Source organism: Curtobacterium flaccumfaciens, from assembly GCF_013359815.1.
Lineage (GTDB): Bacteria > Actinomycetota > Actinomycetes > Actinomycetales > Microbacteriaceae > Curtobacterium > Curtobacterium flaccumfaciens.
On record NZ_JABMCF010000029.1, the window covers coordinates 1 to 112661 of the forward strand.

A 112661-nucleotide genomic window follows, 5' to 3' on the forward strand; every position below is an offset into this window, starting at 1 on the left:
AGACGCCGCCGGCCTGCTGAACAAGACCTTCGGCACCGACGCCGTCAAGCGCGGCCTCCTCGTCGGCACCGCCACCATCACCGCACAGATCAAGTAACACCCCGCACCACCACAATCGGCCCGGACCACGCAGCAGCGCGGCCCGGGCCGACTTGCGTCGCACGACGTGCGTCGAGCAGAACCGGGCGTACCTGGCGGAACCGGGCGTACCTGGTCGAACCGGGCGTACCTGCTGGAACCGGGCGTACCTGGCGGAAACGGGCGTACCTGGTCGGTTCTTTCGACCAGGTACGCCCGTTCTTGCGAACCACCGCGCGCGCGATGGGAAAGAACGTACGCACACGACGGACGGGAGGCCCAGCGCCAGCTGGCACCGGGCCTCCCGTCCGTCATGTGCGTACGCCGGGCCGGCAGCCGCCGTCGTCACGGGCTGGGCGACACCTCACGGGCTCACGTCCGCGTGGACTGTCGCTCAGCGCGAAACACAGCACAGCCGGCAGCTATGAACCGGGCGCAGGCGGCACGACGGCCGTGCCGGGAGGGACGGTGCCAGCTGGCACCGGGCCTCCCGTCCGTCTCGTGGTGCGCGGGGCCGGCGGCTCCTGCCGAGACTCGGTTCCGCGGACACCCTGCGGATGCCGGGTCACGCAACGTGTCCGGCAGCACGAGACTCGGTCCGCCGCGCCGCGGCCACGGCCGACTCGGTCCGCCGCGCCGCGGCCACGGCCGACTCGGTCGGCCGCGGCCGCACGCGCGCAACGAGCAACGCCCCGACCGGACCGGTCGGGGCGTTGCTCGTGGTGGTGCCGATCAGCGGATGATCGAGATGTTGTCCGCCTGCGGGCCCTTCTTGCCGGGCCCGATCTCGTACTGCACGTGGTCGTCCTGGGCGAGCGGCCGGGAGCCGGTCGCCGCGACGATGCTGGAGAAGTGCGCGAACAGGTCTTGGGACCCGTCGTCGGGGTGGATGAAGCCGAACCCCTTGCTGTGGTCGAACCACTTGACGGTGCCCGTCGGCATGGCGGTCAGCACGGCGTCAGTGGATGCGCAGCTGCGCGACCATGGGGCACGCGAAGGGATCGCGGGCGGCGAGGCCGACGCGGTTGAGGTACCGGACGACGATGCCGTAGGAACGCAGCAACGTGGTCTCGGTGTACGGCACGTCGAGGGTGTCGCAGTGTTCACGGACGAGCAGGCGGGCCTGCTTCAGCGCCGGACGCGGCATCGACGGGAACAGGTGGTGCTCGACCTGGTAGTTCAGGCCACCCATCAGGAACGACACCCACCAGCCGCCACGGATGTTGCGTGAGGTGCGCACCTGGCGGGAGAAGAAGTCGACCTTCGCGTCGTGCGCGATCGTCGGCATGCCCTTGTGGTTCGGGGCGAACGAGGCACCCATCATCACGCCGAACACGGCCAGCTGCACCCCGAGGAACGCACACGCCATCCCGAACGGCAGGAACCAGAACACCACCGTCAGGTAGATCGCGAACCGCGCCACGAGTAGTGCGCCCTCGATGAGGCGGTGCTTCTTGTCGGCCTTGGTGCCGTTGCCGGTGACGATCGACATCACGGCGTAGCGGTGCAGGTTCAGGCCCTCGAGCGTGAGGAGGGGGAAGAAGAGCCACCCCTGGAAGCGCATGAAGGTCTTCATCGCGCCACCCTTGACGGCGGCGGCGTCCTCCGGCAGGAACCGGATGCCGTCGGGGGCGATGTCCGGGTCCTTGCCGACGGTGTTCGGGTTGCCGTGGTGGCGCGTGTGCTTGTTCATCCACCACGAGTAGCTGAGGCCCACGAGGAACGTGCCGAGCCAGCGGCCAGCGCGGTCGTTCCACTTCTGGGACTCGAACACCTGACGGTGCGCGGCCTCGTGCGACAGGAACGCGAACTGTGTGAACAGCACGCCGAGCGCACCGGCCACGATCAGCTGGAACCATGAGTCGCCGAGGAACGCGAACGCGACCCAGGCGAGGGCGAGGCTGCCGACGAGTGCGCCGAACAGTGCCCAGTAGAAACCGGTACGACGGCGCAGGAGGCCGTTCTCCTTCACCTGCGCCAGGAGCGCGGAGTAGGTCGAGGTGCCCTTGCGGGCCCCCGTAGCGGGACGAGTGCGGGTGTAACCCGGAGCGAGCGGAGTGGTGGTCATGTGGACCGCCTTCCGGTACGGATCGGTCCTTCAACCGGTTCGAGGGAGTTCACGCGATTGCGCTTGCGGCGACCCTAGGGGCCGAACTTGCGTGTTCACCGTGGTGTCCAGAACACGTTGCGCAGTGCACGAACTCAGCCCGCGTGGCGCTCCGGACCGTCCGCGCACCGGCCGGACGATGCGCGCAACGTCTGCCCCGGGTACTCCCCGAACCGACGGAAGTACGTGCCCGAGAACCGCCCCAGGTGCCGGAAGCCCCAGGCCATCGCGGCCTCGCTCACACTCGTCTCGTGCCGGCTGCTGGACTCGAGTGCCGCGCGCACCCGGTCGAGCCGCATCTGCAGCAGGAACGTCATCGGCGAGACACCGTGTTCCCGCATGAAGGCCGTCTGCAGGGTCCGCGGACTCACGCCCACGGCGTCGCAGATGTCGGCGAGGCACAGCATCCGCTCGCAGTGTCCGTCGAGGTAGGCCTCGGCGAGCTCGACCGTCGACGGCGTCACCGCACGGCGGAGGACCGCGGATGTCCGCTCGCCGAAGGCTCCGACCACGGCTTCGACCAGCGCGACCTGGGCGGCGCTCCGAGTGCCCGAGGTGAAGCCGTCGCGCGTCGCCGTGACCGCCACCTGTTCGACGCACCGGCGCAGGTGTTCGAGGGCCGCGACGGCGGGCTCGGCACCCCGGGTCGGCAGCCCCGGCGCTGCTGCTCCCAGCGACGAGCACACCTGGTCGACGAGCGACCGGTCGATGCTCACGAGCTGCAGCGTGCCCTTCGGGGCGTGCACGGAGAACTCCCCGGACGTCGGCATCAGGACGGGCGTGCCGGGTCGGGTCTCGAGGACGACGCCGTCCTCGACGGCGATGCGGACACCGCCGGTGCTCGACCACCCGACGACGATGCGGTCGAGGGGCTCGAAGACCCCGGAGAAGCCGGCGGTCGCCGACGCTGTGACGAGGCTCACGCAACCGTCGCGGCGGGTCCGGTAGCGGAACCGGAACGGCAGCCGGAAGGCGTCGTCCTCGACGTCGAAGCGCACGTCACGGCCGTGCCCGGCCTGGGCGAGCACGCGTGCGGCGAAGGTGCGGTCGGTGCCGGATCGTTCGGTGCGGCGACGCTGGGCGTCGATCCGCGCGGTGACGGTCCGGGCGGCATCGGTCCCGTGCACCGCGGTCAGCACGGCGCCTCGTCGAGGTGCTGTCCGCAGCGGTGTTCGAACCAGGCGCGGGCGTCCTGCAGGCTCGCTCGCCGGTCGTGCTCGTGCAGCGTCGCCATGAGCGTGCAGTCGAAACCGTCCACCGTGCGCTCGATGAAGCCGAGGAGCATGTCGGGGTCCCCCCATGCAGCAGCGGCGTCGACGACCCGCCAGCACCCGGCATCGACCGGCTGCACCCGGATGTCCGTCGGGTCCGTCGCGGCGAGCGCCCGGATCCGGTCGGTGTGGACGACCTGCTGCCAGACGGCGGCCTCGGTCGTCACGGTCGTGGATCCCTGGCGGTGTCCCATCTCGCCTCCCTGCCGGTTCGATGTGGCGCACTGCTCCACCGCAGTGCGCGAGACACTTTCAGTATCGGCAGGACGATTCCGGTCATGTCAGGGGTTGACTTCGTACCGCGCAAGGTGGATCATTCGTGGCCTCGATCGGAGCCCTGGGAGCGCGCCATCGCCGGGTCCCGTACGGTCGGCGCATGAGCGACGGGAGCAGCGCGACCCAGGACGGCCCGCCCCGACTCTCGCGTGCAGTCCGGGATGCGATGCGGTTCGTCCACGAGCAGGCTGCGACCCACGTCACCGTCGCCGATGTCGCCGCGGCCGTGCAGCTGTCGCCGCGGAGCCTGCAGAAGCGGTTCCAGGCCGAGATCGGGCAGTCCCCGGGAGCCTTCCTGCGCGCCGTGCGCCTGGAGGGGGTCCGTCGCGACCTGCAGGCAGCGTCCGGCGCGACGGACCGGCGGACCATCGCCGAGATCGCCGAGCGGTGGCAGTTCAGCAACGCGGGCCGGATGGCTGCGGCGTTCCGTGCGGCGTACGGCATCGCGCCGTCGTCGGCACTGCGGTCCTTCGTGCCCGAGGACGACGAGGACGGCGCTCCGAGCCTGTCTGACCGGAACCAGCGGCGCTTCCGGCTGGTGCTGGACTGCGAGGTGGACGTCGACGACGCGAAGGCGGTGCTCGCCGGTGCGCTGCAGCGAGCGGGGGCCGGTCCCTGGCGGGACTACCGGCCGGACGGCGGCAGCGAGGACCTGATGGCGTTCCTGCTCGGCAACGCGGTGCGGACGGCGGTGCGGGAGACCCCGGGCGTGAACCTCGTCGCCCTCGACGCGATGCTCCGGGTGCAGGACGAGCAGGGGTCCTACCCTCCTGCAGAGCTCCCGGCCTGGCGCGCCGGCCCACCGCCGAACACGCCTGCGCCGTCCGGATCGTCCGACACCGCCCAGCGCGTAGGATCGAGAGACGGCAGGGAAGGCGCCCATGGATGACGCATTCGAGCGTGCACTCCGTGCGCTCCGGTCGGCGGAGATCGCCGACGACGAACTCAGTCGGCCGTTCGCGCTCGCGCTGCCGATGGGTGGTGTCTCGATCTCGACCTTCGGTGACCTGTGCCCGAGCGAGACCGTGTCCGCGACCGACGAGGTCGCCACCCGGATCGACGAGATCCAGCTCGACCTGTCCGAGGGACCGTGCTGGACCGCGCTCGCGACCGATGCTCCAGTGCTGGAGACGGATCTCGTGCAGCGTCCGAACGCCGCGTGGCCCGCCTTCAACGATGCCGTCCGGAGCGAACCCGTCGGCGCGGTCTTCGCGTTCCCGGTCGCCTTCGGGCCGTTCCCGCTCGGCGCGATTGACGTGTACGTGCCGGAGCCCGCGACGATCGAGGACGACACCGTGCGGCAGGCCATGACCCTCGCTTCGGCCGTCAGCCGCCGGGTCCTGCGCCGAGCCCTCCGCTCCATCGCGGACGAGGACGACGCCCTGCTCGATCGGAGCCCGTCGTCGCGGCGCGTGGTGCACCAGGCCACCGGGGTCGTGCTCGCGCAGCTCGACATCAGCCCCGAGGACGCCTACCTGCTGCTGCAGGGCCACGCCTTCGCCCGCCGGACGACGATGCGGCGGGTGGCGGAGGAGATCCTCGACGGCACGGTCCGGTTCGAGAAGCGAGGCGACCTGATCGAGGAGGTCCAGTGACGACGGCAGGCCGAGAAGCCCGGATCCTCGAGACGTTCACGTCGCTCGCCGACACCCTGGTGGACGCCTACGACGTCGTGGAACTGCTGCAGACCCTGGTCGAGACGTGCGCCGACGTGCTCGGCATCGACGCCGCGGGCATCCTGCTGGCGAACGACGACCAGGAGCTCGAGGTCGTCGCCTCGACATCGGAGGCGACCCGTCTCGTCGAGGTGCTGCAGCTCGACGCCGAGGCCGGCCCCTGCATGACCTCGTTCGCGACCGGACGGGTCGTGACGTGCCCGGACATCGAGGTCGCCCCGGCGGAGTGGGCGATGTTCCGCACGGGTGCGCTCGCGCTCGGGTTCCGGTCCGTGCACGCCGTCCCGCTCCGGCTGGGGAGCAACGTCATCGGCACGCTCAACCTGTTCGGTGCCGGCGTCGGTGCCCTCGCGGAGTCGGACCTGCGCGTCGCCCGGGCCCTGGCGGACGTTGCGACGATCGGCATCCTGCACGAACGCTCCCTGCGCGAGCACGAGGTCGTCCGCGCGCAGCTGCAGCGGACCATCGGGTCGCGCGAGGTCATCGAGCAGGCCAAGGGCGTCGTGTCGTACCTGCGCGGCGTCTCGATCGAGGACGCCTTCGCGGTGATCCGTGGGTACGCGCTCGAGCACCACGAGCCGCTCTCCGAGGTCGCCCGCGCGATCGTGCAGCGCCGACTCGTCCCCTGACGAGCCCGGCCGGTCCGCCGGGTCCGGTGCCCCTCCGCCCGCTACGGTGAGCGGATGGGCAAGGTCACGCTGCAGGACGTCGCCGCGCACGCAGGCGTCTCGATGAAGACCGTGTCCAACGTCGTCCGTGGCTACCAGCACGTCAGCGACCCGATGCGCAGCCGGGTGCAGGCCGCTATCGACGAGCTCGGGTACCGCCCGAACGTCTCGGGCCGGTCCCTGGCGACCGGACGCTCGAACATGCTCGCCTTCGCGTTCCCCGACCTGCGGCGTCCGTACTTCGCCGAACTGGCCCACGTGTTCTCCCGGGTGTGCGCCGACCGCGGCTACCAGCTCCTGCTCGAGGAGACCGGCGGCGACCCCGACGGTGAACGCTCAGCGGTACGGGGACGCGAGGCCGGTGTGGTCGACGGGGTCGTGATCCACCCGCAGGTGCTCACGCCCGAGGCGATCGACCGGATCCGCGGGGACACCGCCGTGGTGTTCCTCGGCGAGGACGTCCGGCCCCCGCACGCCGACCAGGTCGTCATCGACAACGCCGGGGCTGCCACCGAGGCCGTCGCGCACCTCGTGGCGCTCGGCTGCCGCCGCATCGGGTTCTTCGGGCACGAGACCGGCCCGTCGTCGCGCACGTCCGGACTGCGTCTGGACGGCTACCGCGCCGGACTCGTCGCCGCGGGCCTGTCGCTCGACGACGCGCTGCTGGTCCCCCGCGAGGTCGGTGACGCCGCCGGCGCCGAGGTCGCCTTCGGCGCCGCGCTCGACGCCGGACTCCGCGTGGACGGTCTGCTCTGCCGCGACGACCTGGCCGCACTCGGGGCGCTCCGGGCGATGCGCCTGCGCGGCCTGGACGCCCCCGGCGACGTCGCCGTCGTCGGGTGGGACGCGGTCGGCCTCGGGTCGAGCCTGGTGCCGAGCCTGACCTCCGTCGCGCCCGACACGGTCGCCCTCGCCGACACCGCGCTCGACCTGCTGGTCGAGCGGATGGACGGCTCCGACGTGCCCGGCCGACTGGTCACGGTCGGCCACCGCCTGCTCGTCGGCGAGAGCGCGCCGTACGCGGACGGCACGTCCGACCGGGCGGCGCACCAGGGCGCGTGAACGGCGGACGGGAGGCCCGTGGCGGCGCCGCCACGGGCCTCCCGTCCGCCTGTCGCCCCGTCGCGTGCCGTCAGCGACCTGCGGGAGCCGACTCCCCCGGGTGCACGCTGCCGAGCAGCTCGACGACGACGTCCCGCACGGCGTCGGGCAGCCCGACGGTGCCGAGCTCGACGATGCGGTCCGCACGCGGCAGGTCCTTCCCCACGACCTCCCACGCCTCGAGCTTCTCCGGGTTGCCGGCCTGCGCGCCCTCGAGGACCCGCCGCACGGCCTCCCGCGCGTCGACACCGACGACCGGAGCGCCGACCAGCGTGACTGATCCGCCCGCTGCCGAGTCGACGGACACGTCGACCGAGAACCGGTCGGCCGAGCGTGCCGACGTCGGTTGCCCGTCGGCCGGTGCGGCGAGGAACGTGATACGCCAGTCGCGGTGGGCGGGGACGACGTCGAGGGCTCCGGTGGTGGCGTGCACCCGGAACTCGGCGTGCTCGGGATCCCAGGTCAGGCGGGTCCGGGCGGTGCGGCTGCCCTCGCCCTCGTGGTCCTCGACCAGGGTGAAGTCACCCGCCGCACCCGGCGCGACGAGGACCTCGAACGCCGTCGGGTTCACGGTGGCGTCGAGCTGGTCGGCCGCCGCGAGCGGCAGGATCCCACCGGCGCGCAGCAGGACCGGCACCGTGTCGAGCGTGCGGTGCAGGTCGACGAAGCGGTCGCCCACGTACACCGTGCCGGTGAAGACGTCGGTCCAGGTGCCCGGCGGCAGCCAGGCCCGGGCGACCCCGTGCCGGCTGACCGGGTCGCGCGGCGCGACGATCGGGGCGACGAGCAGCTCCGAGCCGAACGCGTAGGTGTTCGGCACCCGGTACGCCTCGTCGCGGCGCGGCTCCAGGTGGTAGAGCGGCCGGACCAACGCGGTGCCCTCGGCGGTGCCGTGGTTCATCGTGTGCAGGTACGGCACCAGGCGGTGGCGGAAGCGGAGTGCCTCGCCCATCGCGGCGCGCGCCTCGGCGGGGAACGCCCACGGCTCCTTGCGGATGAAGGGGTTGTTCGCGGAGTGCAGGCGCATGATCGGCGAGAACACCCCGAACTGCACCCAGCGGGTGGCGAGCTCGTCGTCGCGGACGCCCCGGGTGTGGCCGCCGATGTCGTGGCTCCACCAGGGGTAGCCGATGTTCGCGGCGGTGGCGGTGAACTCGGGCTGGAACGCCAGGGACGCCCACGACACGACGGCGTCGCCGGAGAACCCGACGGCGTACCGGTGGCTGCCGGGCCCGGCGTAGCGCGAGAAGGTCATGCCGTCGACGGGGGCCGGGACTGCGGTTGTGTCGGTGTCGGTTTCGGTGTCCGCGGTCGTGTCGCCGGTTGCGTCTCCGCCCGACGGCGCGTGTCGCGCCGAGTCGAGCAGGTGGAAGTGGTTGAGCAGCCACAGCGGATCGACCCCGGGCAACCCGGTCTCACGACCCTGCTGCCAGTCGATCCACCAGAAGTCGACGCCCTGTTCCTCGAGCGGACGGTGCAGCTGCTCGAAGTAGGCCTGCAGGAACCGCCGGTCCGTCGGGTCGAACGGGATCGGCTGCTCGGTCTCCGGATCGACGCCCATCGCCCGGGCCACCGCGGGGTAGGCGTCCTCGAACGCCCGCACGCCGTCGGCCGGGTGCAGGTTCAGCGTCGTGCGCATCCCCCGGCGGTGGAGTTCGGCGAGGAACGCCTCGGGGTCCGGGAACAGCGACGGCTCCCAGGAGTACCCCGTCCAGCCGTTGCCGAAGCGCGGCGGGACCGAGTCCACCCGGTGCCAGTCCATGTCGATGACGGCGACCGAGAACGGCAGGTGTTCGTCGGCGAAGCGGTCCAGCAGCTCGAGGTACGAGGTGTCGCTGTACGGGTGGTACCGGCTCCACCAGTTGCCGAGTGCCCACCGCGGCATCCGCGAGGGCGGCCCGGAGACGGCGTGGTACGTGCGGAGCGCGGCGTCGTAGTCGCGGCCGTACGCGAAGACCGTGACGTCGCGGCGCCCGGGGACCCGCGTGCCGATCCAGCCGTCGTCGGCGAACAGGAACGACTCGCTGTCGTCGAGCGCGGTGATGCCGTCGCGGGTCAGGATCCCCGGCTCGAGCCGCATCCGGCCGTCGACGTCGTCGAGGGTGCGGCCGGTGCCGCCGAGGTCGCGCGGCTCCTGCCCCCAGCGCCAGCGGTTGGCGTCCGGGCCGGTGGTCTCGACGACCAGGCCGCTCGGGCTGAAGGGACGGCCGTCGTAACGCAGGCGGGCGCGGTCCGTGGTGACGACGACGCCGGCGGCGGTGCCGGTGCCGTCGGCGACGGCCGTCCGCTCCACGGTGAACGCCGGCACGGGCAGGCGGCGGCGCATCGCGAAGGTCGATGCGCGGTCCTCGAACCCGCCGTCGTCGCTCCACTCGATGCGGAAGGCCCCGGCGTCGAGCACGGTGATGCGCCAGTGGTCGCCGGTGACGACGGCTGCGGGGTCGGCGACCGGGTCCGACCCCGGGAACGGACGGATGGTGGGCAGGACGGCGCCGGTGGTGCCGGTGGTGCCGGTCGTGCTGCTGCCGGTGGTGCTGCTGCTCACGTGGTGCCTCTCAGCTCTTGACCGCGCCCTGCGTCACGCCGCTGATGACCCAGCGCTGCGCGAACAGGTAGACGATGATCGTGGGCGCCATCGCCATCAGGTACGAGGCGAAGGCGACGTTGTAGTTGGTGCCGAACTGACTCTGGAAGATGTTCTGCACCACGGGCAGGGTCTGCAACCCCGGATCCGCCGTGATGAGCGACGGCATCATGAAGTCGTTCCACGATGCCAGGAACGCGAAGATGCCGACCGTCGCGTTCATCGGGCCGAGGAGCGGCAGGATGATCCGCCAGAAGATCTGCCACGTGGACGCCCCGTCGATGCGGGCGCTCTCCTCGAGTTCGACCGGGATCGACCGCAGGTACGCCGAGTAGAGCAGCACGCTGAACGACAGTTGGAACATGGCGTGCAGGATCCCGACGCCGATCGGGTTGTCGAGGCCGATCTCGGCGGTCAACTTGATCTGCGGCAGCGCCACCACCGGGAACGGCAGGAACATCGCCGCGAGCAGGTAGACGAACGAGTACCGGAAGAACCGCTTGTGCCAGTTCCGGACGATCGCGTACGAGGCGAACGAGCTGAGCAGCAGCGTCGCGACGACGGTGAGCGCCGCGACGCCCAGCGACACCGAGAAGGACACCGGGAACCGGGTCAACTGCCAGGCCTCGGCGAACGAGCCCGGGTTGAACGGGAACGGCAGCGAGAGCGCGTTGCCGTCGACGGACTGCTCGGTCGTCTTGAACGCCATCGAGAGCGTCACGTACAGCGGGACGAGCACGGTCAGCGACGCGAGGCCGAGGACCACCGTCAGCGTCCAGTTCGTGCCGCCCAGTCGTCGGCGGTGGCCGCGACCGGAACGTCCGCCGCCGCCGGTGGTCACGGCGCGGGTGTCGGTCGGGGGTCGTGTGTCGATGGCGGTCATGCGAGTCGCAGGTTCCTTCCGCGGGTCGCCGCGAGCTGCAGCACGGAGATGAGGACGGTGATGATGAAGAACACGGTCGCGTTCGCCATCTGGTAGGCGTAGTCACCGCCGGTGAAGCCGCCGAAGATGGTCATCGCGACGCTGCTCGTCGCGCTGCCGGGGCCGCCGTTGGTCAGACCGACGATCACGTCGTAGGCGCCGAGGTAGCCCTTCACACCGAGCACGGTGTTGATGACGATGAAGCCACCGAGCAGCGGGAGCGTGATCGAGCGGAGCTGCTTCCAGCCGGTCGCGCCGTCGAGCGCACTGGCCTCGTACAGCTCCTCGGGGATGGACGTCAGTCCCGCCGTGTAGATGAGGAGCGCGCCGGGCACGGTCTGCCAGGCGGACACGATCACGATCGCGAGCCAGGCGAGGTTCGGGTCGCCGAGGATGCTCTGCTCGAGCGGGCCGAAGCCGACGCTCGTGGCCAGGGCCGGCACGGTGTTCGAGAACAGGAAGTTGAACACGTAGGCGACGATGATCCCCGAGATCACCATCGGGATGACGAACACCGACCGCAACCCGGCGGCGAACCGGATCTTCTTCGCCAGGGCGATCGCCAGGGACAGCGCGACGACCTGCGTGACGACGACGGTGACGGCCGCGAAGCCGAGCGTGAAGCCGTACGACGCCAGGATCGCCGGGTCGGAGACGAGCGCCTTGTAGTTCTCGACGCCGATGAAGTCCCACTGCCCGAACCCGAGGTAGTCGGTGAAGCTGTAGAAGACGCCGACGCAGGCGGGGGCGACGACGAACGCCGTGAACAGCACGAGGGCCGGCACGAGGAACAGGTAGTACATGCCCTCGGTGCGGCTGAGTGAACCGACACCGCGGGAACCCACACGCCGGTGCGTGCGGGCTGCGTCGGTCGCCGGTCCGGAGGTCTCCGGGTCGGTGTCGCGGGAGAGCGGGGTCTGCATGGTCATGGTGACTCCTGTGTCCTGGTCCGGCTCAGACCGTCGCGGAACGGCCGGCGAGCCGCCGCCAGTCCGAGTCGAGCCGCTGCAGCATCGAGGTGAAGTCCCCGCTCCGGATCGCCGACTGCAGGTAGTTGCCGAGCGGGATCGACGTGGGGATGAAGGTGCCGGCGCCCTGGTAGAACGCGGCGTCGTCGACGTACTGCTGCAGACCGGCGAGACGCTCGTCCTGCTGCGGGGGTGCGTCGATGCGGGGCGAGTACGCCAGGTTGTCGCGGTTGTATGCGTCGATGACCTCGGGCTGCATGAGGAACTCGACGAGCTCCTTCGCCTGCTCCGGGTGCTCGGACGCCGTGGGGATCCAGAGCCCGAGGTCGATGTTGACCCGGGCCTTGCGGTCGGCCGGGTCGTTCGACACCGGCAGGGCGAAGGTGCCGACGGGCAGCTTGTCGTCGATCAGCGCGATCTGCCCGAGCGCCCACGGGCCCTGCAGGTACATCGCGGCCTCGCCCTTGCCGAACGCCAGGTTGCCGTCGGCGTAGGCCCGGGTGGCGTGGTCACGGTTGAAGAACGACGAGATGGTCTTCGCCCGCTCCATCGGCACCGCGAAGTCCTTCTCGAACGACACCTCGGAGTCCGGGCCGACGTCGGCGCCGAGGGCCTTCATCTTGCGGAAGAACGAGCCGGTGTCGACGAGGCTGCCCACCGAGTAGTCGAACAGGCCCTGCCAGAGCGTCCAGGTGTCCCGGTCGGTGGCGTAGATCGGCGTGACGCCGGCCTTCTGCAGGGTCCGACAGACCTCGACGAACTCGTCCCACGTCGTCGGGACCGGCAGGTCGTGCTCGGCGAAGATGCGCTTGTTGTAGATCACCCCGGCCGCCGCGAGCGAGTACGGCAGCACGCTCGTGCGGTCCTCGAACTTCGCGTACTGGTTCGTCAGGGTGTCGATGTCCGGTCGGACCCGCGCCGCCGAGGGCAGGTCGCTGAGGTCGCTCAGCACGCCGCGTGAGATGTACCGCGCCAGCTCGAGGTTGTCGTTGAAGCACCCGACGTCCGCCGGTTCGCCGCGGACGAACTGCGGGGCGATGGCCGCCGTGCTGTCGTGCACGACCGACAAGCCGGTGTGCTCCCCCTCGAACCGCCGCAGCAGCTTGTCGAAGTACGCGATGACCTCCTGCTTCTGTTCGTAGAAGCGGAGCGTCGTGGCACCACCGGCGGCACGCCCCGGGGTCGCGCACCCGGCGAGCGCCATCGTGCCGAGTGCGATGCCACCGGCCGCGCCCGCGAGGAACCCCCGCCGGCTCACCGCCGCCTGGAGTGTTGCGGTCCTGCTTCCCACCATCGGGTCTCTCCCTCGTCGCGCATCGTCGCGCAGGCTCCTGTTTACAGCGCTGTAAAGCGTACGTCAACGTTGTAATCGCATGTGGCAGTAGTCGGTGCATCCTACGGACAGGAGGTACGGTGCCAGCCCGCCCCGCGCCTCCCGTCGCCGCGCAGCGCGTCCACGGCCGCGCGCCGCCGCCCACCGGGACGACACGGCACGGAGCTGGCAGGATCGTCTGATGGCTGAGGACGAACGGGACATCGCACTCCGGGTGGGGCACGAGGAGCTCCGCATCCGCGGGGTCTACGAGACGATCAGCATCATCAACGACGTGATGGTGGCGCTCTGGTTCATCGTCGGCAGCGTCCTCTTCTTCTCCGAGACCACCACGACGGCCGGCACCTGGCTGTTCCTGATCGGGAGCATCCAGCTGCTCATCCGTCCCGTCATCCGGCTGTCACGGAGGCTCCACCTCGCCCGGGTCGGCCGGGGGAACCCCACGGAGTCCGCGCGCGATTTCTGAACCACGACACGCCTGGGCGAACACACAGGAACGCGGGCAGGCACCATGGAGGGATGGCAAGCACCACTCCTCCCCTGCCCGGACCCGTGACCACGACACCGCAGTTGCGGCGGTGGGTGTTCTGGCCCGCCGCCGTCATCGTGCTGGGGTTCGTGGCGTTCACCTTGATCTCCCCCTCGACCGCCGAGGCGCTGTTCCTCGGTCTGCAGGACGGGATCGTCAAGAACTTCAGCTGGTACTACGTGCTGATCGCCGCGTTCTTCGTCGGCTTCTCGCTGTTCGTCGGCTTCAGCCGCTTCGGTGACATCAAGCTCGGCAAGGACCAGGACGAGCCCGAGTTCTCGACCGGTTCCTGGTTCGCACTGCTCTTCGCCGCCGGCATGGGCATCGGTCTCGTGTTCTACGGCGTCTCCGAGCCCCTCAGCCACTTCGCGTCCCCGCGCCCCGGCGTCACCGGCACCGAGAAGGAGCTCGCGCAGCAGGCGCTGACCCAGACGTTCCTGCACTGGGGCCTGCACGCGTGGGCGATCTACGTCGTCCTCGGCCTGGCCCTGGCGTACGCGATCCACCGTCGGGGTCGCCCGGTGTCGATCCGCTGGGCCCTCGAACCGCTGCTCGGCAACCGCGTCCGCGGCGGCTGGGGCAACCTGATCGACGTCATCGCCCTGGTCGGCACGCTGTTCGGCGTCGCGACCTCGCTCGGCCTCGGCGTCATCCAGATCGGTGCCGGACTCGAGAGCGCCGGCATCGCCGACAGCAGCATCGTCAGCCAGATCGCGATCATCGCGGTGATCACCGCCGTCACGATCGTCTCGCTCGTCACCGGCGTGACCAAGGGCATGAAGATCCTGTCGAACTTCAACCTGCTGCTCGCCGCCGCACTGCTGCTGTTCGTGCTCATCGTCGGCCCGACGCAGTTCCTGCTGCGTGATTTCGTGCAGTCGATCGGCTCCTACCTGCAGAACATCGTCGGCCTGTCGTTCAACGTCACCGCGCAGCAGGGCGCCGAGGGCGAGGCCTGGCAGGGCGCCTGGACCACCTTCTACTGGGGCTGGTGGATGTCGTGGGCGCCGTTCGTCGGTGTCTTCATCGCCCGCATCTCCAAGGGCCGCACGGTCCGCCAGTTCGTGTTCGGTGTCCTGCTCGTGCCGACCGCGCTCACGTTCCTGTGGTTCGCCGTCCTCGGTGGCACCGCGATCCACCGCCAGACCGACGGCTCGGGTGGCCTGATCGGCTCGGACGGGTCGGTCGACATCGAGGGCTCGCTGTTCGCGGTCCTCGGCGACCTGCCCGCCGGCATGGTCCTGACCTACGGCGCGATCCTGCTCATCGGCGTGTTCTTCGTGACCTCGTCGGACTCCGGGTCGCTCGTGATGGCGATGATCGCGTCGGGTGGTGACATCGAGCCGAAGAACTGGCTGCGGGTCTTCTTCGCCGGTGTCGCTGCACTGCTCGCCGTCGCCCTGCTGCTCAGCGGTGGACTGAACGCCCTGAAGACGGCGGCGATCACGACCGCGTTGCCGTTCAGCATCGTGCTGCTGCTCACCTGTTGGTCGACGATCATCGCCTTCACCCGTGAGCGCCGTGCCTACGACAAGGCCGAGCGCGAGGTGTTGCTCGAGCACGTCGGCGCCTACTACGGCCTCGAGGTCGAGGCACCGACCGAGCGTCCGGCACGGTCCGGCCTCGGCCGTCCGTGGGCCGCGGTGAAGAATCGTGTGCGCGGCGGCCGTGGAACCGCGGCCCCGACGGTGGGCGCGGGCGCGCTCGACGACTTCCCGGTGCGGCCCGAGTCGGTCTCGGCTGACCCGGCGGTCGACCCGAGCCTCGACGCGCGACCGGCAGCGGACGACGGGCCCGCGACGGAGCAGCCGGAGCGCTGACGGGCGGTCGACGCGACCACCTGACGGACGGGAGGCGCGGTGCCAGCTGGCACCGCGCCTCCCGTCCGTCAGTGCGTCAGGTGTCGGTCCGTGCGGACGCGATCTCGAGGGTCACGACGACCGCCACCACGGCGAGCGCCGTGACCGGCAGCGACACCGCGGGCACCGCGATCGACGCGAGGACGACGAGGACCAGGGCCACCACGACGGCGTTGGCCCGTGCCGACAGCGACGGCCGGATCGCGAGCGCCCAGATCGACAGCACGAACACCGCGACCGGCACCGCGACGGTCGCGGCGACCGAGGCGGACGACAGCGCGACGTGTCCGGCGTCGGCGCTGACCGCGACCTCGATGCCGGCGGGCAGGGCACCGGCGGCGGCGAAGACGAAGTAGTGGCCGTAGCCGAACACGAGCGCGGTGGGCAGCGAGCGGATGTGTGCGTGCTGCTCGCGGGAGAAGTAAATCCACCACATGCCGACGGTGATCGCCAGCGCGCACCCGGCGAGCGCCAGCAGGGCTCCGAGGTGCTCGGTGTGCGCGAGGGCATCGATCACCGCGCCGGCCGAGGCCACCAGCCCCTCGCCCAGGACGATGAGGGTGAACAGGGAGAACCGCTCGGCCAGGTGCCGGGTGTGCCACGGGGCCGTCCCCGTCGAGGTCTGCGCCCAGATCGGCACCGACAGCTCGGCGAGCACGAGGAGCGGTGCCGCGTACGACCAGACGTCGTCGGGCAGGGCCAGGGAGACGACCCAGAGCACCTGCACGACCGTGATGCCGACCGCGTGCAGGACGGCGGTCCTGCGGTAGCGGGTGGAGGACGCGGCGGCGCGGATCCACTGCGCGACCAGGGCCAGCCGCATGACGACGTAGCCGATGACGCCGATCGTGAAGTCGTTCTCGACCATGGCCGCGTGCACCCCGGCGGCAAGGACGAGCACCCCGGCCATCTGCACGAAGGTCATCACCCGGTAGAGCCAGTCGTCGGTGTCGAACGACGTGGCGAACCAGGTGAAGTTCATCCACGCCCACCAGATCGAGAAGAACACCAGCCCGTAGGCCAGGACGGCGGAGGTGACGTGTCCCTCGAGCTCGATCTCGTGCAGGTTCGTCGCGGCGAAACCCACCGCGACGACGAACACCAGGTCGAACAGGAGCTCCAGCGGGCTCGCGGCGCGGTGTCGCTGATCGGGGTCACGCGGCACCATCCGGCGCAGTCCGATGGTCGGCATGGGGCCAACGGTAGGGCATCCCCAGAACGCGGACCACTGACGGCGGGACCGGCCCTGCCGATCTGTCCGGGTGCAGGCCCCGCACCACCAGACCCAGCCCGTCTCGGCCGTGGACGTCGTGTCCGGCCGAACCCCTCCGACAGGAGTCCCGGTGACCTCACCGCGTCCCGCCGTCCGTCCCAGGTCGTTCCGCCGAGCGGCCGTCAGCGCCACCGCCGGCGCACTGACCGCCGCCACGCTGCTGGCGTTCGCCGTCACCCCGGCGCACGCCGCGACCTCGGACACCCCGCGCTCACCGGCCGATCCGACCGCTGCGGTGGCCGCACCGCAGGAACAGCCTGGAGGCTCGTCCCGCGTCGGTCCGGCCGCGGACGGCGTGCAGGTGGGTTCCGGCTCCTACGCGCCGGCCCCGCCGGACGAGATCACGGACATCGCCGACGTGCGGAAGACGCTGGACCAGCGGCTGTACATCGACCCGTCGAAGGCCGGCGAGCCGGTGCCGACGAACCAGTGGTGGACGGACCTGCTGGTCAGCAAGTACTCCGGCGACATGTGGGCGTACCCGTTCGTCTCGTCGAACAGTGCCGCAGGCACGAAGCTCACGATCCCGACGCGGTGGAACAACGACGGCACGGCGATGCGCCTGGAGTCCCCCGTGACGGTGGGCGGGACGGTGGAGCCGACCCCCGACGCGAGCGACCGCACCCTCGCCGACTTCGAGGACGGCCTGCCCGACGGCTGGACCGCGACCGGTGACGCCTTCACCGCCACCGCCACCGGGACGGCCGCCGGGCAGAGCGCGGTCTCCGGGTGGCTCGGCGGACGCTTCCTGAACTCGTTCAGCGACGAGGACGGCGACGGCGCGACCGGCACGCTCACGTCGCCAGCGTTCACGATCGACCGTTCGACCCTGGCGTTCCTGGTCGGCGGTGGCCGGCACCCCGACCACGAAGCCGTGCAGCTCCTGGTCGACGGCGACGTCGTGGCGAGCAGCACCGGGACGGACAGCGAGCAGCTGCGCTGGGACAGCTGGGACGTCTCCGCCCACCGAGGGCAGTCCGCGCAGCTGCGGATCGTCGACGACCTGCGGGCGGGGTGGGCACACGTGCTGGTCGACCAGGTCCTGCTCACCGACGCCCCGGACGGTCTCGCCGACCGCTTCGCGACCACGTTCCGGGCGAAGCAGGCCGATGTGCTCCGCTGGGGCGACTGGAACGTCAGCTGGCGGATGCCGCAGGACGGCCCGGGCGGGCAGTACATGGACGTCACGAGCGTGCAGGGTTCGCCGTACGAGTGGTTCGAGTTCCACGGCATGACCCCGCGCCTCACCCTGCAGGACGGTGCCGAGATCACCGACGGAGACGGCGAACCGCTCGACCTGCCGGTGACGACGGACCGGTTCGAGATCCGCCAGGACGGCCACGTCTTCGGCGTGCACGCCCCCGACGGGACGACCTTCACCCGTGTCGGCAACGCGCTGGAGGCCTCGTCCGGCACGCCCTACCTGGTGCTCAGCGCGGTACCCGAGCAGGGGCTGTCCCTCGACGACCTGCACCGCACCGCGTTCGCGGTCCCCCGCGACACGACGATGACGTACTCGTACGACCCGGCGGCGGCGAACGTCCGCCAGCAGTGGTCGATCCGTACCGACACGCTGCAGGGCGACAACCACGACACCGTGCAGGGCTGGCTGCAGCACCAGTACGCCGACGCCACCACGAACCTGCGCTTCACCGGCGCCACCTACGAGACCCCGCGCGGCACCATGCGGACCACCGTCGGCCACGACGGCTGGACCCTGGACTACGCGTTCACGGGCATCACACCGATCGGTGCCACGCCCGAGGCGGTCGGCGACGACCCGTACTCCGAGGAGGTCATGCGCGAGTACCTGCACGAGTACGCCGCGAAGACGACGTACGGCGGGGACACCTACTGGGGCGGCAAGGACGTCCTGCAGCTCGCCGAGTACATGACGATCGCGCGGCAGATCGGTGCCACCGAGGACGCCCGGACGCTGCAGGACACCCTCGAGCGCGCCCTGACCGACTGGTACACGTACACGGACGGCGAAGCGGAGCACTTCTTCGCGATGTACCCGACGTGGAAGGCCCTGATCGGGTTCGCCGACTCGTACGGGTCGGCCCAGTTCAACGACAACCACTTCCACTACGGGTACTTCGCCGTCGCGACCGCCATGCTCGGCCGGGTCGACCACGAGTGGGTCGCGAAGTACCAGGGCATGGCGACACTCGTCGCGAAGCAGTACGCGAACTGGGACCGCGACGACGCCCGGTTCCCGCACATGCGCACGTTCGGCGTCTGGGAGGGCCGGTCGAACGCCGGTGGCGTGTCGTCACCCGGCGGCAACAACCAGGAGTCGTCGTCCGAGGCGATCCAGTCCGAGGCGGGGCTCTTCCTGCTCGGCTCGGTCCTCGGCGACGACGAGATGCAGGCCGCCGGTGCCGTGCAGTACGTCACCGAGCGGGCCGCCGTCCGCGACTACTGGCAGAACGTCCGCGGCAACCCCGCCTCGGCGTCGTACGACGGCAACGGCGCGTTCCCGGACGAGTACGAGCACGGGCAGGCGGGGATCCTGTTCGACTCCGGGCAGGCCCACGCGACGTACTTCTCCGGCGACCCCGCCTGGATCTCCGGCATCCAGTGGATGCCGATCGCCCCGTGGTTCGACTACTTCGGCTGGGACCCGGGCTTCTCGAAGGCCCTGATGCGCGAGATGATGGTCGCCCGCCCGGAGTCCATCGGGCAGGCCGGCGTCACCGACGGCAACGCGGCACGCATCCAGATGCTCACGAAGAAGTGGTGGGGCGTCGGCAGCTACGGCGACGTGAAGATCACCCGCGACCGCCCGGCCGCGATCGGTGAGCTGCAGGACGCGATCCGCGCGGTCGAGACGAACCACCCCGGGTACATCACCCGACGAACCGCTGCGAACCCCCTGTACGACCCGGCCACCGACACCCTGCTGGTGAGCGTGGAGGACGACGGACGGGTGGTGTTCCCGGACCGGTACTGGACCCCGGAGAACCTGCCCGACTCGCTGGTGCCCACTGAGCTCGACGGTCCCACCGCCGACCGGAAGCCCCAGGACTGGCCGACGCCGTCCCCGCTGATGCCGTTCCTGGTGGACGACTTCCGCGCCGACACCGCGACCATCGACCAGCTGTACGGCGTCGACCTCACCGACCACACCCCGGGCGAGGACACCGAGCACGCCGCGCGGGTGTTCAGCGGCATGGGTGACGCCCTCGGCAACGTCGTGCTCGGGTTCCTCGGGCAGTACGACCCGGACACCTACGCCGACGTGCACGCCGCACTGTGGGCGGCCGACGACCCGGCCGTGACCGGACAGTCGATGGCCGGCCTCGTCTACCACCAGGCGATGTCGAACCGGACCGTCGGCACCGAGGTCACCGACCGGCACACCTCGGACCCGCTCAGCCAGGTGTTCCGCGCACCGGACGGCACGATCAGCTACGTGCTCGACAACCCCGACACCGTGCAGCACACGTACGACGTCTACGAGGGCACCGAGGTGATCGGCCAGATCGCGGTCCCGGCGCAGACGCAGATCACCTCGCACCTGGACGCGCGGCTCACCGAGGTGGTCGTCAGCGCCCCGGGAGCCCCGAAGACGATCGTCCCCGGTGCGACCACGACCTTCACCGCCACCGGCTACGACCAGTACGGCGCCACCGTCGCGCTGGACGACGTCACCTGGTCGACCGACACCGGCACGATCAGCGCCGACGGCGTCCACCGTGCATCGGAGCGCGCGGAGCGGGCGACCGTCACCGCCACGATCGGCGGCGTGCACGGGTCGTACGCCTTCCGGGTCGCACCGGCACCGGTCCTCACCGGGTTCGACGTCACGCCCGGCTTCGACCGGCTCGTCGTCGGGACGCCACAGCGGTTCCGTGCCGCCGGCCACGACCAGTACGGCGACCCGGCGGCCCTGCCCGCCGACGTCACCTGGTCGTACACCGGTGCCGGAAGCGCCGGGAACGACGGCACCGTGACGACCACCGCCGCGGGCTCCGGGTACGTCGTCGCGACCGGTGGCGGTGTCGAGGGCTCGGCGGTCGTCGCCTCGGTGACGTCGATCCCCGACGCCGCAGCGGGTGCCGACGTCGACGCGAGCTCCTCGGACGGCGGGAACGTCGCCGGGAAGGCCGTCGACGGGGATCGCAGCACCCGGTGGGAGAGCGCGCACGGTGTGGACGAGGTCGACTACACGATCGACCTCGGGCGGCTGACCGACGTCGACACCGTGCGGGTGGACTGGGAGAACGCCGCCGCCGCACGGTACGTGCTGCAGGTCCGGGACACCGCCGACGACCCCTGGCGCGACGTGCGGACCGTCGACAAGACCACCGCCGACGCGGACACGGTGGCCGTGGGCGAGACCGCCCGGTTCGTGCGCCTGCACCTGACCGACCGCCTCACCGGGTACGGCTACTCCATCTGGGAGGTGCACGTGTCCGGCACCCCGGCGGCCTCGACCGTCGACGTCGAGGACGTGCTCGTCGCGCCGCGCACCGCGACCGTCCGCACCGGTGACACGGTCCGGATGGTGGCCTACGGGTTCGACCACGACGGGTTCGGCGGGCGGCTCGCCGCGGACCATCCGGAGTGGACCGTCGACGGTGGCGGCGGGGTCGACCCGGACGGTGTCGTCACCGCAGCGGCCGAGGGCGGTGTGACCGCGACGGTCACGGCCACCGTGCCGGGAGCATCCGGGACGGCCACCGTCACGACCCTCGGCGAGGCGACCGACGGTGACGACGACGACGGAACGGCACCCGCCCGCGCTCGCGACGTGGCCGCCGGCAAGCCCGTCACCACCTCGTCGGACGAGCGCGGCGACCTGTCCGGCGGCAATGCGGTGGACGGCGACGCCCGGACCCGGTGGGCGAGCGCAGCACGCGACGGTGAGTGGTTGGCGGTCGACCTCCGGCAGGTCGTGCCGATCGACCAGGTGCAGCTCGACTGGGAGGCCGCGTGGGCCGAGGCCTACCGCGTCCAGGTCCGCGACGACGAAGACGCCCCCTGGCGGACCGTCGCGGAAGAAGCCCACGGGACCGGCGGCGACGTGATCCACCGGCTGGAGGGCGACGACGTCACCGGCCGCTGGGTCCGGGTCGTCGCGGACCGCCGGCACACCGCGTTCGGCGTCTCCCTCTGGGACCTCCGCGTCACCTCGACGCAGGGCGAACCGACGCCGGACCTGGCACGACGGGCGACCGTGTCGTCATCGGCCGACGAGGGGGACGGCGTCCCCGCACGGAACGCCGTGGACGGCGACCCGGGATCGCGCTGGGCGAGCGGGCACACCGACGACCAGTGGCTCGCCGTCGACCTCGGCGCACCGCACCGCCTGCACGGCGCGGTGCTCCGCTGGGAGGACGCCTTCGGACGCTCCTACCGGATCGAGGCGCGGAACGCGGGCGACGACGGGTGGACGACGCTCGCCGCCGAGACCGACGGTGACGGCGGGACCGACCGGCACGCCCTGGACGGCTCGTGGCGGTACGTCCGCGTGCACGGTGTCGAACGGGCGACCCCGTACGGCTACTCGCTGTACGACCTCGAGATCCGGTAGCGCTGACGCCCCCGCTTCACGCACACTCGACCGAACAGCCGACAACCGACGGAGACACGATGTCGCAACCGCTCGAATCGCTCATGCACGCCAACCTGTTCGAGGTGTTCGGGGAACGGGACCCCGAGCGCCGCCGCGCCGCGATAGAGCGGACCTACGCCCCGGACGTTGAGTTCCTGGACCCCGACGAGGTCGTCACCGGCCACGACGCCCTGCACGCCAAGGCGCAGCGCCTGCTCGACGACGCCCCCGGGTTCGTGTTCTCGCCGGCCGGCCCGGTCTACGAGAACCACGGGATGGGGTACCTCGCCTTGCACTTCGGCCCCGAGGGAGCACCGCCCGTCGTGTCCGGCATGGACATCTGCTTCATCGAGGGCGACGTCATCGCGAAGGTCTACACGCTGCTGACCGCCTGACCACCGCCCGCAGGCGGTGGCGATCGGGCGTGAGCGATGCGGTCACCGCGAGCGGCTGACGGACGGGAGGCCCGGTGCCAGCTGGCACCGGGCCTCCAGTCCGCCTGTCGGCACGGCCGATTCGTTGCCTGATCGAGACACCGGTCCGGTCCGTCGTACGGCATGGTTGACCCACCGATGGCAGGCAGGACGGAGCACACGGTGGAACGAGCGGTGGGGTGGGCGAATCCGCGTCCGTGGACGCTGATCGCCGTCGCGGTACTGGTGGGCTGGGCGGTCGTGACGGCACTGCTGTTCCCGGTCACGGGGATGGACGAGCACGAGGGGCCCGGCGACCAGATCTGGCGGACCTCGTCGAGCACGCTCGGAGTGCCGCTCTCGCCGGAGTGGGACGTCCTCGTCTGGCTCGCCGCGCTCGCGCTGGTGCCGGTCGTCGTCGTCGGGCTCGCGTTCCTGCTCCGCCGCCGACGACCGCACACCGCGCCCGTCAGTCCGTCGCCGGGTGGCCCTGTCCGCTGAGGTGTGCGCGGAGCACGTCACGGACACTCGTCCACGACTGCACGCCGTAGCGGTCGTTGTCGACGTGGTGCAGCTGCGCCTGCCCGCTGAACATGCTCACGAAGTACTGCATCCCCTGCCAGGCCGGGAACGTCTCGTCCGGGTCCTTCGACAGGCGCCGGCCGACGGCGCTCATCGCGGACAGGGTGCCGGTGGTGCCGGCCCACTGCAGCCGGAAGCGCTCCCCCGTCAGCTCGCTCATGGTGCGTGCGACGTCGCGTGCGGTGACCTGGTCGCCCGCCATCTCGATCACCCGCGGAGCATCGTCGTCCAGGGCGGCGAGGGCCGTGACGCGGGCGACGTCGTCCTTCGTGGTGAAGTCGAGCACCTGGTCCGCCGACGACCAGAACAGCACGAGCCGACGGCCGGACAGGATCATCGGGGCCTCGCCGGTCAGCAGGTCGGTGAACATGCCGGTCAGGATCGAGGTCGCCTGCACCGGGGCCGCATCGAGGTCGGCGGCGAACTCGCGCCGCAGCTCGAAGTTGCGGTTGGTGCCGGGTGTGATCCGCCGGTAGTCAGCCGAGTAGTCGGACGGGATGAACCGCCGGACGCCCGCCGCCACGGTCGCCGCGAGCAGCGCGCGCTGGGCGTCGACGATCACAGGGCGGGTCCCGCTCACGGCGGAGACCACGACGTCGGCGCCGCTGACGGCCCGGGTCAGGGCCTCGTGGTCGCCGTACTCGGCGGCGACGACGTCGACACGGGGGTCGTCGCCGAAGCGCTCTCCGGCGGTCCTGCTGCCGGGCCGGGTGAGGACCCGGACCCGCACGTCGTGCTGGGTGAGCTCGCGGACGATGCGGTGCCCGAGGTCGCCGGTGGCGCCGGCGACGAGGATGGTGGTGGTCATGGGCGGGGCCTCACTGCAGTGGTGGTCGACGTGGTCGTCGCGGTGCGCCGTCGGGATCGCTCCGGGACGGCGAGGGGGTGCTGGAACGTGGGGTCTGCCTGGTCCGGCCCGGCGGGGCCGAGCCCGGCGGTGAGCGCGACGCGGGCCAGCAGCCGGCGCAGCGTCGTCTGCTCGTCGTCGTCGAGGTGCCGCATGAGCACGTCCTCGGCGCCGCGCAGGGCGGACCGCGTCCGGGCGAGCAGGGCACGCCCGGCGTCGGTGGGGTGGACCTGCCGGACCCGCCGGTCCGTCGGGGCGGGGCGACGTTCGACGAACCCGCCCGCCTCGAGCGCGTCGACGATGTAGGTCATCTGGGTCTTGTCGATCCCGAGGCGCTGCGCGAGCCCGAGTTGCGACGACGGCTCCTCGGTGGTGGTCGCGACGAGCACCTGGTAGCCACGGGGACCCCCCGGCACGTCGGCGACCGCCTCACTGCCCAGCCGTGTGAAGCCCTGGAGCGCCAGCGGCAGCGCCCACCCGAGTTCGGATTCGATGCCCTCGGCACCCCAGTCGATCTCGGGGAGTGCATCGGTCGGCGTCGGACTGTCCATACCGGAGACCGTACCGGAACAAGATCGTCTTGTGCAAAGATCATCTGCGATCAAGACGGACAGCCGTCACGACGCCGAGCACCGAGGACCCCATGTCGGACACCGCAGCCATCACCCCGTTCACCCTCGACGTCCCCCAGGCGGAACTCGACGACCTGCGCCGCCGTCTCCTGACCACCCGCTGGCCCGATGCCGAGACCGTCGAGGACACCTCGCAGGGACCCCGACTCGAGAAGGTCCGCGCCCTCGTCGAACGCTGGACGACGGAGTACGACTGGCGCCGGACCGAGGCGCTGCTGAACGACTGGGGCCAGTACACGACCCACATCGACGGGCTCGAGGTCCACTTCCTGCACGTCCGGTCCGCCGTCCCCGGTGCCCGTCCGCTCCTGCTCACCCACGGCTGGCCCGGTTCCGTCCTGGAGTTCCGCCACGCGATCGGTCCGCTGACCGACCCGGTGGCGCACGGCGGCGACGCGGCGGACGCGTTCCACGTCGTGATCCCGAGCCTGCCCGGGTTCGGCTTCTCCGGGAAGCCGACGACGACCGGGTGGAACACCGCCCGGACCGCGAGGGCCTGGTCGGTGCTGATGTCCCGGCTCGGGTACGCGGACTGGTTCGCCCAGGGCGGCGACCTCGGCGCCACCGTCACCGCGGAGCTCGCGGCCCTGCAGGCCGCCGGGGACATCGGGCTCGCCGGGATCCACCTCAACATGGCGCTGTTCATGCCGACCGACGACGAAGCCCGGAACGCCTCCCCCGACGAGCAGGTCATGCTGCAGGAGAGCGGCCACTACTGGCGGGAGCTGTCGGCCTACTCGCAGCAGATGTCGACCCGCCCGCAGACCATCGGGTACTCGTTGGCGGACTCCCCCGTCGGGCTGGCGTCGTGGATCTACGCGATGTTCCAGGACGTCGGCGGCTCCCACGACGAACACGGCGATGCCGAACGGCTCTTCCCGCTCGACGAGATCATCGACGACGTCATGCTGTACTGGCTGCCGAACACCGCTGCGTCCTCGGCGCGCGTCTACTGGGAGGCGACGCGGACCGGCTGGGCCACTCCCGGGACGGTCGAGGAACCGCTGACCCTGCCGGTCGGGCTGAGTATCATGCCCGGCGAGTACGTCCGCCGGTCGCGCCGCTGGGCAGCGCGCCGGTACACGGACCTGGTGTTCTTCAACGAGGTCGCGCGCGGCGGGCACTTCGCGATGCTCGAACAGCCGGAGCTGCTCGTCGACGACGTCCGTGCGACGTTCCGCGGGCTCCGGTGACGGCGACCGAGCGGATCACCAGCAGCAGGGCGTAGCCGATCATCACGCCGCCCAGCGTCGGCACGAGCCAGGCGCGCGCGTCGCCCGCGACGGCGGTGTTCACGAACCCCAGGCCGGGGATCGAGTACCAGACCCGGCCCATGACCTGCGCGGCGACCACCCGTTCGGGATCGACGGCGGAGTTGTTGTCGCCCTTGAACGTGAACAGACGGCGGCCGTCGGCCCCGATCGCGACGGCGACCACCCGGTGCGAGATCACGCCGGGCCGGTCGACCCGGATCTGGTAGGTGACGATGTCGCCGACACCGATGTCCGAGGGGTCCACCGGGCGGACGACCGCCAGCGTGCCCGGTGGCATCCCCGGTTCCATCGAGCTCGTCAGCACGGTGAGCGGCACCGAACCGGTGATCCGCGGCACCAGGATCGCCAGCGCCGCGAGCCCGACCACGACGATCAGGAGCAGGACCGCGGCCGTCTGCCCCAGCAGCCGGAGGGCGCTCGACCAGCGGGCGCCCTGCGGCTGCGGCTGCGGCTCCGACTCCGACTCCGACTCCGACTGCGGCACTGCGGTCGTCACGACGTGGCCCGGAGGGAGAACAGCTGGAGTCCGGACGTGCTGCAGTCGGCGACCGTCATCGGGTTGGTGGTGGCGGACCCGTTCGACGCCGTCAGGCAGAGGTCGTTCCGGTTGCGGAACCGGAAGAGCCCGGTGCCCGCGCCGACCGCTTCGGCCGTCCACTTCTGGGCACTGATGTCGTTGTCGGGTCGGAGCAGGGCGGAGCGGTAGCTCGGGGCGTCCCAGTACAGCGACGGGTTCGCCGGTGACGTGATCCGGAGCCAGGCGTCCTCGGGCGTGAAGTGCCAGGTCTGCGCCGCGCTGGTCGTGCAGGTCGTCGTGGTGATCGGTGAGCCGGACGCCGACCCACCACTCGCGACGCACGTGCCGGTGGCGTCGTTCCGCAGGACGTACCGGCTCGTGGACGTGTACCAGCCGGTGGCGTGCTGGATGCCCTGGGACGCCGGCGACGCGTGGCCACCCGTCCCGCTGGCGACCGCTCGCACCGTGTACGCGTAGTACTTCGAGACCTGCAGACCGGTGTCGGTGAAGGACCGGACGGACGCCGACGTCACGCTGACCAGGACGCCGTCCCGGTACACGGCGTAGGAACCGATGCCGCTGGCGTCCGCGGGCGCTGCCCAGGTGACCGTGATGCTGCTGTCGCTCTCGGCGGTCTTCGACGGCACCGACGGGGTGACGGTGTCGGCGACGCTCTGGGCGGCGCGGGCGTGCGCGGTGCCGACCCAGGCCCCCTGGCGGGCGGTGACGGTCGCGTCGAGGGTGGTCGAGCCTCCGGAGAGGTCGAAGCGCTGGCCCTGGCTGACCGAGGTCCGCACACAGGTCGAACGGCTCGCGCCGGCGGCGAGGGCGGCGACCACGGGGGCGGTCGTCGTGCCCGAACCGGTGACCGCGGCACTCGACGGAGCACCGGAGCAGGGGTTGGCGTTCGTGGACTGCCAGATGTCGACCCGGACGGCGCTCGACACCGCTGACCCGGCGGTCGCCGCGAGCGAGAGCGAGGTGGTGGCGGGGACGGACCCCGAGTTCGACACCGTGACGAGCGCCGTGTGGGACAGCGCGGCCGAGGAGTACGTGGTGGCGAGGTCCTCGACCCCGCGGATGCCGACCGAGACGGAGCCGGTCGTCGCGGCGGCCCGGACGGACTGTGCCGGGGCGGTCCACGTCGCCCACGCCGTCCCGCCGCTCACGAGTTCGAGCACGACGACCGCGGCGGCCGTCGCTCCGAGCAGAAGCACGCGTCGACGTGGAGTGCGGTCGGTCATGATCCTGCCTGCGTCCCGCTGATGGTCGTGGTGAAGTCGGTGGAGAGGCCCTGCTGCGATGCGGCTGCGTCGGCCGGCATCGCGACGGCGAGACAGAGGACGACGGCGGCGCCCGGGGGCAGCGCGATGCCCGCGGACCGCGGCGAGGTCGAGTCGAGCGTGCCGGACCACGTGGGGCGCACGCTGCCTGCCCGGCACACGGCCGCCGACGTCGCAGCGCCGACGGTCACCCGCAGGTCACTGCGGACGCCGGAGGCCGACGTCGTCGTGCCGGCTCGCGCCATCGCGACGCCGAGGTCGAGGGGGACGTCACCGGTGTTGGTCGCGGTGACCACGCCGAACTCGGTGGCACCGGGGTAGAGGGGTGCGGACGGCAGCGCGAGACCGCTCAGCGACAGGTCCGCGGACCCGGCGGTGATCGTCGCGGGCTCGGTCGAGGACCGGGCGCTGAGGAGGGCGAACGTGCCACCGTCGGTGGAGATGGCGACGACCGCCACGATCCCCACCGCGGCGACGGCGAGCAACGTCGCCGTCGGCCAGCCGGTCATCGCGCCCCCTCGGCGCCGGCGGTTCACGCCTGGGTCAGGGTCACGGCGATGGCGTCGAGGTCGACCGACCCGTTCTGCGTGCCGTCCTCGACACCGGGGGTGGTGCTCTTCGGGAAGGCGATGGTCACGCCGACGCGGACGTCCTGCTGCGAGCCGGTCTGCCCGGTCACCGTGTACGGCGCAGCGGCACCGGAGACCCCGTCACCGGACGCGGTGAGCACCGCGTTCGCCGACAGGTACTTCGCCAGTGCGACGTCCGCCGGGGCCGACGTCGAGGTGGCCTCGACCGATGCCGGGTCCACGGCCAGGGTGGCCTTCAGGCCCTTGCCGTTCGCGGTGACGACCATGTCCTGCGAGTAGGTGACGACGTCGCCCGGCACGATCGGGTAGCCGTCCAGCGTCGAGAGCGGCGACCCGCCGTTGACGGTCCAGCTCGCCGCTTGCGTGGTCGGCTTGATCGAGAGTGCGCCGGCGACGATGGTGCCCCCGGCGGTCTCGGCGCTGGAGTTCCAGAGCGCGAACGTGCCGGCGCCTCCGAGCAGGAGGGCGACGCCCGCTGCGCCGATGATCGAGGCGGTGATGATCTTCTTCATGATGTGCTCTCTGCGACGTCGAACGTCGGATCTGCGTCGACCACGGGCGGGCGGACAGCTCGATGAGCTGCCGGCAGCCAGGCCCCGGGGAAGGGCGCGGCGCATCGACCGGAGAACGTGGTGCTCGACCTGCTGGGAGCGGCAAGTGCAGGAGACGAAGCCCTGCGAGCAGGGACCCGCCGACGGCCGGTCGTGCTGCTTCGCTGAGTATGACATGACAATTCCCCGCGTGCCGATCTGCGCGCAGACACAGGCGGACTGGCAGGTTGACACACCCTCACGTGCCCACCCAGAGGCGAAAGCCTTGTGGACACGAGTAGATACCGCTACTCTCCGATAGTGCGAATATCTGAACTTGCCCGAGCGGCGTCCACGCCGGTCACCGCCGTCAAGTACTACCAACGCGAAGGCCTGCTGCCTCCCGGTGAGAAGTCGGCTCCGAACCAGACCTCCTACGCCGACCGGCACATCGAACGGGTCCGGCTCGTCCGGGCACTCCTGGAGACCGGCGGACTCTCGGTCGCCGTCACGAAGCAGGTCCTGGCCGTGCTCGACGCCGAGGCCGCACCGCTGGCCGAGGTCTTCGCCGTCGCCCAGCACGCGTTGACCACGCCGCGGTCGCCCGTGTCCGAGGCGACCCCGGAGGCCCGTGCCCGGATCGAGAGCCGGGTGTCGGCCGCGGGCTGGTGCGCCACGTCGGACAACCCCGGACTCGAGACCGCGGCTCGGGCGCTCGACGGGCTGCGCACCATCGGGTTCGACGCCCCGGACGACTACCTCGACGCCTACGTGTCGGCAGCGGCGAGCGCGGCACGTGCCGACGTCGCCGCGCTGCAGGACCGCGACGGCCGGACCGCGATGGCGGAGTTGATGGTGATCGGCACCGTCCTCGGCGATCCGCTCTTCGCAGGACTCCGGCGCCTGGCGCAGCAGGACGCCACCCACGACCTGTTCCCCGTCGCCGAGACGGACGAGGCCGGCGCATGACCGCTCCGCTGCACGTCGTCCTGGGCGGCAACGGTGTCGTCGGGCGCGAGACGCTCCGAGCCCTCCGCGAGCACGACGTCGCCGCCGTGTCCGTCGGCCGGCGCCCGTCGACACCAGCAACGGCAGGCAACGACGAGAGCGAGAGCGCCGACGCCCGCACCGACCACGTCATCGCCGACCTGCTCGACCCCACCGCGGTCCGCCGCGCACTGCACGGTGCCGACGTCGCGTACCTCGTCGCCGGCCTGCCGTACTCGTCGGGGGTCTGGGCCGACCAGTGGCCGCGGATCGTCGACAACACCGTCGAGGCAGCCCTGGCCGAGGGCGCCCACCTGGTCTACCTCGACAACGTCTACGCCTACGGCCGCGTGTCCGGGCCGATGACCGAGGCGACCCCGATCAACCCCTCCGGCCGGAAGGGTGCGGTGCGCGCGGCCGCCCTCGAACAGCTGCGGACCGCGGCCGACCGCGGACTGGTCGTCACCATCGGGCGGAGCGCCGACTTCACCGGCCCCGGGGCGACGACGAGCGTGTTCAACGGGTTCGTCGTCGACAGGATCGCCGCCGGCAAGCGGCCGACCTGGCTGCTCGACGCCGACCAGCCGCACTCCCTCACCGCCACGACCGACATCGGCGACGCGCTCGTGGTCCTCGGCACCGACGACCGTGCGACGGGCCGGACCTGGCACCTGCCGACCGCCCCGGCGCTGACCGGGCGGCAGTACGTCGAGCTCGCCGGGGTACCCGCCGCTCGCACGGCCGTGATGTCGTCGGCCACGCTGCGCTTCGGTGCGCTGTTCAACACGTCCGCCCGCGAGACGCTCGAGCTGCGGTACCAGTACACCGACCCCTACGTCTTCGACTCGTCGGCGTTCGAGCAGACCTTCGGCGTGCACCCGACCCCCACCGCCGACGTGGTGGCCGCCGCCTTGCTGCACGCCCGGAGCGTGACCCGGTGATCGCCGCCGTCCGCCGAGCGGTCGCGTGGCATCCGGCGCTCATGGCCGTCGCCGGCCTGATGGTCGTGTCCACCGCGGTCTGCCTCGTCGGACTCGTCGTGGATCCCCGGACCATCCTCGGGGCGCCGGCGTGGGCGAAGCCCCTGAAGTTCTCGCTGTCGATCCTGCTCTACGCCGTCACGTGGGCGTGGCTCATCGCCCACCTGCCGAAGTGGCGGACGCTGGCTCGCCGACTCGGCACCGTGGTCGCCGTGGCCCTGGTGGTGGAACAGGTGCTCATCGCGTGGGCCGCCGCCACCGGCACGACGAGTCACTTCAACGTGTCGAACAGCGTGCACCTGGTGGTGTGGGCGGTGATGGCGGTGGCGATCACGACGCTCTACCTCTGCACCTTCGTCACCTCGATCGCCCTGTTCTTCCTGCGTCTGCCGACCCCGGCGGTGACGATCGCCGTCCGGGCCGGTGCCGTCATCACACTCGGCGGCATCGGGGTCGCGTTCCTGATGACCGGCCCGACCCCCACACAGCTCACCGCGCCCGACGGGATCGTCGGCGCCCACACCGTCGGGATCGCGGACGGCGGACCCGGGGTACCGCTGCTCGGGTGGAGCACCGTCGGCGGCGACTACCGGGTCGCCCACTTCGTCGGCCTGCACGCCCTGCAGGTGCTCCCGCTGGTGGCGCTCCTGGTCGCCGCCGCGGGTCGGCGACTGCCGTGGCTGGCGGACCCGACCACGCAGGTGCGGATCGTGGTCGTCGTCGCGGTCGCGTGGGCGGCGGGCACCGTGCTCCTCACCGTGCAGGCCGCGGTCGGACAGTCGGTGGTCCACCCCGCCGGCGCGGTGGGCGCGGTGGCGTGGTCACTCGTCGTGCTCGCCGCAACTGCGAGCGCGGCCGTGCTGCTCCGTGCCCGCCTGCTCCGTGCCCGCACCGCTCCGGCGGCGCGACTGCACTGACGGATCAGCGGACCCGGAGCCCTCGGGAGATCAGGTCGGCGGCAGCACGGGCTTCCGTCGCCCACCCGGGGCGATCGATCCCGGCCCCGATGCCGTGCAGCAGCATGAGCACCGTCCCGGGGGCGACGTCGGACCGGATGGTGCCGTCGGCAGCAGCGCGCGCCAGCAGCTCGGCGAGCGTCCGCTCCAGGTCTCCCCCGCCCTCGGCCTGCGTGGTGGCGTCGACGACGGCGGCGAGGGTGCGCGCGAGCCCCGCGTGGTCGACCACGTACTCCACGAACCCGTGCAGGAAGTCGTCGAGGCTCTCGGCCGCTGGTCGCGTCGAGTCACGAGCACGGCGGCAGAGGACGTCGACCTCACCCCGGTAGACCGCAGCCGCCAGCGCTTCGCGTGTCGGGAAGTGTCGGTAGAGGGTGCCGACGCCGACTCCCGCGCGTCCGGCGAAGTCGTCGAACCGGAGCTGCTCGTCACGCTCGAACGCCGTCCGGGCAGCGGCCACGATCGCGTCACGGTTCCGACGGGCGTCGGCGCGCATCGGCTTCTCGGCAGGCAGGGGTTCCTCGACCGACATGGAGCCTCCTTGACAAGTGGAAACAATCTCCATATCGTCCAAGTGGAGATCGTCTCCAGACTAGCGGACAGGTGCCTGATGCGGATCCTCATGCTCGGACGGGGCGTCATCGCCACGATCTACGGCCAGGCCTTCCAGCACTCCGGGCACCAGGTCGACCACCTGGTGCGGCCCGGGCGCGCTGCCGAGTACGGCGACACCGTGCAGACCGACGTCATCGACGGCCGCCGCGGCCCCCTGGGTCGGCGGACCCGATCGACGTCGCCGACGCGGCTGGTCGAGTCGATCGACACGGACGACGAGTACGACCTCGTCGCCCTCAGCGTGGGCCACCACCGGCTGCAGGAGGCCGTGGCCACCCTGGCACCGCACATCGGCGACGCCACGGTGCTGGTCCTCGGCAACGTGTGGGACGAACCCCTCGCCGCGGTCGCACCGCTCGCCGCGGACCGGGTGCTGTTCGGGTTCCCGGGCGCCGGCGGCGGGTTCGACGCCGACGGGGTCCTGCACGGTGCCGTCCTCCGTTCGGTCCGGCTCGGGACGAGCGGCACGGCTCCGGACCGGCGGGAGCTGGTGCGGTCGGTGTTCCAGCGGGCGGGGTTCACCGTGCAGGACGAGGACGACATCCGTGGCTGGCTGTGGCTGCACTTCGTGCTCGACGCCGGCATGTTCGCGCAGGCCCTGCAGAGCGGTGGCCTGGCGACGATGGTCGGGGACCGGCAGGCGCTCCGCGAGGCGTTCCTGACCGGCCGCGAGCTCCTCCCGGTCCTGGAGGCACGGGGCGTCGACCTCTCCCGACACCGCTCCACGACCCTGCCCGTCCGGCTGCCGGGGACGACGGCAACGCTCGTCGCCGCGGCCACGGCGCTCGTCCCGATCGCGCGGGCGAGCCTCGCCGCGCACGACGACCCGACCGCCGCCGAACCCCTCGCGGTCCTCGAGGACGTCCGGCGCACCGCCGCCGCCCTGGGCATCCCGACCCCGCGCCTCGACCGGACGGCGCGACGCGTCTGACGACCGGTGCGGGCCGTGGACGCGACCCCCCACGGACTGGAGGCCCGGTGCCAGCTGGCACCGTGCCTCCAGGCCGTCACGGCGAGCGTTCCGGGCCCGCCCGTTACGCTGTCCCCGTGTCAGAGCCGCGCCGCAGTCCGGGGAACCAAGCTTCACTGCGTGAAGCCAACCGGGGCCGGGTCGTCAGCGCGGTGAAGCGGCACGGCGGGCTGACGCAGGTCGAGCTCGCCGGGGTGACCGGGCTCTCCCCCGCGACCGTCTCGAACATCGTCAAGGAACTCGTCGCGACCGGTGCCCTGCACGCGACGCCGAGCACCTCGAGCGGCCGACGGGCGCTCCGCGTGACCCTGCCGCACGGCCTCGGGCTGGTCGCCGGGGTGCACGTCTCGCCGCGGCACCTGCGGCTCGCACTGTCGGACCTGAACGGCGCCGTCCTGGCCGAGCGGCACATGCCCCTGGCCCGGGACCACCGGGCCGACGCCGAGCTCGACAAGACTGCACTGCTCGTGCTGGACATGGTGGAGTCCATCGAGTCGTCGATGGACGAGGTGCTCGCCGTCGGCTTGGCCGTGGCCGCCCCGATCGACGCCCGCAGCGGGATGACGGCGCGTGGCGGGATCCTGCGGGGTTGGGACGGCATCGCGCTCGGCCAGTCGCTCGCCCGGCGGATGGACAAGCCCGTGCAGGTCGACAACTCCGCCAACCTCGCCGCCCTGGCGGAACACCGGAGCGGGGCGGCCCGCGGCCGCGACACCGTGGTGACGCTCGACGTCGGCAACGGCATCGGCGCCGGACTCGTGCTCGGCGGGCACCTGTTCCGCGGGCACCACGGCATCGCCGGCGAGTTCGGACACACACCCGTCCTGCCGAACGGACCCCTGTGCCGGTGCGGGAACCGCGGGTGCCTCGAGGCGATCGCCGGCGCACCCGCGGTGCTCGAGGGCGTCCGCGACGAGGTCGGCACCCTCAAGCTGGCGGACCTGATCCTGCGCGCGATGGGCGGCGACCAGGTCTGCATGCGCGCCGTGGCCGACGCCGGGCGCGCGATCGGTTCGGCAGCGGTGGGACTCTGCAACGTCCTCGACCCGGAGCGGGTGGTGGTCACCGGCGAGTTCGCGCGTGCCGGAGAGCTCCTGCTCGGGCCGATGCGGCAGACCCTCGAGTCGTCACTGATCGTCGACGTGGACGGCACGCCGGACGTGGTGCAGGGGCAGCTCGGCGAGAAGGCCTCGGTGACCGGCGCGCTGGCCCTGGCGATCGAGGCCGTGGACGTGACGCGCGCACGCTAGGCGGAGACGCGCCGGGGCGCTCCGTGCTGCACCGACCGCGCCACCCGCGCCCTCCGGATAACGTTTTCGTCACGGCGCGCGGTCCTTGCGTTCAACTCTTGCAGCCAAGAACGCTCGCTGTCACACTCAGGGCACCGCCGATGGGGGCGGTCCACTGTTGGAGGACGTTTCAATGAAGAAATCCACCACACGAGCGATGCTGGGCGTCAGCGCCCTGCTGCTCGCGATCACCACCCTGGCGGGCTGTTCCAACGGCGCGGACGCCGGGACCGGTTCCGGCGGAGGCGGCGGCGACGCGTCGAAGGCCAAGATCGGCCTGCTCCTGCCCGACTCCGTCACCGCCCGCTACGCCAGCGCCGACCGCCCGCTCTTCACCGCCGAGGTGAAGAAGCAGTGCAGCGGCTGCTCGGTCATCTACGCGAACGCCGACGGCGACGCGTCGAAGCAGCTGCAGCAGGCCCAGTCGATGCTCACGCAGGGCGTCAAGGTCCTGGTCCTCGACCCGTTCGACGGCGAGGCCGCAGCGTCCATCGTCCAGCAGGCGAAGGCCAAGAAGGTGCCGGTGATCTCCTACGACCGGCTCATCAACAGCCCCGACCTGAGCTACTACATCTCGTTCGACAACGAGAAGGTCGGTGAGCTGCAGGGCCAGGCACTCGTCGACGCCCTCAAGGCGAAGAAGGTCCCGGAGGGCTCGGGCATCATCATGGTGAACGGCTCCCCCACCGACAACAACGCCTCGCAGTTCAAGAAGGGCGCCCACTCGGTCATCGACGACAGCGGCTACGAGGTGCTCGCCGAGTACGACACCCCCGGATGGGACCCCGCCAAGGCGCAGGACTGGGCAGCCGGCCAGATCAGCAAGCTCGGCAAGGACAAGATCACCGGCGTCTACGCGGCGAACGACGACACCGGCGGCGGCGTCATCGCGGCCCTGAAGTCGGCCGGCGTCACCGAGCTCCCGCCCGTCACCGGGCAGGACGCCTCGCTCGCGGGCATCCAGCGGATCCTCGCCGGTGAGCAGTACATGACGGTCTACAAGGCCTTCAAGCCCGAGGCGTCGAAGGCTGCCGATCTGGCGATCCAGTTCGCGAAGGGTGAGACCCCGAAGGGCGACACCACCGTCGACACCGCCGGCGGCGCCAGCGTCCAGTCGACGCTGCTCGACCCGGTCGCCGTCACCACGGACAACGTCCAGTCGACGGTGGTCAAGGACGGCCTGTACGAGGTGTCGAAGATCTGCACCGCGCAGTACAAGGCAGCCTGCGACAGCGCCGGCATCAAGTAGGTCCGACACCCTCTGCCCGCCCGGTCCGACTGCGGACCGGGCGGGCCTCACCGATCGAGGACGACACCCGTGAGCACGACACCCGTGAGCAACGCGTCACCAGCAGCACACCCCTCCGCCGACCCGGTGATGTCCCTGCGCGGGATCACCAAGCGGTTCGGCGCCGTCCAGGCCCTCAGCGACATCGACTTCGACGTCTACCCGGGCGAGGTGGTCGCCATCGTCGGCGACAACGGCGCCGGCAAGTCGACGTTCGTGAAGATCCTCGCCGGGGTCTACACGCCGGACGGTGGCACGATCACCTTCGGCGGCGACGAGGTCAGCGTCCCGAACCCCGCGGCGGCCCAGACCCTCGGCATCGCCACGGTGTTCCAGGACCTCGCCCTCGCCGACAACCTCGACGTGGTCTCGAACCTGTTCCTCGGGCGCGAGATCGCCCACCCGTTCCTGGACGAGGAGGAGATGGAGCGCCGCTCGTGGGAGCTCCTGCAGCAGCTCGCCGCCCGGATCCCGTCGGTGCGGATCCCGATCGCGTCGCTGTCCGGTGGGCAGCGGCAGACCGTGGCGATCGCGCGCTCGCTGATCGGTGACCCGCAGGTGGTCGTCCTCGACGAGCCCACCGCCGCACTCGGTGTCGCACAGACCGCCGAGGTCCTCAACCTCGTCGAACGCCTGCGCGAGCGCGGCCTCGGCGTCGTCCTCATCAGCCACAACCTCGCGGACGTGCAAGCCGTCGCCGACCGGGTCGCGGTCCTGCGACTCGGGCGCAACAACGGCACGTTCCGCATCGACGACGTCTCCTACGAGGAGATCATCGCGGCCATCACCGGCGCCACCGACAACGCCGTCACCCGTCGCGCCGCCGCCCGCACCGAGCAGGAGACCAGCGCATGAGCAAGACCGACGAGACCCTCACCGCAGCGACCCCGACTCCCTCGGCCGCGGACCTGCAGGACGAGCGGCTCCTGCGCGACCAGGGGATCGGCGGCGCGGCGAAGGCGTTCGTCCGACGGGTCCGCGGCGGTGACATCGGCTCGCTGCCGGTGGTCGTCGGGCTCATCGTCATCTGGGCGGTGTTCCAGGCGCTCTCCCCCGACTTCCTGTCCCCGGGCAACCTGGTCAACCTCGCCCTGCAGTGCGCCGCGGTCGGCACGATCGCGATCGGCATCGTCCTCGTGCTGCTGCTCGGCGAGATCGACCTGTCCGTCGGCAGCGTCAGCGGGCTCTCCGCCGCGATCCTCGGCCAGGGCCTCACGACGCTCGGCTGGCCCCTGTGGCTCGTGCTCACCGTCGCCCTGGCCGTCGGCGCCGCCGCCGGTCTGCTCTACGGCCTGCTGTTCACCCGCTTCGGGGTGCCGAGCTTCGTCATCACGCTCGCCGGTCTGCTCGGGTTCCTCGGGTTGCAGCTGCTCATCCTCGGCCCGAACGGCTCGATCAACCTGCCGTACGACTCCCCGATCGTGCAGTTCGCCTCGGCCTCGTACCTGCCGCCGTGGCTCGCCTACCTGCTCGCCGTCCTGGCCGCCGGAGGACTCTTCTTCACCGAGATCCGACGCGCTGCCCGCCGCCGCCGTGCCGGGCTGTCGACCGGGGCGATGTCGCTGACCATCGTGAAGGCCGTCGCCCTGTTCCTCGGCCTCGCGCTGATGGTCTGGTACCTGTCGCGCGACTTCGGCACCGGCACCTCGTTCGTGTTCTTCATCGTGCTGGTCGTGCTGATGAACTTCGTACTGAAGCGCACCCGCTGGGGCCGTTCGGTCTTCGCGGTCGGCGGCAACGTCGAGGCCGCACGGCGCTCCGGCATCCGGGTGAACCGCATCTACATCTCGGTGTTCATGCTGACCTCGCTCTTCGCCACCGTCGGCGGCATCCTCGCCGCCGCCCGCCTGAACTCGGCGAGCCTGTCGTCCGGCGCCGGGGACACGAACCTCAACGCGATCGCCGCAGCCGTCATCGGCGGGACCAGCCTGTTCGGTGGCCGTGGCAGCGCCTGGTCGGCACTGCTCGGCATCATCGTGATCCAGTCGATCTCCAACGGGCTCACCCTGCTGAGCCTCGACTCGTCGATCCGCTACATGATCACCGGCGCGGTCCTGCTGCTGGCCGTCATCATCGACTCGCTCTCGCGGCGCAGCCGCGCCAGTCACGGCGCGGCCTGAGCGGGGCCCTGGACTCCGCCACGTCGACGGACGGGAGGCACGGTGCCAGCTGGCAACGGGCCTCCCGTCCGTCTCGGCGAGCGCTACTTGCTCTTCGAACCCGAGGTGCCGGGCAGGCTGAGGATGTTGTCGGTGCCCTGCGGCACGACGATCAAGGAGCCGTTGTCGCCGGCGCTCTTGAGCGCCTCGATCTCGCGCTGCTTGAGCGCGGCGTCGGACAGCGGGTGCTCGTTGAGGACCTCGTTGGCGTCGGCCTGACCCTGCGCCTCGGCGACCTGCTGCTGCGCCTGCACCTTCTTGGCATCCAGGAGCGCGCGCTCCTTCGTGACCTGGATCTGCGCCTGCTGCGCCGTGGCGTAGGCGTCGATGACCGACTTCGGCGGGGTGATCTCCTGCAGCGCGAAGTTGTCGACGTGCACGCCCGAGCCCTTCCACCGCGTCTCGAGCGCCTGGATCATCGCCTTCTCGACGGTGCCGCGCTTGGTGATGAGCTCGATGGTGGTGAAGTCGTTCGGCACCTGGCGGACGACGCTGCGCACCGAGTTGCCGATGAACTGCGTCTTGAAGTTCTCCTCGGTCTTGTACGACCGGTAGATGTCGGTGACCGACTTCGCGTCGATGCTGTACTGCAGGTTCAGGCTGACGTTCGACGAGACGCCGTCCTGGTCCTGCACCGTGACGTACGGGCCTGAGCGGACGTTGCCGTTGTTGTCCGAGTCGGAGCCGTTGACCGCGTTGATGTAGGTGACGGTCTGGTTCCGGATGTTGAACGTGTGGAGCGTGGCCCACGGCGCCTTGAAGTGGAACCCGGAGTCCGTGGTCTGCCCGACGATGTTGCCGGAGATGTCCACCTGGACCTTCGACTCGCCCGTGTCCTGCGCGTACAGGGTGCTGCCGAGCGTGAGCCCGACGAACAGGACGCCGGCGGCTGCTGCAGTCCACGTCGCGATGAGGTTCGGGCGGCGGGTCGGGACGGCGGGACGTGCCTCGCGGCCGGGTGTGGCCGGTCGGGCGGGGGTGGAGTAGGTGCGTGTTCGGAAGAAGAGCGCGACGAGCGCGATGACGAGGAAGACGATGGCGGCGACGAACATGACGATCACTCCTGGATGCTTGTCCGTTGAGTCTGCCGTACCCGGAGGGGTGCGGGTGACGCGGGTGCGCGTGGTGGCGGGCGGTGCGCGCCGTCCGTGTCGCCCCGGTCGCTTGGCGCCGGTTCCGTCTGGTGCGAGGTTGCACACGTGGTGCGACCTCGGATGCCTCGCACCACGTGTGCAACCTCGCACCGAGCGGCGGCGAACAGCCCCTTCGGTCAGCTCGGTGGACGGATGCGGTCCTGGTCGAGGGCACCACGGATCGCCTCGAGTGCCACCACTCCGAGCGCAGCGTCGGCGACCGCGGTACCGCCGCGCACCATCGCGGTCCCTCCGGCCACGACCGGCTCGGTGGGCAGGACCGCCCGGTGCCCTGCGTCCCGATCGATGACCAGGGTCGTCGCGCACCCAGCCGCGGTCCGCCGAGCTGCGATGCGTCGAGCGCTCTGGGCGCTCGGCCAGACCTGGTCGTCCTCACCGGCGATCAGGACGACCTGCTGTATCCGCTCGACGGGTATCTCCGCTGCCCGAACCCGGTCCGGGGCAGCTTCGTACGAGTGTTCGTAGAGCGATCGGAAGCGGGGTGGTTCTTCCCGCCGCCAGGTGTTCCACGCCAGCGGCACGTGCGGCAGTGGCGATCCGTCGAGGGTCCAGTGTGATCGTTCGGCGCCGGCGCCGTCCGGCCAGGGCCACACCACGTCGGTGGGTGCGAACGCGATGACGCCCGCGACCGAGGGGCGGTGCGCGCCGAGGACCAGCGCGGCCTCCGCGCCGAGGGAGGTCCCGACGAGCCAGACACGGTCGCAGCTCCGCTCGAGTTCGTCGATGCGGGCGAGGAAGAGCTCGAGCGGGACGGACCACGGTCCCGGTTGCTGGCCGGCTCCCCCGAACCACCCGATTGATTCAGCGACGTGCCCGAGTCCCGCGAAGACCCGCGCGCGGTCCTCATCGACCCGACCGCTCGACCCCGCGAGCACCAGGACGCCGGTCCCAGATCCGACAGGCGGGACGAACCGAACGCCTTCGGGGTCCTTCAGACCGATTCGCTGCACGGGACCAGCATGGCCGCTCCGATCAACCGTCGCGCGGAACGCTGATCGCAGCGCGGGATGCCGAAACCGCACCGACGACGAGCGCCGCCAGCGTGGTCGCCAAGGACAGCCCGAGCAGCACCACGGAGAGCGCCGGGATGAGCTGGGCCGGAACGGACACGATCGCCACGATCGCGGCACCGATGAGCAACGGCCGCATGACCCGGCGGGCGGCGAGGTGCCCAGCGCGCCAGGCCGCGTCGCTCTGCATGAGTGGCGACTGTCCATCTCGGCCTCCCCGCACCACGCTGACGGACGCGAGGACAACAACCAGCACCATCGGGTCGACGACACGTATGCCCGAACCGGTCTCAGGAGCGCATGATGACGTGTGCGAATCCTGACAATCAGTGCGACGACGATGCGTGTCTCCGCACAGCAAGAAGCTGTGTGGCCGCAGCTGGCTGATGCGGCGCTCCGCGATGCGCGCGCGGGTCGGACGCCCGCACCGATGGTCTGGTTCAGGACCGACCTCGGAGTGTCCGGCGTGACCCCGATCTCCCCTGCCGACCCGGTCCGCTTCGACGAGGTCGACAAGGAACCGGAACGGTTCCTCGGCACGGTGATCGCGCTCGGGCCGGGAGCGCAGCCGAGCGACTGACCGGGCTCAGGAGACGGGCGCGCCTGCCCGATCGAGCTCGGCCAGGACTCGGCGGCTTCGACGCACGCCGATCACCGTCGCGACCGTGACGAACACCACGACGACGGCGATGAACACCAGGAACGCCCAATCCGAACCGAACGTCGGGGCTGTGGCGCCTCCGAGTCCCAACAGGCTCAGCCCGGTGCCGATCAGGGTCGGCGCCGAGGTTCGGATGGACCGCCGCTGCCACGCGAGCATCGCCCGCACGAGCGGCACGGTCTCGGGCGGCACCGGTGCTCGTCCGCTGACCTGTCGGGTCACGGACTTGCGGTCCGCCGGGGTGAGCGCGCCGAGCGGCTGTTGCGGCGTCTCGACGAGGTACGGCAGCAGCCTGCGGTGGCGTCGAGCACGGACCCATGCGGTCACGTTCACGACCGCTCCGGCCAGGGCGAACAGGAACCAGATCACCGAGTCGGTGCGGAGCACGGAGGGAACACTGATGAACGCCCACAGGATCGACATGCAGGCGAACCCCGCCTGCTGCGACATGACGACCACCGTCGGCCCGTGCTCGACCAGGTACTCGGCACGACGCGTCGCGTCGGTGAGGTCGCTCGGGTTCACCACCCCGGCACCTCGACGCGCACCGAACTGATCCGACCGGCGCGCGTCGTCGCCGTCACGGCCGGGTCGTAGCTGTCGGCGGTCGCCAGGTAGAGGGTGCGGCCGTCCTCGCCACCGAGCGCACAGTCGATCGCGCAGTCCCCGGGTGCGTCGATGCGGTCCGTCACCTCGCCACCCTCGACGACCCGCAGGAACTCCCCCGTGTCGACCGAGCAGACCCAGATCGCGCCGTCGCGGTCGACGGTGCTGCCGTCCGGGGTCACGCCACCGGGCAGGGCTGCCCACTCGCGCCGCCCGGTCAGCGAACCGTCGTCCTCGATGTCGAACGCGGTGAGCCGGCCGCCCCACGTCTCGCTGACCACCAGCGCCCGGGTGCCGGGCAGGATGTTGGCGCTGTTCGGGAACACCAGGCCCTCGGCGGCCAGGCGGACGGAGCCGTCGGGGTCGATCACGTAGAGCGGGCCGGGGCGCAGTTCCTCGCCCGCGTACAGGTCGTAGCCGAAGGCGCCGATGTAGGTCCGGCCGGTCTGGGCGTCGACGACCAGGTCGTTCACGAGCGATGACTCGATCGTGGACAGGTCGGCGAACACCGAGGTGCTGCCGTCCGGCTCGACGGCGATGACCGTGCGGGACTCCATCGAGCTGATGATGAGCCGTCCGTCGGCCAGCCACCCGAGTCCCGACGACTGCCCGTCGACGGTGGCCTCGAGCCGGGGGCCGTCGGTCGAGGACGGGTCGACCGAGAACACCTCGCCGGTGTGCATGTCCGAGTACCAGAGCCGTCCGTCGTGCCAGCGGTTGCCCTCCGGGAAGCGGATGCCGGAGATGACGATGTCGGTCGCGGAGTCCAGGGTGATGTGCACGGATCCAGCCTGCCAGCGGGACCGGGAAGCTGCCCGGACGGATGCCGTGACGGCGGCCTAGGGTCGTCCCATGCCGGGTCGTCACCTCATCCACCACCTGGGCGTCTTCGCCAGCGACTTCGCCGCGAGCGACGCGTTCTACACCGCCGCCCTCGCGCCCCTCGGCATCGGAGCGGGCTACCGCACCGACTCCGTCGCGGAGTTCTGGCAGCACGGGGACGACACCCCGAGCGTCTCGCTCGAGACCGCCCGGACCCCCGAGGCGACGACGCGCGGACTCCACCTGGCGTTCGAGGCCGGGTCACGGACCGAGGTCGACGCCTTCCACCGCGAAGCCGTCGCCGCCGGCGGGGTGTCGCGGCACGAACCGCGCTACTGGCCGGAGTACCACGCGTACACCGCGTTCGTGTCCGACCCGGACGGCAACAACGTCGAAGCGCTGATCAAGGAGACCCGGCCCTGACCCACAGGACCGAGGTCTGCGCGACGCACCGGGCACGACGGACCCGGCACGACGCACCGGGCACGACGGACCCGGCACGACGCATCTGGCACGATCGACCCATGCCCCTCGACGGAACTCCCCTGCACCGGCTCGGCTTCCTGACGATCGGGTCGTTCGACCCCGCACGACCGTCCGAGGGCCACGAGGACACCCTGCGCGTGATCGAGCGCGCCGAGGCCCTGGGCTTCGACAGCGCCTGGCTGCGCCACCGGCACCTGCAGCACGGCATCTCCTCCCCCGTCGCGGTGATGGCGGCGGCCTCGCAGCGCACCTCGCGCATCGACCTCGGCACCGCCGTCACCCCGCTCGGCGCCGAGAACCCGTTCCGCCTGGCGGAGGACCTCAGCACGGTCGACGTCCTGCTCGGCGGCCGTCTGAACCCCGGGTTCTCGGTCGGCACGCCGATGAACTTCGACCTGTACCGCGACGCGATCTACCCCGACACCCTGGAGCACGAGGACCTCGGCAACGACCGGCTCCTGCGCTTCCGTGACCTCGTGCGCGGCGACCCGGTGACGGCCACCGAGACCGTCGAACGCCGCGGCATCGAGGAGTTCGCGAGCACCGTCCAGCCGCACAGCGCCGGCCTGGCCGAACGGATCTGGTACGGCACCGGCAGCACGAAGTCGGCCGTGTGGGCGGGCGAGAACGGCTTCCACCTGCTCACCTCGAGCGTCACCCGCAGTGAGAACGGCACCGACTTCGCCACGAACCAGCGCGCCCAGATCGACGCCTACCTCGACGTCCACCCCGACCCCGCTGCCGCCCGCGTCTCGCAGGGCCTGGTCGTCATCCCGACCGACACCGCGACCGCCGAGCAAGCGGCCCGCTACCGCGCCTACGTCGACAGCCGCTCGGGTCGCGTCGGCGTGCCGATGGGCCCCGCCAGGATGCTCTTCGCTGCGGACCTGGTCGGCACGTCGGCCGAGATCGCCGACCGGCTGCGCGCCGACGTCGGCTACCAGGCGGTCACCGAGGTCGCCTTCGCGCTCCCGTTCTCGTTCGAGCCCGACGACTACGCGCAGATCATCACGGACATCGCCGAACGGCTGGGTCCGGAACTCGGCTGGGCGCCGAAGCGCGCGGCCTGAGAACGGCGCCAGACCGACGGACGGGAGGCACGGGGCCAGCTGGCACCGTGCCTCCCGTCCGCCGTTGACTCGCGCCCAGGGCGCGCGCAGGGCGCCGGATCAGTCCTGCTGGTCCGCCTCCACCGCGTCCCGCAGCCGGTCGAGCACGTCCGGGACCGCTGAGCGCACCCGGCTCCAGCTCGGGATGAACGGCTTGTCGTTCGGCCGCGCCGTGAAGGCGCCGCCGGCGTCGAGGATCGCCTTGGTGAAGAGCTCCACCGCGGCTTCCTCGGCGTGCTGGTCGAACGCGAGCCCGCTCATCTCGGCTTCGTGCCGGTAGACCTCGACGATGTCGAGTGCGTTCCGGTAGTACGTCGCCTTGAGTACCCGGAACGAGTCGGACGTGAGCGGGACGCCCATCGTCGCGAGCTTCCGGAGCAGCGACTGCACGATGTCATTGCCCATCCGGGCGAGGCCGCCGGTGCCGTCGGCTTCGGCGAGGGGCTGGTGCTTGTGGTCGTACGCGTCGGCGATCTCCACCTGGCACACCTGCCGTGTCGCGTAGTCGCGGTAGACCTCGGACAGCATGCCGATCTCGAGTCCCCAGTCGCCGGGGATCTTCAGGCCGTTCAGCACGTGGGCGCGCATCGCGAACTCGCCGGACAGCGGGTACCGGAAGCTGCTCAGGTACTCCAGGTACTCGGACTCCCCGTAGACCTGGCGGAGCGAGCGGAGCAGGGGCCCGACGAGCAGCCGTGCGGCGCGGCCGTTGATCCGACCGTCGGCGACGCGGGCGTAGTAGCCCTTCGAGAACTCGTAGTCGAACGCGGGGTTCGCGACCGGGTAGAACAGCCGCGCGAGCATGCCCCGCTCGTAGGTGGTGATGTCGCAGTCGTGCAGGGCGATGCAGTCCGCCCGCTCCGACGCCAGCGCGTACCCGGTGCAGTACCAGACGTTCCGGCCCTTGCCGGGCTCCCCCGGCGCCAGGCCCGCGCGCTCCAGTTCGGCGTCGAGCTCGCGCAGTCGCGGCCCGTCGTTCCACAGGATCCGGTGTCGCTGCGGCAGCCGCGAGAAGAACTCGCGGGCGTGCTCGAACTGCGAGCGGTCGGCGCGGTCGAGCCCGATCACGATCTCGCTGAGCCAGTCGGCCTCGGCCAGCTCGTCGACGATCCGCGACAGGGCCGGACGCTCGAGTTCGGAGTACAGCGCCGGCAGGATCAGGCTCATCGGGCGCTTCTCGGCGAAGCCCCGCAGGTCCTCCTCGAGGCTCGCGGTGCTGCGGCGACCGAGGTCGTGGAACGTCGTGATGACGCCGTTCTGGTGGAAGTCGCTCATCGGTGGCTCCTGACGGACGGGGTGGTGAACCGGGTGAGGCCCTCGGTCCAGCCCTGCGGGCCGGGGGCGGTCGTGCGGTGGACGCGCTCGGGGCGGTCGTCGGCGAGCGGTCCCGGGGCCGGGCCGTGTCCGCGGACCACGACGGCGAAGTCGACGGCGTCGAGCAGCGCCGTGTCGTTGGGGCCGTCACCGAGTCCGATCGTGCGCGGGACCGTCCCCGTCCGGCGATCGTGGTCGGCGATCAACGTCCGGACCGCCGCGCCCTTGTCGCGGCCGGCCGGCAGCACGTGCCAGAACCGCCCGCCGCGCACCAGGTCGAGGCCGACCGCGGCGAGCGCCGCGCGGAACGCGTCCGCCCGGTCGTCGTCCTCGGCGTGCCAGAGCAGCACCTCGGACGCCTCGCGCTGCTGTGCTCGTCCGGCCGCTTCGAGGTCGAGGCCGGTCCACGCGGCGACGACCGCGTCGGTCACGCCGCCGAAGGTCTCGAACCGCAGCTGCAGTGACTGGCGGACGCGGTCGAGTTCTGCGTGCAGCCGCTCGAGGTCGCCGGCGACCGGTCCGACCAGCACGTCGCCCGCCGGTCCGACGACGACCGCGCCGTTCTCCGCCACGAACGCGTGTCCGTCGAGCCCGGTGCGCGCCTGCAGCGCCGTGATCTCGGCACGCGTCTTGCTGCTGCAGAACACCACGGGGACGTCGTCCGCCCGCAGCTGTTCCAGCATCGGCAGGGCCGCGTCGAACGAGTAGTCGTGGTGGTCGAGGAACGTCCCGTCGAGGTCCGTGACGATCATCAGGTCGGGTGTTGGCATCGTGCTCCGCTGGCGGCTGGCTGGGCTGCGGGCGACGATGCCCCGGACCACCCTGCCACGCGCATGCGTCGGTTGGGTGAACAAGCCGGCGTCGGTCGCGCGACGCGACCAGCGGACGGACGGGAGGCACGGCGCGAGCTGGCACCGCGCCTCCAGTCCGTCACGGTGTGGGGACCGCCGCGCGGTCACCAGGGCAGGGTGCCCTCGCGATCGGTGACGGTGCCGGTCGGAGCGGCGGCCCCGGTCGCGACACGCCCGGCGGCGACCGATCTGTGAGGATGTCCCCTCCGTGCACACTGCGGAGTGAAGGGGGTGGACATGAACCGATCAGCCGAGCCGGACAGCGCGCTCGTGGCGGCAGCCGCGCGCGGCGACCGCAGTGCGGTCACCGCGTTGTTCGACCGTCACGCCGAGACCATGACCCGGTACACGTGGGCACTGGTCACGCGGCGCATGGACGTCGAGGAGATCGTGCAGGACGCGTTCCTGACCCTCTGGCAGAAGGCCGACACCGTGGAGGTCCCCGGGGAGTCACTCCTGCCGTGGCTGCTCGTCGTGTGCCGGAACCACGCCGCGAACCTGCGGCGACAGCAGCGGCGACACGAGGGTGTCGACCTGCCCGACGAGCTCGCCGCGCCCGAGCCGGACGACGACGCCCGCGAACGGCTGCGGTGGGTCCGCGCCGAGATCGACGCGCTCGCACCACTCGATCGCCAGGTGTGCGAGCTCTGCCTCATCGAGGGCCGCTCCTACGCCGAGGCCGCCGACCTGCTCGGCATGAGCGTCGGCGCCGTCACCCAGCGCGTGTGGCGGTCCCGTGCACGGATCAAGAAGGCGGTGACGAACGATGAACGATGAACGACGAACCGACCACGGCTCCCCGATGAGCAACGAGCCGCCCGGTGGCGACGAGATGCAGCGGATGCTCGCCGGCATGCGGCAGCAGGTCGTCCGGGGCATGCACGACAAGCCACGCCCGGCCTCCGCACGCCGTCGCGTCGGCCTCATCGTGGCGTTGATCGGGGTGCTCGGCATCGGCACCGCGAGCGGTTCGGTGGCGCTCGGACTCGTTCCGACGCCCTTCGCCGCAGCACCGGCACCCGTGCCGTCCTCTGCGCCGCCGACACCGGCACCGACCGGGTCACCGTCACCGTCCGCCGCCCGCATCACGCCGACCCCGGCGCCGGCCGACACCACGGCGACGATCCCCGGGGCGTGCACCGACGCCGTGCCGGCCGCCGATGCTCCGCGCTTGTTCGGTTCGCTGGAGATCACCCAGTTCCGCCCCCAGGTACCGGGCGGCAGGACCGACTACTACATCGACCCCGAGATCCCGTTCAAGGAGGACGCGGAGCTGGTCTGTTCCTGGACACCGGGCGGTACCTCCGAGGGCGACGAGGGGCTGTTCCTCGAGATGGGCACGGCAGATCGTGACGTCCTGCAGGCCCGCCTCCGCGTCGTCGCCGACAAGGACTGGACCTGCACCGACACGCTCGGTGGACGTTCGTGCCAGCACACCGAGCCGTCGATGTACTACTCGGAGCGGGTGGAGACGACGCACACGTTCTTCGTGCGCGGCGACACCTGGATCTCGATCACGCAGTCGAACGTCCCGACCGACGGCCTCCTGAAGGCGCTCGTCCAGCAGACCTGGACGGACTGACCGGCGGACTGGAGGCGCGGTGCCAGCTGGCACCGCGCCTCCAGTCCGTCGTCACGCACGCTCAGAGCCAGTGCCGCCGCTTGAACACCGCCCACAGCACGACCGCCAGCAGGACCATCGCGACGATCGCAGCGGGGTACCCCCACACCCACCGCAGCTCGGGCATGTGCTCGAAGTTCATGCCGTAGATCGACGCGACCAACGTGGGCGCGAACAGGATCGCCGCCCACGACGAGATCTTCTTCACCTCTTCGCCCTGCTCCATCGACGCCCGCGCCAGCCGCCGGCTCTCCTCCCCCTGTGCCAGGCTCGCGCTGGTCATCCGGCGCATCGCGTCGTTCTGCTCCTGCGTCACCAGGGTCGAGTGCAGCGTGAGCGCGTTCTCGAGCAGCGTCCGGAACGTGTCGACCCGCTCCGTCACGCGGATCGCGTGGTCGAGCACGTTCCGCAGCTGGTTCTGCACCTCGATGTCGGTGCCGTACTTCTCGGCGCCGCGCAGCAACGCGTTGAGCATCCCGGGAAGCGGGCCGATGGCGCGCTGGAACCCGATGACCTCGCTGAGCAGCTGGTAGATCCGCCGCGAGGACGCCGGGTCGACGTCCCCGTCGAACAGGTCGTCCTCGATGTCGTCGATGTCGTCCTGCAGCCCGGCGACGACCGGGGCGTAGCTGTCGATGACCTCGTCGAGGACCGCGCAGAGGACCGCCTCGGATCCGCGCCCGAGGGCTTCCGGATCGGCTTCGAGTCGTTTCCGCACGTCGGCGAGGTTCGGCTGCTCCGCATGCCGGACGGTCACGACGAAGTCGCGCCCGGTGAACAGGTGCACCTCACCGAACTCGACCGTCTCCTCGTCCTCGTCGTACCAGGCGGGTCGCAGCACCACGAACAGAGTGTCGCCGTAGCGCTCGAGCTTCGCGCGCTGGTGCCCCTTGTGCGCGTCCTCGACGGCGAGTGGGTGCAGCCCGAACTCGTCCGCGACCGAGGCCAGCTCGGTGGCCGTCGGTCGGAACAGCCCGATCCAGGCCATCGCACCGCTCCCCGCGGCGTCGAGCGCCTCGTCGGTCAAGCTGAGGTCCTGCGGCGACTCCGTTCGGGTTCCGTTGACGTAGATGCCGTTGTCGATGAGGGCCACCGGTGTCCTCCTGGTTCCGTGGTGCATGCGGGCAACCTGCCGATCATGCCGGACCGCCGACGGCGGGCGCGCTTCCCTGACGGAGCCCTCACGCTTCGCGCCGGATTCCTGTCGGAGTCCTGACACGCCCTGGGCGCGACCCCAGGACGGGCTGGAGGCACGGTGCCAGCTGGCATCGTGCCTCCAGTCCGTCACGTGGCAGACGAGGCGGCGTGGATCTGACGGAACATCGGGACGACAGCGAAGATGGCGAGGTGAATCGCACCGATCGGCTCTACGGCCTCGTGGAGGAGTTGCGCGCCGTCTCCCCGCAGCCGCGGAGCGCGCGTCGTCTCGCGGAGCGGTTCGAGGTGTCGGTCCGGACCATCGAACGGGACATCTCCGCGCTGCAGCAGGCGGGTCTGCCCATCTGGGCGGAGCCCGGCCGGACCGGCGGGTACGTCATCGACGCGTCCGCGACGCTCGGCCCGGCGGGCTTCACGCCGGACGAGGCCCTCGCGGTGCTGATCGGGCTCGGCTCGCTGGGGCGGAGTCCGTTCCGGCACGCGGCGCAGACCGCGGCCAGGAAGACGCTCGCGGTCATGCCCGCCGGGGACGCCGCACGAGCCAGCGCACTGGCGTCCCGGGTGCACTTCCTGGAGGACGACGAGGACACGGTCGTCCCGGCCGAGTTCGCGGCGGCCCTGCGCGCGGATCGGGTCGTGCGACTCCGGTACCGGGACGCCGGCGGAGCGGAGTCCGTCCGAGACGTCGAACCGCTGGGGTCGATCGGGAAGGACGGTCAGTGGTACCTGATCGCCTGGTGCCGGACCCGCGACGGGGTGCGGGCGTTCCGGGGCGACCGGATGCTGTCGGTCGAGGTCACCGACGAGCGGCCGGCGCAGCGCGTCCTGCGATCCGAGGACCTCGCGATCCAGTACGGACGACTCCGGCCGGTCCTCGACGACTAGCGCGGTCGGTTTCCGGAAACGCGGTCGGTTTCCGGAAACACCGACAGGACGGTGTCGCGGCGGCCGGTGAAGCTGGTCGCTCCGAGTCAGCAGCACCACCGTGAGGAACCCCATGTCGTTCGCATCCGTCCGCATCATCACCGACGACCTCGAGGGCATGGTCGCCTTCTACGAGCGGATCACCGGCCAGCCGGCCGAGCGCCCCGCACCGGTCTTCGCGCAGTTCAGCGGCCCGGGTGCGACCCTCGCGATCGCCAGCACCGCCACGGTCGCCATGCTCAGCGGCGCGCTGACGCCGGCCACGAACCGTTCCGTGCTCATCGAGTTCGAGGTCGCCGACGTCGACGGCGACTTCGCCGGACTGCAGCTCGGCAGCGACGACGTCGTCCTGGAGCCGACCACGATGCCGTGGGGCAACCGTTCCGCACTGGTCCGCGACCCGGACGGCAACGTCGTCAACCTGTTCAGCAGGCCCGCCGCCAGCTAGTCGGCGTGCTCAGGCGGCGGCGGCGTTCGCCGACGAGCGGCACTCCTCCGGCGGCCGCCCCGCGACGGACTCCGCCGCGATGTCGCGGAGCCGCGCGAGGCGGTCGTGGGTGGCGCCGAGGGCCTCGATCTGGCGTCGGATGCGATCGCTCTCCTCGTCGAAGTGGTCGAGCATCGTCCGCGTCGCGACCCCGGTGTCGAGGAAGGGCAGGATCTCGACGATCCGACGACTCGGCATGCCCGCCGCGTAGAGCATCTGCATGAAGCGCACCCGCGCGACGTCGGGCTCGCGGTACTCCCGGTGTCCGCCCGCGGTCCGCTCCGACTCGAGGAGCCCCTGCTCCTCGTAGTACCGCAGTGACCGGACGCTGACGCCGGCCCGTTCTGCGAGTTCACCGATCCGCATCGTTCTGTCCCTCGGGCTTGATTCTCACGTTGACGTCAGGTTCTACCGTAGCGGGCATGAACCTCTCTGGAGCCACCGCCCTCGTCACCGGCACGAACCGCGGTATCGGACGCCACCTCGCCGCACAGCTGATCGCACGCGGGGCGAAGGTCTACGCCACCGCCCGACGCCCCGAACTGATCGACCTCGAGGGCGTCGAGCGCCTCGCCCTCGACATCACCTCCCCCGCGTCCGTCGCAGCGGCCGCCGCGGTCGCGACCGACGTCGATCTCCTGATCAACAACGCCGGGATCGCGACCACGGCGACCCTGCTGGGCGACCTGGACGCAGCGCACGCCGACATGGACACGAACGTCTGGGGCACCCTGTCCGTGATCCGCGCGTTCGCACCCGTCCTGGCGGCGAACGGCGGTGGGAGCATCGTGAACATCGCCTCGGGCGCCTCGTGGCTCGCCATGCCCGGAGCCTCCGCCTACGCGGTGTCGAAGGCCGCCCTGTGGAACATGGGCAACGCGTTGCGGCACGAGCTGGCCGGCCAAGGGACCGCGGTGATGTCCGTGCACCTCGGAGTGGCCGACACCGACATGACCGCGGGGATCTCGATGGCCAAGACCGACCCGGCGGACGTGGCGCGCGCCACCCTGGACGGGGTCGAACGTGACGACTACGAGGTCGTGGTGGACGAGCAGGCCGCGTTGATCAAGCAGATGCTCGCCGGGGACCCGAAGGAGCTGTACGCGGTGGTGGCGCAGATGCTCGCGTCGTAGGAGTCGGCTTCACGCAGCCTTCGGCACGGCCGCCAACGTGCGGCCGTGCCGGGCCGCCTGCTCTTCGGCGCGGACCCGTAGTTCGTCGGCCAGCTCCGTAAACTGGTCGAGGGCGGGGTTCGCCCCGACGAGCGTGAACTCGCGAGTGACCACGTCGAGGTCGGGCTGCGACTACTGAGACGGCCCGGTCGTGAGTTCGGCCACCTCGACGATCGCATCGTCCGGCATGTCGGGGTAGTAGTTCTCACGGAGCTGCTGGCCGAAGCGCCGCATGTCCGTCTCCGGCGGCTGATGCGCCTGTTCTGCTGTGAGGGTGTCGAGCCGGTATCGGTGCACGGCGGTGATCGTGCCGGTCACTGGTTCGGCGGTCGGGTGATCGTCGAAGACGAACGTCGCCGCGCCGACCTGCACGGACTCGTTCCACCGGACGGTGGTGACCTTCTCGCCGCGGATGATCGCTTCGTGGTGCTTCTGGTGGAAGTGGACGGTCCCTGGGGCTGTGTCGGCCATGCTCTCAGCTTGCCGGACTCCTCGCGGAGCGGGTGCCCCTCCCGCGCTGCGAGCTCAGCGATCGAGGAGGACCGGCAACTCGCGATCGGTCTCGGCGACCTGGGTGAGCTTCATGGCGACGGGTCGAAGCGGCCGCGACATCAACACCTTGTTCAGGAGCCCGCGGAGCGCGAGCGCGAGTCGGGACTGCGGGTACGCCAGGGCCTTGAGTCCGCGAGGGAGGTCCTGCACATCGTCGACCAGAGGACGCATCCACTTCTCGTACGCGGTCAGCGCTGCCTCCTGGTCCTGTGTCGCGTCGGCGAGCTCCGCGGCCAGGACGTACCCGGCGGTGAGCGCGAGTGAGGCGCCGCCGCCGCCCATCGGCGTGACGCACCATCCGGCGTCACCGGCCATCACGACGTGGCCGCGGTGCCAGGTCCGCATCCGGATCTGCTGGAGCTGGTCGATGTAGACGTCCGGGGACGTGTCGAGCGCGTCCAGGACCCGTGGCGCCTCCCATCCGACTCCGTCGTACCTGCGCCGCACCGCCGCCAGTGTCTGCTCACGAGTCAGACCGATGACATCGTCCCCGGGAGAGTAGGCGAGGATCGCGCGGGTGGTGCCGTACGGGTCGGGTCGCAGGTGGACCTGGCGTCCGCGAACGGCGTTGTGCCACCGCCAACGGTCGTCATCGCTGTCGGTCCGCGGGATGGTCCCGAACACCATGGTGACGTCGAGGTCGCGCTGGTCGACGTCGCCCTCGGCGAAGACCATCGCACGGGTCCGGGACCGCACACCCTCGGCGATGACGAACAGGTCCGCGCTCAGGCGCTGTCCCTTCGCGGTCGTCACGGTGACTCCCGCAGCGTCGTCGGCGACGTCCGACACGGTGTCCCCGTAGATGAAGGAGATGCCGACCGGCAGGTTGTCGAGGATCGTCCGAGCGAGGTCGCCGCGCAGGATCTCGAGTTCCGCTGTCGCACCGCCGGCCCCGTCGGAGGGCAGTTCGGCGGTGACGGCCCCTCGCCCGTCGACGAGGACGGTGCCCGTCTCGGTGGTGTTCCGTGCCTTCACGGCGTCGAACAAGCCCATCCTGCGAAGCACGTCGCGCGCGACGCCTCGGACGTCGACGTTCTGTCCGCCGTCACGGAACGCAGCGGCTCGTTCGATGACGGTCACGTCCCATCCGGTCCGTCGGAGCCAGTAGGCGGTCGAGAGTCCAGCGATACTGGCTCCTGAGATGACAGCGGTGCGGTTTGCCATGGTGTTCCTCCGTTGCGAGCTTTACAGTAAAGATACTACACAGTAAAGGAATCTGATGGACGACGTGTTCGAGAAGGAGTGGGACGCGCCCCAGGTCGAGGTGATGGAGGCGCTCCAGACATGGGCGGTGGCGTTCGCGGAGCTCAACCAGCTGATGTCCTCCTGGCTCGACCTGCCGACCACGGATGCGAACGCCCTCGGACAGGTGCTCTGGGCCGACTCGTCCGGGGACCCGCTGTCGCCCGCACGGCTCGGGCAGCGGATCGGTATGACCTCCGGCTCCGTGACGGTGCTGCTGAACCGCTTGGAAGCGGCCGGTCTGCTCGCACGTAGCCGCGAGCACACCGACCGGCGCCGGGTGACGCTCCGTCCGACACCGGCGGCACGGGAACGTGCGCGGGCGTTCACGGAGCGGTCGACCGCCGAGATCGCTGCCGCCCTGCAACAGGTGCCTGCAGCGGAGCTCGAGCACCACGCCGCGTTCATCCGCCGCATGGTCGGTGCCGCGTCGGATGCCGCGGACCGGCTCCGCGGATAAACGCCATCGAAGTTGCCCGGCCGATCACCAGGGTTCTCGTTGGCCGATCGCCAGCTGCTTATTCACCGTTGATCTCTCATCTTGAGCGCTGCTAGCGTTCGTTCAACTGGTCCGATGATGGCGAAGGGTGGCAACGATGCCGTTCTGTGCCCCTCGTCGACTGTTCTCCACCAAGCCTGCGCCCGAGTTCGTCGGACCGCGGCCGATCCCTCCCGGAGTCATGGCAACGCAGAACTGAGCTGACCACGAAGGTCGGCCCCTCCCCGCCGCGAGCGTTCTGCTCGCGTGCTTCTGCTTGCCCGCGCCGTCGTACGACGGCGGTGCGACGACTTCACGGGACCACATCCATGCTCTTCACCCCTGCCCGGTTTCGGGCCTCACTCGCGAGCTTGCGCGAACACCGTTTCGTCACCTTCGCAGTCTTGACCGACACCATCGGCGCCGGCCTCACGCTGCCACTGACGATCGTCTACTTCACCATCACCACCGATGTGCCGCTTGCAGTGCTCGGTGCCGTCTCCACCGTCGCGACACTGATTGCTCTCCCGATCGGACTGGTCGGTGGCGTCCTCACCGATCGATTCGGCGCGAAGGCGTCGATGATCCTCAACAACCTCCTCTCGGCAGCGGGCTTCACGCTCTACCTGTTCGCCCATGACCCGATGATGATCTTCGCGGCGATCTTCCTCGCCAACGGCTCCGAGCGGCTCTACTGGACCTCATGGACCGCGTACGTCCACGACCTCGCTGAAGGCCGCCCGTTCGAGCGGTGGTTCGCGTTCCTCGAAGCGACGAAGGCCGCAGCGCTCGGCGCTGGCGCGATCATCGCCGCGGTCACCCTCGCGAACGGCCACCAAGACGGGTTGCGGTGGCTGGTCCTCGCCAACGTCGTCACCAGCGTTCTGGCGGCCGGCGTGTTCGCGACGCAACCCACCGGGCATCGATCCACGCCGACGTCCGCCCTCGCCGATGCGGAAGGGGCGGACACGACCGGGTCACTTCGTTCCTTCATCGCCGACCGGTCGATGCGACTCATCACGCTCGGACAGTTCCTCATCGGTCCCGCAATGGTGTTGCCGAACGTCGCGTTCAGCGTTCTGTTCGTCGAGCAGTGGGGCATGTCCCCAGCGGTCGCTCCCGTCCAGTTCGCTGTCGCTACGGGCCTGTGCGCGTTGCTCCAGACCTCCGTGACCCGCTGGGTTGCTGGTCAGCAGCGTGGAACGCTCATCGCGCTCGGTGCAGTCTTGACTGCCGCGACCGCAGCACCGCTCATCGTTCTTCCTCCGCTGCACGGGCTGGCGGCGTGGTCCTTCGTCATCGTGGTCGCGATCCTGCTGGCAGCTGCGGACATGATCTACCTCCCGGCCGCCAACGCGGTCATGGCCGAAGCTCCACACCCTCGAATCCGCGGCCGAGCGATCGGGGTGTTCCAGACCGCGAGCTCGATCGGCATGGCACTGTTCCCGCTCACTCTCGGACTCTTGGACTCGCGCACGCCCCGGCTGCTCTGGCTCATCGCCACGGGTGTGTTCCTCGCCGCCGCCTGGGCTTGGCACAGAGCGGTCCGGGGTTTGCCGGGACGCGTACAAGTCGCGGAGCCGACCGACATCGACGCTTGAACAGTGTCTTGGGCGAACTGTCTTGCTGGAAGCGTCGCGGTCTGCCAGCGTTGGCGCATGGGCGAGGACGCGACCACGCTGCGTGGAGTGCCCGGGTTCCGCCCGTACTGGTCTGCTGCGACCGTCTCGTCGTTCGGATCCGCAGTCAGTGCGGTCGCCGTACCGGTTCTCGTGGTGACCGTGCTGCACGCCAGCCCGTTCGAGGTGGGGCTGGTGAACGCTGCCCAGTTCCTCCCGTACGCGTTGTTCGGGCTGATCGTCGGCGCGTACGTCGATCGATTCCGGCGCAAGCCACTCCTGATCTGGGCGAGTGTCGGTCGTGGCGTGTGCCTGGGCGCGATCCCGGTGCTCTGGTTCACCGGGCTCTTGAACCTCTGGGTGACGGCGGCGGCGTTGTTCGTGTTCGGCATCCTGTCGGTCATCGGATTCGCCGCGACGCAGTCCCTCCTCCCTCGAATCGTCCCTCGCCCGCTCCTCCTGGCGGCGAATGCGCGGGTCGACCAGAGTGATGCGGCAGCGCAGACGGTGGGCCCGGCTCTCGGAGGTGTCCTGGTCAGCATCGTGACCGCGCCGGTCGCGATCGCCCTCGACGCGGTGAGCTACTTCATCGACGCCGTCCTCATCGCGCGCGTCCGCGTCATCGAGCAGACTCCAGCGCGCACGGCGGGTGCGCGGTTGCGGAGCGACATCGCCGACGGTCTGCGGTGGACGTACGGTCATGCGACGCTCGCACCGCTGGCGCTGTCGACACATCTCTGGTTCCTCGCCAACGCCGCCGGACTGACGGTGTTCGCGACACTCGCGCTCCGCACCTTCGCGCTCCCAGCGGCCGTGTACGGGGGCATCCTCGCCGTCAGCGGTGTCGCGATGCTCCTCGGCGCCACCGCTGCGCCGCGCCTCGGTACCCGCTTCGGTGCCGGCCGGACGATCATCGCCGCTCGAGCCGCGTACCCGATCGCCTGGGCCGCCGTCACGCTCACGACGGTCGGCACCGGCACCGCAGGAACACCGGCGACCGTCGCGGTGTTGTTCGTCGCCTTCGCCGTGCACGGCGCTGCAGCGGGCTGCGAGAACGCGAACGAGATGAGTCTCCGCCAGACCGTCACACCCGACGCGCTGCTCGGTCGGATGAACGGCACGATGCGCAGCGCGAACAGGACCGTCGCGGCTGCAGGAGCAGTGGGCGGCGGCGCGCTCATGACCGTCGCTGGAGATGGCGTCGCGCTGCTCGCGGTGACCCTCGTGTTCGCCGGCGCCGTCGTCGTGGCGATGTGCTCACCACTCAGGACGATCGCCGTTCGGTAACGGATCGACCACCGAACGAGCCTGCCAGCGACTCAGGTTCGCTTCGACCGGTCACGCTCGGGTCGGGCGGATCCGTGGAGTGCGAAGCCGATCGCACCGACGATCGCAGCCAGCAATCCCATCGCCGCGATGACCAGCCCTCCGGCCACGAGCCCGATGTACTGGACGCCCGCACCGAGGAGCGCCATCACGAGACCCGCGACCAGAGCCCCGAGGCCGAACGCAAGGCCGAACACACGAGGCGGAATGCGAGAGAACATGATTCCATCCAACTATCAACGAGCGGCGCCGTAACGTTTTCGGGGTGGAACCCGTTCGTCCTCGACAAGGGCGCCAGCCAGTGCAAGGAACGAAGGTCTGATGTCTCCTCGCAGCTACAGGCAGGTCTCGGTGGCCCGCAACTGACGGACTGGAGGCCCGGTACCAGCCGGCACCGGGCCTCCAGTCCGTCAGTGGCACGCGTCCAGGGCCCGCGCTCCTGTCCTCGCGTCCCACGCGCGCTGCCGTGCCCGGCAGCACCGTCCGGTCACCCCCAGGTCAAGGGCTGTTCACCCGCTGCCGCTACCTCTGCTTGTCGGACCGCTGCCCGAGGGTCCCGATACCGGAGGACCCATGAACACCCGCACCACACTGTCCTGCGTTGCCGTCGCTGCCCTCGCCTCGCTGGTGTTCGCGGCACCGGCGCACGCCGACGAGGCCAGCTCCTACAGCAGCAAGCAGCCCTACATCGCCCCCAGCCAGTCGGACATCGACGCCTACTCGCCGGCACCGACGGGCTACGCACCCGTCGCCACGGAGTCGGTCGCCCGACACGGCTCCCGGGGACTCTCCGCGTACAAGTACGACGCGCTGCTGCACCGTCTCGCCGCGACCGCGCAGGCCGAGAACGGGTTCCTGACGCCGGAGATCGGGAAGGCGTTCTCCGCGAACCTCGATGCCATCACCGCGGCGAACGTCGCGAACGGCTACGGCATGCTCACCGGTCAGGGCGCCACCCAGCACCAGGGCATCGGAGCACGGGCCGCGCAGCGCAACAAGCAGCTGTTCGCAGCTGCGGCGAAGACGGGCGGGCGAGTGGTCGCCGAGACCTCGGGTGAGTCTCGCGCCACGGAGTCCGGCGAGAACTTCTTGCGGGGCTTCGGGGCCACGGGTGTCAAGCTCGAACCGCGCCCTGACCTGCTCTACTTCCACGACGTCGAGAACCCGGACGGCACCGACAAGGCCGAAGGGTCGCCCGAGCGCGAGCGCGCCCAGGCGTACGAGGACTACGTCGCCGCACAGACCGGCGACGGCGGCACGATCGCCGCAGCCTTGCAGTACATCGAGGCGAAGCCACGATCCGTCGAAGCGGCGAAGGACCTGCTCTCCGGCATCTTCACGCCCGGGTTCATCGCCGCGATCGGCACGGACAAGGCGCACACCTGGTACAACACCGCCGACGGTTCCAAGGGCGGCGCGGTGGCGTGTGCGCCCGATGCCGACACCAAGGCCGATCCCGATGCCTGCGGCGATCCCAAGAAGTCGATCAAGAGCACCGTCGATGCGGCGATGTCGCTGTACAACCTGTACATCATCGCGGCCGACATGCAGGAGGAGAACGTCGCTCCGCACCAGTTCGACTTCGCGCAGTACTTCGCTGGCCGGCCGGCGGATGCCGAGTGGTTCGCGTACCTGCTCGACGCCGAGGACTTCTACGAGAAGGGCCCGAGCCTCGCCGGGCACGACGAGACCTACTCGATCGCCGAGCCCCTGCTCGATGACTTCTTCGCCACGATCGACGCCCGCGTCGCAGGCGGTGACGTGGTCGCGACCTTCCGCTTCGCGCACGCCGAGACGATCATCCCGTTCGCTGCGCTGCTGCGTCTGCCGGGATCCACCGTCGCCGCGCCCGACAATGCTGCTCCGACCTCGGACGCCGACGTCTACGACGACGCCACCAACCCGTGGCGAGGCTCCCAGGTGACACCGATGGCGGCGAACGTGCAATGGGACGTCGTGTCACGAGCAGGCATCGATCCGGCTACCGGAGCGACCTACACGCCGCTCGTGCGCATGCTCTACAACGAGCGGGAGATCGCGTTCGCCTCGGGGTGCCGTGCGGTCGCCGCAGGGTCGCACTGGGTCAAGGAGACCGAGCTCAAGCACTGCCTCACCGGCACGGCGATGACCGAGAGCCCGCTGATCGCTGCAGCCGTGCCAGGACCGACCGCGACGCCCACCGCGGAGCCCACGCCGACCCCGACCGTGACACCAGCGGCGCAGGGCGCCGGCGCACCGACGACCCCGGCGACGACCACACCGACGACCCCGGCGACGGCGACGGGCACGCTGGCCGCGACCGGAGCGGAGTCACCTGTCGGAACAGCGTTGCTCGCGACACTGCTCCTCCTGGCCGGCGCCGGGACGCTGGTGCTGCGTCGCCGGCGTCGCCTGCGACCCACCGAGTGACACCGACGCGGATCCGCGGCTTCTCGAGATGACCAGCCGGTACCGGCGCCCCGCGCCAGCGGGGTGACGGACGGACTGGAGGCACGGTGCCAGCTGGCACCGCGCCTCCAGTCCGTCAACGCCACCCGTCCAGTGCCGCGACCCGTCCCGGAAGAAACGGAAGGCCCGTTCCGCCGCCGTCAGATCGTGCTGGCGTCGAGGACGAACCGGTAGCGGACGTCACTCTTGAGCATCCGGGTGTAGGAGTCGTTGATGTCGGTCGCGGCCACGGTTTCGATCTCCGCGGCGAGGCCGTGCTCGGCACAGAAGTCGAGCATCTCCTGGGTTTCGGCGATGCCACCGATCATGGAGCCCGCCAGCGCGCGGTTCCCGACGATCAGCGAGAACGCGTGCAACGGCAGCGGCTGGTCGGGGATGCCGACCATGACCATGGTCCCCTCGGCGTGCAGGAGACCGAGGTACGCGCCGAGGTCGATCGGGGCGGACACCGTCGACAGGATGAGGTCGAAGCGGCCGGCGAGTTCGGTGAAGGTCGCGGGGTCCGAGGTCGCACGGTAGTCCGAGGCTCCGAGACGCAGCCCGTCCTCCCGCTTGCCGAGGCTCTGGGACAGCACGGTGACCTCTGCACCCATGGCGTCGGCGATCTTCACCGCCATGTGGCCGACCCCGCCGAGCCCGACGACCGCGACCCGCTTGCCGGGGCCGGTGTCCCAGCGCTTCAGCGGGGAGTACGTCGTGATGCCCGCGCAGAGCAGCGGTGCAGCGACGTCGAGGGGCAGGCTGTCCGCGATGCGGAGGACGAAGGCCTCGGTCACGACGACCTGCTTCGCGTACCCGCCGTACGTCGGCTTCCCGTCGCGACCGATCGCGTTGTAGGTGTCCGTGGCACCACGGAGGCACTGCTGCTCCTGGCCGGCGAGACACCGTTCGCACTCCCGACAGGAATCGACCAGACACCCGACGCCGACACGGTCGCCGACCTCGTGCGCCGTGACAGCGGAACCGACGCCCGCCACGACGCCCGCGATCTCATGACCCGGGACCATCGGGTACATCCCCGGGCCCCACTCATCGCGCGTCAGGTGGATGTCGGTGTGGCACAGACCCGTGAAGCGGACGTCGATGAGGACGTCGTGCTCGCCGAGCGCTCGGAGGTCGACCGTCGCCGGTTCCAAGAGGGCTCCGGCGGCGGGGGCAACGTATGCGGGGACGATCGGCATGGGTGGTTCTCCTCGACGGTGGTACCGGAGCAGGACGAGTCCTGCCCCACGAACACCGCAACACTCGCCCAGGACACCTGCCGGAGCCAGACACCCCTGTTGCGTACGCCCGCCGTGGGTACCACTGGCAGTGGTGGGCTGTCCGCACCCATCACGCACATACTGGATGGATGCGCTCCTTCGATCCGGCAGCACCCCTGGTGCGCGCGGACGAGGACGAGGGGCACGAACTCGGACGCTTCCTCGCTGCGAAGCGCGCCCGGATCCGACCGGACGACGTCGGGCTGCCGGCAGGTGGGCGCCGCCGTGTCCCGGGATTGCGCCGCGAAGAGGTCGCCATGCTCGCCGGCGTCTCCCCGGCCTACTACACCCGGTTGGAACAAGGCGATGCCGGACGGGTGTCGAACGAGGTGGTCAGCGCGCTGTCCCGCGCCCTGCGCCTGGCACCGGTGGAAGCTGAGCACCTCTTCCGACTCGTGGACCCACGAGGCGAGGTGCGGAGGAACACCTGCAGCAACGCTGTGGTCCGGCCGGAGCTGCAGTCGCTGCTCGACGCACTCAGCGAGGTCCCGGCGATGATCGTCGGCCGGCGGTCGGACATCCTGGCGTGGAACGCCCTCGCGTCGCTCCTCTTCGGCGACCTCGAGCGTCTCCCCCGATCGGAGCGCAACTGGGCACGGTTGGTGTTCCTCCACCCGGCGCACCGGGACCTCTTCATCGACTGGCACCAGAAGGCCGCCGACGTCGTCGGACAGCTCCGGATCGACGCCGGCTTCCACCCGACGGACCTCCACCTCGCCGCACTCGTCGGCGAACTCGCCATGAAGAGCACGACCTTCGCCCGGCTCTGGGCCCGACACGAGGTCCAGGACCACTGTCACCGCGTCCAGCACCTCGACCACCCCGCTGTGGGTCAGCTCGAGCTGCAGGTCGAATCGTTCCGCGTCGCAGGGGAAGAGGACAAGAGCCTCGTCACCTACCGAGCGGCGCCAGGATCACCGACGGACGCAGCCCTGCGGCAGCTGCGTGCAGGAACCGCGAACTCGTCCCACTAGCCACGGCACGGATGTGGGCAGCGACCCCGGCGGTGCGCTCGCCTGGACGGGAGTGAACCCTGCTCCCCCTCAGACTGCTGGCGGCGGTACTGCTCGCGGCCGGTGGACTCGTGTGGACGCTGCGGAGCCGGCGACGCCGCGCGCGTGCCTGAGCCCGACTGAGCGGTCACCCGTCACGGACGGATGACGGACGGACGGGAGGCCCGATGCCAGCTGGCACCGGGCCTCCCGTCCGTCCGTGGTCGCGCTGCGGATCCCCCGTCAAGCGTCCGCAGGAGGGTTGCGGCTGAAGACACAACTCCTAGACAAAACGTTCTACGTCTGACATGTTAACGGCTGAACGTCAGCGTCAAGAGAAGGAGTAGTCGATGAGCAAGATCGGCCAACAGGCCCGGCGCATCACCGCCGGCTTCACCGCAGCAGCCGTCGGGGGGATGGTGTTCCTCGGCACGACCCCCGCGCATGCGCAGGACGATGCCGGGAGCCAGGGAGTCATCGGCGGATGGTCGGAAAGCACCGGGACCGTCGATGGCGCAGGAACCGGAATGTCGGTGTTCGCGGTGAACCACCGTGGCGCATCGGAACGGAAGACCATAAGCGGGACGACGCACAAGCGCTCGCACGGTTGGACGACCTGGGCAGGGGTGCAGCACTACACGCGCGCGCGGCTCGAGCACGGCAGCAGGATCATCGCTGACTCCGGCCGGAAGTGGGGCAAGTCCGGCACGGAAGCAGTGACCGCGTGGAAGCCGTACCGACCGAACCAGCCCGGCAACGGTGTCGGTAGCGCGAAGACCTACTACGGCAGGTGACACATCGCAGCGGGTGCGAGCCGACGGCTCGCACCCGCTGCTGCGTGAGGAGAAGACGTGACGAAGCAACAGATCACAGCAATCGCGGGCCTGCTCCTGTTGGCAATGCTGTTGACGGTCTTGATCGGGGTGTTCGACGCTCGCCGACGTGTCATCGCCGCGGAGGGCAACGATCTTCGCTCCGGCCAGAGCGCGTGGGTGACCGCGACGATCGACGAACTCATGCGTGCTCGGAGCGCGTTCGAACCGGGGACGAAGGTGTTCGTGGGTCTGGATGGTGACGTCCGCGCCGTCGTGGTCCTGTCCGGAAAGTGGACAGACGTCCCACTGCACGACGGGCACGCTCTGACCGGGCGTCCCGGTGAGGCCCTCGTCGGCGCTGCCGTCGACGTCCGCGACGAGGACATCACCGTCGGTGGCAAGACCTACAACGTGGTGGGACGTCTCGGCGTCCGGGGCGACAGTCTGCTGTCCGACGATGTGGTCCTCGCTGATCCGTCGCGGTTTTCAGCGTCACCACAGCGGCTCCTCCTGGACGGCCCGCACAGCGTCCGCCACTACAGCGCAGAATTCCCCGGCAGGAGCATCGAGATCATCGACGACGGCACGAACCGCAGGACGAACGTCGACGCCGTGTCGCCGGTCTTGGTCGCGCTCGGCGCGCTCGTCATCATGCTCATCGCCGTGGTCGCAGGTCTTCAGGCCGGACGATGGGAACTCCGCGCCGCCGCCGTCCGCTTCACCACCGGGATCCGATCGCTCAACACCCTTCGCAGCGCGGCCGCCAGAGTCGCTGTGATCGGCGCCGCCGCCTGCGCGACCGCCCTCGCGGGCGCGGCAGTCGTCAGGCAGACCACCATCGTCGACCTCGACGTCACCCCTACGGTCGTCGCGGTCGGAACCGTCGTGCTTGCCGTGTCCGTCGCTTCGTTCTGGCAGGGAAGCCGTCGATGGAACTGCTGAACGATCTTCGATCCAACTGGACGATCATCGTCGCCAAGATCGTCTTGCTCGTGCTGCTCGCGCTCTGCTGGTACAACGTGGCGTCGTTCACCCAGTCCACCTCGCAGGCCGTCGCCCAGGGCCTGTCCGCTGATGCCGACGTCGACCTCTACACGGTGGTCGACGATCTCGACCCGGATGCGTTCGAAGCGATCCGGCGAGACCAGCACGCGCTCGACGACGTCGCCTCGTTCGTCGACCGCATCGATGACGAGCCCGGATTCGACTTCATCTCCTCGTACGACCAGCCCGTCACCGTCCAGGACTTCCGCGGCGACGACCGCTTCGACGTCGGCTACGGGACCGAGTACACGCTCAACGGGAAGTACCAGGACGAGTCCGGACGGAGCGTCCAGGACATCAAGTCCATTCAGCTCAACGAGACCGCGTACGAGTTCGCGGGGCTCTCCGTGCAGGACGGCAAGCCGATCGAGTGGAGCGCTGTCGACTGGGGATCCGGCCGGATCCCGGTGCTGCTCGGCAACGAGTACCGCGGCGTGTACGAGCTCGGAGAGCGACTCACCGGAGCGGTCATCCTGCAGGAACAGGAGCTCGAAGTCGTCGGTTTCCTCGAACCGAACAGCGGCATGTACTTCCGCGGTGAAGCGAACCACTACCTCGATGACACCGTCATCGTGCCCTACCCGCCGACACTCGCCGGACTCGACCGAGCAGCACTGGACCGACTGGATTCCGAGCTGTTCGGACGCCTGGTGTTCCAGGTGCTGAACTCCGACCTCGCCGTCGATCACAGCCTCGATTTCGGAGCCGTCGTCGCGCGTCTCGACGCGATCGGAGACGACACCGGCTTCCGGTCGTACACGTTGCTCGGAGTTCCGACCTACCTCGTGCAGCTCTCCCTCGTCCGCCAGCTCATCCAGGACAACCTGGTGCTCGTCACCACGCTGCTCGTCGTCCTCACCGCGGGCGTGGGCATCGTCACGGCGTTCCTCCACCGGCTCCTGCATCACCGTCGAGCGCCAGTTGCGCGGGTGCACCATCTCCTCGGGAGGAGCCCGGATGCCACGAACCGACTGTTCCGAGCAAGCCGCCTGACCGAGTTCACCGCGGCGCTCGGGCTGTTCCTCGCGACCAGCGCACTGCTCCCCAACGACAGCGAGATGGCTCGACTCGGCGCCGGCACCGCCCTGCTCCTCTGGTGCGTGGCGGACGGCGCACTCGGCCGGCGAGCCATCCGCATCGAACTGACCGCCCAACAGCGAAGAGGTACCCCACGATGATCGTGCTGCGCGACGTCTCGAAGACCATCACCGAGCCCGACGGATCGACCCGAGCGCTGTTCGACCGACTCGACTTCGACCTTCGTGAAGACGATCACTCGGTCGCGATCACCGGGCGGAGCGGATCCGGCAAGAGCACGCTGCTCCGGATCCTCGCCGGCCTCGACACCGACTTCGGCGGGACATACGAGCACGACGGGCACGTGCTCGAGCGCACCGCACGGAGGATGGCGGCGCATCGACTCCGACACATCGGCATCGTCACCCAGGACCACGGGCTCCTCGGCGACCGGAGCGTGCTCGACAACGTCCGGCTCGGCGTTCCTGCTCGCGCTGACTCCGCCGACCGAGCGCATGAGGCTCTCGAGGCGGTCGGCATCAGCCACCTCGCTGGCAAGCGCCCACGACGACTGTCAGGAGGAGAAGCGCAGCGCGTCGCGATCGCTCGAGCCATCGCGAAGCGCCCTGCCGTCGTCCTCGCCGATGAGCCCACCGGCGCACTGGACGAGGCGACCGAAGACGACGTGCTCGCCCTCTTCGATCGGCTGCAGCAAGCGGGAACCAAGTTCGTGATCGTCACCCACAGCGAGCGCGTTGCACAGCGATGTGGACGTCGACTGCAGCTACAACACGAGCAGCTCATCGCGCGCGGCACGTGACGGACTGGAGGCACGGTGCCGGCTGGCACCGGGCCTCCAGTCCGTCAGCGGTTGCGCTCCAGATCGCCGATCACGCGTGCGCAGAACGGTCGCGGCTGAAGAACTCGGCGAACATCTCCCGTTTCGCCGCGTGTGAATCGGGCTCGAGCTCGAGTCCCTCCATGTTGAGGTCGGTGCCGAACAGTCGCAGGATCCCAGGACCACTCGGCTCCGCGGTCCCGAGGGACACCGAGAACAGTGTCGGCAACACCTCGCCTGCGGCGATCCGCCGGGCCTCGGAAAACGCCGCACGGTACGTCGCGTCGGTGACGCGAATCACACTGACCGACCAACTCGTGGCGTCCCAGTCGGGCGCGACCATCTCGCCGCTCAGCGCGTGGAAGAAGTGCACGACGAATGTGTCACGCTCGCCTTCGGCGCCGTACCGCCGCTCGTCCACTTCCTCGATCTGCACGGACTCATCCTGTCAGCGTCAGCCGGGGCGTTCGAGCCCGCGGACCAGCCGAAGCATCCACCTTCGCCGGTACCATCTCGGCATGGCTGAAGCAGGTCTGCTCGCAGCGAGCATCGCAGTCCTGGTGGGTACGGTCGCGATCCTCGTGAATCGTGTGCGGACCCCGGCCTGGGTGCGTGACGCGCAGCTCACCTTGAACGCCAGCCCCGTGACCAGCCTGCTGCTGCTCCTGGTCGGTGCGCTCCTGGTCGCCCTCGTCCTCGCCTTCGGGATCTTCTTGCTCGCCACCAGGCACAGCGTCGTCGGGTGGGCCATGGTCTGTCTCGCTGCGACCGGGATCGCTCACCTCGGGGTGACCGTGTGGATCCGGCGACAGCCGCTCTCGTGATCAGGTGCGGAGTCAGGCCGTGGTCACTGTGGATGTTTTGCGGGAGACCCCATGCCGTTCGCGATCTGCGAGGCTCGGGTCATGTCGTGGCCACAGGCTGATCCCCTGGATTCGGATCGTCTCGCCCTGGAACCGCTTGCCGTTGACCACGCAGCCGAGATGCTGACCGCCCTGGCTCCACCAGAGCTCTACCGGTTCACTGGCGGCGAGCCACCAACCCTGGACGAACTGGGCGCACGGTACCGCCGCCAATCCCAGGGCCAGTCCGAGGACGGCAGCGCGGGTTGGCTGAACTGGATCGTCCGTCCTGCCTGCGGTGGACCGGCGATCGGATTCGTGCAGGCCACCCTCGAGCGCAAGGAGGACGGCCTCGTGGCGGACCTCGCCTGGCTGGTGACGCCAGAGGAACAGGGTCGAGGGATCGCCGTCGAGGCAGCAGCAACCGTCGTGACGTGGTTGCGTTCGATCGACGTCCGACACATCAGGGCTTTCATCCATCCCGATCACACCGCCTCGATGCAGGTAGCGCGACGGACCGGGCTTGCACCTACGAGCGCTCTGGTCGACGGCGAGCTCCTTTGGGAAGCCTTCTTGCCTACGGCCGCTGAGCACTGATCCCATCTGATAGCCGATCGTTCACCGCAAGGTCCGCACGGTCCGCACGAGCCCACTGGACTGTGGGGAGGGACCGGAGGGGACTGAGCGCTCTCGGTGGCGATACGCAGTTGACACGGATCTCAATCGACGGACACTTCGACGCTCTCGCAGATCTGTTCCGCAGCGAACCTGCGGACGGAGCGCACGAACCCGGTCTGTGGATCGTAAGACACATCGAGCTGCTCGCCGCCCTCGACAAGCGCCAGAGCGCGAGTCAGCGTGGCCATCGTCTCCGGGTCGGTGTAGGTGACATCGGCTACGGGCCCGTCGAAGCGTTTGTGTGCCGCGTCGCCAGCGCGCGCGAGGAGTGGTCGGATGTCGAGATAGGTGAAGACGGCACTGATCTCGTGCCCATCGAGTTCGAGCAGCTCACCCTCGTACTCAGCGACGTATCCGTCTCCGTGAGAGCGGACGGTGGACCAGTCGTCACGGTCGCCGACGCTGGTCGCAGTGACCTTGTCTGGCCCGCCGTCGATGAGGACCGTCCACACGCTCCGTTGCACTCGTTGACCCGTTGAGTCCGCGTCCGAGATCGGATAGGTGATGCCCTTCGATCCACCTATCCGATCCCAGAACGCCGCGTCGCTGAGCCCCTTGTCACGCCAGAACGACAGTTCCACTCGCGACGGGTTGTGTCCCAGCGGCATGATGCCCCTTCTGATTTACGACTACTTGCAGGTGATCGTGTTGACGTTGCCCGTCACCGTCGGATAGGTGCGGTTCTTCACCTTGATGTTGAAAGCGATCGGACGGAAGTGCGCAGCGCCACGGCACTTCGCGTATGTGTGCGCAACGTGGTAAACACCGGCGGTGTATTCGCCGCCGTTCGCGGCGACGTCGTTGCAGTCAAAGTCGTCAGGTCCACCGTCGCGTGTGCAGTACTGGATGGCTATACCAGTGCGCGCCGCGACGCTCTCCGTGCAGCGGAGCTGCGAGCCCCACTGGAACTCGTGCTCAACAGGGACTGCTGTGACGGTCGTAAAGCTGCCCTGGCAGCCTCCAACGGTCGCTTTCGACTGGCCGATCGTGGGGTCGGTGGAGCTTTCAATGGGGATGGTGAGGCTCCACGTCTCAGCCGCGACCGTGTCCGTGCTGTCCGGGGACAGCACGACTGACGGTGCAGCGTCGTTCCCGGGTGTCGTGTCGGCCGACGCCGCCACGGCGCTTCCGAAAACCAGGCCGAGTGCTGCGGCACAGGACACCGCGAGGACCGCGGTTCCCCGCCGTTTGGAGTACAAGCGCATGTTCATCCCCCTCTGAGTGACGGCTCATGCCGACTCCACGAATGTAAGAGCGCAGGGGAAGTCTTCGAGGTACGACACGTGAACTGCCGGCGTCTGGAGGCTGCAGGCTCACACAGCCCCGTCGGCGGGGGCGTTCGGGGCGATCGCGGGGATGCTCGGGCCGAAGAGATTTCTGGCGTGCGCGCCGAGGCCGTCGTCATCCCACGTGGGGACGTCGACGACGTCGTCTCCCCCGGTGTGCGCGAGGATCGCCGCGGAGCGCAGAACCGCCGATGCAGCTGCGTCGCTGAGAAGGATCGTTCCAGCCCCGTAGCCGAGGTTCTTCATCCCACTCCCAACAGGTGCCCTTGGTCCCTCTCCCACAGCGCACCCCTGTCGGGCGGGAGCAAGCGTTCCCTCCCCTGCGCACCAGGACCGCGGCATCCGGCCACTCGGCCCAATAACCGTCATCGCCGGCCACGAGAGTCAACGCCCCTTGGCCAGCCGCCTCGTGCAGCTGCTCATCGACGGCCTTTCTTCTGCAGCTGGGAAGGATCGCGTCTCGTCACGGCGGCATCCGCCAGGCTCGACTCCGGCCCTTGAGCCCATCGAGCGATCACCCGCGCTCGAACGCCACCGGCGCCGTCTCGATAGCCGATCGTTCACCGAGACGTCCTTCGGGACTTCTACGCTTGCGGCATGGCACGACTGATCCGCTTCGCCCAGGCAGGCGACGCGCATGCTGTCGAGCGGATTGAGAACGGCGCGGACCAGCTGCTGATTGATTTCCTTCACGCCGACGTGTGGTCTGCAGCCCCTCCCGGGATCACGCGACTCTCCGAGCCCGGCTTCCTGCTCGCCGTCGACGTCGACAGCGAAGTCGCTGGCTTCGTGCACGTGCTCGAGGTGGACGGCATCTGCCACCTCGAGCAGCTGTCGGTATCGCCGACGTTGGCGCGGCAGGGCCTGGGTCGAGCGCTCGTCGAAGCTGCAAAGGACCAAGCTCGCGAGCGTGGCTACGAGCGCATCTCTCTCCGCACGTACGCAGGCGTGCCTTGGAACGCGCCGTTCTACGCAACAGCCGGCTTCGTCGAGGAAGACCCAGTCACCTCGTTCCACCAGTCCCTACTCGCGGTCGAGGCCGAGCATGGGCTCGACCGGTACGGACGACGAGTACAGATGAGCGCGCCCTTGACGATCATGCGACCGTAGACGATCGCTCACCGATCGGGCTGCAGCTGCACCTGGTCATGCCGCTCGGCCGAATACCTGTGGCCGGGGTAGCGCAGGCTGTCGAAGAACATGTTCGTGTGCGCGATGATCTGCTCGCCGGTAATGAGGACGCCGTCGTGCTCGGCGTCCGTCGTCGTGTGCGCGTCGGACACCAGCGTGACATCAAACCCACGCGCGGCCGCTGCTTGCGTGGTCGTCCGGATGCAGTAGTCGCTCTGGGCGCCGGCAACGACGAGGTGCTCCACGCCCAAGGAGTCCAGGACGTCGGCGAGGTCGGTGTCTGCAAAGGAGTCGCGGTACTCCTTCCGGACGAGCGGCTCGTTCCCCGCTCTTTCGAGCGGTGCCGCGAGTGCCCACTCATCAGTGCCTTCTGCGAAGCTGCCGTGATCCTGCACCCAGACCACAGGCACGCTTGTCGATCGCGCGCGCTCGACGAGCTGCGCGGTACGACCGAGCACGCCGGCGACGTCGAAGCAGTCCTGGACGACGCCACGCTGAAGGTCGATGACGAGAAGCGCAGTCGTATCGGGCACACCCCATCGTCTCAGCTGATGCGTCCGGTGGCAGATCCCTAACCGGTCTAGCTACGGGATCAGGTTCTGCATGATCGAGCCGTCCGCCCCGTTGAGTCGAACTTCAGCCAGGGCGCCGTTCACGAGTGGCATCTGCGGCGGCTGGTGTCCGGTGTCGAAGTCGAGGAGTACCGGCACGTCGAGGTCGCCCAGCGCCCTCCGCACTGCTTCGTCCTGGGTCAGTTCGGGCACGGCCGCGCCGTCGGTCCGGCCGATCAGAACACCGTTCGCGTCATCGAACCAGCCCGCGAGACGCAGCGAGGTGAGCATCCGAAGGACGGTGATCGCGTTGGACTCGGCCGCTTCGAGGTAGACGATCGTGCCCTCCGGGGCATACTTCCGCGCGAATCCAGGCACGTCGCCATAGGGCGTTCCGGCGAGCAGCGACACGGTTTCGAGGCACCCGCCGATCAGACGGCCGCGCATCGTCACGTCGTTCGCGCCGTCGAGGGACCGCCACCTCGTGGGCGCTTCGTACGCGTGCTCACGATCCAACGGCTCATCAGCCCACGGTCCCCACGGCCGGCTGCGCCGACGAGGTGCGCTGCGTTGCTCGAAGGTGCTCCCCAGCGGAAGCGCCGCGACATCGGTCCATCGCTCGAACTCGGCGGGGAGTTCGTACGGCTCGTCCATGAGGTTGGCGCCGTGGAGTGTCGCGAGCCCGGTCCGCGTTGTCAGCGGCAACAGCAACGTCGAGATGTCCGACCACCCCACGAACCAGGGGCGAGCTTCGGCAAGGGCGTCCCAGTTGATCTTCTCGACCAATTCGATAGCGAGCTCCCCGCCCCACGGTGGAAGTACCGCGTCGGCTGCCTCGAACGCAGCGTGCAGGTCCGCGGCGCGGGCAGCGGCAGACGCTGGGGTGAGACCAGCCGAGGACGCGTGTGGGCGCACGTGGACCTCGAACCCGAGTGCCGTGAGCGCTTCGACCGCAGTCTGCAAGCGCTCGAGCAGATGCGCGGGGACTCCCATCGACGGTGCAGGTACCTCGATCCGGCCGCCCGCTCGGAGCGATGTTGGGTAGCTGATGCTCGCCATGCTTTGACCGTAACGGAAGCCGAAGCCTGTCCTGCAAGCCGGTCCTTCCACGGACCTCGGTGTCCAACCCGGAACTGGACGATCCGCGAGCAGACTCGTGTCGCACATAGGTGGTCCGCTCATCGTCGCAATGAGGGAGCGCTATGCGGACGACCCAACGACACCCGCCGGAATGACAGAAGCCCACCGAGATCCTCGGTGGGCTTCTGTCATCGTGTCAGACACGTTTCGGTCGGGCTGACAGGATTTGAACCTGCGACCCCTTGACCCCCAGTCAAGTGCGCTACCAAGCTGCGCCACAGCCCGCGAGTTCCGGAGAACTCAGGATCCCGGAGGATCCTCGCCCACGTCCGACCGGAGCGCGAGCGACCGGTCCAGCATAGCGGACGTCAGACCCCCTCCGTGCCACGGCGAGTCGGAGCAACGCGACCCGAACGACACGCTCAGCCCGGCCGCACCACCTCGCGCCGCGCCGCCAACCACGGCAACCCGAGCCCGACGAGCAACCCGCCGGACCCGTCCGCCGCCAGGTCCCCGATCGTGTCGTCGTACCCGACGAAGATCTTCGAGTCGACGAAGTTGTGCCCGAGCCACTCCCCCATCTCCCAGACCGCCCCGACCGCGAGTCCCGCACACAGCGCGAGCACCGCGACGACCACCCGGCGCTCGGCGTGCGGCGCCGGCACAGCGCGCAGGTCGGCACCGATGACGTAGAGCACCGCCGCGAGCAGCCCCGTCAGCACGACGTGCATGAACTTGTCCCACAGGAAGACCGTCGTGTACCACTCGAGCACGCTCGACCACCCGGCGAGGAGCACGAGCACGCACACCGCCACGTCGAAGGCCGGCCGCAGCCCGAGCATCCGCGGCACCACGACACCGAGCAGCGCCAGCGCCATGACCGGGAACGCCGTCCCGCCCCACCCGACAGTCGCCACGACGACGCTCACGAGCGTCAGCGCCCGCACCACGTCGGCCACCAGGAACCGCGGCCGCAGGAACGTCGGTCCGAGCGTGGCGATCACGACGCCCACCGCACGACCGCGTGCACGGCGGCGTGGTCGGACGGCCACACGCCGCCCGGCCGCCGCACGTCCACGGCGACGCGGTCCACCTCCGCCTCGGACGTCACGAGCACCCCGTCGATCCGCCGGCCACCGACGCGCGGACTCCCGTAGTGCGGGTACGTCCCGTAGGGCTCACCCACCTGCCTGGAGGCCCGCCCCCAGCTGTCCTCGACCCCCGCCTCCGCCAGGGCTCGCCATGGTGCGGAACCGGCGGGGCTGTTCCAGTCGGCCATGACCACGGCGGGCAGGCCGCGCTGCCGGACGATCCGGCCGAGCAGTTCGGCGGACCGCAGCCGGGCCCACGGCGAGGCGACGTCGAGGTGGGTGGCGATCGCCAGGAACCGGACGCCGGTCGCGCGGTCGTCGACGACGGCTCCGACGGCGTGCCGGGGGAAGGACGTGGCCCACGACCGCGAGCCGGGGCGGTGGGGCGTGCGCGAGAGCGCCCAGGTGCGGCGCTCGACGACGTCGAGGCGGGAGCGGTCGAGGAACAGGCCGACCTGTTCGCCACCGCCGCGCGCTCCCCGTCCGGCCAGGACGGGCTCCCAACCCGACCCGAGGCCGGCGGTGAGTTCGTCCGCCTGCGTGGGCAGGGCCTCCTGGACGGCGAGGACGGTGGGCGCTTCGGACGTGACGAGCGCGAGCACGGCGTCGCGGCGACGCTCCCACGCGTCCGGGTGGGTCGGCTGTCGCGGCACGCGGCGACGCACGTTGAGCGTCATGCAGTGCACCTCGGGCGACCGGACCGGTCCGATGAGCGGGCGGTCGTCGGGGTGGTGGGGCATGCCTCCCTTCTACGAGACGACACCCGTCGGATTCCCAGGGACCTCTCCGTCTGGCTCGTATGGTGGCTCGATGCGTTCTCGTTCCACCCCTCGTCTCCTGGTCGCGATCGCGGTCTCCGGGCTGCTGCTCGGAGCCGCCGGGTGCACGTCGAGCGGACCGGACACGAGCCGCCCGACCCTGGCGAAGGCCTCGGCCGACACCGTCACGGTGGCCGACGCCTCGGACGCCGCCGCCCGGTCGGTCCGCGTCAGCAAGGCCCTGTTCGCGAGTGCCCCGGGAGCGGTCGTCGCCCGGGCAGGCGACACCGACGGCATCCGCGATGCGGCCGAGGCTGCGGCGAGCGCCCACGTCCCGGTGCTGCTGACGGCCAAGGACAAGAGCACTGCCGTCGCCCGCGAGCTCGACCGGCTCGGCGCCGACTGGTACCAGGCCGAGGGCGACGTGTCGCTCGACACGGACGTCGAACAGCGGCAGGCGCCGGACAGTGGTGACGCGCCGGACTCGAACCGGGCCTCCCGGCAGGCGACCGTGGTGGTGGCGGACGCGAGCGCGGACGCTGCTGCCGTGGCGACCGCGAAGGCCGCAGGCGCGCGCGTCGTGACCATGCCGAAGGGCGTGACCGACCTGGCTGCTGCACCCGACGTGGTGACCGCGCTGCACGAGCGGGCGAAGCACCCGACCGTCCTGGTCGGTGCGGCGTTCGAGGCCCTGCCGGATCCGGAGTGGACGGTGCGGGCGGCCGAGGGCGGGTTCCAGCTGCGGAACGGCGGCCAGCGGCCGTTCGACGGGCACCGGTACGTCGCGCTGTACGGGGCTCCCGGGGCGCCGGCGCTGGGCGTGCTCGGCGAGCAGGGGCCGAAGGAGACCGTGCAGCGTGCCGAGCAGGTCGCGAAGCCGTACCGGGCGGAGTCCGACGAGCTCGTGACGCCCGCGATGGAGGTCATCGCGACCGTCGCCGCGGGGGACGCCGGAGCCGACGGCGACTACTCGACGGAGCTGCCGGTGTCGACGCTCGAGCCCTACGTCGAGGCCGCCCATGATGCGGACATGCCGGTCATCATCGATCTGCAGCCCGGGCGGTCGGACTTCCTGTCGCAGGCCAAGAAGTACGAGTCGCTGCTGAAGAAGCCGGGCGTCTGGCTGGCGCTCGACCCGGAGTGGCGGCTGACGAAGGACCAGGTGCCGCTCGAGCAGATCGGGAGTGTCTCGGCGTCCGAGGTGAACGAGGTCTCCTCGTGGCTGGCTGCGCTCGTGCAGAAGGAGGGGCTGCCGCCGAAGGCCCTGGTGCTGCACCAGTTCCGGCTGTCGATGGTCCAGGACCGCTCCGCACTGCAGACCCACCCGGAGCTCGACATGCTCGTGCACGTCGACGGGCAGGGGTCGCAGCCGGACAAGCAGGCGACGTGGAAGGCACTGCACCAGGGCGCGCCGGAGGGGCTGCACTGGGGCTGGAAGAACTTCTACGACGAGGACACGCCCATGCTGACGCCCGCGCAGACCATGCAGGACGTGACGCCGACGCCGTCGTTGGTCACCTACCAGTAGGGAGCTTCTCCACAGCCTGGAGGCGCGACCTGCGTTACGTCGGTCGGTGCTGACAGCATGGGGGCATGGAAACCACCGCCCCGCCTTCTGCAGACATCGCCGCCGAGGCGCAGCAGGCGCTCGCTGCGCTCACGGGGCGCCCCGACGCGGTGTTCCACCCCGGCCAGCTCGAGGCGATCTCCGCGCTGGTCGAGCACCGGCAGCGCGCCCTGGTCGTGCAGCGCACCGGGTGGGGCAAGTCGGCGGTGTACTTCCTGGCGACGCTGCTGCTGCGCCGACGCGGGGGCGGCCCGACCGTCCTGGTGTCGCCGCTGCTCGCCCTGATGCGCGACCAGGTCGCCGCTGCCGCGCGGGCCGGTGTCCGTGCGGTGTCGATCAACTCCGCGAACGCCCACGAGTGGGGCGAGACCCAGGCTGCCCTCGCCCGTGACGAGGTCGACGTGCTCCTCGTCTCCCCCGAGCGCCTGAACAACCCGAAGTTCCGCGACGAGCAGATGCCGACCCTGATCGCCCGGATGGGCATGCTCGTGGTCGACGAAGCACACTGCATCTCGGACTGGGGCCACGACTTCCGGCCGGACTACCGCCGACTGGCCGAGCTCATCCGGTCGCTCCCCCACGGCGTCCCCGTCCTGGCGACCACCGCGACGGCGAACGAGCGCGTGGTCGAGGACGTCGCCGAGCAGCTCACCGCCGGTCCGGCCGACCCGGTGTTCACCATCCGCGGGTCCCTGGCCCGCAAGTCCCTACGCCTCGGTGTCCTGACGCTGCCCGATGCCCGGCAGCGGTTGGGGTGGCTCCTCGCGCACCTGGGTGACCTGCCCGGCAGCGGCATCATCTACACGCTCACTGTCTCGGCAGCCGAGGACATCGCCCGGCTGCTGCGCGACAACGGGTACGCCGTCCGCGCCTACACGGGGCGCACCGACACCGACGAGCGCGAGCAGCTCGAACAGCAGCTCAAGGGCAACGAGCTGAAGGCCCTGGTCGCCACGAGTGCGCTCGGCATGGGGTTCGACAAGCCCGACCTCGGGTTCGTCGTGCACGTCGGCGCTCCCTCGTCGCCCGTCGCCTACTACCAGCAGATCGGTCGTGCGGGTCGTGCGACCGACAACGCCGACGTCCTGCTCCTGCCCGGGCGTGAGGACCGCGAGATCTGGCAGTACTTCGCCAGCGCCTCGATGCCGACCGAAGCCCGCGCCGGCGCCGTGCTCGGCGCACTGTCCACCGACACCGCGATGTCGACCGTGGCGCTCGAGGGCCTGGTCGACATCAAGCGCTCCACCCTCGAACTCCTGCTCAAGGTGCTCGACGTCGACGGCGCCGTCCGACGCGTCACCGGCGGCTGGGTGTCGACCGGGCAGCCGTGGGAGTACGACGCCCCCCGGTACGAGCGGGTCGCAGCGGCCCGTGCTGCCGAGGCCGCGTCGATGCTCGACTACGAGTCCACCTCGGCTTGCCGCATGCAGCTGCTGCAGCAGGACCTCGACGACCCCTCGGCCGAGCCCTGCGGCCGGTGCGACAACTGCGCCGGCGCCTGGTTCCCGACCGCAGTGTCCGACACCGACTCGTCCGGAGCGGCGGCCGCGCTCGACAAGGTCGGCGTCGAGATCGCCCCTCGTGCCCAGTGGCCCTCGGGGATGTCGTCGCTCGGGGTCTCGGTGCGGGGCAAGATCGGCCCGGGCGAGCTCGTGCAGCCCGGCCGTGCGGTGGCGCGCCTGACCGACCTCGGCTGGGGTGGGCCGCTGCGTGCACTGTTCTCGCCGTCCACCCCGGATGCCCCGATCTCGCGCGAGCTCGTCGACGGCTGTGTCCGGGCGCTCAAGGACTGGCCGTGGGAGACCCGGCCGACCGGCGTCGTGGCGATGTCCTCGCGGTCACGGCCCGAGCTCGTGGGGTCCCTCGCCCAGGCGCTGTCCACCATCGGGCGGCTGCAGTTCCTCGGCACGCTCGGCCGTGCCGGCGGGACCCCTCGCGGCGACGGTGCGACGAACAGCGCCTACCGACTGTCCGGCGTGTGGGACACCTTCGTGGTCGATCCGTCGCTCACCGCCGCCCTGCAGTCGCACGAGGGCCCGGTGCTGCTCGTCGACGACCTGGTCGACAGCCGGTGGACGATGACCGTCGCCGGTCGGGAGCTCCGGCGTGCCGGGGCCTCCGCCGTGCTCCCGTTCGCCCTGGCCACGGTCGCGTAGCCCCCGCACCTGTTTTGCGACAGTCCACGCGTCGATCGACTCGTGTTCTGTCGCGGAGCCGGTCCACCCCCCGCCGGAGCCCTACCGCCGCGCGGGCTTCGGGAACGTGGCCCGCATGTGGTCGCTCGTCAGCACGTCGCCGATACCGACCATGAGCACCGAGAACAGGATCTGCTCGATGACCATCCAGAACGGGTAGAGCCCCGGGATCGCCGCGACGATCAGCGTCACGATGGGGAAGATCCGGCTGAACAACCGCAGCCGCTGGTACGCCCAGTAGTACCCGAGCTGTGCCCGCCAGGCGAACACGTAGAGCGTCAGGGTGATGAGCAGCACCACGGTGGACCGGAACCACACCGCCCACGACAGGGACTCCCCTGCGCGGGTCAGCAGCACGGCGACCACGATGGCGGTGAGGCCGACGACGGTCTCCGCGACGAGCAGCCACCGGATCCACCGGAACGAGCGGACGGTGTCGGGGTGTTCGAGCATGTCCTCGCGGATCACGTACCCGGACTGCCGGCCTCCGGCCAACCGGTCGAGCCGCAGACGGCACCACACGCGGTCGGCGAGCACACCGAGTCCGTCGTTCTGCTGCGTCACCAGTACATCGTGCCCCATCCCGGCGACGGCAGCGGACGCGGCACAGCCACGAGCACCGATGCGGAACGACACTGTCGACGTCGGACGACCACGACAGTGTCGTCCGGCGTCGGCACAGCACACGGGCACTGCCCCGCCCAGCGCGCCCCGCTCAGTCCGACGGGACGAGTGCCGCGCCACCCAGCACGGTGCCGGTGCCGGCGTCCAGCAGGACCAGGGAGCGGACCTCGTCGGGCAGTGACCACGGGTCGCTGAGCACGACGGTCAGTCCCTGTTCGACCCCGGCGGCCTGGAACAGGTCGTAGGACTCCCCGGCGGGTGTCCACACCGGCTTCGAGCCACCGCGCACCGTCCCCGCGGACAGCACGACGTCGACCGGGCCGTCCCCGCCGGTCTCCAGGTGGTCGATCTCCACCGCGAGGGTCTCGTCGCCCGTGTTCCCGGCGATCCGGACGTGCCCGGAGGTCGCGGCCCCGATGCCGACGATGTCACCGGAGACCGGCGGGACGCGGCGCCACCACGGGTCGATGGGCGAACCGTCGACCGGACGGACGGGTTCGGGCTCGATCGGTTCCTCGAGGCCGTCGGACGGCGGCAGTCGGACGTCGGGCGACTGCGCCGGCTCGGAGGGCACGGAGTCGGCACGGGTGACCGAGTCGCCGTCGTCCGGTGCGTGCGAGATCGTCCACAGGGACACCGACCCCACGACGACCACACCGACGAGGACGCCCACCAGGGCGAGCCGACGTCGGCCCGCTGCCCACGGCCCGGTACCCACGCCCCCATGATGCCGCACCGGCGTGCCGGACCGGTTCCGGGCCTCCAGGCCGGACGCGAACGCAGAACGCGCCCCGACGGATCGAGGCGCGTTCTGCGTGACGGGTGTGAGGGCTCAGCGCTTCCGGCGCTCGCGCACCCGCATGTTGACGTTGATCGGCGTGCCGGAGAAGCCCCAGACCTCGCGGAGGCGACGCGTGATGAAGCGTCGGTACTGCGGGTCGAGGAACGCCGACGTGAAGAGCACGAACGTCGGCGGCTGGCTCGAGGCCTGGGTCCCGAACAGGATGCGGGGCTGCTTGCCGCCGCGCACGGGGTGGGGGTGTTCCTGCACGAGCTCGGCGATGAAGGCGTTGACCTTGCCGGTCGGGATGCGGGTGTCCCACGACTCGAGGGCGGTCTCGAGCGCGGGCACGAGCTTCTCGAGGTGACGGCCGGTGCGGGCCGAGATGTTCACGCGCGGGGCCCAGGCGACGTGCGCCAGGTCCTGCTCGATCTCGCGCTCCAGGTAGCGGCGGCGCTCGTCGTCGAGCAGGTCCCACTTGTTGTAGGCCAGCACGAGGGCACGGCCGGACTCGAGGACGAGGTCGATGATGCGGAGGTCCTGCACGGACACCGGCTCGGTGACGTCGAGGACGACGACGGCGACCTCGGCCTTCTCGAGCGCAGCGGTGGTGCGGAGCGAGGCGTAGAAGTCGGCGCCCTGCTGCATGTGCACGCGCTTGCGGATGCCGGCGGTGTCGACGAAGCGCCACACCTTGCCGCCGAGCTCGATCTGCTCGTCCACCGGGTCACGGGTGGTGCCGGCGATGTCGTTCACGACGACCCGCTCTTCACCGGCGGCCTTGTTGAGCAGCGAGCTCTTGCCGACGTTCGGGCGGCCGAGGATGGCCACGCGGCGGGGGCCGCCGACCTCCTGCTTGGCGACGGCCGAGGTGTCGGGCAGCGTCTTGATGATCAGGTCGAGCAGGTCCGCGACGCCACGGCCGTGCAGGGCCGACACCGGGTGCGGCTCGCCGAGACCCAGGTTCCAGAGTTCGTAGGCGTCGAGTTCACGGCGCTCGTCGTCGGCCTTGTTCGCGACGACGATGACGGGGCGGTCGGTGCCGCGGAGCATCTTGACGACGTGCTCGTCGGTGGCGGTGATGCCGACCGTGACGTCCACGACGAACAGCACGGCGTCGGCGAGGTCGATCGCGACCTCGGCCTGCGCGGCGACGGAGGCGTTGATGCCCTCGGCGCCGGGCTCCCAGCCGCCGGTGTCGACGAGCGTGAAGCGCTTGTCGTTCCAGTCGGCCTTGTAGCTGACACGGTCGCGGGTGACGCCGGGGACGTCCTGCACGACCGCCTCACGACGGCCGAGGATGCGGTTGACGAGCGCGGACTTGCCGACGTTCGGGCGGCCGACGATCGCGAGCACCGGGTAGGCGGGCAGGTAGTGGACGCCGTCCTCGCCGACCTGACCGGCCTCGAGCAGGGCGAGGTCCTCGTCCTCGAGGTCGTACTCCTCGAGTCCGGCGCGGAGCGCGGTCGCGCGCTGCTCGGCCTCGGCCTCGTCGAGTCCGGCGAGCCGCTCGCCGAGGGCGTCGTCGTACCGGGGGAAGTCGTCGTTGTCCGGGTTGTCCAGCTGAGCCATCTTGGGTTCCTCGCGAGCGGCCGGGGCCGCGGTGTCGGTGGCCGTTGCCGGCCGGGGCCGGGGGTCCGGCCGTGGTGTGACCAGGCGGCCGAGGCCGTCCGGTCGTGCGTCAGTGCGTGGCCGCGCGGGCCAGGTCGACGACCGCCTGCACGGTCTGGTCGAAGTCGAGGTCGGTGGAGTCGAGCGTCGTGACGCCGTCGGCGGCGTTCATGAAGTCGACGACCTTCGCGTCCGCCGCGTCGCGACGAGCGAGTGCTGCGGAGGTCTCGGCGGCCGACTGGGTCGTGACCTCTGCCGAGCGTCGGGCCATTCTAACGGACTCGTCGGCCGTCAGCAGGATCCGGACCTCGGCATCGGGTGCGACGACCGTGGTGATGTCCCGGCCCTCGGTGATGATGCCCGGGGCGTCGGTCTTCCGCATGACGTTGCGGAACAGCTGGACCAGGCGCTTCCGGACGTCCGGGAGCTTCGCGATGTGGGCGACCGCGCCGGTGACGTCGGGGGTGCGGATGGCCTCCGTCACGTCGGTCTCCCCCACCTTGACGTAGTAGTCGTCGGGGTCGGTGCCGATGGCGTAGTCGAAGGTGTCCCAGCTCGCCAGGATCGCCGCGGCGTCGTCGAGGTCGACCCGCTGCTGCAGGGCGTGCCACGCGAGTGCACGGTAGGCGGCGCCGGTGTCCTGGTAGCCGTAGCCCAGGGCGCGGGCGGCCGCACGGGAGACGCTCGACTTGCCGCTGCCGGCGGGGCCGTCGACCGCGATGACGATCTTCGCCACGTAGGCGCCGTCGGCCAGACCGGACGGCATCGGGGCGCTGGTCGAGCCGGGCTCCCCGCCGGGTTCGCCGAGGCCACCTGCCGGGCCCCCGAGTGCGCCGCCGTCGCCGCTGCCGCTGAGCGGGCCGCCGGCACCGCCCTGGCCCGGGGTCGGGAGGCCGGTGTCGGGCCCGTCCGGTCCGCCGGTCACACCGGAGTCGTTCGTCGCTGCGTACGTGTCGTCGTTCAGGCCCATGCTGCTGCGATCCTCCATCCGCGCCCCTCGAGTTCCTCGACGAGTCGCTGTTCCTGCTCGGGCAGCACCGACACCTCGACGATGCCGATCTGTGCGCCCGGTGAGTGCTCGAGGCGCATGTCCTCGAGGTTGATGCCGATCTCCCCGATGAACGTCAGGAGTGCGGCGATCTGCCCGGGGGTGTCGTCGACCAGGACGACCACCTGGGCGAAGCGCTTGGTGGTGCCGTGCTTGCCGGGCAGTCGTTCGACCCCGCGGTTGCCGTCGGCGATGGTCTCGGCGATGGTGCGCGGCGATCCGGCACCGTCCGGGTCGCCGAGCGCGTCGATCACACGGGACAGGTCGTCGCGCAGGTCGGTGAGCACCGGCCGGATGTGCCCGGCGTTCGCCCCGATGATCTGCACCCAGAGCCCGGGGTCGCTCGCGGCGATCCGGGTGACGTCGCGCACGCCGCCGCCGGCCAGGCCGAGCGACCCGTCGGGGGCGTCCCGCAGGCGCGAGGCCATCAGCGTCGACACGAGCTGCGGCGCGTGCGAGACGTAGGCCACGGCGAGGTCGTGCGACTCGGGGTCCATCGGCACGACGGTGGCGCCGACGTCGAGCGCGAGGTCCTCGACCACCGCGGCACGCTGGTACGTGATGCCGTCGTGCCCGGCGATGACCCAGGGGCGGCCGACGAACAGGTCAGCGCGGGCGGCGGTCGGACCGCTGCGCTCGCGTCCGGCCATCGGGTGCGACCCGATGTAGCGGGAGACGTCGGCCCCGGCCGCCACCAGGGCGGCGAGCGGCCCGGACTTCACGCTGGCGACGTCGGTCACGACAGCGTCGGGGTGGGCAGCGAGCTCACGCTCCACCACCATCGCCACGACGTCCGGCGGCACCGCGACGACGATGAGCTCCGGCTGGTCGCCGGCGGCCGGTCGACGCCCGGCGCCGTAGTCCACGGCGAGCGCCAGTGCGGCGGGCGAGACGTCGTCGAGGACGACGTCCACGCCCTTCTCACGCAGGGCGAGACCGATCGAGGCACCGAGCAACCCGGCACCGACGATCCGGACCGGGCCGCGCAGACGGCGGTCGATGTCGGTCGGGGTCACGTCGGTCACCGGGCAAGCCTACCGATCGAGGCTCGGGCATCGGTCGATGCCCGAGCCTCGGGATCGGTCAGTCCGCCGACTCGTCCTCGTACTCGTCGTCGTCCTGGTCGAGCGCGACGTCGCGGTCGTCACGAGCGGACGGCTTCGCGTCGCGGACGGTGCTGAGCAGCTTGCCGACCTCGACGGTGCCGAGCTCGCGCATCTTGCCCGGCGGCAGGCTGCCCAGGTGCAGCGGTCCGAAGGACCGGCGGACGAGTTCGAGGACCGGGTGGTCGACGGCCTCGAGCATGCGACGGACGATGCGGTTGCGGCCGGAGTGCAGCGTGATCTCGACGAGCGACTCACCCCGCGAGGACTCGAGCAACCGCACCTTGTCGGCCTTGATCGGACCGTCCTCGAGCTCGACGCCCTCGGTCAGGCGCTGCACGACGGCGGGGTTCACGTTGCCGTGGACCTTCGCGATGTACGTCTTCTGCACGCCGAACGACGGGTGCGCGAGCACGTGTGCCAGGTCGCCGTCGTTCGTCAGGACGAGCAGCCCGGAGGTCTCCGCGTCGAGACGGCCGACGTTGAACAGGCGCTCCTCGTAGCGGTCCACGAACTCGGTCAGGTCGCGGCGACCGCGCTCGTCCTGCAGGCTCGAGACGACACCGGTCGGCTTGTTCAGCACGATGTAGCGCCGCGACGAGTCGATCTGCACGGGCACGCCGTCGACGCTGATCGCGTCCTTCTCGGGGTCGACGCGGCGCCCCAGGGCGTCCACGACCTCGCCGTTGACCGTCACGCGGCCCTCGACGATCAGGTTCTCCGCGACCCGGCGGGATGCGACGCCGGCAGCGGCGATCACCTTCTGCAGGCGCTCTCCCTCTGCCTGGAGGCTCGGCTCGGCCCCGGCAGGCGCCGTTCCGTCCGCCGCGTCCCAGTCCTCGATGATCGGCCGTTCGGGCGTGCCCTCGGCCGGGTTGCCCCGGTCGTCGCGCTGCCCGCTCGGCTTCGGCGTCGTGCGGTCGCTGTTGCGGACGCTCGTGGTGCCGCCGACGTAGCGGCGGCCGTTGTGCCAGACGCGGCTCTGCTGGCCGTCCGGGGTGCGGCGGTCGTCGCGGCCACGGTCGTCGCGCCGGTCGTCGCGGGGAGCGGAGCTGCCACGGTCGTCACGTCCGCGGTACCCACCACGGTCGTCACGCGGTGCCGAAGCACCACGGTCGTCACGGCCCCGGTACCCACCACGGTCGTCGCGCGGAGCGGAGTTGCCGCGGTAGCCACCACGGTCGCCGCCACCGGCACGGTCATCGCGACCCCGGTAGCCGCCACGGTCATCGCGCGGGGCCGAAGCACCACGGTCGTCACGGCCGCGGTAGCCACCACGGTCGTCACGCGGTGCCGAGTTGCCGCGGTACCCACCACGGTCGTCGCGGGGTGCCGAGCTCCCACGGTCGTCGCGACCCCGGTAGCCACCACGGTCGTCACGCGGAGCCGAGCCCCGGTAGCCACCACGGTCGTCACGCGGAGCCGAGCCCCGGTAGCCGCCACGGTCGTCACGCGGAGCCGAAGCACCACGGTCGTCACGGCCGCGGTACCCACCGCGGTCGTCACGCGGAGCGGAGTTCCCGCGGTAGCCACCACGGTCACCGCCACCGGATCGGTCATCGCGACCGCGGTACCCACCGCGGTCGTCACGCGGAGCGGAGTTGCCGCGGTAGCCCCCACGGTCACCACCGCGGTCGTCGCGAGGAGCGGACCCACCACGGTCGTCACGGCCGCGGTAGCCACCGCGATCGTCACGCGGAGCGGAGTTACCCCGGTAGCCACCACGGTCACCGCCACCGGAACGGTCGTCACGACCCCGGTAGCCACCACGGTCGTCACGCGGAGCCGAAGCCCCGCGGTACCCACCACGCTCGCCGCCGCGGTCGTCGCGCGACGGGTACCCGCCACGACGGTCGTCGTCACGCGGCGGGCGTGCGCCCCCGCGGTCGTCGCGACCGTACCCGCCGGAGCGGCCACCGGCACTGGAGCCGGCCCCACCGCGTCCGCCGGCCGGGCGGCCGGAGCGATCCGGGCCTCCCGAGCGTCCGTTGCGGTCGTCTCGGTCTCGGGGCGCGCCGCGCCCCCGGTCGTCAAACCCTGCCATCGGGGATCCCTTCGTTCTGCTCGAAGCCGTCCGCACCGTCGTCCAGGAGGGGCGAGATGAGCGGCAGCTCGTCGAGCGAGTTGATGCCGAGCTGCTGCAGGAGCAGGTCGGACGTGACGTAGTTGATGGCGCCGGTCTCGGCGTCGGTGAACGACTCCTCGATGAGGCCGCGTGCCACCAGGGTTCGGACGACGCCGTCGACGTTGACGGCGCGGATCGCAGCGATCTGCGAGCGCGTGATCGGCTGCTTGTAGGCGACGACCGCGAGGGTCTCGAGTGCGGCCTGCGACAGCCGCGAGGGGCGCTCGGCCTCGACGAACTGCTCGACCACGGGGTCCAGGTCGGCGCGGACGTAGAAGCGCCAGCCGCCACCGACCTCGCGCAGTTCGAAGCCGCGGCGGATCGTGCCGTCGACGCCGTCGAAGTCGGCGACCAGGCGTTCGATCGCCTGGCGGACGGCGGGGACGGGCGAACCGACCGCAGCACCGAGGGCGACGAACGACTGCGGCTGGTCGGCGATCATCAGGATGGCCTCGAGCTGCCGGTCGATGGGGATGGCGGGGTGGGCCTCGGACGCGGCGCGCTCGTGGATCTCGCGCTCGATGGCGCGGGCGTCGGCCATCTCGTCAGCGCCGCCGGGTTCGGCGCTGGACGTGTCGTTCACGTCATCCGTCATAGTCGGCTCCCAGGTTCGCGAGGCTCTCGTCGGACCAGTCCTCGGCGGTCCACCGCAGTGTCAGCTCCCCGAGCGGCTCGAGCTGCTCGAACGAGATCGACGCGTTCCGGTACAGCTCGAGGATCGCGAGGAAGCGAGCCACCACGATACCCGTCTGGTCGACGCCCGCGACCAGTTCACGGAACGAGACGCCCTCACCATCGCGGGTGCGGAGGATCGAGACGACGATCGCGGCCTGTTCGCGGATGCTGATGAGCGGGGCGTGCAGGTGGTCGAGGCCGACGGTCGGGATCTCCCGCGGGGCGAAGGCCAGCGCGGCCAGTGCGGCGAAGTCCTGCAACGACAGGGTCCAGACGAGCTCAGGCGTCCGCGCGCGGAACCGCTCCTCGAGTCGGACGCTGCGGACGTGCCGGCGCGACTCGACGCCCCAGCGCTCCCCGAACCAGTCGGCGGCCTGCTTGAACGCGCGGTACTGCAGCAGCCGGGCGAACAGCAGGTCGCGGGCCTCGAGCAGGGCGACGTCCTCGGCGTCCACGAGCTCACCCTGGGGCAGCAGCCCGACGATCTTCAGGTCGAGCAGCGTCGCCGCGACGACCAGGAACTCGCTGGCCTCGTCGAGCTCGTCGGCGGACTCGGCCTGCCGGACGTACTGGATGAACTCCCCCGTCACGGCACCGAGCGACACCTCGGTGATGTCGAGCTCGTGCTTCGTGATGAGCGACAGCAGGAGGTCGAACGGTCCGTCGAAGTTGGCGAGCCGGACCCGGAACCCCGCGTCAGGCGACGGCGCCACGCTGGACGAGCTCTCGTGCGAGCTGCCGGTAGGCGTGGGCGGCAGGGTGGTCCGGCGCGGTCTGCGTGATCGGACGTGCGGACACCGTGGCGTCCGGGAACTTCACGGTGCGGCCGATGACGGTGTCGAGCACGCGGTCGTCGAAGGTGTCGACGACCCGCTCCATGACCTCGCGGGAGTGCAGCGTGCGCGAGTCGTACATGGTCGCCAGGATGCCGTCGAGCTTGAGCGCCGGGTTGAGGCGGTCGCGCACCTTGTCGATCGTCTCGATGAGCAGCGCGACACCGCGGAGCGCGAAGAACTCGCACTCGAGCGGGATGAGGACGCCGTGCGCCGCGGTCAGGGCGTTCACGGTGAGCAGGCCGAGCGACGGCTGGCAGTCGACCAGGATCACGTCGTAGTCGTTCGCGACCTTGCGCAGCACGCTCGCCAGGATCTGCTCGCGGGCGACCTCGTTGACCAGGTGCACCTCGGCCGCGGACAGGTCGATGTTCGCCGGGATGACGTCGAGGCCGGGGGTGTTCGTCGGCTGGATGACCTGGTTCGGGTCCTTCACGGCGCCCATGAGCAGGTCGTACACGGTGTGGATGTCGTGCGTCCGGACGCCGAGGCCCGCGGACAGCGCGCCCTGCGGGTCGAAGTCGACGGCCAGGACCTTGCGGCCGTACTCGGCGAGCGCGGCGCCCAGGTTGATGGCCGTCGTGGTCTTGCCCACGCCGCCCTTCTGGTTGCAGAGCGCGATGATGCGGGCGGGTCCGGTGCTGTCGAGTTCCTCGGGCACGGGGAAGTCCCGGACGGGACGCCCCGTCGGACCGTGGGTGGTCGCGCCGGTGGGGTTGGTCGTCGGGTTCGGGCTCACCCCGTCATCGTACCGGCGACCTCGGGCTGGGCCGGGTCGCACCGCCGCACTGCTGCTCGTCAGGCAGCGCGCAGGGCGACGCGCATGCTGTCGACCCGCTCCGCGATCACGGGGTCGGTCGACCACCGCTGCTGCAGCCGACCGACGAGCTCGCCGACCTGCTCGCGGTCGAGCCCCGGGTGCAGGGCCAGTCCCACCGTCAGCTCGGGTCCGGCGAACCGGCCGACCGGGTCGCCCGGCGCGAGTTCGACACGGGCGACGCTGGACTCCCCCTCGACCGAGGCCGCGAAGGCCCGGGCCACCTCGGGGTCCTCGAAGCACGGGGTCCACGGCAGGTCCTGCCCGAGCGCCCACACCGCCGGACGACGCAGCACGAACTCGGTCGGCGACTTCGGGTCGAGCACGACGAGCTGGGTGTCCTCGCTCGCCGCGGCCATCGCCACGCGGCGGGACTCCACCGGCACCGGACGCGCGTCGGGGTCCCACGCGTGCATGGCGTCCACCGAGGTGAACGCCGGCATCACGCTGCGACCGTCCGGACCGGCGACCGTCACGATCGAGAGTTCCTGGGTCTTGTCGACGAGCTTGCCCTCGTCGGTCTCCCCCACGTCACCGGCCTCGGCGATGAGCGGGATGAGCAGCCGGGCGGTCCGGAGCGCCTCGACGATCGCCGCCTGGGACGCACCGTCGGCGATCGCACCGATGGCCGCGACCACCGCGGGGTCGGCGAGTCCGTCGTCATCGGCGAACGCGGTGTCGTGGTGGTCGAACGTGCGGCCTTCCCACGAGAAGCCCGCCGAGTCCGCCGCCCCGCCGGGGGTGTGCGCGTCGTCGGCGTCCGGCCCGGTGCCACGGCCGTTCGAGATGCCCGCCACGGCGCTACTCGGAGGCGATGTCGAGTGCGGCCGGCAGCGTGAACGCCCCGGAGTACAGCGCCTTGCCGATGATCGCGCCCTCGAGCCCGTACGGCACGAGTTCGCGGAGCGCACGGAGGTCGTCGAGCGTCGAGATCCCGCCGGAGGCCACCACGGGCTGGTCGGTCCGGTCGCACACCTGGCGGAGCAGTTCGACGTTGGGCCCCTGCAGCGTGCCGTCCTTCGTGACGTCGGTCACCACGTAGCGGGCGCACCCGGCGGCTTCGAGCCGGTCGAGCACCTCCCACAGGTCGCCGGCGTCCTCGGTCCAGCCGCGGCTCGACAGCGTGGTGCCGCGGACGTCCAGCCCGACGGCGATCTGCTCGCCGTACTCACCGATCACCCGCGCGGCCCAGTCCGGGTTCTCGAGCGCCGCGGTGCCGAGGTTGACGCGTGCCGCACCGGTCGCCAGTGCCGCTTCGAGCGAGGCGTCGTCGCGGATGCCGCCGGACAGCTCGACCGAGACACCCTCGACCTCGCGGACGGCGTGCGCGATCACCCGGCGGTTGTCGCCACGACCGAAGGCTGCGTCGAGGTCGACGAGGTGGATCCACTCGGCGCCCTGGTCGCGCCAGGTCCGGGCAGCGGCGACGGGGTCGCCGTAGCCGGTCTCACTCCCCGCCTCACCCTGGGTGAGTCGCACGGCCTGTCCGTCGACGACGTCGACAGCCGGCAGCAGGACGAGGGGCGGGGTGTCGGTGAGGTCGGTCATGGTCCTGTCGGTTTCGTTGCGGTGGAGAAGGGGCTGCGGACAGCCGGGAGGCCCGGTGCGCGTCCGGCACGGCCGTCGCGCCCGGCACCGGCCGGGTTCAGAGCGAACGCACCCAGTTGGAGAGCAGGCGGATGCCCGGCTCGCCGGACTTCTCGGGGTGGAACTGCGTGGCGGTGAGCGGCCCGTTCTCGACCGCGGCGATGAAGGGCTGCCCGTGCTCGGCCCAGGTCAGACGCGGCGCACGGAACGGCCCGTACGCCTCGAGCGGGAAGTCGGTCACGCCGTAGGAGTGCACGAAGTAGAAGCGCTCGTCGTGCAGCCCGTCGAACAGCACGGAGTCCTCGGGCGCCTGCACGGTGTTCCAGCCCATGTGCGGCAGCACCTCGGCCTGGATCTCCTGCACGGTGCCGGGCCACTGGCCGAGCCCTTCGACGTCGGCTCCACGCTCGATGCCCCGCGAGAACAGGACCTGCATGCCGACGCAGATGCCGAGCACGGGTCGCCCGCCGGCCAGACGGTGGTCGACGATCTCGCCGCCCTGCACGCCCTCGAGCTGGTCGATCACGGCGGCGAACGCCCCGACGCCGGGGACGAGCAGGCCGTCGGCCTTGAGTGCCGCCTGCTTGTCCGAGGTCAGGGTGACCTCGGCGCCGGCGCGCTCGAGTGCCTTGGCGGCGGAGTGGACGTTCCCCGACCCGTAGTCGAGGACGACGACGTTCGGCTTGGCGGTTGTCACAGGGCGCCCTTCGTGGAGGGGATGCCGTCGACGCGCGGGTCCAGCTCGACCGCCTTGCGCATGGCTCGGGCGAACGCCTTGAACTCGGCTTCGGCGATGTGGTGGGGGTCGCGGCCCTCGAGCACGCGGACGTGGACGGTGATGCCGGCGTTGAACGTGATCGCCTCGAACACGTGGCGGACCATCGAGCCGGTGAAGTGGCCGCCGATGCGGTGGAACTCGAAGCCCGCGGGCTCGCCGGAGTGCACCAGGAACGGACGCCCCGAGACGTCGACGACGGCCTGGGCCAGCGCTTCGTCCAACGGGACCAGGGCGTCGCCGTACCGGCCGATGCCGGAGCGGTCGCCGAGGGCCTGCTTGATCGCCTGACCGAGCACGATGCCGGTGTCCTCGACCGTGTGGTGCACGTCGATGTCGGTGTCACCCGTCGAACGCACCCGCAGGTCGATCAGGGAGTGCTTGCTGAACGCGGTCAGCATGTGGTCGAAGAACGGGACGGAGGTCGAGATCGACGAGGTCCCGGTGCCGTCCAGGTCGAGCTCGAGTTCGACACTCGATTCGCTCGTCGAACGGCTGATCGAGGCGGTGCGGGCGGTCATGCGTCAACCCTAACCGGCGGCTGCTCGGCGGCGACCTGCCGCATGGCGTCGAGGAACGCGGTTGTTTCGGCCTCGGTCCCCGCACTCACCCGCAGGTGGTTCGGGATCCCGAGGTCGCGCACGATGACGTCACGCTCGAGCAGCGCCTCGAAGGCGGCGTTCGGGTCGGCGACACCACCGAACAGGACGAAGTTCGACCAGGTCTCGTAGGTGCGGTACCCCATCGCCCGCAGCTCGGTGACCATGCGGTCGCGCTGCCCCTTGATGTCGTCGACCATCGCCAGCATCTCTGGGGCGTGCCGGAGTGCCGCGATCGCCGCCGCCTGGGTCAGCGCGGACAGGTGGTACGGCAACCGGACCAACCGGACGGCGTCGACGACGGCGGGGTGTGCGGCCATGTAGCCGACCCTGGCACCGGCGAACGCGAACGCCTTGCTCATCGTGCGGGAGACCACCAGGCGCTCACGACCGGGCAGCAGCGTGAGGGCGCTCGGGGCGTCGGACGGCATGAACTCGGCGTACGCCTCGTCCACCATCACGATGCCGTCGGTCGCGTCGTAGGCGGCCGCGATCGTCTCGATGTCGAGCGGGGTCCCCGTCGGGTTGTTCGGCCCGCACAGGAACACGATGTCCGGCTGGTGCTCACGGATCGCCGCCACGACGGTCTCGGGCGAGATGCGGAACTCATCGTCCCGCTGGGCCGGGATCCACGTGGTGCCGGTGCCCGACGCGAGGATCGAGTGCATCGAGTAGGTGGGCGGGAACCCGAGCACCGAGCGACCGGGCCCGCCGAACGCCTGGAGGAGCTGCTGCAACACCTCGTTCGACCCGTTCGCCGCCCAGAGCTGCTCGGCGGTCAGGTCGTGTCCGAGGTAGTCGGCGAGCGACTGCCGGAGCTCGGTGAACTCGCGGTCGGGGTACCGGTTGACCGTCAGCAGGGCCTGCCGGATCGACTCGACGATGTCGGCAGCGACGTCGTCCGGAACGGGATGCGTGTTCTCGTTGACGTTGAGCTGCACGCGGACGTGCTTCTGCGGGGCGCCATACGGACTCTGCCCGCGCAGGTCGTCTCGGATCGGGAGGTCTTCGAGCGTGAATGCCACCGATCCATCGTAGGCCGCTGTCACCGTGCGACGACCAGCCGTCTGGACGGCACTGCCCGAGTGGCTACTCGCCGTCGGTGTACTTGGTGGGGATGGCGATCTCTTCGCCGGCCTGCAGCGCGGAGCCGTCGAGCGCGTTGAGGCTCACGACGTCCTGCACGAAGTCACGCGGGTCCGAGTTCGGGGCCGTCTGCTCGGCGAGCTGCCAGAGCGTCTCGCCCGGCTGGATCGTCACGGTCTCGAACTGGGTGCGGGCGCCGCCGGCGGTGGCGTCTCCGGCGGAGGCCTGCCCGCCGTTCAGCACGCCGAGGGCGACGACGATGAGGAGCGGGAGCGCGGCGAGCGTCGTGAAGACGATGCGGCCGCGACGCGTCAGACGCAGGCGGGTACGCACGGCGGGCGCCGCGGTGCGCTGGATGTCAGCGATGGCGATGGTGCTCATGTCGTTCTTGCCTTCCCGTTCGGTGGAACCGAAGTCGTGTACCGAACATAGTTTCGAATCAGCGGACGCACAAGTCCTGGGAGTGGATTTCTGCGGGGTTTTCTTGCGACACGCTCGAACAGGTGTTTGTCCGGCCCTGGCTGGTCGGATACTGTTTCGATCGACTGGGACAAGCCTGACGGGGACCACCGACATTCCCGCCGCGGCCGGACCGGCACCGACGAAAGCGAGACGACGTGGTGGACGAACTGCGGGGCCAGAAGCCGCTGACGCCGAAGCAGCAGGCGATCTTCGACGCGATCCGTGCGTCGATCGCCTCACGGGGCTACCCGCCGAGCATGCGCGAGATCGGCGACGCCGCCGGGCTCTCCTCGCTCTCCAGCGTCTCCCACCAGCTCGGCCAGCTCGAGCTCGGTGGCTGGATCCGCCGCGACCCGAACCGCCCGCGGGCGCTCGAGGTCCTGGTCGACGAGCCGTCGTCCGAGGTCGGCGGACCGGACATCGACGCCACCACGCTCGTGCCGCTCGTCGGCCGGATCGCCGCCGGTGTCCCGATCACCGCCGAGCAGCACGTCGACGAGATCATCCCGCTCCCCCGACAGCTCGTCGGCACCGGCGAGCTCTTCATGCTCAAGGTCGTCGGTGAGTCGATGATCGACGCCGCGATCTGCGACGGGGACTGGGTCGTCGTCCGGTCGCAGCAGACCGCCGAGAACGGTGACATCGTCGCGGCCATGCTCGACGAAGAGGCGACGGTCAAGGTCTTCCGCCAGCGCGACGGTCACACGTGGCTGCTGCCGCGCAACTCCGCCTTCGAGCCGATCCTCGGCGACGCGGCCTCGGTGCTCGGCAAGGTCGTCGCGGTCCTCCGCTCCCTCTGACCGCGGCTCGCGCTGCACCAGCGCGAGACGCCGTCGTCACCGTACGACGTCCCCTGCACGACGAAACGCCGCCGGATCCGGCGGCGTTCCGTGTGTTCCGGGGCGGCTCGGTGACGCGACGGCGTCCGGCGGACCCGTGACGGGCCTCCAGGCCGCGCGGCAGCGCTCCCCAGCGCCAGCGACTGTCGGAGGTGACCGTCAGACGGTGGGGACCGGCGTGACCACGTAGGGCTCGAGCTCGGAGACCTGCCGCTGGAAGACGCGCACCCGCAGGCGCGTGCCGTCCTCGACGTAGTCGACGGACTCGACCGAGCCGGTGTCGTGCAGCGACGACACCAGGTCGCCGCGGTCGTACGGCACCACGATCGTCAGGTCGACGTCGGGCTCCGGCAGGCGGTCCTCGATGACGCTGAGGAGCTCCGGGATGCCCTCGCCCGTGCGCGCCGACACGAACACCGCGTCCGGCACGAGTCCGATGAGCACGAGCCGCTGCGCGTCGTCGATCAGGTCGGCCTTGTTGAAGACGACGATCTCCGGGATGTCACCCGCACCGACGTCGCCGATGACCTCGCGCACGGTGGACAGCTGCGCACCGGGGTCGGGGTGCGAGCCGTCGACCACGTGCACGATGACGTCGGCGTCGCCGACCTCTTCGAGGGTGGAGCGGAAGGCCTCGACGAGCTGGTGCGGCAGGTTGCGGACGAAGCCGACCGTGTCGACGAACGTGAACTCCCGGCCCTTGGCGCTCTCGGTCCGACGGACGGTGGCGTCCAGCGTCGCGAACAGCTGGTTCTGCACCAGCACGCCCGCGCTCGTCAGCCGGTTGAGCAGCGACGACTTGCCGGCGTTGGTGTAGCCCGCGATCGCGACGCTCGGCACCTCGTTGCGGTTGCGCTCGGCACGCTTGGCCTCACGGGCCGGGGTGAACCCGGCGATCTGCCGACGGAGCTTCGCCATCCGCGTGTGGATCTTGCGGCGGTCGAGCTCCATCTTCGTCTCACCGGGGCCACGAGAGCCCATGCCAGCGCCTCCGGAGACCTGGCCACCGGCCTGCCGGGACATCGAGTCACCCCAACCGCGCAGTCGAGGCAGCAGGTACTGCAGCTGGGCGAGTTCGACCTGCGCCTTCCCCTCGCGGGTCTTCGCGTGCTGGCTGAAGATGTCGAGGATCACGGCCGTGCGGTCGATGACCTTCACCTTCACGACGTCCTCGAGCGCACGACGCTGCGAGGGTGCCAGTTCGGTGTCGGCGATGACGGTGTCGGCGCCGGTGGCCTTGACGACCATCGCGAGCTCCTGGGCTTTGCCCTTGCCCAGGTAGGTGGCCGGGTCCGGGTTCGGCCGGCGCTGGAGGAGCCCGTCGAGCACCACGGCGCCCGCGGTCTCGGCGAGTGCTGCGAGCTCGCGGAGGGAGTTCTCGGCGTCCGAGGCGTCGCCCTGGGGGTACACGCCGATCAGGACGACCTGCTCGAGCCGCAGCTGGCGGTACTCGACCTCGGTGACGTCCTCGAGTTCGGTGGAGAGGCCGGCGACACGGCGCAACGCCGCACGGTCCTCACGGTCGTACTGGTCGCCGTCGCCGGTCCAACTGCGGTCGTCGACCGACTGCGTCTGGATGGCCTGGGCGGGTGCGAAGATGGACGATGCTGCGCGGTGGTCTGCGTTGCGCAACACCCTCTCGACGACACCGTCTGCGCTGTCGTCGTTGGTCTGGTGGTTCTGCTGATGGGTATCCGTCATCCTGTGCACAGGCTACCTCTGGAGGCCCTGCGACACACTCGGTTGCCGGTACGGTTCATCCATGGCGAACGACCACTACTTCTCGGCCACCCCCGAGAGCGAACTCCGGCCGCGCCAGGTGCACGTCACGCTCGCCGGTCAGCCCCTCACCCTGTCGACCGCGGCGGGGGTCTTCAGCCCCGACGGCGTCGACCGCGGCACGAAGGTCCTGCTCGGTTCGGTGCCGGCGCCCGCTGCCGACGGAGCGCTGCTCGACATCGGCTGCGGCTGGGGCCCGATCGCGATCACGATGGCCCTGCAGTCCCCCGAGGCCCAGGTGTGGGGCGTCGACGTCAACGAGCGGGTGCTCGGGCTCGCGCGCGCCAACGCTGCTGCCGCGGGGGCATCGAACGTCACGATCGCGCTGCCCGACGACGTGCCGGCCGACCTGCGCTTCCGCACGATCTGGTCGAACCCGCCGATCCGTGTCGGCAAGGACGAGCTGCACCAGATCCTGCTGACGTGGCTGCCCCGGCTCGAGGTCGGGGGCGACGCCTGGCTCGTCGTGTCGAAGGACCTCGGGGGCGACTCGTTGCAGAAGTGGCTCGTCGGCGCGCTCGGCTCGGGGTTCGCGGTCACGCGGGAGTCGACGGCGAAGGGGTTCCGCGTCATCCGGGTGCAGCGCAGCGCGTAGGGCGCGAGCGCGAGCGCGTGCGCGAGCGCGGGCGCGAGCGCGAGCGCGAGCGCTCACATCGTGAGCACAAATGGTCGGGTCGCCGCTGGGCACCCGACCATTTCTGCTCACGAAACGGCAACGAGCCGAAGCGCCGCCGCTCCGCGTCAGACCGTCAGACCGTCAGGTCGCCGGAGAACACGAGCTCGGCGGGACCGGACAGCGAGACGTGCTCGCCGTCCTCGGTCGCCGTCATCCGCACCGTCAGCAGCCCGCCCGGCACCCGCACGCGCCAGGTGTCCGGCGCGCCCGCACCGACCCAGTAGCGCGTCGCGAGAGCAGCGGCGACGGCCCCGGTGCCGCACGACAGCGTCTCACCGCTCCCCCGCTCGTGCACCCGCATCGTGATCTCGCCGACGCCGTCCTTGATGAGGGGGTCGCCGGGCAGCACGAACTCCACGTTCGCCCCGTGCTCCGGTGCTGGGTCGAGTACCGGCAGGAACGTCAGGTCGAGGTCGGCCAGTTCGTCCTCGGTCTCGACGGCGACGACCACGTGCGGGTTGCCCACGTCGATGCCGATGCCGGGCCGCGCCCCGTCGAGGTTCTTGGCCCGGACGAGCACGTCGTCGGAGCCACCGCCCTCGATGCCCAGGCCCCAGCGACCGAGGTCGGCGGCGAACCCGTTCGTGGTGCGCTGGATGTCGACCAGCCCCTTGCGACTGCCGACGGTGAGCGTCTCGCCGGGAGCGAGCTCGACCAGGCCGGACTCGGTCAGGTACCTGGCGAACACGCGGATGCCGTTGCCGCACATCTCCGCGACCGTGCCGTCGGCGTTGTGGTAGTCCATGAACCAGGTCGCCTCGGGCTCGACGGCCACGAGCGCCCGCCCCTCGGGGATCGCCTCGGACCGCACCGCGCGGATCACGCCGTCGCCGCCCACGCCGAAGCGTCGGTCCGCGATGGCGCGGATCCGCTCGGGGGTCAGGTCGACGGTGGCGTCGGGGTCGGCGAACAGGACGAAGTCGTTGCCGGTCCCCTGGCCCTTGGTGAAGTGCAGCTCGGTCACGGCACGATCCTACGGGCCAGTTCCGACAGGTCGCCGCGGTCCGCGCCCGTGACGTCGAGCGTCTCGGCATCGGTGTACCGGCGGAACCACGACACCTGCCGCCGGGCGTACTTGCGGGTCGCGATGCCGGTCGCCTCGACCGCCTGATCGCGGGTCGCCGTGCCGGCGAGCACCTCGAGCGCCTGCGAGTACCCGATGGCACCCCGCGCGGTCTTGCCCTGCTCGAGTCCCTGCTCGCGGAGCGCCGCGACCTCATCGACGAGTCCGGCCTCGAACATCCGCGCGGCCCGCTCGTGCAGCGCCGACACGAGCTGCTCGCGGTCACGCCGCAGGTGCAGGATCCGGGACGGTCGCCAGGCGCTGGGCGCGGCCGGGAGGCTCGGGGTCACGACCTCGGATCGGCTCGCGATCTCGAGTGCACGGATCAACCGCCGTGGGTTGCGCGCGTCGATCGTCGCGGCGGCCGCCGGGTCGAGGGCACGGAGTCGCTCGAGCAGGATGCCCGGGCCGAGCTCCTCGTGCTCGCGCTCGAGCTGCGCACGGAGCGCGGGGTCGGTGCCCGGGAACGCCAGGTCGAACAGCACCGCGGAGACGTACAGGCCGCTGCCGCCGACGAGGACGGCCACGCCACCGTCGGCCTGGATCCGGTCGACGTCGGCTCGGGCGGCGACCTGGTAGGCGGCGACGCTCGCCTCGTCGGTGACCTCGAGCACGTCGAGCTGGTGGTGCGGGATGCCGTGCCGTTCCGCCGGCGGGAGCTTCGCAGTGCCGATGTCCATGCCCCGGTACAGCTGCATGGCATCCGCGTTGATGATCTCCGCGCGACGGCCAGCAGCGCGCAGCCGTTCCGCGATCGCGATGCCGAGGTCGGACTTCCCGGTGCCCGTCGCCCCGACGACTGCGATCAGGTCCGCGGCGTCACCGGGTGCGGGTGACGCGGCGCTCGTCGGCACAGCCCCGGGGAGCTCAGCGCCCGACACGGAGCGTCGGCAGCCCGAGCGAGACCGGACGGGGCCCGTCGCCCGTGGCGGCAGCGGGCGTGGGCACGCCGCAGCTCTCGGCCTGCGCGCGGTCCCAGGCGTCGCCGGCCCGGGTGCGTCGGATGCGCAGCGGCGCGTCGTCGTCGGCGAGCAGGAAGTGCGGTGCGGCACGGGTGATGTCGACGGTGACCACGTCGCCCGGGCGCGGGACCTCGGACCCGGCGGGCACGGTGAAGTGCACGAGCCGGGAGTCCTCCGCGCGACCGGAGAGCCGGTGGGTGGCGTCGTCCTTGCGGCCTTCGCCCGACGCGACGAGCACCTCGACGCTCCGGCCGACCTGCAGCGCGTTCTCTTCCGCGGTGATGCGTTCCTGCAGGGCGACGAGTCGCTCGTAGCGCTCCTGCACGATGTGCTTCGGTAGCTGGTCGTCCATCGTCGCGGCCGGGGTGCCCGGGCGGATCGAGTACTGGAACGTGAACGCCGAGGCGAACCGTGCCTGCTCGACGACGCGCAGGGTGTCCTCGAAGTCGGCGTCGGTCTCGCCGGGGAACCCGACGATGATGTCGGTGGAGATCGCCGCGTGCGGGATCTTCACGCGGACGCGGTCGAGGATGCCGAGGAACCGCTCGCTGCGGTAGCTCCGGCGCATGGCCTTGAGCACCCGGTCGGAACCCGACTGCAGCGGCATGTGCAGCTGGGGCATCACGTTCGGGGTCTCGGCCATCGCATCGATGACGTCGTCGGTGAACGCCGCCGGGTGCGGGCTGGTGAAGCGGACGCGCTCGAGCCCCTCGATGGCCCCGGTGGCCCGCAGCAGCTTGCCGAACGCCTGTCGGTCGCCGAACTCGACCCCGTAGGAGTTCACGTTCTGCCCGAGCAGCGTGACCTCGATCGCGCCGTCGTCGACGAGCGCCTGGATCTCGGCCAGGACGTCACCGGGACGGCGGTCCTTCTCCTTGCCGCGGAGCGACGGCACGATGCAGAACGTGCAGGTGTTGTTGCAGCCGACGGAGATGGAGACCCAGCCGCTGTGCGTCGAGTCGCGCTTGGTGGGCAGCGTCGACGGGAAGACGTCGAGCGCCTCGAGGATCTCGATCTGCGCCTCGTCGTTGTGCCGCGCCCGCTCGAGCAGGGTCGGCAGCGACCCCATGTTGTGCGTGCCGAAGACGACGTCGACCCACGGCGCCTTCTCGAGGATGACGTTCTTGTCCTTCTGCGCCAGGCACCCGCCGACGGCGATCTGCATGCCGGGGTGCTCGCGCTTGATCCCCGCGAGCTGCCCGAGGTTGCCGTACAGCCGGTTGTCCGCGTTCTCGCGCACCGCACAGGTGTTGATGACGACGACGTCGGCCTGCGCACCGTCCGCCGCGGTGTAGCCCGCAGCCTGCAGTGACCCGCTCAAGCGCTCGGAGTCGTGGACGTTCATCTGGCACCCGTAGGTGCGGACTTCGTAGGTGCGGGGGCGCGCTTCGACGGTGGCCATGGTCGTCCCAGTGTAGGTCGGAGCGGCTACTCGAACCGGACGGTCCCGCGGCCGGAAGGCGGCCGCTTCCCGCCACCGTCGAGGGCACGTGCCACAGCGATCCGGACGACGCCGGAGCTGTAGCCCTTGCGCATCAGGAAGCCGGACAGCCGGCGTTCAGCGGTCGCCCGGTCGAGCCCGCGCATCTGCGGTGCCCGCTTGTCGGCGAGTTCCTGCGCGCGGAGGAACTCGTCGTCCTCGTCGTCGGCGGCTTCGTCGAGCGCGGTGTCGATCGCCACCTGGTCGATCCCCCGGCGACGGAGCTCGGTCACGACACCCTGTCGACCGAGGCCCTTGCGGGCGTGCAGTCGATCCACCAGGTCGGTGGCGAGGGCGACGTCGTCGAGGAGCCCGACACGGGTCAACCGCTCGATCTCGTGCTCGACCACGTCGGGGTCGAGGTCCTGCTGCAGCAGCAGGGTCCGCATCTCGGACTCGCTCACGCCCTTGCGCCCGAGGGCACGAAGACTGAGCCGTTCGGCGTCCGCGCGCTGTTCGTCGAGCGGACGGGGTGCGTCGGCCGGGTCGATCTCCTCGCCGCCGGCGATGGAGAACACCGACGCCGTGGTGGCGTCAGCCGTCTCGGAGTCGTAGCCGTCCTGCTCCGCACGGTTCGAGCGCCCGCTGCCGTCTCCGATGACGGGCGACACCCACGCCGCCGGCCCGCGGGCACCGAGCAGGGGCACCGGCGAATCGGCGTCGAACGATGCGGGGAACTCGTCCGCACGACCTTCGTCCGACTCGGGCAGCGCCCAACCGTCGGTGTCGCGCGGTTCGTCCGGTGACACCGGAGGCTCGGGGATCGCGGGCGTCACCGGGGTGACGGGGGCACGGCGACGCGACCTCGCACCGAACAGGTCGGTGACCGGTGCGAGGCCGTCGTCGTCGTGGTCGGTGCTCACGCGCCCTTGCGCTCCGCGAGCTTCGGCGCGATCGACTCGACCGGGGCGTCCTCGGCCTTGGCGCCGCCGACGCCGAGCTTGGCGAGGATCTTGCCTTCGATGTCGGCAGCGATCTCGGGGTTCTGGATCAGGAAGGAACGCGAGTTCTCCTTGCCCTGCCCGAGCTGGTCGCCGTCGTAGGTGTACCAGGCGCCCGACTTCTTGACGATGCCGTGGTCGACACCGAAGTCGAGCAGCGAGCCTTCGCGCGAGATGCCGACGCCGTACAGGATGTCGAACTCGGCCTGCTTGAAGGGCGGTGCCATCTTGTTCTTGACGACCTTGACGCGCGTGCGGTTGCCCACCGCGTCGGTACCGCTCTTGAGCGTCTCGATGCGACGGATGTCGAGGCGGACGGACGCGTAGAACTTCAACGCCTTACCGCCCGAGGTGGTCTCCGGCGAACCGAAGAACACGCCGATCTTCTCGCGCAGCTGGTTGATGAAGATCATCGTGGTCTGCGTCTGGTTCAGGCCACCGGCGAGCTTTCGCAGCGCCTGGGACATGAGGCGGGCCTGCAGACCGACGTGCGAGTCACCCATCTCGCCCTCGATCTCAGCACGGGGCACGAGGGCCGCGACGGAGTCGATGACGATCAGGTCGATGGAGCCGGAGCGGACCAGCATGTCCGCGATCTCGAGCGCCTGCTCGGCGGTGTCGGGCTGCGACACGAGCAGGGCGTCGATGTCGACACCGAGCTTCTTGGCGTACTCGGGGTCGAGCGCGTGCTCGGCGTCGATGAAGGCCGCGATGCCACCGGCGCGCTGGGCGTTGGCGATGGCGTGGATGGTGAGGGTCGTCTTACCCGACGACTCCGGGCCGTAGATCTCGACGATGCGGCCACGGGGCAGGCCACCGATGCCGAGCGCGACGTCCAGCGCCACCGACCCGGTCTGGATGACGTTGACGGGGGCGCGTTCGTCCGAACCGAGGCGCATGATCGCACCCTTGCCGAACTGCCTGTCGATCTGTGCGAGTGCGGTCTCGAGGGCCTTTTCGCGGTCTGCCGGTGATGGCATGGGGTGCTCCTTCGTGCTCATGTTCGGCCGCCTGTAGGCTGTCGCGTCCACGCCGGCCGGTGGTGCAAGGCCGATGGTTCTGCGACAAGGCTTCGGGCTGTTCCCGATGTCCATCAACCTATGGCGAGCCACCGACATCACTGCCGACGGTCACGCGATCTGTGGATGGAACATCCGGGCGACGCCGCTGTGGAGGAAGCTACCACCGATCGAACACGCGTTCGAGCAACACGCCGAACACAGTTTCGGGTGCGCCGCCCCGCGGAACCCGCTCAGTCCTGGGGTTCGGCGAGGCCCTTGCCGTGCCGCCGGTCCATCGGGACGTCCTGCGAGTCGCACAGTGCGTCCCACACCCGGCGGGCCTCGATGCCAGCCGCGAGGGCGTCCACGGCGGAGCGACCGCCCAGCCCCTCGAGCACGACGTCACGGGTGACCACGGAACCGTAGGCCTCACCGAACACCTGGTCGACGGCTCGCCAGAACTCACTCACGCGCATCCGACCAGCCTAGGCGCGTGGTCGTGGGCCGGAACGCAGAACGCCCCCGCCGGGAAGGACCGGCGAGGGCGTTCGGTGCGGTGCGCTCAGCGAACCGCGAGGTCGTTGTCGAACTCGGCGACGAGGTCGTCCGGGAGCGTGTCGGGGACGGGGGTCAGCCCCTCGACGATCGCGAGGCGGTCGCCCACTTCGCGCATGATGGTCGAGATGGGCGTGTCCAGAGCATCCGCGACGGACGCGAGGATCTCCGAGCTGGCTTCCTTCTGCCCGCGCTCGACCTCACTGAGGTACCCGAGCGCGACACTGGCCTTGGACGCGACCTGACGGAGGGTCCGGCCCTTCTGCAAGCGGAAGTCCCGGAGCACATCGCCGATTTCCTGACGAACGAGAACCATGAGAACTCCTCCTCTCTGTCGTCTCCGCGCCCGCTCGGTCCGGTGGATCGAGTTCGGGTTCAGCAACAATAGCGTTGCCGGTTGCAGCATGTTAGCCAGGCTGGCTGCCGTACTGCTGGAGATTTCGTGAGATGTAACCCAGTGGAAACGGGACCTATTCCCGGCCCCGGACCTCGGACGACATCCGTGCAAGGAGTTCGGAGACGGTGGCGTGCCGGATTGCTCCCCGGTCACCGTCGAGGTGCAGCTCGAAGGCCTCAGCCCCCGCGGCGGAGGCGATCCCCACGTACACGGTGCCGACGGGCTTGCCGTCCTGCGGGTCCGGGCCGGCGACGCCCGTCGTGCTGATCCCCCACGTCGCGGGTTCCCCGTCGACGGACAGCGCGATCCGGACACCGGCGGCCATCTGCCGGGCGACTTCCGGATGCACGGCACCCTCGGCCTCGAGCAGCTCCGCCGAGACCCCGAGCACGGAGTGCTTCACGGGCGTCGCGTAGGCCACGACGCCGCCCCGGACGACGGCGCTCGCGCCCGGCACGTCGACCAGCGTCGCCACGACGAGTCCGCCGGTCAGCGACTCCGCCACGGCGAGGGTCTCGCCCCGTGCCGTCAGCTCGGCGATGAGCCCCGGTGCGACCGGGACGGGAGGCGCGGCCTGCGTCGAGCGGTCGGGCCCGGTCATGCGGTGGTGCGGTTGTGCTTCCATGCCTGCCAGAGGTAGTCGATCCCGCTCAGGATCGTTGCCAGGAACGCGGCCGTCATCAGGATGCCGTTGACCCAGTGCGCCCAGTCGCCGACCAGGTTCCACCACGGGAACAGCGCGGCCGTCAGCGCGACGGCCTGCAGCACGGTCTTGATCTTGCCGCCGCGGCTGGCCGGGATCACCCGGTCGGAGAGCACCGCGAACCGGAAGACCGTGATGCCGATCTCGCGCACCATGATCAGCACGGTCACGTACCAGGGCAGCTCGGCCAGGATCGACAGCGCGACGAGCGCACCACCGATGAGCACCTTGTCGGCGATCGGGTCGACGAGCTTGCCGAAGTCCGTGACCAGGTTCTGCCGACGGGCGATGATGCCGTCGGCGCTGTCCGTGACGATGGCCACGACGAAGACGACCGCGGCCCAGATGCGCAGCGGCCCGTCGTTGCCGGCGTCGGTGAGCAGCAGGACGAAGAACAGCGGCGCCATGAGGATGCGCACCACCGTGATGATGTTCGCGACGTTCGCGGTCGACGCGGGGCCGGGGCCCTTGCGCAGCAGCCGCCCGCGCCACGGGAACCGTGCGCCGTGCGTGGTGTTCGTGCTGTCCGAGGCGGTCATCGCCGTCACTCCCTGCCCGTCAGTCCCCACGCGTCCTCATCGGGCTCGTCGTGGACTTCATCGTACCCGCGGGTCATGTCCCCGACGGGGTCTGCTCCGTAGCGGTCGCCGTCGCCGGACGGCGTCGGGGCCGGCGCTGCCGGAGCGGCCGCGGCGGGCGGCTCCTCGCCGCGGAGCTTCGCGAGCACCGCGGGCAGCTGGTCGGCGGTCACCAGGACGTCGCGGGCCTTCGACCCCTCGGACGGCCCGACGATGTCGCGCGACTCCATCAGGTCCATCAGGCGACCGGCCTTGGCGAAGCCGACGCGGAGCTTGCGCTGCAGCATCGACGTCGAGCCGAACTGGGTCGACACGACCTGCTCGACGGCCGCGAGCAGCAGTTCGAGGTCGTCACCGATGTCGGCGTCGATCTCCTTGCGCTCGACCACGGCCTGGACGTCCTGGCGGTACTCGGGCTGCGCCTGCCGCGTGACGTGCTGGACGACCTCGGCGACCTCGCCCTCCTGCACCCAGGCGCCCTGCACGCGGAGCGACTTGGACGAGCCCATCGGCAGGAAGAGCGCGTCGCCCTGACCGATGAGCTTGTCGGCGCCGGGCTGGTCGAGGATGACGCGGGAGTCCGTGACGCTCGTCACCGCGAAGGCGATGCGCGACGGCACGTTCGCCTTGATCAGGCCGGTGATGACGTCGACCGAGGGGCGCTGCGTCGCGAGCACCAGGTGGATGCCGGCGGCGCGGGCGAGCTGGGTGATGCGGACGATCGACTCCTCGACGTCGCGGGGCGCCACGAGCATGAGGTCCGCGAGCTCGTCGACGACGACGAGCAGGTACGGGTACGGCTTGAGCTTCCGCTCACTGCCCGCCGGCAGGACGATCTCGTTGTTCTCGATCGCCTTGTTGAAGTCGTCGACGTGGCGGAACCCGAACGACGCCAGGTCGTCGTATCGCATGTCCATCTCCTTCACGACCCACTGCAGCGCTTCGGCCGCCTTCTTCGGGTTCGTGATGATGGGCGTGATGAGGTGCGGGACACCGGCGTAGATCGAGAGCTCGACGCGCTTCGGGTCGACCAGGACCATGCGGACCTCGGACGGCTTCGCACGCATCAGCAGCGAGGTGATCATCGAGTTGATGAACACCGACTTGCCGGAACCGGTGGAGCCGGCGACGAGCAGGTGCGGCATCTTCGCGAGGTTCGCGACGACGAAGCCGCCCTCGACGTCCTTGCCGACGCCGATCGTCATCGGGTGCTTCGACTTGCGGGCGGCGTTCGAGCGCAGCACGTCACCGAGCGAGACGATCTCGCGGTCGGTGTTCGGGATCTCGACGCCGATGGCGCTCTTGCCCGGGATCGGCGACAGGATGCGGACCTCGTTCGAGGCGACCGCGTACGACAGGTTCTTCGACAGGGCTGTGACCCGCTCGACCTTGACGCCGGGGCCGAGCTCGATCTCGTACCGGGTCACCGTCGGCCCGCGGGAGAACCCGGTGACCTTCGCGTCGACCTTGAACTCGGTGAGCACCCCGGTGATCGCGGCGACGATGTCGTCGTTCGCCTGGCTCCGCGCGACCGAGGGCGTTCCGGAACTCAGCGTCGTGGCGGCGGGCAGTCGGTAGGGCTTCGACGGATCGTCGTCGGAACCGGCGGCGGCTGCGCTCAGCTCGGCGGCGGCGTCGATGTCCTCTGGCTCGTCGACGATCTCGGGCTCGGACAGCACCTCGGGACGGATGTCGGCGGTCGGCTCCGGCCGCGCGGGGACGTCGGTGCCGAACGCGCGGAGGGCCTGCTCGGCGTCCTGCAGGTCCTGCTCGACGGAGTCGTTGAGGTTGACCGACGCGGGCTCGGCCGGCGTGAGATCGACGAGCCCGGCGGCGGCACCGGCGTTCGGGCTCACCGCGGGCGCAGCGGGCACGACGGGGGCAACTGGTGCGACCGCAGCGGCAGCCGGGGCGACCCCGCTGGCCGGGGGCAGCACGGGGCTGTCGTACGCCGGGTCCTCTTCGCGCCCGGACTTGTTCCGGCGCCACCACGGCACGTTGTCGCCACCGGCTTCGGCGTCGGCAGCGGCCTGCTCGTCACCGAACCCGAGGTCGTCGAACAGCTGGAAGTCGGTGTCGCCCTTCTTGCCGCGCTTCGACGTGCGGGCGCGGGCAGCGGGCTCCGCCACGGCGGCGGCGTCGGCCTCGGGTTCTGCCGCGGGGGCCGGGGCGCCGAACAGGTAGGCGTAGAGCTCGTGCAGGCGTCGCCCGAGTTTGTTCGGCGGCGTCTTGGTGATGATGAAGAGCGAGAGCACCAGCAGCACGATCGCCACGGGGACGGCCACCCAGGCGGTCGCGATCGTGACGAGCCAGCCGATGACCACCCAGCCGAGCACCCCACCGGCGGCAGCCAGCGCGGGCATGCCGTCAGCCGCGCTCGGTCGGCCGCCGAAGACGTGGCAGAGCGAGGCGATCGACACGATCAGGATGCCCAGGCCGATGCCGATCCGGGTGTTGTCGTGCACCGAGGCCGGGTGCCGGAACAACCACCCGGCGAACACGATCATGATGACGGGCAGGGCGAACGCCAGGCGGCCGAACAGCCCGCCGAACGTGTACGCGTCGAGTGCGACGGAGACGCTGTTGGTCGGGTTGAGCCACTCGACGACCCCGCCGGCGATGGCCAGCAGGAACAGCAGGAACGGGAACCCGTCGCGCCGCTGGTCCTTCTCGAGGGTCTCCTTGCCGAGCAGCCGGAACATCGCGCCGACGCCGTGCGCCATCGCGAGCCAGAAGGTCACGAGCGGGTTCTGCTCGCGGAACACCGGCGTGGGTGCGGCCTGCGGCAGCTTCTTCGTCGTGGCCTGGGTGCGCGACGAACCGCGCGTCCCGTTGCCACGGGACGACGTGGACGCGCGCGAGCGCGTGGTCGACTTGGTGCCTCCGGCCATGGGCAGAACCCTAACGCCCGCTCAGGACAAACGCAGGAAGGCCCGCCGCAGCGTCCGTGACGGACGCTGGACGGGCCTCCCGGGCCGGACGGACGCGAACGCGCGCCCACCCGCGAACGGGCCCTACGCCTCGATGACCACCGGGACGATCATCGGACGACGGCGGTGCTTCGTGTTCACCCAGCGACCGACCGTGCGACGGACGACCTGCGCGAAGGCGTGCGAGTCGCGCGTGCCGTTGGCCGCGGCCTCGGAGATCGCCTTGGCGATCTGTGGGCGGACGTCGTCGAACACGGAGTCGTCCTCGGCGAAGCCGCGCGACTGGATCTCCGGGCCGATCACGCACTGCCCGGTGGTGAAGTCCACCGCGCAGAAGATCGAGATGAAGCCCTCTTCCGCCAGGACGCGGCGGTCCTTCAGGTCGGCGTCGGTGATCTCGCCGACGGTGGAGCCGTCGACGTAGACGTAGCCGATGTCGAGCTGGCCGGCGACCGTCGCGACGCCGTCCTTCAGGTCGACGACGATGCCGTCCTGCCCGAGGATCACGTTGCGCGGCGGGACACCCGTCTGGATCGCCAGGTCGGCGTTCGCGTACAGGTGGCGGTGCTCGCCGTGGACGGGGAGCACGTTGCGCGGCCGAAGTATGTTGTAGCAGTAGAGCAGCTCGCCGGCGGAGGCGTGTCCGGAGACGTGCACCTTCGCGTTGCCCTTGTGCACGACCTTCGCACCGAGCTTCGTCAGCCCGTCGATGACGCGGTACACGGCGTTCTCGTTGCCCGGGATGAGCGACGACGCGAGGATGACGGTGTCGCCCTCGCCGATCTCGATCTGGTGCTCGAGGTTCGCCATGCGGGCCAGGACGGCCATCGGCTCACCCTGCGACCCGGTCGACATGTAGACGATCTGGTCGTCGGGGACGTTCTTCGCCTTCTTCGTGTCGATGAGCACGTTCTCCGGCACCCGCAGGTACCCGAGGTCGGCGGCGATCGTCATGTTGCGGATCATCGAGCGGCCCATGAACGCGACCTTGCGGTTCGCGGCTGCGGCGGCGTCGAGGACCTGCTGCACGCGGTGCACGTGCGACGAGAAGCTCGCCACGACGACCTTCTTGCGGGCGCGCATGATGATGTTCTCGAGCACCGGGCCGATGTCGCGCTCCGGAGCGGTGAAGCCCGGCACGTCGGCGTTCGTGGAGTCCGGCAGGAACAGGTCCACGCCGGCCTCGCCCAGACGGGCGAACGCACGGAGGTCGGTGATGCGGTCGTCGAGCGGGAGCTGGTCCATCTTGAAGTCGCCCGTGTGCAGCACACGACCGGCGGGGGTCGTGATCGCGACGGCGAGGGCGTCCGGGATGGAGTGGTTCACGGCGACGAACTCGAGGTGGAACGGGCCGATCTGCTCGGTCTGGTCCTCGGCCACGACGAGCGTGTACGGCTTGATCCGGTGTTCCTTGAGCTTCGCCTCGACCAGCGCGAGGGTCAGCGTGGAGCCGATCAGCGGGATGTCGTCGCGGAGCTTCAGCAGGTACGGGACGGCGCCGATGTGGTCTTCGTGGCCGTGCGTGAGCACGACACCGAGGACGTCGTCGAGGCGGTCACGGATCGGCGAGAAGTCCGGCAGGATCAGGTCGACACCGGGCTGGTGCTCCTCGGGGAACAGCACGCCGGCGTCGACGATGAGCAGCTTGCCCTCGTACTCGTAGACGGTCATGTTGCGACCGATCTCGCCGAGGCCCCCGATGGGGACGACGCGGAGGGTGCCGGCTTCGAGCGGCTGCGGTTCGGAGATCTGTGTGGGCATTCGGTCCTACGGATTCGGGCGACGCGCGTGCTGCGCGCCGCGGTGTTCGCTAGCGGGTGGTGCCTGGCACCTTCGGTAGTGCACCGCCGGCCGCCGCGTTGCGGTCGGGGCGGAAGTTCGAGAAGTCGGCGCCGGGCACGTCGCGCACGGCTTCGAGGGAGGTCTCGATGGCGTACGCCTCGGAGTCCTCGGGGCCGACGAGCGGCAGTCGGACGCGCGGGCTGCCGATGCGGCCGAGCCCGTGCAGGATGTACTTGGCGGCCACGGTACCGGGAACGTGCGTCATCACGGCGCGGACGAGCGGCTCGAGTCGCTTGTGCTCGGCCGTCGCGGTGGCCAGGTCGCCCCGGTTCACCGCATCGACGATGGTGCGGTACGGCGCGCTCGTGATGTTCGCGGTCACGCCGATCAGGCCGGTGGCGCCGATCGACAGGTGCGGGAGCACGTTCGTGTCATCGCCGGAGAAGTACATGAGGTCGGTGTTGTTCAGCACCCGCGAGACCTCGGCGAAGTCGCCCTTGGCGTCCTTCACGGCGAGGATGTTCGGGTGCTTCGACGCACGCAGGATCGTGTCGTACGTGATCGGGATGCCGGTGCGGCCCGGGATGTCGTACAGGATCACCGGCAGGTCGGTGGCGTCCGCGATCATCCGGAAGTGGGTGAGGACACCCGACTGCGTCGGCTTGTTGTAGTACGGCGTGACGATCATCACGCCGTCCGCGCCGGCCTTCTCGCTCTGCTTGTACAGGTGGATCGCGTGCGCGGTCTCGTTCGAGCCACCGCCCGTGATGATCTTCGCGCGGCCGGCGGCGACGGACTTGCCGACCTCGACCAGACGGAGCTTCTCCGGGTCGGTCAGCGTCGACGTCTCGCCGGTCGTGCCGGTGACGACGATGCCGTCGGCGCCGGCGGTGATGCAGTCGTCGATGTGCTGCTCGACGCCGGGCCAGTCGACCTCGCCGTCGGCCGTGAACGGGGTCACGAGGGCGACGAGGACCTGACCGAAGGGATTCTCACGCGGGGACACGGGCACCAGCGTACCGGGGATGCGCGCGGAGGCCGCCGTCCGTGTGGACGGTGGACCGCCTGCGGCGCGGCCGGGAGGCCCGGATCACGTCCGTCCCGCCGGTCACGCCCGGCGGGGGCGGGCGCTCAGGCGCGGCGCTGCCACTCCAGGAACCGGTAGCGGGTGCCGCCGTTGCGGGACTCCTGCCACGGGCCCTCGTCGGTGAGCGTCCAAGCGGCAGTCTCGTCGAGCGTCGGTGCGACGGTGTCGCCGGGGACGTCGACGTCGATGAGGGTCTCGGAGACGTGGTCGGCCGCGTCGAGTGCGGCGGCGTAGACCTGACCGCCGCCGATCACCCACACCGTCTCGTCGGCGCCGTCGGCACGCTCGAGTTCGGCCTGCAGGTCGTGCACGACCTCGGCGCCGTCGGCCGTCCACGTCGTGTCCCGGGTGAGGACGACGTTGCGCCGACCGGGCAACGGCCGGAAGCGCTCGGGCAGGGACTCCCAGGTGCGCCGGCCCATCAGCACGGTCGCGTCGCCGGTGACCTGCTTGAAGTGCACCAGGTCTTCGGGCACGTGCCAGGGCATGCCGCCGTCGGCACCGATGACACCGGTGGTCGAGCGGGCCCAGACCATGCCGATCATCAGACGGCGACCGCGGCCTTGATCGCCGGGTGGTGCTCGTAGCCGACGACGGTGAAGTCCTCGTACTCGTACTCGTCGATCGAGTCACGCGGAGCGAGTTCGAGCGTCGGCATCGGGTACGCCGTGCGGGACAGCTGCTCCTCGACCTGTTCGACGTGGTTGTCGTAGATGTGGCAGTCGCCGCCGGTCCAGACGAAGTCGCCGACCTCGAGCCCGGTCTGCGCCGCGATCATGTGGGTCAGCAGCGCGTACGAGGCGATGTTGAACGGGACGCCGAGGAACATGTCGGCGCTCCGCTGGTAGAGCTGGCACGAGAGTTTGCCGTCGTTGACGAAGAACTGGAAGAAGGCGTGGCACGGGGCGAGCGCCATGTCCGGAACGTCGGCCACGTTCCATGCCGAGACGATGAGACGGCGGCTGTCCGGGTTCGTCTTGATCTGGTCGATGACCTGGGCGATCTGGTCGACGTGCTCACCCGAGGGGGTGGGCCACGAGCGCCACTGCACGCCGTACACCGGGCCGAGGTCGCCGTCGGCGTCCGCCCACTCGTTCCAGATCCGGACACCGTGCTCCTGCAGCCAGGTGGCGTTGCCCTCGCCACGGAGGAACCAGAGGAGCTCGTACGCGACCGACTTGAAGTGCACGCGCTTGGTGCTGACGAGGGGGAAGCCCTTCGACAGGTCGTAGCGGAGCTGTGCGCCGAACAGGCTCCGGGTGCCGGTGCCGGTGCGGTCACCCTTCGGCGAGCCCTCGGTCAGGACCCGGCGGAGCAGGTCTTCGTAGGGCGTCGGGACGGAGGCGTCGGGCTGTACGGTCTCGCTGTCGGTCACACACAGAAGCCTACGTCGGTGTGAGTAGCGTTGCGGGCATGCCCGACACGACGGAACAACCGCTCTCGATCCTGGTGGCCGGCTCGTCCGGGTTCATCGGGACGCCCCTCGTCCGTGCCCTGCGCGAGGCGGGGCACCACGTCACCACGCTCGTCCGCCGCGAAGCGCGCACCGCGACCGAGTTCCGCTGGGCACCGGGGCGGCGTCCGCTCGACCCGGCGATCCTCGACGGTGCCGACGTGGTGATCAACCTGGCCGGCGCGAACATCGGCAAGCTGCCGTGGACGGACGCCTACCGCCGGGAGATCCGCAGCTCGCGCATCGACGCCACCGACACCCTGGTCGAAGCGATGCGGAACGCCGCCACTCCCCCGGCGCTGTTCCTGTCGGGCTCGGCCTCGGGCGTGTACGGCGACCGCCCGGCCGACGTGCTGCAGGATGACGCCGCCCCGGGCACGGGGTTCCTCGCCGACGTCTGCACCGCGTGGGAGGCCGCCGCGAACGCCGCTCCCGCCGGGGTCCGGGTCGTCACGCTCCGCACCGGCATCGTCATCGGCAAGGGCGGCGGTGCGCTCGCGCCGCTCGTCCCGCTGACGAAGCTCGGCGTCGGCAGCCGGCTCGGCACCGGTGGCCAGCACTGGCCCTGGATCGCGCTCGAGGACGGGGTCGGCGCGATCGTGCACCTGGCGACCGCGGCACCGGACGTGTCCGGTCCGGTGAACCTGGCGGGCCCTGAGCCCGTCGTGGCCGACCGCATCACGAAGCACGTCGCCGAGGTCCTGCACCGCCCGTACCTCTTCCGGATCCCCGAGTTCGCCCTGCGCCTGGCGCTGCGGGACGCCGCCGACGACATGCTCCTGTCGAGCCAGCGGATGGTGCCCACGAAGCTGCTCGAGTCCGGCTACACGTTCCGGTACACGCAGGCGGCGGACGCGATCGACGCCGTCTTCTGATCCGCGGATCAGCTCGCGGTCAGCGGTCGGCGGCGCGCGCCAGGGCGGTGCGCATCGCCGAACGCGCGCGCTTGCGGTCACCGGCGGCGTCGTAGACCACACCGAGCCGGTACCAGGCACGCCAGTCGGCCGGGTCCTGCTCGACCGCGTCGCGGTACCGCGGGAACAGCTCGTCGGCGGCGTCGCGGATCGGCCGGCCCGACGGCCGCACCGGGACGACGTCGTCCGGGGTGCCGCCCTCGGCTTCGAGCCGCGCGCCGAGCCGGGTGATGCGGATGCCGAAGCGGAACTCCAGCACGAGCAGGAGCGCCCCGATCGCAGCGACGACGAACAGCGCGACGCCGATGCCGATGCCGATCGGGATCCCGGTCGCGATGAAGGCGACGGCGCGCTGCCCGACGAGCACGATGTACAGGGCGAGCAGCACCGCCATCAGCGCTGCACCCCAGAACGGCGAGCGGATCGTGCGTCCGGCCCGCTCCATCCGACCCACGGCGGTCAGCCGATGCCGAGGACGCTGCCGAGGCCCACGGTGAGGCCCCGCGCCGACACCACGTTCGCCAGCGCCGCACGGATGCCCGCGACGTAGGCGACGTCGTCGTTGGTGTCGTGCCGGATCGTCAGCGTCTCGCCGGGTCCGCTCAGCACGACGTCCTGCACGGCCTTCACCCCGGGGAGCCGGAGCGAGTGGATGGGCACGCTGGCGACCTGCTGGCCGCGGGCGCGCTGGTCGACGTGCGGGGCGTCCACGGGACCGACCTCGCGCCGGGCGTCGGCCATCAGCTCGGCGGTGCGCACCGCGGTGCCCGAGGGCGAGTCGATCTTGCCGGCGTGGTGGGTCTCGACGATCTCGGCGGCGGGGAACCACGGTGCCGCGATCGTCGCCAGGTGGGTGCCGAGCACGGAGCCGATGGAGAAGTTCGGGACCACGAGCACCCCCTGGTCCGGGCGTTCCCGCAGCCCGGTGCGGAGCTTCGCGAGCCGGTCGAGCGACCAGCCGGAGGTGCCGACGAGCACGTTCGCGCCGCTCGACAGCGCGTTCTCCACGATCGCCGGACTGAGCGACGGCACCGTCACGTCGACCACCAGGGCCGCGCCGCCGAAGACCGACGGCGGCGCCTCGTGCGCGCCGTCCTTCGACGACAGGCGGGCGACGAGCTCGAACTCCGGGAGTTCCTCGACGACGGACGCCACGAGGCCCCCGAGACGACCGGTGGCGCCGACGACGGCGACGGGAGTGACCATGCGGTCCATCCTAGGATCGACGCATGTCAGTCGAGGTCAGGACCGTGCCGGCCGATCTGCCCGAGGTCGACGCGCTGCTCGACGCGTACCTGGACGAGCGCGCGGCGACGTTCCCGAGCGCGCAGGGCACGTACTCGCGGAAGCGCACCCCCGCGGCCGAGTTCACGCCGCCGAACGGGGTGTTCGCGGTGGCGTACGACGACGACGTCGCGGTCGGCTGCGGCGGCCTCCGTCGGATCGCGGACGGGGTCGACGCGACCGGTGCCGTCGACGTCCGGTTCGAGGTCAAGCACGTCTTCGTGGCACCGGCCGGGCGCGGCACGGGCGTCGCGACGGCCGTGATGGACCTGCTCGAGCGGGCTGGAGCCGACCTCGGTGCGACGAGCATCGTCCTCGACACGAACGACTCGCTCGTGGCGGCCGGTGCGATGTACCGCGGCCGCGGGTACCAGCGGGTCGAACCGTTCAACGACAACCCGAACGCGACCGCCTGGTACCGCAAGCCGATCGCCTGAGCCGCCACGGGCCTCCCGGCCGCGCCGCCACGGACCGGACGGGCAGCCGCTAGACGGGCTGGTCGACGGGCAGACCGGTGCGCAGCTCCACCGGCAGGTGGGCCAGGTCGTTCAGCGTGACGACCTCGGCGGGCTTCGCCGACCGGATCCGGATGATCGTGAGCGCGGTGTGGGCGACGTTCGTGCCCATCCATCGCCACTCGGGGGCTTGGAACGCCTCGCGCACGAACCAGCCGATCACGGCGTTGTGGGTGATCAGCAGGTCGTGCCGGTCCTCGCGCGCCGGGGTGAACCACTCCGACACCGCGTCGCCCATCTGGGCCTGCCCGGCGACGATCTCCTCTTCGGTGATGCCGCCGTACCAGCCCTGGTAGGCGTGCGGCATGTCCGGGGTCGGGCCCGAGGGGATGCAGTCGAACAGCAGTGTCGAGGGCTCGGGCTGGATCGACGGCAGGCGCTGCGACAGGAACGCGGCGGTCTCGCTCGGGGCCTCGAGCGGCGAGTGGTACACGCCGTCGAAGGGCACGCCGCCGAGGCGGTCGGCGATCAGGGTCGCCTGACGCTTGCCGCGTTCGGAGAGCTTGCCGTCCCGCAGGCCGTGTTCGGCGTCCTGGTGTTCGCCGTGCCGGACGAGGTACAGGTAGTGCGACATGTCCGTGCTCAGCTGCCGATCCCGATGGCCGCGGCGAGTTCGTCCTGCTGCACGGCACCGACGACCGAGGTGATCGTCGGGCGGGTGAGCAGGTCGCGCGCGAGTTCGAGCACGCCGTCGGTCGTGACACCGTCGACACGCTCGAGCGCCGTCGACAGGTCGGTGTACTCGCCGGTGCCGAGCTCGGAACGGCCGAGCCGGGTCATGCGGGCGTCGGAGTCCTCGAGCGAGAGCGTCAGCGCGCCCTCGATCTGGCCCTTGGCACGTCGGAGCTCGTCGTCGGTGATGCCGTGGTCGACCATCCGGCGGAACTCGGCGTCGACGATGTCGATGACTCCGGCGACGTTGTCCGGCGCGCACCCGGCGTAGACACCGAAGGCGCCGTTGTCCAGGTACGCGGGGGCGAACGACGACACCGCGTAGGCCAGACCGCGGCGCTCACGGACCTCTTGGAACAGGCGCGAACTCATGCCGCCACCGAGCACGGCGTTCAGGACGCTGAGTGAGGGACGGCGGTCGTCGCGCAGGTCGAGGCCCTGCGAGCCGCGGAGCATGCTGACCTGCTCGGTCGGGCGGTGCACCACGGTCAGCTTCGCCTCGACCGGGTCTGCCACGGTCTCGGGGGTGCGGCGCGGCAGCGGCTCGGCGTCCGGGGCGTCGTGGAAGACGCCGGCGACGAGCTCGCAGAACCGGTCGTGGTCGACAGCACCGGCAG

The 112661-nt window shown here is 70.7% G+C and carries 115 protein-coding genes and 1 tRNA gene (1 of these 116 running past the window's edge); 43 read left to right on the forward strand and 73 right to left on the reverse strand.

What is annotated here, in order from left to right:
- Positions 1 to 810: 810 nt before the first annotated feature.
- From HP445_RS01570 to HP445_RS01585, 4 genes are all read right to left on the reverse strand, one after another.
- A complete protein-coding gene (locus HP445_RS01570) occupies positions 811 to 1032 on the reverse strand; it encodes a cold-shock protein (RefSeq protein ID WP_306789659.1) in 222 nt (73 codons plus the stop codon).
- 4 nt (positions 1033 to 1036) lie between these two features.
- Positions 1037 to 2146: a fatty acid desaturase family protein gene (locus HP445_RS01575; protein WP_128781397.1), complete on the reverse strand. Its 1110-nt coding sequence runs from the start codon at positions 2144 to 2146 to the stop codon at positions 1037 to 1039.
- Positions 2147 to 2280: 134 nt separating this feature from the next.
- Positions 2281 to 3324, reverse strand: a complete 1044-nt coding sequence (locus HP445_RS01580; protein ID WP_164941252.1) for an AraC family transcriptional regulator — start codon at positions 3322 to 3324, stop codon at positions 2281 to 2283.
- Positions 3318 to 3650 (reverse strand): hypothetical protein, encoded by a 333-nt coding sequence (locus HP445_RS01585; protein ID WP_164941251.1) that lies wholly within the window; start codon positions 3648 to 3650, stop codon positions 3318 to 3320. Before HP445_RS01585 ends, HP445_RS01580 begins: the two co-directional genes overlap by 7 nt.
- 182 nt (positions 3651 to 3832) lie before the next feature.
- On the opposite strand from HP445_RS01585, the gene HP445_RS01590 reads away from it, so the two are divergent.
- The 4 genes from HP445_RS01590 to HP445_RS01605 are packed head-to-tail and all read left to right on the forward strand — an operon-like array spanning position 3833 to position 7138.
- Complete coding sequence (locus HP445_RS01590) at positions 3833 to 4621, forward strand: helix-turn-helix domain-containing protein (RefSeq protein WP_128781395.1); 789 nt, start codon at positions 3833 to 3835, stop codon at positions 4619 to 4621.
- Complete coding sequence (locus HP445_RS01595; RefSeq protein ID WP_111054343.1) at positions 4614 to 5327, forward strand: GAF and ANTAR domain-containing protein; 714 nt, start codon at positions 4614 to 4616, stop codon at positions 5325 to 5327. Before HP445_RS01590 ends, HP445_RS01595 begins: the two co-directional genes overlap by 8 nt.
- On the forward strand, positions 5324 to 6037 hold the full coding sequence (locus tag HP445_RS01600; RefSeq protein WP_071405801.1) for a GAF and ANTAR domain-containing protein: 714 nt from the start codon (positions 5324 to 5326) through the stop codon (positions 6035 to 6037). Before HP445_RS01595 ends, HP445_RS01600 begins: the two co-directional genes overlap by 4 nt.
- Positions 6038 to 6091: 54 nt before the next feature.
- A complete protein-coding gene (locus tag HP445_RS01605) occupies positions 6092 to 7138 on the forward strand; it encodes a LacI family DNA-binding transcriptional regulator (RefSeq protein ID WP_111033100.1) in 1047 nt (348 codons plus the stop codon).
- A gap of 70 nt (positions 7139 to 7208) precedes the next feature.
- Here the strand turns inward: HP445_RS01605 and HP445_RS01610 are convergent, their stop codons facing one another.
- From HP445_RS01610 to HP445_RS01625, 4 genes are read right to left on the reverse strand one after another with little or no spacing between them, the layout of a single operon-like run.
- The gene (locus HP445_RS01610) at positions 7209 to 9722 is read right to left on the reverse strand and encodes a glycoside hydrolase family 31 protein (protein WP_128781394.1); all 2514 of its coding nucleotides are present in this window, start codon (positions 9720 to 9722) and stop codon (positions 7209 to 7211) included.
- A gap of 10 nt (positions 9723 to 9732) precedes the next feature.
- Entirely contained in the window at positions 9733 to 10644 is a 912-nt protein-coding gene (locus HP445_RS01615; protein WP_128781393.1) for a carbohydrate ABC transporter permease, read from the reverse strand.
- Positions 10641 to 11612: a carbohydrate ABC transporter permease gene (locus tag HP445_RS01620; protein WP_111087471.1), complete on the reverse strand. Its 972-nt coding sequence runs from the start codon at positions 11610 to 11612 to the stop codon at positions 10641 to 10643. The genes HP445_RS01615 and HP445_RS01620 overlap by 4 nt, the downstream gene beginning before the upstream one ends.
- Positions 11613 to 11637: 25 nt before the next feature.
- Positions 11638 to 12909: an ABC transporter substrate-binding protein gene (locus HP445_RS01625; RefSeq protein WP_128781392.1), complete on the reverse strand. Its 1272-nt coding sequence runs from the start codon at positions 12907 to 12909 to the stop codon at positions 11638 to 11640.
- A gap of 256 nt (positions 12910 to 13165) precedes the next feature.
- Here HP445_RS01625 and HP445_RS01630 point away from each other — a divergent pair, with 256 nt between their 5' ends.
- On the forward strand, positions 13166 to 13450 hold the full coding sequence (locus HP445_RS01630; RefSeq protein WP_110864816.1) for a YrhK family protein: 285 nt from the start codon (positions 13166 to 13168) through the stop codon (positions 13448 to 13450).
- A gap of 53 nt (positions 13451 to 13503) precedes the next feature.
- Positions 13504 to 15333 (forward strand): BCCT family transporter, encoded by a 1830-nt coding sequence (locus tag HP445_RS01635; protein ID WP_241660468.1) that lies wholly within the window; start codon positions 13504 to 13506, stop codon positions 15331 to 15333.
- A gap of 76 nt (positions 15334 to 15409) precedes the next feature.
- Here the strand turns inward: HP445_RS01635 and HP445_RS01640 are convergent, their stop codons facing one another.
- Positions 15410 to 16564, reverse strand: a complete 1155-nt coding sequence (locus HP445_RS01640) for a low temperature requirement protein A (protein ID WP_175330765.1) — start codon at positions 16562 to 16564, stop codon at positions 15410 to 15412.
- 151 nt (positions 16565 to 16715) lie between these two features.
- Here HP445_RS01640 and HP445_RS01645 point away from each other — a divergent pair, with 151 nt between their 5' ends.
- The 3 genes from HP445_RS01645 to HP445_RS01655 all read left to right on the forward strand — a co-directional run bounded on the left by HP445_RS01645 (position 16716) and on the right by HP445_RS01655 (position 23122).
- Positions 16716 to 22187 carry a discoidin domain-containing protein gene (locus HP445_RS01645; RefSeq protein ID WP_128781391.1) on the forward strand — a complete coding sequence of 1824 codons (5472 nt, stop codon included), beginning with the start codon at positions 16716 to 16718 and terminating at the stop codon, positions 22185 to 22187.
- 59 nt (positions 22188 to 22246) lie between these two features.
- Positions 22247 to 22603: a nuclear transport factor 2 family protein gene (locus tag HP445_RS01650; RefSeq protein WP_241660467.1), complete on the forward strand. Its 357-nt coding sequence runs from the start codon at positions 22247 to 22249 to the stop codon at positions 22601 to 22603.
- Positions 22604 to 22780: 177 nt separating this feature from the next.
- Positions 22781 to 23122 (forward strand): hypothetical protein, encoded by a 342-nt coding sequence (locus tag HP445_RS01655; protein ID WP_128781390.1) that lies wholly within the window; start codon positions 22781 to 22783, stop codon positions 23120 to 23122.
- Here HP445_RS01655 and HP445_RS01660 read toward each other — a convergent pair.
- The gene (locus HP445_RS01660) at positions 23091 to 24011 is read right to left on the reverse strand and encodes an NmrA family NAD(P)-binding protein (RefSeq protein WP_128781389.1); all 921 of its coding nucleotides are present in this window, start codon (positions 24009 to 24011) and stop codon (positions 23091 to 23093) included. The two genes, HP445_RS01655 and HP445_RS01660, sit on opposite strands and share 32 nt — an antisense overlap.
- Entirely contained in the window at positions 24008 to 24601 is a 594-nt protein-coding gene (locus HP445_RS01665; protein ID WP_128781388.1) for a MarR family winged helix-turn-helix transcriptional regulator, read from the reverse strand. The genes HP445_RS01660 and HP445_RS01665 overlap by 4 nt, the downstream gene beginning before the upstream one ends.
- Positions 24602 to 24693: 92 nt before the next feature.
- Between HP445_RS01665 and HP445_RS01670 the strand changes: the two genes are divergently transcribed.
- Complete coding sequence (locus HP445_RS01670; protein WP_128781387.1) at positions 24694 to 25875, forward strand: epoxide hydrolase family protein; 1182 nt, start codon at positions 24694 to 24696, stop codon at positions 25873 to 25875.
- On the opposite strand, the gene HP445_RS01675 is transcribed toward HP445_RS01670, so the two are convergent.
- The 4 genes from HP445_RS01675 to HP445_RS01690 are packed head-to-tail and all read right to left on the reverse strand — an operon-like array spanning position 25781 to position 28858.
- The gene (locus HP445_RS01675) at positions 25781 to 26452 is read right to left on the reverse strand and encodes a signal peptidase I (RefSeq protein ID WP_164941250.1); all 672 of its coding nucleotides are present in this window, start codon (positions 26450 to 26452) and stop codon (positions 25781 to 25783) included. The genes HP445_RS01670 and HP445_RS01675 overlap by 95 nt on opposite strands.
- Entirely contained in the window at positions 26449 to 27717 is a 1269-nt protein-coding gene (locus tag HP445_RS01680; protein WP_128781385.1) for an RICIN domain-containing protein, read from the reverse strand. The genes HP445_RS01675 and HP445_RS01680 overlap by 4 nt, the downstream gene beginning before the upstream one ends.
- On the reverse strand, positions 27714 to 28265 hold the full coding sequence (locus HP445_RS01685; protein WP_128781384.1) for a hypothetical protein: 552 nt from the start codon (positions 28263 to 28265) through the stop codon (positions 27714 to 27716). Before HP445_RS01685 ends, HP445_RS01680 begins: the two co-directional genes overlap by 4 nt.
- 23 nt (positions 28266 to 28288) lie before the next feature.
- Positions 28289 to 28858, reverse strand: a complete 570-nt coding sequence (locus tag HP445_RS01690) for an alternate-type signal peptide domain-containing protein (RefSeq protein WP_111033128.1) — start codon at positions 28856 to 28858, stop codon at positions 28289 to 28291.
- Between the two features lie 339 nt (positions 28859 to 29197).
- Between HP445_RS01690 and HP445_RS01695 the strand changes: the two genes are divergently transcribed.
- The 3 genes from HP445_RS01695 to HP445_RS01705 are packed head-to-tail and all read left to right on the forward strand — an operon-like array spanning position 29198 to position 31760.
- Positions 29198 to 29845 (forward strand): MerR family transcriptional regulator, encoded by a 648-nt coding sequence (locus tag HP445_RS01695; RefSeq protein WP_128781382.1) that lies wholly within the window; start codon positions 29198 to 29200, stop codon positions 29843 to 29845.
- The gene (locus HP445_RS01700; protein ID WP_128781381.1) at positions 29842 to 30804 is read left to right on the forward strand and encodes an NAD-dependent epimerase/dehydratase family protein; all 963 of its coding nucleotides are present in this window, start codon (positions 29842 to 29844) and stop codon (positions 30802 to 30804) included. Before HP445_RS01695 ends, HP445_RS01700 begins: the two co-directional genes overlap by 4 nt.
- A complete protein-coding gene (locus tag HP445_RS01705; protein WP_241660466.1) occupies positions 30801 to 31760 on the forward strand; it encodes a hypothetical protein in 960 nt (319 codons plus the stop codon). The genes HP445_RS01700 and HP445_RS01705 overlap by 4 nt, the downstream gene beginning before the upstream one ends.
- Positions 31761 to 31764: 4 nt before the next feature.
- Here the strand turns inward: HP445_RS01705 and HP445_RS01710 are convergent, their stop codons facing one another.
- A complete protein-coding gene (locus tag HP445_RS01710) occupies positions 31765 to 32331 on the reverse strand; it encodes a TetR/AcrR family transcriptional regulator (protein ID WP_128781380.1) in 567 nt (188 codons plus the stop codon).
- 78 nt (positions 32332 to 32409) lie between these two features.
- Here HP445_RS01710 and HP445_RS01715 point away from each other — a divergent pair, with 78 nt between their 5' ends.
- The 5 genes from HP445_RS01715 (at position 32410) to HP445_RS01735 (ending at position 38081) form a co-directional block, all read left to right on the forward strand.
- Positions 32410 to 33345, forward strand: coding sequence for a ketopantoate reductase family protein (locus HP445_RS01715; RefSeq protein WP_128781379.1), 936 nt, complete (start codon positions 32410 to 32412; stop codon positions 33343 to 33345).
- A gap of 116 nt (positions 33346 to 33461) precedes the next feature.
- Positions 33462 to 34634, forward strand: a complete 1173-nt coding sequence (locus tag HP445_RS01720; protein WP_128781378.1) for an ROK family transcriptional regulator — start codon at positions 33462 to 33464, stop codon at positions 34632 to 34634.
- Positions 34635 to 34806: 172 nt separating this feature from the next.
- Positions 34807 to 35922 (forward strand): sugar ABC transporter substrate-binding protein, encoded by a 1116-nt coding sequence (locus tag HP445_RS01725; protein ID WP_071404280.1) that lies wholly within the window; start codon positions 34807 to 34809, stop codon positions 35920 to 35922.
- Between the two features lie 129 nt (positions 35923 to 36051).
- Complete coding sequence (locus HP445_RS01730; protein ID WP_110864792.1) at positions 36052 to 36816, forward strand: ATP-binding cassette domain-containing protein; 765 nt, start codon at positions 36052 to 36054, stop codon at positions 36814 to 36816.
- The gene (locus HP445_RS01735; RefSeq protein WP_071404281.1) at positions 36813 to 38081 is read left to right on the forward strand and encodes a sugar ABC transporter permease; all 1269 of its coding nucleotides are present in this window, start codon (positions 36813 to 36815) and stop codon (positions 38079 to 38081) included. The genes HP445_RS01730 and HP445_RS01735 overlap by 4 nt, the downstream gene beginning before the upstream one ends.
- Before the next feature lie 83 nt (positions 38082 to 38164).
- Here HP445_RS01735 and HP445_RS01740 read toward each other — a convergent pair whose 3' ends face one another.
- The 5 genes from HP445_RS01740 to HP445_RS01760 form a co-directional block, all read right to left on the reverse strand.
- Complete coding sequence (locus HP445_RS01740) at positions 38165 to 39172, reverse strand: SPFH domain-containing protein (protein ID WP_152377666.1); 1008 nt, start codon at positions 39170 to 39172, stop codon at positions 38165 to 38167.
- A gap of 218 nt (positions 39173 to 39390) precedes the next feature.
- Positions 39391 to 40224, reverse strand: a complete 834-nt coding sequence (locus tag HP445_RS01745) for an acyl-CoA thioester hydrolase/BAAT C-terminal domain-containing protein (RefSeq protein WP_164941249.1) — start codon at positions 40222 to 40224, stop codon at positions 39391 to 39393.
- 22 nt (positions 40225 to 40246) lie between these two features.
- A complete protein-coding gene (locus tag HP445_RS01750; protein ID WP_164941248.1) occupies positions 40247 to 40474 on the reverse strand; it encodes a hypothetical protein in 228 nt (75 codons plus the stop codon).
- A gap of 396 nt (positions 40475 to 40870) precedes the next feature.
- Positions 40871 to 41473: a hypothetical protein gene (locus tag HP445_RS01755; protein ID WP_128781376.1), complete on the reverse strand. Its 603-nt coding sequence runs from the start codon at positions 41471 to 41473 to the stop codon at positions 40871 to 40873.
- The gene (locus HP445_RS01760; RefSeq protein ID WP_128781375.1) at positions 41467 to 42333 is read right to left on the reverse strand and encodes an SMP-30/gluconolactonase/LRE family protein; all 867 of its coding nucleotides are present in this window, start codon (positions 42331 to 42333) and stop codon (positions 41467 to 41469) included. Before HP445_RS01760 ends, HP445_RS01755 begins: the two co-directional genes overlap by 7 nt.
- A 70-nt stretch (positions 42334 to 42403) precedes the next feature.
- Here HP445_RS01760 and HP445_RS01765 point away from each other — a divergent pair, with 70 nt between their 5' ends.
- Positions 42404 to 42796, forward strand: a complete 393-nt coding sequence (locus HP445_RS01765) for a VOC family protein (protein WP_128781374.1) — start codon at positions 42404 to 42406, stop codon at positions 42794 to 42796.
- Between the two features lie 101 nt (positions 42797 to 42897).
- Complete coding sequence (locus HP445_RS01770) at positions 42898 to 43929, forward strand: LLM class flavin-dependent oxidoreductase (RefSeq protein WP_128781373.1); 1032 nt, start codon at positions 42898 to 42900, stop codon at positions 43927 to 43929.
- Positions 43930 to 44028: 99 nt separating this feature from the next.
- On the opposite strand, the gene HP445_RS01775 is transcribed toward HP445_RS01770, so the two are convergent.
- Both HP445_RS01775 and HP445_RS01780 read right to left on the reverse strand, forming a co-directional pair.
- Entirely contained in the window at positions 44029 to 45243 is a 1215-nt protein-coding gene (locus HP445_RS01775) for a glycosyltransferase family protein (protein ID WP_027464806.1), read from the reverse strand.
- Entirely contained in the window at positions 45240 to 46052 is an 813-nt protein-coding gene (locus HP445_RS01780) for an HAD-IIB family hydrolase (RefSeq protein WP_128781372.1), read from the reverse strand. The genes HP445_RS01775 and HP445_RS01780 overlap by 4 nt, the downstream gene beginning before the upstream one ends.
- Before the next feature lie 318 nt (positions 46053 to 46370).
- On the opposite strand from HP445_RS01780, the gene HP445_RS01785 reads away from it, so the two are divergent.
- Both HP445_RS01785 and HP445_RS01790 read left to right on the forward strand, forming a co-directional pair.
- Positions 46371 to 46910, forward strand: coding sequence for an RNA polymerase sigma factor (locus tag HP445_RS01785; protein ID WP_083389453.1), 540 nt, complete (start codon positions 46371 to 46373; stop codon positions 46908 to 46910).
- 25 nt (positions 46911 to 46935) lie between these two features.
- Positions 46936 to 47715 carry a hypothetical protein gene (locus HP445_RS01790; protein ID WP_128781371.1) on the forward strand — a complete coding sequence of 260 codons (780 nt, stop codon included), beginning with the start codon at positions 46936 to 46938 and terminating at the stop codon, positions 47713 to 47715.
- Between the two features lie 61 nt (positions 47716 to 47776).
- Here HP445_RS01790 and HP445_RS01795 read toward each other — a convergent pair whose 3' ends face one another.
- The gene (locus tag HP445_RS01795) at positions 47777 to 48847 is read right to left on the reverse strand and encodes a magnesium and cobalt transport protein CorA (RefSeq protein WP_128781370.1); all 1071 of its coding nucleotides are present in this window, start codon (positions 48845 to 48847) and stop codon (positions 47777 to 47779) included.
- Between the two features lie 254 nt (positions 48848 to 49101).
- On the opposite strand from HP445_RS01795, the gene HP445_RS01800 reads away from it, so the two are divergent.
- Entirely contained in the window at positions 49102 to 49797 is a 696-nt protein-coding gene (locus HP445_RS01800) for a helix-turn-helix transcriptional regulator (protein WP_128781369.1), read from the forward strand.
- Between the two features lie 112 nt (positions 49798 to 49909).
- The gene (locus tag HP445_RS01805) at positions 49910 to 50284 is read left to right on the forward strand and encodes a VOC family protein (RefSeq protein ID WP_128781368.1); all 375 of its coding nucleotides are present in this window, start codon (positions 49910 to 49912) and stop codon (positions 50282 to 50284) included.
- 9 nt (positions 50285 to 50293) lie between these two features.
- Here HP445_RS01805 and HP445_RS01810 read toward each other — a convergent pair whose 3' ends face one another.
- Positions 50294 to 50689: a MerR family transcriptional regulator gene (locus HP445_RS01810; RefSeq protein ID WP_110864779.1), complete on the reverse strand. Its 396-nt coding sequence runs from the start codon at positions 50687 to 50689 to the stop codon at positions 50294 to 50296.
- Between the two features lie 56 nt (positions 50690 to 50745).
- Between HP445_RS01810 and HP445_RS01815 the strand changes: the two genes are divergently transcribed.
- The gene (locus tag HP445_RS01815; RefSeq protein ID WP_071404295.1) at positions 50746 to 51456 is read left to right on the forward strand and encodes an SDR family oxidoreductase; all 711 of its coding nucleotides are present in this window, start codon (positions 50746 to 50748) and stop codon (positions 51454 to 51456) included.
- Between the two features lie 9 nt (positions 51457 to 51465).
- Here the strand turns inward: HP445_RS01815 and HP445_RS01820 are convergent, their stop codons facing one another.
- From HP445_RS01820 to HP445_RS01830, 3 genes are read right to left on the reverse strand one after another with little or no spacing between them, the layout of a single operon-like run.
- Entirely contained in the window at positions 51466 to 51609 is a 144-nt protein-coding gene (locus HP445_RS01820; RefSeq protein ID WP_164941247.1) for a hypothetical protein, read from the reverse strand.
- An 18-nt stretch (positions 51610 to 51627) separates the two neighbouring features.
- Entirely contained in the window at positions 51628 to 51966 is a 339-nt protein-coding gene (locus HP445_RS01825) for an ASCH domain-containing protein (RefSeq protein WP_128781367.1), read from the reverse strand.
- Positions 51967 to 52020: 54 nt separating this feature from the next.
- A complete protein-coding gene (locus tag HP445_RS01830) occupies positions 52021 to 53211 on the reverse strand; it encodes an FAD-dependent monooxygenase (RefSeq protein ID WP_128781366.1) in 1191 nt (396 codons plus the stop codon).
- Between the two features lie 55 nt (positions 53212 to 53266).
- Here HP445_RS01830 and HP445_RS01835 point away from each other — a divergent pair, with 55 nt between their 5' ends.
- From HP445_RS01835 to HP445_RS01845, 3 genes are all read left to right on the forward strand, one after another.
- Positions 53267 to 53749, forward strand: a complete 483-nt coding sequence (locus tag HP445_RS01835; protein WP_128781365.1) for a MarR family winged helix-turn-helix transcriptional regulator — start codon at positions 53267 to 53269, stop codon at positions 53747 to 53749.
- Between the two features lie 146 nt (positions 53750 to 53895).
- Positions 53896 to 55368, forward strand: a complete 1473-nt coding sequence (locus tag HP445_RS01840) for an MFS transporter (RefSeq protein ID WP_128781364.1) — start codon at positions 53896 to 53898, stop codon at positions 55366 to 55368.
- 57 nt (positions 55369 to 55425) lie between these two features.
- On the forward strand, positions 55426 to 56673 hold the full coding sequence (locus HP445_RS01845; RefSeq protein WP_128781363.1) for an MFS transporter: 1248 nt from the start codon (positions 55426 to 55428) through the stop codon (positions 56671 to 56673).
- A 32-nt stretch (positions 56674 to 56705) separates the two neighbouring features.
- Here HP445_RS01845 and HP445_RS01850 read toward each other — a convergent pair whose 3' ends face one another.
- A complete protein-coding gene (locus tag HP445_RS01850) occupies positions 56706 to 56933 on the reverse strand; it encodes a hypothetical protein (protein ID WP_128781362.1) in 228 nt (75 codons plus the stop codon).
- Positions 56934 to 57285: 352 nt separating this feature from the next.
- Here HP445_RS01850 and HP445_RS01855 point away from each other — a divergent pair, with 352 nt between their 5' ends.
- Entirely contained in the window at positions 57286 to 59121 is a 1836-nt protein-coding gene (locus tag HP445_RS01855; protein WP_128781361.1) for a histidine-type phosphatase, read from the forward strand.
- Positions 59122 to 59300: 179 nt separating this feature from the next.
- On the opposite strand, the gene HP445_RS01860 is transcribed toward HP445_RS01855, so the two are convergent.
- The gene (locus tag HP445_RS01860; protein ID WP_128781360.1) at positions 59301 to 60341 is read right to left on the reverse strand and encodes an NAD(P)-dependent alcohol dehydrogenase; all 1041 of its coding nucleotides are present in this window, start codon (positions 60339 to 60341) and stop codon (positions 59301 to 59303) included.
- A 170-nt stretch (positions 60342 to 60511) separates the two neighbouring features.
- Here HP445_RS01860 and HP445_RS01865 point away from each other — a divergent pair, with 170 nt between their 5' ends.
- The 5 genes from HP445_RS01865 (at position 60512) to HP445_RS01885 (ending at position 65110) form a co-directional block, all read left to right on the forward strand.
- Positions 60512 to 61396, forward strand: coding sequence for a helix-turn-helix transcriptional regulator (locus HP445_RS01865; RefSeq protein WP_128781359.1), 885 nt, complete (start codon positions 60512 to 60514; stop codon positions 61394 to 61396).
- A 368-nt stretch (positions 61397 to 61764) separates the two neighbouring features.
- Positions 61765 to 62208, forward strand: a complete 444-nt coding sequence (locus tag HP445_RS01870) for a hypothetical protein (protein ID WP_128781358.1) — start codon at positions 61765 to 61767, stop codon at positions 62206 to 62208.
- A 57-nt stretch (positions 62209 to 62265) separates the two neighbouring features.
- Positions 62266 to 63171 (forward strand): hypothetical protein, encoded by a 906-nt coding sequence (locus HP445_RS01875; protein WP_128781357.1) that lies wholly within the window; start codon positions 62266 to 62268, stop codon positions 63169 to 63171.
- Positions 63159 to 64451, forward strand: a complete 1293-nt coding sequence (locus HP445_RS01880; RefSeq protein ID WP_128781356.1) for a hypothetical protein — start codon at positions 63159 to 63161, stop codon at positions 64449 to 64451. Before HP445_RS01875 ends, HP445_RS01880 begins: the two co-directional genes overlap by 13 nt.
- Positions 64448 to 65110, forward strand: a complete 663-nt coding sequence (locus tag HP445_RS01885; protein ID WP_128781355.1) for an ABC transporter ATP-binding protein — start codon at positions 64448 to 64450, stop codon at positions 65108 to 65110. The genes HP445_RS01880 and HP445_RS01885 overlap by 4 nt, the downstream gene beginning before the upstream one ends.
- Before the next feature lie 70 nt (positions 65111 to 65180).
- Here the strand turns inward: HP445_RS01885 and HP445_RS01890 are convergent, their stop codons facing one another.
- The gene (locus HP445_RS01890; protein ID WP_128781354.1) at positions 65181 to 65564 is read right to left on the reverse strand and encodes a hypothetical protein; all 384 of its coding nucleotides are present in this window, start codon (positions 65562 to 65564) and stop codon (positions 65181 to 65183) included.
- Positions 65565 to 65646: 82 nt separating this feature from the next.
- Here HP445_RS01890 and HP445_RS01895 point away from each other — a divergent pair, with 82 nt between their 5' ends.
- Both HP445_RS01895 and HP445_RS01900 read left to right on the forward strand, forming a co-directional pair.
- Positions 65647 to 65952: a hypothetical protein gene (locus tag HP445_RS01895; protein ID WP_128781353.1), complete on the forward strand. Its 306-nt coding sequence runs from the start codon at positions 65647 to 65649 to the stop codon at positions 65950 to 65952.
- 51 nt (positions 65953 to 66003) lie between these two features.
- Positions 66004 to 66567, forward strand: coding sequence for a GNAT family N-acetyltransferase (locus HP445_RS01900; protein WP_241660465.1), 564 nt, complete (start codon positions 66004 to 66006; stop codon positions 66565 to 66567).
- A 122-nt stretch (positions 66568 to 66689) separates the two neighbouring features.
- Here the strand turns inward: HP445_RS01900 and HP445_RS01905 are convergent, their stop codons facing one another.
- The 3 genes from HP445_RS01905 to HP445_RS01915 all read right to left on the reverse strand — a co-directional run bounded on the left by HP445_RS01905 (position 66690) and on the right by HP445_RS01915 (position 68180).
- Positions 66690 to 67256 carry a hypothetical protein gene (locus HP445_RS01905; protein WP_128781352.1) on the reverse strand — a complete coding sequence of 189 codons (567 nt, stop codon included), beginning with the start codon at positions 67254 to 67256 and terminating at the stop codon, positions 66690 to 66692.
- A gap of 21 nt (positions 67257 to 67277) precedes the next feature.
- On the reverse strand, positions 67278 to 67853 hold the full coding sequence (locus tag HP445_RS01910; RefSeq protein ID WP_128781351.1) for a hypothetical protein: 576 nt from the start codon (positions 67851 to 67853) through the stop codon (positions 67278 to 67280).
- Positions 67854 to 67961: 108 nt separating this feature from the next.
- The gene (locus HP445_RS01915; protein WP_128781350.1) at positions 67962 to 68180 is read right to left on the reverse strand and encodes a hypothetical protein; all 219 of its coding nucleotides are present in this window, start codon (positions 68178 to 68180) and stop codon (positions 67962 to 67964) included.
- Positions 68181 to 68531: 351 nt separating this feature from the next.
- On the opposite strand from HP445_RS01915, the gene HP445_RS01920 reads away from it, so the two are divergent.
- The gene (locus tag HP445_RS01920) at positions 68532 to 69044 is read left to right on the forward strand and encodes a GNAT family N-acetyltransferase (RefSeq protein ID WP_128781349.1); all 513 of its coding nucleotides are present in this window, start codon (positions 68532 to 68534) and stop codon (positions 69042 to 69044) included.
- Between the two features lie 8 nt (positions 69045 to 69052).
- On the opposite strand, the gene HP445_RS01925 is transcribed toward HP445_RS01920, so the two are convergent.
- The 5 genes from HP445_RS01925 to HP445_RS01945 all read right to left on the reverse strand — a co-directional run bounded on the left by HP445_RS01925 (position 69053) and on the right by HP445_RS01945 (position 72527).
- Positions 69053 to 69598 (reverse strand): cysteine hydrolase family protein, encoded by a 546-nt coding sequence (locus HP445_RS01925; RefSeq protein WP_128781348.1) that lies wholly within the window; start codon positions 69596 to 69598, stop codon positions 69053 to 69055.
- Positions 69599 to 69649: 51 nt separating this feature from the next.
- The gene (locus tag HP445_RS01930) at positions 69650 to 70675 is read right to left on the reverse strand and encodes a S66 family peptidase (RefSeq protein ID WP_128781347.1); all 1026 of its coding nucleotides are present in this window, start codon (positions 70673 to 70675) and stop codon (positions 69650 to 69652) included.
- Positions 70676 to 70907: 232 nt separating this feature from the next.
- Positions 70908 to 70981: transfer RNA gene (locus HP445_RS01935), tRNA-Pro, on the reverse strand.
- 137 nt (positions 70982 to 71118) lie between these two features.
- Positions 71119 to 71700 (reverse strand): DUF2238 domain-containing protein, encoded by a 582-nt coding sequence (locus HP445_RS01940; RefSeq protein WP_128781346.1) that lies wholly within the window; start codon positions 71698 to 71700, stop codon positions 71119 to 71121.
- Positions 71697 to 72527, reverse strand: a complete 831-nt coding sequence (locus HP445_RS01945; RefSeq protein ID WP_128781345.1) for an endonuclease/exonuclease/phosphatase family protein — start codon at positions 72525 to 72527, stop codon at positions 71697 to 71699. Before HP445_RS01945 ends, HP445_RS01940 begins: the two co-directional genes overlap by 4 nt.
- 70 nt (positions 72528 to 72597) lie before the next feature.
- Here HP445_RS01945 and HP445_RS01950 point away from each other — a divergent pair, with 70 nt between their 5' ends.
- Together HP445_RS01950 and HP445_RS01955 are read left to right on the forward strand one after the other, a co-directional pair.
- Positions 72598 to 74073 carry a hypothetical protein gene (locus HP445_RS01950; protein ID WP_128781344.1) on the forward strand — a complete coding sequence of 492 codons (1476 nt, stop codon included), beginning with the start codon at positions 72598 to 72600 and terminating at the stop codon, positions 74071 to 74073.
- Between the two features lie 65 nt (positions 74074 to 74138).
- The gene (locus HP445_RS01955) at positions 74139 to 76268 is read left to right on the forward strand and encodes a RecQ family ATP-dependent DNA helicase (RefSeq protein WP_164941246.1); all 2130 of its coding nucleotides are present in this window, start codon (positions 74139 to 74141) and stop codon (positions 76266 to 76268) included.
- An 81-nt stretch (positions 76269 to 76349) separates the two neighbouring features.
- Here HP445_RS01955 and HP445_RS01960 read toward each other — a convergent pair whose 3' ends face one another.
- The 15 genes from HP445_RS01960 to HP445_RS02030 form a co-directional block, all read right to left on the reverse strand.
- Positions 76350 to 76871 (reverse strand): hypothetical protein, encoded by a 522-nt coding sequence (locus HP445_RS01960; RefSeq protein ID WP_017885892.1) that lies wholly within the window; start codon positions 76869 to 76871, stop codon positions 76350 to 76352.
- A 151-nt stretch (positions 76872 to 77022) separates the two neighbouring features.
- Positions 77023 to 77649, reverse strand: a complete 627-nt coding sequence (locus HP445_RS01965; protein ID WP_128781343.1) for a hypothetical protein — start codon at positions 77647 to 77649, stop codon at positions 77023 to 77025.
- 114 nt (positions 77650 to 77763) lie between these two features.
- Positions 77764 to 79284 carry a ribosome biogenesis GTPase Der gene (der, locus tag HP445_RS01970; protein ID WP_071405612.1) on the reverse strand — a complete coding sequence of 507 codons (1521 nt, stop codon included), beginning with the start codon at positions 79282 to 79284 and terminating at the stop codon, positions 77764 to 77766.
- A gap of 109 nt (positions 79285 to 79393) precedes the next feature.
- A complete protein-coding gene (gene cmk / locus HP445_RS01975; RefSeq protein ID WP_051596569.1) occupies positions 79394 to 80089 on the reverse strand; it encodes a (d)CMP kinase in 696 nt (231 codons plus the stop codon).
- 194 nt (positions 80090 to 80283) lie between these two features.
- Entirely contained in the window at positions 80284 to 81396 is a 1113-nt protein-coding gene (locus tag HP445_RS01980; RefSeq protein WP_128781342.1) for a prephenate dehydrogenase, read from the reverse strand.
- A gap of 58 nt (positions 81397 to 81454) precedes the next feature.
- Positions 81455 to 82243 carry a pseudouridine synthase gene (locus HP445_RS18415; RefSeq protein ID WP_228501111.1) on the reverse strand — a complete coding sequence of 263 codons (789 nt, stop codon included), beginning with the start codon at positions 82241 to 82243 and terminating at the stop codon, positions 81455 to 81457.
- 1261 nt (positions 82244 to 83504) lie between these two features.
- On the reverse strand, positions 83505 to 84194 hold the full coding sequence (gene scpB / locus HP445_RS01990) for an SMC-Scp complex subunit ScpB (protein ID WP_217499650.1): 690 nt from the start codon (positions 84192 to 84194) through the stop codon (positions 83505 to 83507).
- The gene (locus HP445_RS01995) at positions 84184 to 84987 is read right to left on the reverse strand and encodes a segregation and condensation protein A (protein ID WP_175330767.1); all 804 of its coding nucleotides are present in this window, start codon (positions 84985 to 84987) and stop codon (positions 84184 to 84186) included. Before HP445_RS01995 ends, scpB begins: the two co-directional genes overlap by 11 nt.
- Positions 84971 to 85846, reverse strand: a complete 876-nt coding sequence (locus tag HP445_RS02000) for a ParA family protein (protein WP_017885900.1) — start codon at positions 85844 to 85846, stop codon at positions 84971 to 84973. Before HP445_RS02000 ends, HP445_RS01995 begins: the two co-directional genes overlap by 17 nt.
- Before the next feature lie 59 nt (positions 85847 to 85905).
- Positions 85906 to 86721 (reverse strand): SseB family protein, encoded by an 816-nt coding sequence (locus tag HP445_RS02005; protein WP_128781339.1) that lies wholly within the window; start codon positions 86719 to 86721, stop codon positions 85906 to 85908.
- Between the two features lie 4 nt (positions 86722 to 86725).
- Entirely contained in the window at positions 86726 to 87472 is a 747-nt protein-coding gene (gene priA / locus HP445_RS02010; RefSeq protein WP_017885902.1) for a bifunctional 1-(5-phosphoribosyl)-5-((5-phosphoribosylamino)methylideneamino)imidazole-4-carboxamide isomerase/phosphoribosylanthranilate isomerase PriA, read from the reverse strand.
- A 97-nt stretch (positions 87473 to 87569) separates the two neighbouring features.
- Positions 87570 to 88208 (reverse strand): imidazole glycerol phosphate synthase subunit HisH, encoded by a 639-nt coding sequence (gene hisH, locus HP445_RS02015; protein ID WP_111030465.1) that lies wholly within the window; start codon positions 88206 to 88208, stop codon positions 87570 to 87572.
- The gene (gene hisB / locus HP445_RS02020) at positions 88205 to 88807 is read right to left on the reverse strand and encodes an imidazoleglycerol-phosphate dehydratase HisB (protein ID WP_027464776.1); all 603 of its coding nucleotides are present in this window, start codon (positions 88805 to 88807) and stop codon (positions 88205 to 88207) included. The genes hisH and hisB overlap by 4 nt, the downstream gene beginning before the upstream one ends.
- A complete protein-coding gene (locus tag HP445_RS02025) occupies positions 88804 to 89910 on the reverse strand; it encodes a histidinol-phosphate transaminase (RefSeq protein ID WP_128781338.1) in 1107 nt (368 codons plus the stop codon). Before HP445_RS02025 ends, hisB begins: the two co-directional genes overlap by 4 nt.
- Positions 89911 to 89974: 64 nt before the next feature.
- Entirely contained in the window at positions 89975 to 90352 is a 378-nt protein-coding gene (locus HP445_RS02030; protein WP_027464774.1) for a LysM peptidoglycan-binding domain-containing protein, read from the reverse strand.
- A gap of 236 nt (positions 90353 to 90588) precedes the next feature.
- On the opposite strand from HP445_RS02030, the gene lexA reads away from it, so the two are divergent.
- Positions 90589 to 91233, forward strand: coding sequence for a transcriptional repressor LexA (gene lexA, locus HP445_RS02035; protein WP_128781337.1), 645 nt, complete (start codon positions 90589 to 90591; stop codon positions 91231 to 91233).
- Positions 91234 to 91431: 198 nt separating this feature from the next.
- Here the strand turns inward: lexA and hflX are convergent, their stop codons facing one another.
- Positions 91432 to 92973 (reverse strand): GTPase HflX, encoded by a 1542-nt coding sequence (gene hflX / locus HP445_RS02040; RefSeq protein ID WP_111033176.1) that lies wholly within the window; start codon positions 92971 to 92973, stop codon positions 91432 to 91434.
- A gap of 61 nt (positions 92974 to 93034) precedes the next feature.
- On the opposite strand from hflX, the gene HP445_RS02045 reads away from it, so the two are divergent.
- Complete coding sequence (locus tag HP445_RS02045) at positions 93035 to 93646, forward strand: class I SAM-dependent methyltransferase (RefSeq protein WP_128781336.1); 612 nt, start codon at positions 93035 to 93037, stop codon at positions 93644 to 93646.
- Between the two features lie 154 nt (positions 93647 to 93800).
- Here the strand turns inward: HP445_RS02045 and dapF are convergent, their stop codons facing one another.
- The 14 genes from dapF to HP445_RS02115 form a co-directional block, all read right to left on the reverse strand.
- Positions 93801 to 94691, reverse strand: coding sequence for a diaminopimelate epimerase (gene dapF / locus HP445_RS02050; protein WP_027464770.1), 891 nt, complete (start codon positions 94689 to 94691; stop codon positions 93801 to 93803).
- Entirely contained in the window at positions 94688 to 95671 is a 984-nt protein-coding gene (gene miaA, locus HP445_RS02055) for a tRNA (adenosine(37)-N6)-dimethylallyltransferase MiaA (RefSeq protein ID WP_372496356.1), read from the reverse strand. The genes dapF and miaA overlap by 4 nt, the downstream gene beginning before the upstream one ends.
- A complete protein-coding gene (gene miaB / locus HP445_RS02060; RefSeq protein ID WP_128781335.1) occupies positions 95658 to 97154 on the reverse strand; it encodes a tRNA (N6-isopentenyl adenosine(37)-C2)-methylthiotransferase MiaB in 1497 nt (498 codons plus the stop codon). The genes miaA and miaB overlap by 14 nt, the downstream gene beginning before the upstream one ends.
- A gap of 26 nt (positions 97155 to 97180) precedes the next feature.
- Entirely contained in the window at positions 97181 to 98095 is a 915-nt protein-coding gene (locus tag HP445_RS19055; protein WP_128781334.1) for a regulatory protein RecX, read from the reverse strand.
- Positions 98092 to 99153 (reverse strand): recombinase RecA, encoded by a 1062-nt coding sequence (gene recA, locus HP445_RS02070; RefSeq protein WP_027464767.1) that lies wholly within the window; start codon positions 99151 to 99153, stop codon positions 98092 to 98094. Before recA ends, HP445_RS19055 begins: the two co-directional genes overlap by 4 nt.
- Positions 99154 to 99425: 272 nt before the next feature.
- Positions 99426 to 99650, reverse strand: a complete 225-nt coding sequence (locus HP445_RS02075; RefSeq protein ID WP_071405602.1) for a DUF3046 domain-containing protein — start codon at positions 99648 to 99650, stop codon at positions 99426 to 99428.
- A gap of 86 nt (positions 99651 to 99736) precedes the next feature.
- Positions 99737 to 100045, reverse strand: a complete 309-nt coding sequence (locus HP445_RS02080; RefSeq protein ID WP_027464765.1) for a helix-turn-helix domain-containing protein — start codon at positions 100043 to 100045, stop codon at positions 99737 to 99739.
- Between the two features lie 154 nt (positions 100046 to 100199).
- Entirely contained in the window at positions 100200 to 100727 is a 528-nt protein-coding gene (locus HP445_RS02085) for a CinA family protein (protein WP_110864739.1), read from the reverse strand.
- The gene (gene pgsA / locus HP445_RS02090; RefSeq protein ID WP_164941245.1) at positions 100724 to 101368 is read right to left on the reverse strand and encodes a CDP-diacylglycerol--glycerol-3-phosphate 3-phosphatidyltransferase; all 645 of its coding nucleotides are present in this window, start codon (positions 101366 to 101368) and stop codon (positions 100724 to 100726) included. The genes HP445_RS02085 and pgsA overlap by 4 nt, the downstream gene beginning before the upstream one ends.
- 5 nt (positions 101369 to 101373) lie before the next feature.
- Positions 101374 to 104298, reverse strand: a complete 2925-nt coding sequence (locus HP445_RS02095; RefSeq protein WP_128781333.1) for an FtsK/SpoIIIE family DNA translocase — start codon at positions 104296 to 104298, stop codon at positions 101374 to 101376.
- A 123-nt stretch (positions 104299 to 104421) separates the two neighbouring features.
- Positions 104422 to 106098 (reverse strand): ribonuclease J, encoded by a 1677-nt coding sequence (locus tag HP445_RS02100; protein WP_027464761.1) that lies wholly within the window; start codon positions 106096 to 106098, stop codon positions 104422 to 104424.
- A gap of 49 nt (positions 106099 to 106147) precedes the next feature.
- Positions 106148 to 107125, reverse strand: a complete 978-nt coding sequence (gene dapA, locus HP445_RS02105; protein ID WP_017885921.1) for a 4-hydroxy-tetrahydrodipicolinate synthase — start codon at positions 107123 to 107125, stop codon at positions 106148 to 106150.
- A gap of 125 nt (positions 107126 to 107250) precedes the next feature.
- Positions 107251 to 107751: a dihydrofolate reductase gene (locus HP445_RS02110; RefSeq protein WP_128781332.1), complete on the reverse strand. Its 501-nt coding sequence runs from the start codon at positions 107749 to 107751 to the stop codon at positions 107251 to 107253.
- Entirely contained in the window at positions 107751 to 108581 is an 831-nt protein-coding gene (locus tag HP445_RS02115) for a thymidylate synthase (protein WP_128781331.1), read from the reverse strand. Before HP445_RS02115 ends, HP445_RS02110 begins: the two co-directional genes overlap by 1 nt.
- Before the next feature lie 38 nt (positions 108582 to 108619).
- Between HP445_RS02115 and HP445_RS02120 the strand changes: the two genes are divergently transcribed.
- Positions 108620 to 109534 carry a TIGR01777 family oxidoreductase gene (locus HP445_RS02120; protein ID WP_128781330.1) on the forward strand — a complete coding sequence of 305 codons (915 nt, stop codon included), beginning with the start codon at positions 108620 to 108622 and terminating at the stop codon, positions 109532 to 109534.
- A 19-nt stretch (positions 109535 to 109553) separates the two neighbouring features.
- On the opposite strand, the gene HP445_RS02125 is transcribed toward HP445_RS02120, so the two are convergent.
- A complete protein-coding gene (locus tag HP445_RS02125; protein WP_017885925.1) occupies positions 109554 to 110018 on the reverse strand; it encodes a tetratricopeptide repeat protein in 465 nt (154 codons plus the stop codon).
- 14 nt (positions 110019 to 110032) lie between these two features.
- Entirely contained in the window at positions 110033 to 110779 is a 747-nt protein-coding gene (locus HP445_RS02130; protein WP_228513608.1) for a 4-hydroxy-tetrahydrodipicolinate reductase, read from the reverse strand.
- Positions 110780 to 110802: 23 nt separating this feature from the next.
- Between HP445_RS02130 and HP445_RS02135 the strand changes: the two genes are divergently transcribed.
- Positions 110803 to 111294, forward strand: coding sequence for a GNAT family N-acetyltransferase (locus HP445_RS02135; protein ID WP_128781329.1), 492 nt, complete (start codon positions 110803 to 110805; stop codon positions 111292 to 111294).
- A gap of 49 nt (positions 111295 to 111343) precedes the next feature.
- Here HP445_RS02135 and HP445_RS02140 read toward each other — a convergent pair whose 3' ends face one another.
- Entirely contained in the window at positions 111344 to 111946 is a 603-nt protein-coding gene (locus tag HP445_RS02140; protein WP_027464756.1) for a histidine phosphatase family protein, read from the reverse strand.
- An 8-nt stretch (positions 111947 to 111954) separates the two neighbouring features.
- Positions 111955 to 112661, reverse strand: the 3' portion of a protein-coding gene (locus HP445_RS02145; protein WP_111033187.1) for a M16 family metallopeptidase. The gene runs 628 nt beyond the window's last position; only the last 707 of its 1335 coding nucleotides appear in the window; its start codon lies beyond the right edge, outside the window — the gene reads right to left on this strand; the stop codon is at positions 111955 to 111957.

Coding starts and splice junctions, on each gene's coding strand:
- HP445_RS01575 (WP_128781397.1), bottom strand. CDS start 2,146: ATGACCACCACTCCGCTCGCTCCGGGTTACACCCGCACTCGTCCCGCT.
- HP445_RS01585 (WP_164941251.1), bottom strand. CDS start 3,650: ATGGGACACCGCCAGGGATCCACGACCGTGACGACCGAGGCCGCCGTC.
- HP445_RS01590 (WP_128781395.1), top strand. CDS start 3,833: ATGAGCGACGGGAGCAGCGCGACCCAGGACGGCCCGCCCCGACTCTCG.
- HP445_RS01595 (WP_111054343.1), top strand. CDS start 4,614: ATGGATGACGCATTCGAGCGTGCACTCCGTGCGCTCCGGTCGGCGGAG.
- HP445_RS01605 (WP_111033100.1), top strand. CDS start 6,092: ATGGGCAAGGTCACGCTGCAGGACGTCGCCGCGCACGCAGGCGTCTCG.
- HP445_RS01615 (WP_128781393.1), bottom strand. CDS start 10,644: ATGACCGCCATCGACACACGACCCCCGACCGACACCCGCGCCGTGACC.
- HP445_RS01620 (WP_111087471.1), bottom strand. CDS start 11,612: ATGACCATGCAGACCCCGCTCTCCCGCGACACCGACCCGGAGACCTCC.
- HP445_RS01630 (WP_110864816.1), top strand. CDS start 13,166: ATGGCTGAGGACGAACGGGACATCGCACTCCGGGTGGGGCACGAGGAG.
- HP445_RS01635 (WP_241660468.1), top strand. CDS start 13,504: ATGGCAAGCACCACTCCTCCCCTGCCCGGACCCGTGACCACGACACCG.
- HP445_RS01640 (WP_175330765.1), bottom strand. CDS start 16,564: ATGCCGACCATCGGACTGCGCCGGATGGTGCCGCGTGACCCCGATCAG.
- HP445_RS01650 (WP_241660467.1), top strand. CDS start 22,247: ATGTCGCAACCGCTCGAATCGCTCATGCACGCCAACCTGTTCGAGGTG.
- HP445_RS01655 (WP_128781390.1), top strand. CDS start 22,781: ATGGCAGGCAGGACGGAGCACACGGTGGAACGAGCGGTGGGGTGGGCG.
- HP445_RS01660 (WP_128781389.1), bottom strand. CDS start 24,011: ATGACCACCACCATCCTCGTCGCCGGCGCCACCGGCGACCTCGGGCAC.
- HP445_RS01665 (WP_128781388.1), bottom strand. CDS start 24,601: ATGGACAGTCCGACGCCGACCGATGCACTCCCCGAGATCGACTGGGGT.
- HP445_RS01670 (WP_128781387.1), top strand. CDS start 24,694: ATGTCGGACACCGCAGCCATCACCCCGTTCACCCTCGACGTCCCCCAG.
- HP445_RS01680 (WP_128781385.1), bottom strand. CDS start 27,717: ATGACCGACCGCACTCCACGTCGACGCGTGCTTCTGCTCGGAGCGACG.
- HP445_RS01685 (WP_128781384.1), bottom strand. CDS start 28,265: ATGACCGGCTGGCCGACGGCGACGTTGCTCGCCGTCGCCGCGGTGGGG.
- HP445_RS01690 (WP_111033128.1), bottom strand. CDS start 28,858: ATGAAGAAGATCATCACCGCCTCGATCATCGGCGCAGCGGGCGTCGCC.
- HP445_RS01700 (WP_128781381.1), top strand. CDS start 29,842: ATGACCGCTCCGCTGCACGTCGTCCTGGGCGGCAACGGTGTCGTCGGG.
- HP445_RS01710 (WP_128781380.1), bottom strand. CDS start 32,331: ATGTCGGTCGAGGAACCCCTGCCTGCCGAGAAGCCGATGCGCGCCGAC.
- HP445_RS01715 (WP_128781379.1), top strand. CDS start 32,410: ATGCGGATCCTCATGCTCGGACGGGGCGTCATCGCCACGATCTACGGC.
- HP445_RS01725 (WP_071404280.1), top strand. CDS start 34,807: ATGAAGAAATCCACCACACGAGCGATGCTGGGCGTCAGCGCCCTGCTG.
- HP445_RS01730 (WP_110864792.1), top strand. CDS start 36,052: ATGTCCCTGCGCGGGATCACCAAGCGGTTCGGCGCCGTCCAGGCCCTC.
- HP445_RS01735 (WP_071404281.1), top strand. CDS start 36,813: ATGAGCAAGACCGACGAGACCCTCACCGCAGCGACCCCGACTCCCTCG.
- HP445_RS01740 (WP_152377666.1), bottom strand. CDS start 39,172: ATGTTCGTCGCCGCCATCGTCTTCCTCGTCATCGCGCTCGTCGCGCTC.
- HP445_RS01750 (WP_164941248.1), bottom strand. CDS start 40,474: ATGCAGAGCGACGCGGCCTGGCGCGCTGGGCACCTCGCCGCCCGCCGG.
- HP445_RS01765 (WP_128781374.1), top strand. CDS start 42,404: ATGCCGGGTCGTCACCTCATCCACCACCTGGGCGTCTTCGCCAGCGAC.
- HP445_RS01770 (WP_128781373.1), top strand. CDS start 42,898: ATGCCCCTCGACGGAACTCCCCTGCACCGGCTCGGCTTCCTGACGATC.
- HP445_RS01775 (WP_027464806.1), bottom strand. CDS start 45,243: ATGAGCGACTTCCACCAGAACGGCGTCATCACGACGTTCCACGACCTC.
- HP445_RS01780 (WP_128781372.1), bottom strand. CDS start 46,052: ATGCCAACACCCGACCTGATGATCGTCACGGACCTCGACGGGACGTTC.
- HP445_RS01785 (WP_083389453.1), top strand. CDS start 46,371: ATGAACCGATCAGCCGAGCCGGACAGCGCGCTCGTGGCGGCAGCCGCG.
- HP445_RS01790 (WP_128781371.1), top strand. CDS start 46,936: ATGAGCAACGAGCCGCCCGGTGGCGACGAGATGCAGCGGATGCTCGCC.
- HP445_RS01805 (WP_128781368.1), top strand. CDS start 49,910: ATGTCGTTCGCATCCGTCCGCATCATCACCGACGACCTCGAGGGCATG.
- HP445_RS01810 (WP_110864779.1), bottom strand. CDS start 50,689: ATGCGGATCGGTGAACTCGCAGAACGGGCCGGCGTCAGCGTCCGGTCA.
- HP445_RS01815 (WP_071404295.1), top strand. CDS start 50,746: ATGAACCTCTCTGGAGCCACCGCCCTCGTCACCGGCACGAACCGCGGT.
- HP445_RS01825 (WP_128781367.1), bottom strand. CDS start 51,966: ATGGCCGACACAGCCCCAGGGACCGTCCACTTCCACCAGAAGCACCAC.
- HP445_RS01830 (WP_128781366.1), bottom strand. CDS start 53,211: ATGGCAAACCGCACCGCTGTCATCTCAGGAGCCAGTATCGCTGGACTC.
- HP445_RS01835 (WP_128781365.1), top strand. CDS start 53,267: ATGGACGACGTGTTCGAGAAGGAGTGGGACGCGCCCCAGGTCGAGGTG.
- HP445_RS01845 (WP_128781363.1), top strand. CDS start 55,426: ATGGGCGAGGACGCGACCACGCTGCGTGGAGTGCCCGGGTTCCGCCCG.
- HP445_RS01850 (WP_128781362.1), bottom strand. CDS start 56,933: ATGTTCTCTCGCATTCCGCCTCGTGTGTTCGGCCTTGCGTTCGGCCTC.
- HP445_RS01855 (WP_128781361.1), top strand. CDS start 57,286: ATGAACACCCGCACCACACTGTCCTGCGTTGCCGTCGCTGCCCTCGCC.
- HP445_RS01860 (WP_128781360.1), bottom strand. CDS start 60,341: ATGCCGATCGTCCCCGCATACGTTGCCCCCGCCGCCGGAGCCCTCTTG.
- HP445_RS01865 (WP_128781359.1), top strand. CDS start 60,512: ATGCGCTCCTTCGATCCGGCAGCACCCCTGGTGCGCGCGGACGAGGAC.
- HP445_RS01870 (WP_128781358.1), top strand. CDS start 61,765: ATGAGCAAGATCGGCCAACAGGCCCGGCGCATCACCGCCGGCTTCACC.
- HP445_RS01880 (WP_128781356.1), top strand. CDS start 63,159: ATGGAACTGCTGAACGATCTTCGATCCAACTGGACGATCATCGTCGCC.
- HP445_RS01885 (WP_128781355.1), top strand. CDS start 64,448: ATGATCGTGCTGCGCGACGTCTCGAAGACCATCACCGAGCCCGACGGA.
- HP445_RS01895 (WP_128781353.1), top strand. CDS start 65,647: ATGGCTGAAGCAGGTCTGCTCGCAGCGAGCATCGCAGTCCTGGTGGGT.
- HP445_RS01900 (WP_241660465.1), top strand. CDS start 66,004: ATGCCGTTCGCGATCTGCGAGGCTCGGGTCATGTCGTGGCCACAGGCT.
- HP445_RS01905 (WP_128781352.1), bottom strand. CDS start 67,256: ATGCCGCTGGGACACAACCCGTCGCGAGTGGAACTGTCGTTCTGGCGT.
- HP445_RS01910 (WP_128781351.1), bottom strand. CDS start 67,853: ATGCGCTTGTACTCCAAACGGCGGGGAACCGCGGTCCTCGCGGTGTCC.
- HP445_RS01915 (WP_128781350.1), bottom strand. CDS start 68,180: ATGAAGAACCTCGGCTACGGGGCTGGAACGATCCTTCTCAGCGACGCA.
- HP445_RS01920 (WP_128781349.1), top strand. CDS start 68,532: ATGGCACGACTGATCCGCTTCGCCCAGGCAGGCGACGCGCATGCTGTC.
- HP445_RS01930 (WP_128781347.1), bottom strand. CDS start 70,675: ATGGCGAGCATCAGCTACCCAACATCGCTCCGAGCGGGCGGCCGGATC.
- HP445_RS01945 (WP_128781345.1), bottom strand. CDS start 72,527: ATGCCCCACCACCCCGACGACCGCCCGCTCATCGGACCGGTCCGGTCG.
- HP445_RS01950 (WP_128781344.1), top strand. CDS start 72,598: ATGCGTTCTCGTTCCACCCCTCGTCTCCTGGTCGCGATCGCGGTCTCC.
- HP445_RS01955 (WP_164941246.1), top strand. CDS start 74,139: ATGGAAACCACCGCCCCGCCTTCTGCAGACATCGCCGCCGAGGCGCAG.
- der (WP_071405612.1), bottom strand. CDS start 79,284: ATGGCTCAGCTGGACAACCCGGACAACGACGACTTCCCCCGGTACGAC.
- cmk (WP_051596569.1), bottom strand. CDS start 80,089: ATGCCGTCCGGTCTGGCCGACGGCGCCTACGTGGCGAAGATCGTCATC.
- scpB (WP_217499650.1), bottom strand. CDS start 84,194: ATGACGGATGACGTGAACGACACGTCCAGCGCCGAACCCGGCGGCGCT.
- priA (WP_017885902.1), bottom strand. CDS start 87,472: ATGACCGACCTCACCGACACCCCGCCCCTCGTCCTGCTGCCGGCTGTC.
- hisB (WP_027464776.1), bottom strand. CDS start 88,807: ATGACCGCCCGCACCGCCTCGATCAGCCGTTCGACGAGCGAATCGAGT.
- HP445_RS02030 (WP_027464774.1), bottom strand. CDS start 90,352: ATGAGCACCATCGCCATCGCTGACATCCAGCGCACCGCGGCGCCCGCC.
- hflX (WP_111033176.1), bottom strand. CDS start 92,973: ATGACGGATACCCATCAGCAGAACCACCAGACCAACGACGACAGCGCA.
- HP445_RS02045 (WP_128781336.1), top strand. CDS start 93,035: ATGGCGAACGACCACTACTTCTCGGCCACCCCCGAGAGCGAACTCCGG.
- miaB (WP_128781335.1), bottom strand. CDS start 97,154: ATGGCCACCGTCGAAGCGCGCCCCCGCACCTACGAAGTCCGCACCTAC.
- recA (WP_027464767.1), bottom strand. CDS start 99,153: ATGCCATCACCGGCAGACCGCGAAAAGGCCCTCGAGACCGCACTCGCA.
- HP445_RS02075 (WP_071405602.1), bottom strand. CDS start 99,650: ATGCGCGTGAGTGAGTTCTGGCGAGCCGTCGACCAGGTGTTCGGTGAG.
- HP445_RS02080 (WP_027464765.1), bottom strand. CDS start 100,045: ATGGTTCTCGTTCGTCAGGAAATCGGCGATGTGCTCCGGGACTTCCGC.
- HP445_RS02085 (WP_110864739.1), bottom strand. CDS start 100,727: ATGACCGGGCCCGACCGCTCGACGCAGGCCGCGCCTCCCGTCCCGGTC.
- pgsA (WP_164941245.1), bottom strand. CDS start 101,368: ATGACCGCCTCGGACAGCACGAACACCACGCACGGCGCACGGTTCCCG.
- HP445_RS02095 (WP_128781333.1), bottom strand. CDS start 104,298: ATGGCCGGAGGCACCAAGTCGACCACGCGCTCGCGCGCGTCCACGTCG.
- HP445_RS02100 (WP_027464761.1), bottom strand. CDS start 106,098: ATGCCCACACAGATCTCCGAACCGCAGCCGCTCGAAGCCGGCACCCTC.
- HP445_RS02110 (WP_128781332.1), bottom strand. CDS start 107,751: ATGATCGGCATGGTCTGGGCCCGCTCGACCACCGGTGTCATCGGTGCC.
- HP445_RS02120 (WP_128781330.1), top strand. CDS start 108,620: ATGCCCGACACGACGGAACAACCGCTCTCGATCCTGGTGGCCGGCTCG.
- HP445_RS02125 (WP_017885925.1), bottom strand. CDS start 110,018: ATGGAGCGGGCCGGACGCACGATCCGCTCGCCGTTCTGGGGTGCAGCG.
- HP445_RS02130 (WP_228513608.1), bottom strand. CDS start 110,779: ATGGTCACTCCCGTCGCCGTCGTCGGCGCCACCGGTCGTCTCGGGGGC.
- HP445_RS02135 (WP_128781329.1), top strand. CDS start 110,803: ATGTCAGTCGAGGTCAGGACCGTGCCGGCCGATCTGCCCGAGGTCGAC.
- HP445_RS02140 (WP_027464756.1), bottom strand. CDS start 111,946: ATGTCGCACTACCTGTACCTCGTCCGGCACGGCGAACACCAGGACGCC.